At 39.2% G+C, this 115,343-nt stretch carries 114 protein-coding genes, 1 tRNA gene and 1 pseudogene (1 of these 116 running past the window's edge); 69 read left to right on the top strand and 47 right to left on the bottom strand.

Annotation, left to right across the window (positions count from 1 at the left end; translation table 11 throughout):
* A protein-coding gene (locus IQ31_RS18750; RefSeq protein ID WP_145329194.1) for a site-specific integrase crosses the window boundary here: on the top strand, window positions 1-597 show its 3' portion. It extends 783 nt beyond the left edge of the window; 597 of the gene's 1,380 nt are visible here — the last part of the coding sequence; its start codon lies beyond the left edge, outside the window; the stop codon is at window positions 595-597.
* Between the two features lie 511 nt (window positions 598-1,108).
* On the opposite strand, the gene IQ31_RS18745 is transcribed toward IQ31_RS18750, so the two are convergent.
* The 4 genes from IQ31_RS18745 to IQ31_RS18730 form a co-directional block, all read right to left on the bottom strand.
* Window positions 1,109-1,963: an L-dopachrome tautomerase-related protein gene (locus IQ31_RS18745; RefSeq protein WP_145329192.1), complete on the bottom strand. Its 855-nt coding sequence runs from the start codon at window positions 1,961-1,963 to the stop codon at window positions 1,109-1,111.
* A 200-nt stretch (window positions 1,964-2,163) separates the two neighbouring features.
* Complete coding sequence (locus IQ31_RS18740) at window positions 2,164-2,682, bottom strand: SRPBCC family protein (RefSeq protein WP_145329190.1); 519 nt, start codon at window positions 2,680-2,682, stop codon at window positions 2,164-2,166.
* Window positions 2,683-2,735: 53 nt separating this feature from the next.
* Window positions 2,736-3,752: a YncE family protein gene (locus IQ31_RS18735; RefSeq protein ID WP_145329188.1), complete on the bottom strand. Its 1,017-nt coding sequence runs from the start codon at window positions 3,750-3,752 to the stop codon at window positions 2,736-2,738.
* A 26-nt stretch (window positions 3,753-3,778) separates the two neighbouring features.
* Window positions 3,779-4,399, bottom strand: coding sequence for an NAD(P)H-dependent oxidoreductase (locus IQ31_RS18730; RefSeq protein WP_145329186.1), 621 nt, complete (start codon window positions 4,397-4,399; stop codon window positions 3,779-3,781).
* Between the two features lie 93 nt (window positions 4,400-4,492).
* On the opposite strand from IQ31_RS18730, the gene IQ31_RS18725 reads away from it, so the two are divergent.
* Window positions 4,493-5,425, top strand: coding sequence for a LysR family transcriptional regulator (locus IQ31_RS18725; protein ID WP_145329184.1), 933 nt, complete (start codon window positions 4,493-4,495; stop codon window positions 5,423-5,425).
* 299 nt (window positions 5,426-5,724) lie between these two features.
* On the opposite strand, the gene IQ31_RS18720 is transcribed toward IQ31_RS18725, so the two are convergent.
* The 3 genes from IQ31_RS18720 to IQ31_RS18710 all read right to left on the bottom strand — a co-directional run bounded on the left by IQ31_RS18720 (window position 5,725) and on the right by IQ31_RS18710 (window position 11,730).
* Window positions 5,725-8,073, bottom strand: coding sequence for an NB-ARC domain-containing protein (locus tag IQ31_RS18720; protein WP_145329182.1), 2,349 nt, complete (start codon window positions 8,071-8,073; stop codon window positions 5,725-5,727).
* A gap of 353 nt (window positions 8,074-8,426) precedes the next feature.
* On the bottom strand, window positions 8,427-9,506 hold the full coding sequence (locus tag IQ31_RS18715; protein WP_145329180.1) for a hypothetical protein: 1,080 nt from the start codon (window positions 9,504-9,506) through the stop codon (window positions 8,427-8,429).
* Window positions 9,507-9,933: 427 nt separating this feature from the next.
* A complete protein-coding gene (locus tag IQ31_RS18710) occupies window positions 9,934-11,730 on the bottom strand; it encodes a helix-turn-helix transcriptional regulator (RefSeq protein WP_145329178.1) in 1,797 nt (598 codons plus the stop codon).
* 240 nt (window positions 11,731-11,970) lie between these two features.
* Between IQ31_RS18710 and IQ31_RS18705 the strand changes: the two genes are divergently transcribed.
* The 11 genes from IQ31_RS18705 to IQ31_RS18660 all read left to right on the top strand — a co-directional run bounded on the left by IQ31_RS18705 (window position 11,971) and on the right by IQ31_RS18660 (window position 17,711).
* Window positions 11,971-12,312 (top strand): hypothetical protein, encoded by a 342-nt coding sequence (locus IQ31_RS18705; protein ID WP_145329176.1) that lies wholly within the window; start codon window positions 11,971-11,973, stop codon window positions 12,310-12,312.
* A gap of 12 nt (window positions 12,313-12,324) precedes the next feature.
* Entirely contained in the window at window positions 12,325-13,059 is a 735-nt protein-coding gene (locus IQ31_RS18700; protein WP_145329174.1) for a DKNYY domain-containing protein, read from the top strand.
* A gap of 119 nt (window positions 13,060-13,178) precedes the next feature.
* Entirely contained in the window at window positions 13,179-13,715 is a 537-nt protein-coding gene (locus IQ31_RS18695; RefSeq protein ID WP_208734313.1) for a hypothetical protein, read from the top strand.
* 17 nt (window positions 13,716-13,732) lie between these two features.
* Complete coding sequence (locus IQ31_RS27370; RefSeq protein ID WP_158638916.1) at window positions 13,733-13,873, top strand: hypothetical protein; 141 nt, start codon at window positions 13,733-13,735, stop codon at window positions 13,871-13,873.
* Window positions 13,874-14,021: 148 nt separating this feature from the next.
* Window positions 14,022-14,435, top strand: a complete 414-nt coding sequence (locus tag IQ31_RS18690; RefSeq protein WP_158638915.1) for a DUF3592 domain-containing protein — start codon at window positions 14,022-14,024, stop codon at window positions 14,433-14,435.
* Between the two features lie 11 nt (window positions 14,436-14,446).
* Window positions 14,447-14,983, top strand: a complete 537-nt coding sequence (locus tag IQ31_RS18685) for a hypothetical protein (RefSeq protein ID WP_145329168.1) — start codon at window positions 14,447-14,449, stop codon at window positions 14,981-14,983.
* A gap of 60 nt (window positions 14,984-15,043) precedes the next feature.
* Complete coding sequence (locus IQ31_RS18680) at window positions 15,044-15,715, top strand: hypothetical protein (RefSeq protein ID WP_145329166.1); 672 nt, start codon at window positions 15,044-15,046, stop codon at window positions 15,713-15,715.
* A gap of 38 nt (window positions 15,716-15,753) precedes the next feature.
* Window positions 15,754-16,101, top strand: coding sequence for a hypothetical protein (locus IQ31_RS18675; protein WP_145329164.1), 348 nt, complete (start codon window positions 15,754-15,756; stop codon window positions 16,099-16,101).
* A 144-nt stretch (window positions 16,102-16,245) separates the two neighbouring features.
* Complete coding sequence (locus IQ31_RS18670) at window positions 16,246-16,740, top strand: hypothetical protein (protein WP_145329162.1); 495 nt, start codon at window positions 16,246-16,248, stop codon at window positions 16,738-16,740.
* 131 nt (window positions 16,741-16,871) lie between these two features.
* Window positions 16,872-17,174 carry an MGMT family protein gene (locus IQ31_RS18665; protein WP_145329160.1) on the top strand — a complete coding sequence of 101 codons (303 nt, stop codon included), beginning with the start codon at window positions 16,872-16,874 and terminating at the stop codon, window positions 17,172-17,174.
* A gap of 9 nt (window positions 17,175-17,183) precedes the next feature.
* On the top strand, window positions 17,184-17,711 hold the full coding sequence (locus tag IQ31_RS18660; RefSeq protein ID WP_145329158.1) for a DUF1697 domain-containing protein: 528 nt from the start codon (window positions 17,184-17,186) through the stop codon (window positions 17,709-17,711).
* Between the two features lie 101 nt (window positions 17,712-17,812).
* Here IQ31_RS18660 and mgrA read toward each other — a convergent pair whose 3' ends face one another.
* Complete coding sequence (gene mgrA / locus IQ31_RS18655; protein WP_145329156.1) at window positions 17,813-18,844, bottom strand: L-glyceraldehyde 3-phosphate reductase; 1,032 nt, start codon at window positions 18,842-18,844, stop codon at window positions 17,813-17,815.
* Between the two features lie 219 nt (window positions 18,845-19,063).
* On the opposite strand from mgrA, the gene IQ31_RS18650 reads away from it, so the two are divergent.
* Window positions 19,064-19,705 carry a peptidylprolyl isomerase gene (locus tag IQ31_RS18650; RefSeq protein ID WP_145329154.1) on the top strand — a complete coding sequence of 214 codons (642 nt, stop codon included), beginning with the start codon at window positions 19,064-19,066 and terminating at the stop codon, window positions 19,703-19,705.
* A 51-nt stretch (window positions 19,706-19,756) separates the two neighbouring features.
* Here the strand turns inward: IQ31_RS18650 and IQ31_RS18645 are convergent, their stop codons facing one another.
* The 4 genes from IQ31_RS18645 to IQ31_RS18630 all read right to left on the bottom strand — a co-directional run bounded on the left by IQ31_RS18645 (window position 19,757) and on the right by IQ31_RS18630 (window position 23,780).
* Window positions 19,757-20,392: an HdeD family acid-resistance protein gene (locus tag IQ31_RS18645; RefSeq protein ID WP_145329152.1), complete on the bottom strand. Its 636-nt coding sequence runs from the start codon at window positions 20,390-20,392 to the stop codon at window positions 19,757-19,759.
* Window positions 20,393-20,491: 99 nt separating this feature from the next.
* Entirely contained in the window at window positions 20,492-21,832 is a 1,341-nt protein-coding gene (locus IQ31_RS18640) for a TolC family protein (RefSeq protein ID WP_145329150.1), read from the bottom strand.
* Window positions 21,833-21,916: 84 nt separating this feature from the next.
* The gene (locus tag IQ31_RS18635) at window positions 21,917-22,765 is read right to left on the bottom strand and encodes a helix-turn-helix domain-containing protein (RefSeq protein ID WP_145329148.1); all 849 of its coding nucleotides are present in this window, start codon (window positions 22,763-22,765) and stop codon (window positions 21,917-21,919) included.
* A 175-nt stretch (window positions 22,766-22,940) separates the two neighbouring features.
* Window positions 22,941-23,780, bottom strand: a complete 840-nt coding sequence (locus IQ31_RS18630; RefSeq protein WP_145329147.1) for an aldo/keto reductase — start codon at window positions 23,778-23,780, stop codon at window positions 22,941-22,943.
* A 273-nt stretch (window positions 23,781-24,053) separates the two neighbouring features.
* Here IQ31_RS18630 and IQ31_RS18625 point away from each other — a divergent pair, with 273 nt between their 5' ends.
* The gene (locus IQ31_RS18625) at window positions 24,054-26,273 is read left to right on the top strand and encodes an NADP-dependent isocitrate dehydrogenase (protein ID WP_120336013.1); all 2,220 of its coding nucleotides are present in this window, start codon (window positions 24,054-24,056) and stop codon (window positions 26,271-26,273) included.
* Between the two features lie 81 nt (window positions 26,274-26,354).
* On the opposite strand, the gene IQ31_RS18620 is transcribed toward IQ31_RS18625, so the two are convergent.
* Window positions 26,355-27,308, bottom strand: a complete 954-nt coding sequence (locus IQ31_RS18620) for a glycoside hydrolase family 43 protein (RefSeq protein ID WP_145329145.1) — start codon at window positions 27,306-27,308, stop codon at window positions 26,355-26,357.
* Window positions 27,309-27,561: 253 nt separating this feature from the next.
* A complete protein-coding gene (locus tag IQ31_RS18615; protein ID WP_145329142.1) occupies window positions 27,562-28,455 on the bottom strand; it encodes a DUF4377 domain-containing protein in 894 nt (297 codons plus the stop codon).
* 39 nt (window positions 28,456-28,494) lie between these two features.
* Between IQ31_RS18615 and IQ31_RS18610 the strand changes: the two genes are divergently transcribed.
* The 4 genes from IQ31_RS18610 to IQ31_RS18595 all read left to right on the top strand — a co-directional run bounded on the left by IQ31_RS18610 (window position 28,495) and on the right by IQ31_RS18595 (window position 33,573).
* Window positions 28,495-29,376 (top strand): hypothetical protein, encoded by an 882-nt coding sequence (locus IQ31_RS18610; RefSeq protein WP_145329141.1) that lies wholly within the window; start codon window positions 28,495-28,497, stop codon window positions 29,374-29,376.
* Between the two features lie 4 nt (window positions 29,377-29,380).
* A complete protein-coding gene (locus IQ31_RS18605) occupies window positions 29,381-30,307 on the top strand; it encodes an alpha/beta hydrolase (protein ID WP_312352700.1) in 927 nt (308 codons plus the stop codon).
* Between the two features lie 137 nt (window positions 30,308-30,444).
* Complete coding sequence (locus IQ31_RS18600) at window positions 30,445-32,769, top strand: TonB-dependent receptor (protein WP_145329139.1); 2,325 nt, start codon at window positions 30,445-30,447, stop codon at window positions 32,767-32,769.
* Window positions 32,770-32,775: 6 nt separating this feature from the next.
* Entirely contained in the window at window positions 32,776-33,573 is a 798-nt protein-coding gene (locus IQ31_RS18595; protein ID WP_145329137.1) for a DUF4249 family protein, read from the top strand.
* Here IQ31_RS18595 and IQ31_RS18590 read toward each other — a convergent pair.
* Window positions 33,570-34,121 carry a polysaccharide deacetylase family protein gene (locus IQ31_RS18590; protein WP_376747311.1) on the bottom strand — a complete coding sequence of 184 codons (552 nt, stop codon included), beginning with the start codon at window positions 34,119-34,121 and terminating at the stop codon, window positions 33,570-33,572. The genes IQ31_RS18595 and IQ31_RS18590 overlap by 4 nt on opposite strands.
* Before the next feature lie 114 nt (window positions 34,122-34,235).
* Here IQ31_RS18590 and IQ31_RS18585 point away from each other — a divergent pair, with 114 nt between their 5' ends.
* The 5 genes from IQ31_RS18585 to ispE all read left to right on the top strand — a co-directional run bounded on the left by IQ31_RS18585 (window position 34,236) and on the right by ispE (window position 39,372).
* Window positions 34,236-35,615 (top strand): TolC family protein, encoded by a 1,380-nt coding sequence (locus tag IQ31_RS18585; protein WP_158638913.1) that lies wholly within the window; start codon window positions 34,236-34,238, stop codon window positions 35,613-35,615.
* 22 nt (window positions 35,616-35,637) lie between these two features.
* Window positions 35,638-36,942 (top strand): efflux RND transporter periplasmic adaptor subunit, encoded by a 1,305-nt coding sequence (locus tag IQ31_RS18580; protein WP_120336006.1) that lies wholly within the window; start codon window positions 35,638-35,640, stop codon window positions 36,940-36,942.
* A 107-nt stretch (window positions 36,943-37,049) separates the two neighbouring features.
* Window positions 37,050-38,012, top strand: a complete 963-nt coding sequence (locus IQ31_RS18575) for a ComEA family DNA-binding protein (protein WP_145329135.1) — start codon at window positions 37,050-37,052, stop codon at window positions 38,010-38,012.
* Window positions 37,999-38,526 carry an adenine phosphoribosyltransferase gene (locus tag IQ31_RS18570; protein ID WP_145329134.1) on the top strand — a complete coding sequence of 176 codons (528 nt, stop codon included), beginning with the start codon at window positions 37,999-38,001 and terminating at the stop codon, window positions 38,524-38,526. Before IQ31_RS18575 ends, IQ31_RS18570 begins: the two co-directional genes overlap by 14 nt.
* Before the next feature lie 30 nt (window positions 38,527-38,556).
* Entirely contained in the window at window positions 38,557-39,372 is an 816-nt protein-coding gene (gene ispE / locus IQ31_RS18565; protein ID WP_145329133.1) for a 4-(cytidine 5'-diphospho)-2-C-methyl-D-erythritol kinase, read from the top strand.
* Between the two features lie 76 nt (window positions 39,373-39,448).
* Here ispE and IQ31_RS18560 read toward each other — a convergent pair whose 3' ends face one another.
* A complete protein-coding gene (locus IQ31_RS18560) occupies window positions 39,449-40,294 on the bottom strand; it encodes an ATP cone domain-containing protein (protein ID WP_145329132.1) in 846 nt (281 codons plus the stop codon).
* 135 nt (window positions 40,295-40,429) lie between these two features.
* On the opposite strand from IQ31_RS18560, the gene IQ31_RS18555 reads away from it, so the two are divergent.
* Window positions 40,430-40,726 carry a YgaP family membrane protein gene (locus IQ31_RS18555; protein ID WP_046676248.1) on the top strand — a complete coding sequence of 99 codons (297 nt, stop codon included), beginning with the start codon at window positions 40,430-40,432 and terminating at the stop codon, window positions 40,724-40,726.
* A 323-nt stretch (window positions 40,727-41,049) separates the two neighbouring features.
* Here the strand turns inward: IQ31_RS18555 and ychF are convergent, their stop codons facing one another.
* On the bottom strand, window positions 41,050-42,150 hold the full coding sequence (gene ychF, locus IQ31_RS18550) for a redox-regulated ATPase YchF (RefSeq protein WP_075992480.1): 1,101 nt from the start codon (window positions 42,148-42,150) through the stop codon (window positions 41,050-41,052).
* 68 nt (window positions 42,151-42,218) lie between these two features.
* Here ychF and IQ31_RS18545 point away from each other — a divergent pair, with 68 nt between their 5' ends.
* The 7 genes from IQ31_RS18545 (at window position 42,219) to trxB (ending at window position 49,167) form a co-directional block, all read left to right on the top strand.
* Entirely contained in the window at window positions 42,219-42,554 is a 336-nt protein-coding gene (locus IQ31_RS18545) for a Rieske (2Fe-2S) protein (RefSeq protein WP_145329131.1), read from the top strand.
* Between the two features lie 89 nt (window positions 42,555-42,643).
* The gene (locus IQ31_RS18540) at window positions 42,644-43,648 is read left to right on the top strand and encodes an NAD(P)H-dependent glycerol-3-phosphate dehydrogenase (protein ID WP_145329130.1); all 1,005 of its coding nucleotides are present in this window, start codon (window positions 42,644-42,646) and stop codon (window positions 43,646-43,648) included.
* A gap of 19 nt (window positions 43,649-43,667) precedes the next feature.
* Entirely contained in the window at window positions 43,668-44,564 is an 897-nt protein-coding gene (gene hemF, locus IQ31_RS18535; protein ID WP_145329128.1) for an oxygen-dependent coproporphyrinogen oxidase, read from the top strand.
* A gap of 21 nt (window positions 44,565-44,585) precedes the next feature.
* A complete protein-coding gene (locus IQ31_RS18530; RefSeq protein ID WP_088161435.1) occupies window positions 44,586-45,845 on the top strand; it encodes a M16 family metallopeptidase in 1,260 nt (419 codons plus the stop codon).
* Window positions 45,835-47,157 carry a M16 family metallopeptidase gene (locus IQ31_RS18525; protein ID WP_088161436.1) on the top strand — a complete coding sequence of 441 codons (1,323 nt, stop codon included), beginning with the start codon at window positions 45,835-45,837 and terminating at the stop codon, window positions 47,155-47,157. The genes IQ31_RS18530 and IQ31_RS18525 overlap by 11 nt, the downstream gene beginning before the upstream one ends.
* Window positions 47,158-47,228: 71 nt before the next feature.
* Window positions 47,229-48,182 (top strand): 3'-5' exonuclease, encoded by a 954-nt coding sequence (locus IQ31_RS18520; RefSeq protein ID WP_088161437.1) that lies wholly within the window; start codon window positions 47,229-47,231, stop codon window positions 48,180-48,182.
* A 28-nt stretch (window positions 48,183-48,210) separates the two neighbouring features.
* Window positions 48,211-49,167 (top strand): thioredoxin-disulfide reductase, encoded by a 957-nt coding sequence (trxB, locus tag IQ31_RS18515; protein ID WP_075992486.1) that lies wholly within the window; start codon window positions 48,211-48,213, stop codon window positions 49,165-49,167.
* A gap of 45 nt (window positions 49,168-49,212) precedes the next feature.
* Here trxB and rnhA read toward each other — a convergent pair whose 3' ends face one another.
* A complete protein-coding gene (gene rnhA, locus IQ31_RS18510) occupies window positions 49,213-49,707 on the bottom strand; it encodes a ribonuclease HI (RefSeq protein ID WP_075992491.1) in 495 nt (164 codons plus the stop codon).
* A 428-nt stretch (window positions 49,708-50,135) separates the two neighbouring features.
* Between rnhA and IQ31_RS18505 the strand changes: the two genes are divergently transcribed.
* From IQ31_RS18505 to IQ31_RS18490, 4 genes are all read left to right on the top strand, one after another.
* On the top strand, window positions 50,136-51,974 hold the full coding sequence (locus tag IQ31_RS18505) for an alpha-L-fucosidase (RefSeq protein ID WP_088161438.1): 1,839 nt from the start codon (window positions 50,136-50,138) through the stop codon (window positions 51,972-51,974).
* A gap of 160 nt (window positions 51,975-52,134) precedes the next feature.
* The gene (locus IQ31_RS18500) at window positions 52,135-52,590 is read left to right on the top strand and encodes a hypothetical protein (RefSeq protein WP_088161439.1); all 456 of its coding nucleotides are present in this window, start codon (window positions 52,135-52,137) and stop codon (window positions 52,588-52,590) included.
* A 77-nt stretch (window positions 52,591-52,667) separates the two neighbouring features.
* Complete coding sequence (locus tag IQ31_RS18495; protein WP_088161440.1) at window positions 52,668-53,357, top strand: SIR2 family NAD-dependent protein deacylase; 690 nt, start codon at window positions 52,668-52,670, stop codon at window positions 53,355-53,357.
* A 32-nt stretch (window positions 53,358-53,389) separates the two neighbouring features.
* Window positions 53,390-54,487, top strand: a complete 1,098-nt coding sequence (locus IQ31_RS18490) for a DUF2891 domain-containing protein (RefSeq protein ID WP_145329126.1) — start codon at window positions 53,390-53,392, stop codon at window positions 54,485-54,487.
* Here IQ31_RS18490 and IQ31_RS18485 read toward each other — a convergent pair.
* Window positions 54,476-54,754 carry a winged helix-turn-helix transcriptional regulator gene (locus tag IQ31_RS18485; protein ID WP_280176859.1) on the bottom strand — a complete coding sequence of 93 codons (279 nt, stop codon included), beginning with the start codon at window positions 54,752-54,754 and terminating at the stop codon, window positions 54,476-54,478. The genes IQ31_RS18490 and IQ31_RS18485 overlap by 12 nt on opposite strands.
* Before the next feature lie 848 nt (window positions 54,755-55,602).
* Here IQ31_RS18485 and IQ31_RS18480 point away from each other — a divergent pair.
* The 4 genes from IQ31_RS18480 to IQ31_RS18470 all read left to right on the top strand — a co-directional run bounded on the left by IQ31_RS18480 (window position 55,603) and on the right by IQ31_RS18470 (window position 59,107).
* Window positions 55,603-56,313, top strand: a complete 711-nt coding sequence (locus IQ31_RS18480; RefSeq protein WP_145329122.1) for a hypothetical protein — start codon at window positions 55,603-55,605, stop codon at window positions 56,311-56,313.
* Between the two features lie 13 nt (window positions 56,314-56,326).
* Window positions 56,327-56,452, top strand: coding sequence for a hypothetical protein (locus IQ31_RS28090; protein ID WP_280176858.1), 126 nt, complete (start codon window positions 56,327-56,329; stop codon window positions 56,450-56,452).
* Between the two features lie 57 nt (window positions 56,453-56,509).
* Entirely contained in the window at window positions 56,510-58,579 is a 2,070-nt protein-coding gene (locus tag IQ31_RS18475; RefSeq protein ID WP_208734311.1) for a TonB-dependent receptor, read from the top strand.
* An 81-nt stretch (window positions 58,580-58,660) separates the two neighbouring features.
* The gene (locus IQ31_RS18470) at window positions 58,661-59,107 is read left to right on the top strand and encodes a VOC family protein (protein ID WP_088161445.1); all 447 of its coding nucleotides are present in this window, start codon (window positions 58,661-58,663) and stop codon (window positions 59,105-59,107) included.
* A gap of 621 nt (window positions 59,108-59,728) precedes the next feature.
* Here IQ31_RS18470 and IQ31_RS18465 read toward each other — a convergent pair.
* Window positions 59,729-60,529, bottom strand: a complete 801-nt coding sequence (locus IQ31_RS18465) for a CPBP family intramembrane glutamic endopeptidase (protein ID WP_145329120.1) — start codon at window positions 60,527-60,529, stop codon at window positions 59,729-59,731.
* Between the two features lie 194 nt (window positions 60,530-60,723).
* Here IQ31_RS18465 and IQ31_RS18460 point away from each other — a divergent pair, with 194 nt between their 5' ends.
* From IQ31_RS18460 to IQ31_RS27960, 8 genes and pseudogenes are all read left to right on the top strand, one after another.
* The gene (locus IQ31_RS18460; RefSeq protein ID WP_145329118.1) at window positions 60,724-62,076 is read left to right on the top strand and encodes a Gfo/Idh/MocA family protein; all 1,353 of its coding nucleotides are present in this window, start codon (window positions 60,724-60,726) and stop codon (window positions 62,074-62,076) included.
* Between the two features lie 131 nt (window positions 62,077-62,207).
* Window positions 62,208-63,134 (top strand): NAD-dependent epimerase/dehydratase family protein, encoded by a 927-nt coding sequence (locus IQ31_RS18455; protein ID WP_145329116.1) that lies wholly within the window; start codon window positions 62,208-62,210, stop codon window positions 63,132-63,134.
* A 331-nt stretch (window positions 63,135-63,465) separates the two neighbouring features.
* Window positions 63,466-64,299, top strand: coding sequence for a phosphatase PAP2 family protein (locus tag IQ31_RS18450; RefSeq protein ID WP_088161449.1), 834 nt, complete (start codon window positions 63,466-63,468; stop codon window positions 64,297-64,299).
* Window positions 64,286-65,806, top strand: coding sequence for a phosphoethanolamine--lipid A transferase EptA (eptA, locus tag IQ31_RS18445; RefSeq protein WP_145329114.1), 1,521 nt, complete (start codon window positions 64,286-64,288; stop codon window positions 65,804-65,806). The genes IQ31_RS18450 and eptA overlap by 14 nt, the downstream gene beginning before the upstream one ends.
* Window positions 65,807-65,845: 39 nt before the next feature.
* Entirely contained in the window at window positions 65,846-66,700 is an 855-nt protein-coding gene (locus tag IQ31_RS18440; RefSeq protein WP_145329112.1) for a helix-turn-helix domain-containing protein, read from the top strand.
* 96 nt (window positions 66,701-66,796) lie between these two features.
* Window positions 66,797-67,447 (top strand): HD domain-containing protein, encoded by a 651-nt coding sequence (locus IQ31_RS18435; protein ID WP_145329110.1) that lies wholly within the window; start codon window positions 66,797-66,799, stop codon window positions 67,445-67,447.
* Between the two features lie 268 nt (window positions 67,448-67,715).
* A complete protein-coding gene (locus IQ31_RS18430) occupies window positions 67,716-68,573 on the top strand; it encodes a penicillin-binding transpeptidase domain-containing protein (protein WP_145329108.1) in 858 nt (285 codons plus the stop codon).
* A 51-nt stretch (window positions 68,574-68,624) separates the two neighbouring features.
* Window positions 68,625-69,065: pseudogene (locus IQ31_RS27960) on the top strand (class I SAM-dependent methyltransferase); the annotation flags it as partial.
* A 241-nt stretch (window positions 69,066-69,306) separates the two neighbouring features.
* Here the strand turns inward: IQ31_RS27960 and IQ31_RS27955 are convergent.
* Window positions 69,307-69,648, bottom strand: a complete 342-nt coding sequence (locus tag IQ31_RS27955) for a winged helix-turn-helix transcriptional regulator (RefSeq protein WP_075992508.1) — start codon at window positions 69,646-69,648, stop codon at window positions 69,307-69,309.
* Window positions 69,649-69,741: 93 nt separating this feature from the next.
* Between IQ31_RS27955 and IQ31_RS18415 the strand changes: the two genes are divergently transcribed.
* Together IQ31_RS18415 and IQ31_RS18410 are read left to right on the top strand one after the other, a co-directional pair.
* Complete coding sequence (locus IQ31_RS18415) at window positions 69,742-70,377, top strand: peroxiredoxin-like family protein (protein ID WP_145329106.1); 636 nt, start codon at window positions 69,742-69,744, stop codon at window positions 70,375-70,377.
* Entirely contained in the window at window positions 70,374-71,177 is an 804-nt protein-coding gene (locus IQ31_RS18410; protein ID WP_145329104.1) for a DNA alkylation repair protein, read from the top strand. The genes IQ31_RS18415 and IQ31_RS18410 overlap by 4 nt, the downstream gene beginning before the upstream one ends.
* Before the next feature lie 215 nt (window positions 71,178-71,392).
* On the opposite strand, the gene IQ31_RS18405 is transcribed toward IQ31_RS18410, so the two are convergent.
* A complete protein-coding gene (locus IQ31_RS18405; RefSeq protein WP_145329102.1) occupies window positions 71,393-71,887 on the bottom strand; it encodes an efflux RND transporter periplasmic adaptor subunit in 495 nt (164 codons plus the stop codon).
* Between the two features lie 220 nt (window positions 71,888-72,107).
* Between IQ31_RS18405 and IQ31_RS18400 the strand changes: the two genes are divergently transcribed.
* The 5 genes from IQ31_RS18400 to IQ31_RS18380 all read left to right on the top strand — a co-directional run bounded on the left by IQ31_RS18400 (window position 72,108) and on the right by IQ31_RS18380 (window position 79,861).
* Window positions 72,108-74,873 (top strand): TonB-dependent receptor, encoded by a 2,766-nt coding sequence (locus tag IQ31_RS18400; RefSeq protein ID WP_145329101.1) that lies wholly within the window; start codon window positions 72,108-72,110, stop codon window positions 74,871-74,873.
* A gap of 17 nt (window positions 74,874-74,890) precedes the next feature.
* Window positions 74,891-76,207: a DUF4876 domain-containing protein gene (locus IQ31_RS18395; RefSeq protein WP_145329099.1), complete on the top strand. Its 1,317-nt coding sequence runs from the start codon at window positions 74,891-74,893 to the stop codon at window positions 76,205-76,207.
* A 65-nt stretch (window positions 76,208-76,272) separates the two neighbouring features.
* Entirely contained in the window at window positions 76,273-77,826 is a 1,554-nt protein-coding gene (locus tag IQ31_RS18390) for a DUF6850 family outer membrane beta-barrel protein (protein WP_145329097.1), read from the top strand.
* Between the two features lie 54 nt (window positions 77,827-77,880).
* Entirely contained in the window at window positions 77,881-79,011 is a 1,131-nt protein-coding gene (locus IQ31_RS18385) for a cytochrome-c peroxidase (RefSeq protein WP_145329095.1), read from the top strand.
* A 376-nt stretch (window positions 79,012-79,387) separates the two neighbouring features.
* Window positions 79,388-79,861: a hypothetical protein gene (locus IQ31_RS18380; RefSeq protein ID WP_088161461.1), complete on the top strand. Its 474-nt coding sequence runs from the start codon at window positions 79,388-79,390 to the stop codon at window positions 79,859-79,861.
* Window positions 79,862-79,873: 12 nt separating this feature from the next.
* On the opposite strand, the gene IQ31_RS18375 is transcribed toward IQ31_RS18380, so the two are convergent.
* On the bottom strand, window positions 79,874-80,407 hold the full coding sequence (locus tag IQ31_RS18375; protein ID WP_088161462.1) for an O-acetyl-ADP-ribose deacetylase: 534 nt from the start codon (window positions 80,405-80,407) through the stop codon (window positions 79,874-79,876).
* Window positions 80,408-80,690: 283 nt separating this feature from the next.
* Between IQ31_RS18375 and IQ31_RS18370 the strand changes: the two genes are divergently transcribed.
* Window positions 80,691-81,083, top strand: coding sequence for a DoxX family protein (locus IQ31_RS18370; protein WP_244294529.1), 393 nt, complete (start codon window positions 80,691-80,693; stop codon window positions 81,081-81,083).
* Between the two features lie 76 nt (window positions 81,084-81,159).
* Here IQ31_RS18370 and IQ31_RS18365 read toward each other — a convergent pair whose 3' ends face one another.
* Entirely contained in the window at window positions 81,160-82,344 is a 1,185-nt protein-coding gene (locus IQ31_RS18365) for a metallophosphoesterase (protein WP_158638912.1), read from the bottom strand.
* A gap of 349 nt (window positions 82,345-82,693) precedes the next feature.
* Between IQ31_RS18365 and IQ31_RS18360 the strand changes: the two genes are divergently transcribed.
* Both IQ31_RS18360 and IQ31_RS28255 read left to right on the top strand, forming a co-directional pair.
* Entirely contained in the window at window positions 82,694-82,975 is a 282-nt protein-coding gene (locus IQ31_RS18360; protein ID WP_244294528.1) for a winged helix-turn-helix transcriptional regulator, read from the top strand.
* Window positions 82,935-83,048 carry a winged helix-turn-helix transcriptional regulator gene (locus tag IQ31_RS28255; protein ID WP_425304065.1) on the top strand — a complete coding sequence of 38 codons (114 nt, stop codon included), beginning with the start codon at window positions 82,935-82,937 and terminating at the stop codon, window positions 83,046-83,048. Before IQ31_RS18360 ends, IQ31_RS28255 begins: the two co-directional genes overlap by 41 nt.
* A 77-nt stretch (window positions 83,049-83,125) precedes the next feature.
* Here IQ31_RS28255 and IQ31_RS18355 read toward each other — a convergent pair whose 3' ends face one another.
* From IQ31_RS18355 to IQ31_RS18345, 3 genes are all read right to left on the bottom strand, one after another.
* On the bottom strand, window positions 83,126-84,316 hold the full coding sequence (locus tag IQ31_RS18355) for a hypothetical protein (RefSeq protein ID WP_145329089.1): 1,191 nt from the start codon (window positions 84,314-84,316) through the stop codon (window positions 83,126-83,128).
* Between the two features lie 94 nt (window positions 84,317-84,410).
* Entirely contained in the window at window positions 84,411-85,592 is a 1,182-nt protein-coding gene (locus tag IQ31_RS18350) for a glycosyltransferase (RefSeq protein ID WP_145329087.1), read from the bottom strand.
* A gap of 298 nt (window positions 85,593-85,890) precedes the next feature.
* Complete coding sequence (locus IQ31_RS18345) at window positions 85,891-86,367, bottom strand: hypothetical protein (RefSeq protein ID WP_145329085.1); 477 nt, start codon at window positions 86,365-86,367, stop codon at window positions 85,891-85,893.
* A gap of 230 nt (window positions 86,368-86,597) precedes the next feature.
* Between IQ31_RS18345 and xth the strand changes: the two genes are divergently transcribed.
* Together xth and IQ31_RS18335 are read left to right on the top strand one after the other, a co-directional pair.
* Complete coding sequence (gene xth / locus IQ31_RS18340) at window positions 86,598-87,383, top strand: exodeoxyribonuclease III (protein ID WP_145329083.1); 786 nt, start codon at window positions 86,598-86,600, stop codon at window positions 87,381-87,383.
* Complete coding sequence (locus IQ31_RS18335; protein WP_088161470.1) at window positions 87,376-87,843, top strand: NUDIX hydrolase; 468 nt, start codon at window positions 87,376-87,378, stop codon at window positions 87,841-87,843. Before xth ends, IQ31_RS18335 begins: the two co-directional genes overlap by 8 nt.
* 33 nt (window positions 87,844-87,876) lie before the next feature.
* Here IQ31_RS18335 and IQ31_RS18330 read toward each other — a convergent pair whose 3' ends face one another.
* Both IQ31_RS18330 and IQ31_RS18325 read right to left on the bottom strand, forming a co-directional pair.
* The gene (locus IQ31_RS18330) at window positions 87,877-88,287 is read right to left on the bottom strand and encodes a DUF6157 family protein (RefSeq protein WP_145329081.1); all 411 of its coding nucleotides are present in this window, start codon (window positions 88,285-88,287) and stop codon (window positions 87,877-87,879) included.
* Window positions 88,288-88,411: 124 nt separating this feature from the next.
* On the bottom strand, window positions 88,412-88,882 hold the full coding sequence (locus IQ31_RS18325) for a hypothetical protein (protein ID WP_088161472.1): 471 nt from the start codon (window positions 88,880-88,882) through the stop codon (window positions 88,412-88,414).
* A 621-nt stretch (window positions 88,883-89,503) separates the two neighbouring features.
* Here IQ31_RS18325 and IQ31_RS18320 point away from each other — a divergent pair.
* Window positions 89,504-91,678, top strand: coding sequence for an ATP-binding protein (locus tag IQ31_RS18320; RefSeq protein WP_088161473.1), 2,175 nt, complete (start codon window positions 89,504-89,506; stop codon window positions 91,676-91,678).
* Between the two features lie 16 nt (window positions 91,679-91,694).
* On the opposite strand, the gene dapB is transcribed toward IQ31_RS18320, so the two are convergent.
* On the bottom strand, window positions 91,695-92,498 hold the full coding sequence (gene dapB, locus IQ31_RS18315) for a 4-hydroxy-tetrahydrodipicolinate reductase (RefSeq protein WP_145329080.1): 804 nt from the start codon (window positions 92,496-92,498) through the stop codon (window positions 91,695-91,697).
* Between the two features lie 152 nt (window positions 92,499-92,650).
* Between dapB and IQ31_RS18310 the strand changes: the two genes are divergently transcribed.
* The gene (locus IQ31_RS18310; protein WP_145329078.1) at window positions 92,651-93,736 is read left to right on the top strand and encodes a baeRF3 domain-containing protein; all 1,086 of its coding nucleotides are present in this window, start codon (window positions 92,651-92,653) and stop codon (window positions 93,734-93,736) included.
* A gap of 503 nt (window positions 93,737-94,239) precedes the next feature.
* Here IQ31_RS18310 and IQ31_RS18305 read toward each other — a convergent pair.
* From IQ31_RS18305 to IQ31_RS18295, 3 genes are all read right to left on the bottom strand, one after another.
* Window positions 94,240-94,476, bottom strand: coding sequence for a hypothetical protein (locus IQ31_RS18305; RefSeq protein ID WP_075992529.1), 237 nt, complete (start codon window positions 94,474-94,476; stop codon window positions 94,240-94,242).
* Between the two features lie 282 nt (window positions 94,477-94,758).
* On the bottom strand, window positions 94,759-96,243 hold the full coding sequence (locus tag IQ31_RS18300) for a hypothetical protein (RefSeq protein ID WP_145329076.1): 1,485 nt from the start codon (window positions 96,241-96,243) through the stop codon (window positions 94,759-94,761).
* A 38-nt stretch (window positions 96,244-96,281) separates the two neighbouring features.
* On the bottom strand, window positions 96,282-96,470 hold the full coding sequence (locus tag IQ31_RS18295; RefSeq protein ID WP_075992531.1) for a hypothetical protein: 189 nt from the start codon (window positions 96,468-96,470) through the stop codon (window positions 96,282-96,284).
* Window positions 96,471-96,776: 306 nt separating this feature from the next.
* Between IQ31_RS18295 and IQ31_RS18290 the strand changes: the two genes are divergently transcribed.
* Together IQ31_RS18290 and IQ31_RS18285 are read left to right on the top strand one after the other, a co-directional pair.
* Window positions 96,777-97,403, top strand: a complete 627-nt coding sequence (locus IQ31_RS18290) for a response regulator transcription factor (protein WP_158638910.1) — start codon at window positions 96,777-96,779, stop codon at window positions 97,401-97,403.
* Between the two features lie 813 nt (window positions 97,404-98,216).
* Window positions 98,217-98,624 carry a putative quinol monooxygenase gene (locus tag IQ31_RS18285; RefSeq protein ID WP_145329074.1) on the top strand — a complete coding sequence of 136 codons (408 nt, stop codon included), beginning with the start codon at window positions 98,217-98,219 and terminating at the stop codon, window positions 98,622-98,624.
* Window positions 98,625-98,732: 108 nt separating this feature from the next.
* Here IQ31_RS18285 and IQ31_RS18280 read toward each other — a convergent pair whose 3' ends face one another.
* The 4 genes from IQ31_RS18280 to IQ31_RS18265 form a co-directional block, all read right to left on the bottom strand.
* On the bottom strand, window positions 98,733-100,253 hold the full coding sequence (locus tag IQ31_RS18280; protein WP_145329072.1) for a glycoside hydrolase: 1,521 nt from the start codon (window positions 100,251-100,253) through the stop codon (window positions 98,733-98,735).
* Between the two features lie 289 nt (window positions 100,254-100,542).
* Window positions 100,543-101,499, bottom strand: coding sequence for a serine hydrolase domain-containing protein (locus tag IQ31_RS18275; RefSeq protein WP_145329070.1), 957 nt, complete (start codon window positions 101,497-101,499; stop codon window positions 100,543-100,545).
* On the bottom strand, window positions 101,500-101,691 hold the full coding sequence (locus tag IQ31_RS18270; protein ID WP_145329068.1) for a hypothetical protein: 192 nt from the start codon (window positions 101,689-101,691) through the stop codon (window positions 101,500-101,502).
* Between the two features lie 252 nt (window positions 101,692-101,943).
* Window positions 101,944-103,296 (bottom strand): DUF3472 domain-containing protein, encoded by a 1,353-nt coding sequence (locus tag IQ31_RS18265; RefSeq protein WP_088161480.1) that lies wholly within the window; start codon window positions 103,294-103,296, stop codon window positions 101,944-101,946.
* Between the two features lie 412 nt (window positions 103,297-103,708).
* On the opposite strand from IQ31_RS18265, the gene IQ31_RS18260 reads away from it, so the two are divergent.
* Window positions 103,709-104,473 (top strand): hypothetical protein, encoded by a 765-nt coding sequence (locus IQ31_RS18260; protein WP_088161481.1) that lies wholly within the window; start codon window positions 103,709-103,711, stop codon window positions 104,471-104,473.
* A 131-nt stretch (window positions 104,474-104,604) separates the two neighbouring features.
* Window positions 104,605-105,333 carry a CPBP family intramembrane glutamic endopeptidase gene (locus tag IQ31_RS18255; RefSeq protein ID WP_208734305.1) on the top strand — a complete coding sequence of 243 codons (729 nt, stop codon included), beginning with the start codon at window positions 104,605-104,607 and terminating at the stop codon, window positions 105,331-105,333.
* Between the two features lie 121 nt (window positions 105,334-105,454).
* On the opposite strand, the gene IQ31_RS18250 is transcribed toward IQ31_RS18255, so the two are convergent.
* The 9 genes from IQ31_RS18250 to IQ31_RS18210 form a co-directional block, all read right to left on the bottom strand.
* Window positions 105,455-105,871: a Cif family virulence factor gene (locus tag IQ31_RS18250; RefSeq protein WP_145329066.1), complete on the bottom strand. Its 417-nt coding sequence runs from the start codon at window positions 105,869-105,871 to the stop codon at window positions 105,455-105,457.
* A gap of 76 nt (window positions 105,872-105,947) precedes the next feature.
* A complete protein-coding gene (locus IQ31_RS18245; protein WP_145329063.1) occupies window positions 105,948-106,520 on the bottom strand; it encodes a Crp/Fnr family transcriptional regulator in 573 nt (190 codons plus the stop codon).
* Between the two features lie 2 nt (window positions 106,521-106,522).
* Window positions 106,523-108,064, bottom strand: coding sequence for a M20/M25/M40 family metallo-hydrolase (locus IQ31_RS18240; RefSeq protein WP_145329061.1), 1,542 nt, complete (start codon window positions 108,062-108,064; stop codon window positions 106,523-106,525).
* Between the two features lie 118 nt (window positions 108,065-108,182).
* Window positions 108,183-109,283, bottom strand: coding sequence for a DNA alkylation repair protein (locus IQ31_RS18235; RefSeq protein ID WP_088161484.1), 1,101 nt, complete (start codon window positions 109,281-109,283; stop codon window positions 108,183-108,185).
* A gap of 84 nt (window positions 109,284-109,367) precedes the next feature.
* A complete protein-coding gene (locus tag IQ31_RS18230; RefSeq protein WP_088161485.1) occupies window positions 109,368-109,778 on the bottom strand; it encodes a VOC family protein in 411 nt (136 codons plus the stop codon).
* Between the two features lie 96 nt (window positions 109,779-109,874).
* Window positions 109,875-110,558: an ATP-dependent Clp protease proteolytic subunit gene (locus IQ31_RS18225; protein WP_088161486.1), complete on the bottom strand. Its 684-nt coding sequence runs from the start codon at window positions 110,556-110,558 to the stop codon at window positions 109,875-109,877.
* 12 nt (window positions 110,559-110,570) lie between these two features.
* Entirely contained in the window at window positions 110,571-110,843 is a 273-nt protein-coding gene (locus IQ31_RS18220; RefSeq protein ID WP_145329060.1) for a hypothetical protein, read from the bottom strand.
* Entirely contained in the window at window positions 110,824-111,357 is a 534-nt protein-coding gene (locus IQ31_RS18215) for an RNA polymerase sigma factor (protein ID WP_145329058.1), read from the bottom strand. Before IQ31_RS18215 ends, IQ31_RS18220 begins: the two co-directional genes overlap by 20 nt.
* A 153-nt stretch (window positions 111,358-111,510) precedes the next feature.
* Window positions 111,511-112,467, bottom strand: coding sequence for a bifunctional helix-turn-helix transcriptional regulator/GNAT family N-acetyltransferase (locus tag IQ31_RS18210; RefSeq protein WP_145329056.1), 957 nt, complete (start codon window positions 112,465-112,467; stop codon window positions 111,511-111,513).
* 174 nt (window positions 112,468-112,641) lie between these two features.
* On the opposite strand from IQ31_RS18210, the gene IQ31_RS18205 reads away from it, so the two are divergent.
* Both IQ31_RS18205 and IQ31_RS28250 read left to right on the top strand, forming a co-directional pair.
* Window positions 112,642-113,421, top strand: a complete 780-nt coding sequence (locus IQ31_RS18205) for a class I SAM-dependent methyltransferase (RefSeq protein ID WP_145329054.1) — start codon at window positions 112,642-112,644, stop codon at window positions 113,419-113,421.
* 509 nt (window positions 113,422-113,930) lie between these two features.
* Entirely contained in the window at window positions 113,931-114,122 is a 192-nt protein-coding gene (locus IQ31_RS28250) for a transposase (protein ID WP_145329196.1), read from the top strand.
* 96 nt (window positions 114,123-114,218) lie between these two features.
* Here the strand turns inward: IQ31_RS28250 and IQ31_RS18195 are convergent.
* Window positions 114,219-114,292, bottom strand: a tRNA-His gene (locus IQ31_RS18195).
* A gap of 202 nt (window positions 114,293-114,494) precedes the next feature.
* On the opposite strand from IQ31_RS18195, the gene IQ31_RS18190 reads away from it, so the two are divergent.
* The gene (locus IQ31_RS18190) at window positions 114,495-115,055 is read left to right on the top strand and encodes a DUF4230 domain-containing protein (RefSeq protein WP_120335931.1); all 561 of its coding nucleotides are present in this window, start codon (window positions 114,495-114,497) and stop codon (window positions 115,053-115,055) included.
* The last annotated feature ends 288 nt before the right edge of the window (window positions 115,056-115,343 follow it).

Below are 115,343 nucleotides of genomic sequence, written 5' to 3'. Positions count from 1 at the left end.
ATTGATGCTTTTCAATTAAAATGGAATGACATCAAAGAAGGTGATGATGGCAGTATGTGGATTATGTCCAGTAGACAAAAATCAAAATCTGGGACTGATATCCCATTATTGCCAAAAGCTCTTGAGATAATTGCTAAATACAGTAATGATTCTGAATGTATTAAAAGAGGAGCGGTTCTACCAGGCCGTTCTAATCAGAAAATGAATGAATATCTAAAAGAGATTGCTGAGCTGTGTGGTGTTTCTGAAACTTTAAACACCCATAAGGCTCGCCGTACTTTTGCTAGCACAATTACTTTGAATAATGGGGTATCAATTCATGTAGTTAAAGAAATGCTTGGACATTATTCTGTAAAACAGACAGAAGAGTATGCCATAACTGAACAGGAATCGATTGGTAGAGAGATGAAAAATTTGGAATTAGTATTAAGCAATAAAAAAGATAAATCATCGAACAATATTGAAACATTTCTTCTAGATCTTCGTAAAGAAATTGAATCATTGAAATCGTTAGAACAGAATAAAAGTAACGATACATTAATTAATAGATCAAACGCTTTAGAGTTAATACTTAAAATGGCTAGTACTTTTCTTTAAATAGAGGCAAAAAATTTTAAAGAGGAAATTAATATTCCCCTTTTATATGATCGATTTGTTAAGGTGATACATATCAATCTGACTATCTTTCTCATAAGAATAACTCGATCAATAATTAAAATACTTAGACGATGTATGATAAAATATATTCTCAGATTAATTACCTTTTGTGGGATTATTTTCCTTTGTAGCAAACCAGCAAAGAACTGATCCAAGACACACCATTATGGAGCCTTGCCAAAATGATAATCCTAAAGTTGTCGCTAGCATAAAGGAATATAATACAGAAGACAATACCGGAGTGAAATAGGATGCACCAGCCAAAAGAGTAGGATTCCCTTTTAGAATTCCGATATTCCAGGCTGCGTAACCAAAACCCATAGCCGCTGATGCTAAAAATAAAAAAAGTAAAAAATGTTATTTAATAAAAAAAGACTGTACACTAATACAGTCTTTTTTACCTTCAAGTCCTAATAATAGCTATTTTTAGATGTTTTGTCTCGCTGATTTATTATTCTGGCAATTTTATCTTAAAAACAGGATAGGAGAGATCCTCAGCACCTGATCCTACCCTATGAATATTTGAATTCGTAAAATATAAGTAGGATCCATAAATACTGAAGGTATCAGCCCATTCTACGGACTCATTCTTGACCAAAGTCTTTAGCTCTCCCTTAGGACTGATAAACACAATGGCATGTTTTTCCAGATCAGCCATGTATAAATTACCCCTTTTATCCAGTATCATACCGTCAGGAGAGGGAGTTAAGGCCTCTTTTTTGACTGAACTTTCAATCTCCTGCTCAGAGCCTTCACGTAATGTCTTCGCGCTGACACTATAAAGTGTTTTCCCAGTTAGCGCATGATAGAATAGTTTGTCCCGTGTTTCATCAAAGACAATCCCATCGGAATGGACAGGCTTGCTGCCCCATTTTTTTCCATCTATCATCAAATGATCAGTTTCAGCAGATGTTGAATAATGCTGATCCAGAACACGCCTGCTTTTTCTATTTTTTTTATCAAATATAATTAGCCCAGGTTCATTGGAATCAGTCATATAAATAAATCCATTCTTATCGTCGATTCGTAGGTCATTTGTGTAAGAGTTAGCTTTGAAGGAGCCATCGGATAGCTTAAGCACATCGATTAGGCTGTTTGTCTTGAGATCAAAAACGAAAATACGGGGATTGTCCACAACACCTTTCCATAACGGATTCCTGGTATCAAGGACATAGAGCTTATTGTTTTTTGCAACTACGGACTGTACGGCAACGAAAAGGGAATCACTGATTGCACTGCCCGGCTTCCAGCTGTTCCATTTGGTATCTGGATAAGGTACAGACACTTTGTTTTCGCTAATTTCCATTACCGAGTATTTCACCGATTCCCGCCAGCGAGGAAAATTGACAAAAATCCGTCCGTCTTCATTTACGCTGATTCCTGTTACCTGCTGTCCTTTGTAGTCTGTGACCTTCTCTCAGTGCTGGGCATTTACACTCAGTCCTATCATGAACATGATAGGGAGCATTAGTCTAGTTATCATTGTGATCCTGTTTTGAGTTAAAGTTATATTTCAAGTTTAGTCTGCGCAGCCTTTATTAAACCTTCCAGCCAGTCCTGATGTCCATTGATCATTGGATTGGGTTTTTGCGCAGCCAGTTCTCTGGCAGGTTTTCCGATCTGTGATTCCTGGGTCAGGATGCGAACTCTGTCGCCGTCAAGATCTTCGATCAGCCATGCATGGATAACGTCCAGTCTTGTTTCCTCATCGCCTTCGGCCCATCCATGCCATGAAATTCTGGCCGGTCTGCCATCTGCAGGTGGGACAAATTCAGTTATTTCAGCTTCTATCGGAAAGCCGAATGTTTTAAAGCGGAAACGCGAATCTGCGGTGAACTCGGGTCCGCCATTATTTTCAAATTCAATATCGGATGAATTCGCATAGTATTTCGGCCAGGCAAAAGGATTGTTTAAATAACGCCAGACTTCTTCTGTGGTCAAACCTTTTACAATTACTTCATTTGAACAATAATTATCTGTTAGACCCGGTAAATATCCCTCAGGCCAGTTTATTGAATTTTGCATATTTTATAATTTTAATTGTTAATAGCCTCCTTTAAAGCTTGATTTTAAATTTATTAAGGGGTAATAACAGAAGTTATACCATCAGGTCGCTCCATAGGTAAACGCTTGATTTCCTTTTGTGTCAACAGGTCAATCACCGCAACATAATTGTTTGGGGTACAGGAAATAAAGATCCTATTGTTACTGTCCATATAGATTCCGGCGCCCTGTCCAACCTGCATTCTTTTTTCTAATTTTAAAGTCTTTCTGTTGTAGAAGAGCAGGTCACCAGTTTTTACACTTACGATACACACTGTTTTACCATCCTGGGTGATCTTTAGACGGTGGAGTCCCTTAACCTGTGTATTGATTTTATGTTTAACCTGTTTTTTTTCGAGGTCAACTATCACAATGGTTCCATCCGGTCTTGCTGTCCATAGTTCTTTTTCATCCGGGGAAACATCGAAGCCCTCAGCTCCAAGACCAACATCCACCAAGGTCTGCCGCCAGTCATTTCTAGGCTTTGCATTAGCAGGAAGTATACCTGTTGGCGGCATATATGGCGGAATTTCCTTATTCTCATAGATACTAAGTGTGCCGCTTTCAACATTTGTGGTGTAAAAGGTCTTTCCGTTTTTTGTCAGGTATATCAGGTGGGTAAAATCCTGTCCCGTTCCCAAAGCTTTAACAGCTCTGTTCTGTTTGAGGTCATAGACGACTACATTTTTGGATCCCTGGGCAGTATACCAAAGTGAATCATTCCTGAAAGCCAGTCCATGCGGTATGCTAAAGGGGCTTGTATTGATCGTTCGCTCAGGTTCAAGTGTTTGAAGATTGATCACGTTGATTTCATGTCCGCCCGCATTCATAAGTGGAACTGAGATATATGCTCTGGTACCATCGCTATTGGTTACAATTTCGTGCGGATCATCGCCCACAGGAATTTTTTTGATAACCTCCAGGGTGGTATAGTCCATGACCACAAGTTTCTTTTCTCCCTTTGACAGAGACAGTATATACTGGTGCTGCGCAAAGATTGCTGTATTGGAAAAACAAAAAGCCACCAGCAGTAAATTTTTTATATTGATCATATTTTTTCTTTGGTCATATTTTCTATTTATAAAATCACGCCATCATTTTTGAAAAGAGACTTCAAATGCAGCAGGTATTCCTGTTTAAATGTTTCGACCAATTCCGCTGAGCCATTCTTTTCCACATCGTGGAAGTGTATGCTGGGTAGCTGCTGAAGTCCACAGAATGCGTTCATCCTGTGAAAAGGAAACAGAACACCATCATCGACGCTTCTGCCTTGAAAGAATTCCTCGGGAATGGTAAATGCATCCTCCGGGGCATTCCATGTGGTCGTCACCATATACCGTTTGTCACCAAGCAGCCCGCCGGTTCCATAATTACGGGTGGGATTGTCGGCTTTTCTTCCATCACTATAATACATTCCTTTTCGATGTCCCGCAGTAAAAACCTTATCAATATATTCTTTTAAAGTAAATGGGATATACATCCACCAGATGGGAAAATGATAGATAATAGTGTCTGCCCAAAGAAACTTTTCTATTTCTTCTTCGATGTCATAGTCTCCTTCTCCGGTTTCGGTGATTCTAAGCTCAAAGCCATTTTTGGCAGTAAAGAACGATCTGTCCCAAGAAGTGATCGTTTCATTTAGCTTACCACCGGAATGGGCAAATTTCATTCCTGCGTTTATTACCAGTATCTTTTGCATTACAATATGTTAAAAATCTATATGCAAAATTATGGACAGTTTTTATTAAATAAAAATAATAGTATTTTTACATAACTATAAAAATATTTATACATGAATGCTAATTTGGAATGGTTCAGGACTTTTAAGGCTATTTATGAATCGGGAACGCTGAGCGGTGCAGCAAAGCAGTTGTTTGTATCACAGCCCGGAGTTGGGATACATCTCAATTCTCTGGAAACTTATACGGGTTATCCTTTATTTGAAAGAAAAGCCCGAAAGATGGTCCCCACGGAAAGAGGGCATTTATTATATCAGCAGATGCAGCATTCTTTAAATGTTCTTGAAGAAATCCAAGGGCGGTTCAGACGTAAAGCCGGATCTGACCGACCTACGGTAAGTGTCGGGATGTGTGTTGAAACTTTTCAGCAGGCGCTTGAACAGCATATTCCTTATATTGACTTTAACCTGATCATGCAGTTCGGGGAGAACGAGAAGCTGACTGAACTGCTTGAAAATGGCGGGGCAGATCTTATCCTGACCACAAAACCAAAGGAGGATAATATTTTAGAGTTTGAAGCCTTTACCACCGAAACCCTGATGGTTGTCTGCGGAAAAAATACCGATCTTTCAGGCTGGGAAACGATCGATCCGAATGACAGTGAATCGTTGAAAAACTGGTTCCAGCAGCAGATATGGTATAACACAGCATCCGACATGAAACTTCTGAATCAGTTCTGGCAGGAAAATTTTGGGATCATGCCGGAATTTGTACCTAATTATATTGTTCCTAATAAATTTTCGATCATCCGTTGTCTGTCCGTAGGGCAGGGTCTAGCTGTACTGCCTGATTTTATCTGCAGGGAGGCCTTTGCCAAAAGCGAGGTCAAGGTTTTGTGGCGAGGGTACAATGATGTCCAAAATACCATGTATTTTGGACAGAGGAAGAACAGTCTCTATAGCGATCAGATTAGATTTTTGAAAGAAAAATTGAATGCTGAATATGCGGATATGCAGGAGCCTATTTTATCTTCTTATACAGTCTAATTGATAAAATAATTTTAGAATCTGGTGGTAAACTATAACAATATACCTTGATAAAATGTTAATTAAATGAGCAATCTTATACAAACAGATTCTGACTATGTGTTCTTTGTCCTACTTAACAATATTTATTGTAAAACGTCCTTTGCCTAAATAGAAATATTCATTGAGGCAAAGGACATTTATATTGGCTACTCTTCAAGGTATGAAGTGTAGTTTTACTTATAGTAGCTAGTTGTCGATCTGTAAATTATTATAGGCAATATTATTTTTGTCTTAAAAAACACTTTTGGATATGTCCATTAATTCTGGTTCTGCTGTTTTAATAATTCTAGTTTATTGATATAAACTTTAGAGACTTCTGGAACAGTACTGATTTTGTATAAATTGATCAAAAATTCATACATTTTTACGGAGTATGTATTCCTTATTTCTTGTTCTTCCATAATTTCAACACATTGGAGCTGATGGGATAGGGCTTCTTCCAGATTGTTTTTAAAGATTGAATTCTCAGCTAGTTTATTGTAGTAGTTCGATAGCAAGAAATGGTTTCTTTTTTCTGCCGGAATTGAATTATGGTATTTTATTGCCTCTTTGATAAATGCATCAGATTCATCAAAGTTTTTAGTTTTACGATGTATCTGTGATAATATGGTATAGCCCACTCCGATTTGTGCATCGTTGTAGAAATAATTTTGTTTTCGGAGTGTTGCTACTTTATGAAGGCATTTTACGACATTTATCGGATCATCTTTTAATAGATATGCTTGAGCAAGGTTATGTAGGGAAGTGATATACATTAAGAGATCTCCATCTTTAAAATTCCCTATATTCTGCAGGTATAGCTGATTAGCTTTTCTTTGATACTTAATTATTGTGTCCAAAGAATTTTCAACATTCAGAGTAGAGGCGAGATTATTGTACATCGTAGCCAGACAACGAGCATCCTTTCCTAAGTATTTTTCCGTTCTATTTATCAAATCTTCCCAAAGTTTATCAATATTTTCACGACTAAAGAAAAAGGATGAAAGATGTAAATATTCATTTTCCAATAGAAGGAGTGGCTGATAAATATTTGTGCGAAATTCTTCTTTAATGTTCCTCAGAATTGATTCAGCATATTTTAAGTATTTAAAAGATTCCTTGGGATTGTTATAGCCTTCCGCTAACCTATGGGAGAGCCAGGTTATATAGTAGATAAACCCTACAAATGGACTATTTTCATTTCTTAGTCGGTATAAAATTGTTTCCTGTAAAATTTTGTGGATCCGAATACTTTTTTTATTGTTTTCATATTGCAGTAATCCTTTTTTCTCAAGCGCATTGATCGAATTTAGGTAGCTAAGTTTATTCCCGTCATAGAATTCACGACCACATATTAATATTAAATCTTCGATAACGATATCAGAAGGCGGAAGCAGGGCCAGATATTGTAAAAAGTACTTTTCTTTATTCTCTAAATTTTCAATGGAAAAGCTTTGTAGGATAAAGTCAAAGATTGCAACGACTCTATTTTCTTCATCATTAAGGTCAATATCTATTTTAAGCAGATTGCTATTGAGATTTTGTGTCTTTAATGCATCATATATGAATTCTAGTGTTAGATCATAAGAATTCTCGATTGTTTTGGAAACGAGTTCAATAGTGAGAGTATTATATTCAATAAATTCCAAAAATTCCCTAAATAAGGTTTCATCAAACTCTTTTGAACAGTGTAATTTAAAAAGATTATACGCACTCTCATAATTTAGATTTGGAAGTAAATAAGGATTTAGGTTTTTTAAATTAGAACGTGTAAGGACGATTTTTTTCCAGTTTCGTAAGCTCAGGATTCTGTTGATTTCAGAAAATTTCTGATCATGGTTCTTTTGGATATCCAGGATAATAAGATTATTTTCTCCGGTTTTATCGAGTTCATTTAAGATCATATTAAATTGCTCAATGACCGTGGTTTCTTTAGACAAGTTAATGTGCAGGTTTTTCTGCAGGGGAGTATTCAGAACAATTGATTCACTCACGGAATTCTCCACATTTAACCATATTACATTATTGTAGTGATCCCGATATTGAGCAAGAAATTTTTTGGCAAATGTTGTTTTTCCCACGCCACCAAAATTGTGAATGGAAATAAACTTTTTATCGGCGATTAGGTCAAACACTTCTTTAATTTCATTTTGCCATCCGAAGACATTATCCACATTGATTAAGTATGGAACCAAGGAAAGATCAGTACTTTCTAAGATGCGTGGTTTTAAATTTTTTAAGGCTGCTTCATGATTTTCTTGCACTAATTCTACGTTTTTAATACGATCCTTTATTTCTTCTAATTCAATACCAATTAATCGTATAAATTTGGGATCTATTCTTTCTTGAATTTCGGCATCTGTTAAATCTAAAAGCTTCTGAAGATCAGTTTTATCCACTGATCGTAACGATGCGTCAGTTTCTTGGGAACACCGATTTATTTCAGATAAAAGAACTCTAAAAATAATTTCAACGGATCTATTGCCAAATACTTTATCGGTTAATAGAACAAGTATCTCTTGTCGCAATGCGTATATAGCCTCTTCGGTCGTTAATTCGCCAAATTCCCAATGAACACATCTGCAAAATCCAACTAAAAGGGCATCGTCCGATATCAATTCGCACATTGCCTTATAACTTTCGTTAATTTCCTTTTTTTTGGTTAAGGTGATATTTATACGGTTTAACTTTGCCTGTCGAATTTTGTTGGATTCACTTTTTAATATTTCCCTGTTAATCACAGGCGCTCCAATATCCACTTATTAAACTAAGACAAGACAACTTATTGCAATACAAACCGAAATTAGAAAATTTGCCATTATTCACAATCTCAGAAAAAACGTTTTTTGTAATATGGATACTTCTTGCCTGCATAGTATTTAATTTCATCTGCGATTACACAACAGGTCGCATTTCGATCTTTGACTAGCATTAAAAATAATGTAGCCTCTTATTCCCTCATTTGGAAACCTTTGTCCAATTATCTTTCAACAACAAAGAGACTAGTGGGTGTATAATGGGAATCTGGTCCAGTACTGAAATACTCCTTTCCGTTTTTCCATATCCATAGTGTTCTACTTGTTCCATTTTTTCTCCATCCTGCTGCAAATACATTTCCTTTTAGTACTTTCATGTCTGAAAGTTCAGCATCTATCGAAGGATCGGAGTTGATGTTCCAGTTTAGTGATACCGTATTCTTCCATACTGTTGGCTGGTTATCCAGGGTTCCGCCTATTAGGAGATTGCTTCCTTCTGTTGTTATTGCCTGACCATAATTTACTGGCGCTGGTTTTGATGGTAGTATGGACTGTTTCCCGTTTTTCCAGTACTGGACAGTCTGTCCAATGCCTCCAAAACCAGAACCGACAACATATATGTCACTTCCGAGAACGGTGATCTGGTTAGGGACGATATTTTCAGTATTCTTATTTTCCAACACAGTTGGCGTTCCATTTTTCCAGTATTTACCCTGAGTTCCTATTTCGTCATTTATTTCATACCCGGTCAGGTAGATGTCATTGCCATGGACATATATATCATATAGTCTGGCCGTGTTGGTCCCGTCCGTCACATTAATGACCTTTCCATTTTTCCAAACGCAAGCTATCCAATTTTCTCCGGCTTTTTGATGTCTACCAGCGACATAGATATCATTTCCGGAAACGAATACTGCCCTAGCTTCCGACCTTATCGAAGCGGCGGGCATTTCCAAATTTTGGATTATACCATTTTTCCATAGCACAGCAGTCTTGGGGTGATATTGCCAGGTTAAATCGGAATTGATAAACCCTACCACGTACACATTCGCATCCGAAACAAAAATATCGTTAGCAGTAGCAGATACGTTACCGCTGTATGCAAGCATAATCTCTTTTTCCCCATTAAGATAGAATGGTCTGTTTACCCCATTCACCTTTTTTATTCCTGTCACATAGACATCGGCCTCGATCGGCTCAGGTTGACTATCCTCGATCGGATCATCATCCTTCCCGCATGCCATCAATAAAATAAAACTAAAGCTGGCCAATATAAGTTTCAGGAAAAATCTCAATTCTCTCATAGTTAATTACTTCATATTACTCAAAAAAATGATCGGCTGTCGTTCCAGCCTGAGGGTAAAGGTAGATAAACTTTATGCTGTTCTCCTATCTACAAATTATCTACAAATTCACCATATTGCTTGAGAATGATATAATCAAGATAACCTTTAAACACGCTCTCAAAAGCATCGCGTTTAAAAGTAAAAGAAGATGAATAGAATCTTTATTGAACTAAAGGTTTAACTCATATCCGAATCAATTCTAGAATAGGATTAGTAGCTGTTCGTTGGAAGTTTATGAGAAGCCAGCTTAGTCCTTAATTATTTTGCAATTAGATGTTTAAATGGATTTTTAAGTTGTTCTTAATACGGTTTTTTCAAACTGTTAGCCGAATGTTTATTTGAATAGAATTGACTAGCGAAAAAATCCGGTTCAAAAAATAATCTGCTATTCTCTCAAAAATTCTTCCAGATCGGTATCCTTATCCAGACCGAACTTCTGTTTCAAGCGGTACTTAAACATTCGGACGCTCTGGGCCTCCACATGCATCGCTTGCGCAATCTGGTTGGTGCTCATCTGAAGGTGAATGTAAGCGCAGTATTTTAAATCAAGTGGGGTAAGTTTCTTGACGGCTCTGGCTGAAAGCTGACTGAAAAAATCGGGATGTAGCAGTTGGATCTGATTGATAACATCCTGAAAATCGGCACTGATCAGCATTTCTTCTTTTAGGAGTTTTTTTATAGGAGCAGCATCGCCATCATTCAACTGCGTTTTGATCTGCTGCAACATATCATTTTTATGTTCGATCATCAAGGAGCTTGCCAGCGCTTCTTTTTCAAGCTGCTTGCGCTTGAGTTCCAGTAGTTCCTGCTCGGCGCGTAGACGTGCCTGTTCTTCCTTTTCCAGCTGGAGCTGTATTGCAGCCCGTTTTTCGCCATCTTGCTTTTCCAACTGAAGTTTCCGCTCACGTTCGATGGAATAGCGCAGCCTAAAGTGATAGGAGCGGAACATAAAACCCAGACCGAGCAGCATCGCCAGAGCAAGCCCACCGTAAAGATAATTTTGTTTTTTACGAAATTCGGCTTTCTGGCTGAGCAAAAGTAATTGTTGGTTTTTCTTTTCGGTCTCATACTGCACCGCCAACTTCTGTACATTAAATAACTGCTGTTGATCAAAGGTCTTTTTCAGCAGCTGCTCCGCTGTCTGCTGATAGTTGAGTGCCGTTTTCAGGTCATTCTTTTTGGTAGCAATCTCGGCAAGGTGCTTAAATACGGTATATTCAGATTTGTAAAAGGTATTTCCGTCCTGTTTAATCTGACTGATTGACTGCAGTAAATACTGCTCTGCAAGTGGCAGATTATTTTCTAGTAAAGCAAAATCACTCTTGATCCCATAGACATTGACCCAATAATCTGCTGCGGCGTTATTCTTTTTTAGCTCAGTTTCTGCCAGAGCCAAATAGTGGAATGCCTGTTTTTTTCTTTCGTGCAGCGATGCCTTTGAAAACTCAAAGTAAAAATTGGCCAGATTGATGCAGGTGATCACAAAACTATTCGGACTGATGTCGCTGCGAGCTTGCTGATAGCGGCCGAATGATTTTTGGAGGTAGTGGAAGCTACTGTCGAGTAGGGATCTCTGCGGCTGCTTTTCATAGCGGGCCTGAAACATGCTCGAGAGCCCATTATAGACATTTACAAGCGAATTGTTATTTTTGGCTTTTCGCGCATAATGTTCACATTGGCGAATGTAAAAGTTCATTTTTTCATCTTCGTTCCAGCGGCTGTATACACCATATAGCAGGTAATTCAGGGCATATTGATTTTGTGGGTCTTTTTCGCTTTTTTCCAGTAACCGTAATCCTTTGAGGGCACTTGTTACGACCTCATCGGGTAAACCCAGTTGCCGGTTCAGTGCGGCCTCGGCACGGTAAGCCATGGCTTTGGCTTCGTTTGTGCTGGCTTGCTGGGCGAATTTCTCGCTATTGTCCAGACTACTCTTACTCAGTAACAGGCTGTCGAGTGTACCGTAGATCAGGCTTTGCTGTGCGTAGAAATAGACCATTTCATCAGCCGTATTTTTCTTGTTTTCGATTGCTTTTTCGAGGAGTGCCAAGGCTTCCTTTGCCCGATTGTTGATCCGGAGGTTTTCCAATTTCCCTAAAGTCTGCTGCACAGCTGGGGTTAGCTGCGCTTTTGCGCAGCAAGCTATCGACAGGATCAAGATCAGTAGAGGGAAGTTTTTCAAATACATATTATTTATATACAACAAACGTGCAGTGTACCAAATTTAATATTTAAATCTGTAATGATTTTTATTCGGGCTCTAATCTTATTTTTTTAAACATGCTGTTTTTCAGTGTTTTGGCGAATTTGTAGATGTTTTGTATATACTGTTTTTTTTGTTAGTAGATGTTTTGTCGGCACCTTAGGAAAGGTTTTTGAATCAGATTCTGACATATTTGCTTAAACAAAAAAATATAACATCATGAGTCCCAGAGTACAATCTATTCTTAGTTATATCGGTATCTTATGGCTAGTCGCTTATTTCGGCGGAAAATCGCAGCGAAATGATTTCAGTAGCTATCACCTCAAGCAGGGCTTGGGGCTTCTCCTTTTTTCTTTTCTGTTTGGCGTGATCGTCAACATCGTTGGCTTCTTTTTCGCGTCGCTTGCAGGGATATTAGCTTATGCAGGCATATTGTTTTTTATCGTGATGGTCATCGGTATAATCAATGCGGCCAATGATGTGAAAAAGCCTTTACCCTTGGTCGGTGAATTATTTGACAAGCAATTTCCATTTCTAGATAGGGAAAGCAATACGGACTAAAACAAATTAATCATGAGTAGGAAGGATTTAGGGAATGGTTTTGTGGTAATCGATGACAGCTTTATCTTGCATTTCGACAGCGAAGTGTACCGAAAGTTTTATGCTGACATTGATTTTCAAAGCTTTGAAATCATCCAAAGTAACGGTTCTACTTTCCATTACTTTAAGGATAACAATCATGTTTACCTGGAAAGTTATAGAAATAGATTCTGTATTCTGCCTGATGCTGATCCTGTGGATTTTCAGATCCTTGATTTTGAAAAAGGCATGGCAACCTCGGGAGGCCACGATTATGTTTTTGAGCAGAAGCTTGCCTATCGCCTTGCTGATTTCAGGGAGCTCCCAGGGATCTATCAGCTAGTAGGCGATTCGGTCTACTGTGCGTATTTTAAACATGTTGAGGATGCCGATGCAACGTCTTTTGAAGTGCTCCACGGAGAGCGTATCGGAAATGTGGCGAAAGATAGTAAGCATGTCTATTTTCGCGATGAAATCGTACCTGATGCGGATGCGGAAAGTTTTAGTATTCTAGCGGAATGCGTGGGCGGAAGCTATTACCGGGAATGTGATCATACCTTTTACGCGACGGACAGACGCTGGGCATTTTATATAGACAGCATCGCAAAATCCATTAAAACCATCAAAACAAAAAATGTACAGCAATTCGGTTTTGAAGTGCGAGACGAACTGGGCTATGCGTTTGATGGAGAATACCGCTATCTGTATGGAAAAAGAGCTCGGCAGTAAATGGTCGTTATCAGTAGCTCTTTACTGAAAGATGTTGAAGGAAGTGTTAAAAAAAGGAGCGGAAATGGTGAATTGGTCAATGCAAACAAATCAATTAAAATATGTCTGTAAAGAAAATAATGGGAATAATCATCACGATAGGAATTGTAGCCATGTTGGGCTTCGGATTTTTTCTGTACGCGACCATCAAAACGAAGTCTACAGGTGTGAGCCAATATCCACCGTTTAAGCAGTGGGTGGGAAAAACAGTGACACTGGATAAGGAGACAATTCTGATCAGTGAAAGGGTGAAGCTATATGCACAAAACGGTTATCCATATCTTTTATTTGATAGCTTGCATCCCGACTGGCCTTATATTGAAGAACGCATCCGGCTGGGCGACTATACACTGGTGGAAAAGTTTCCGGCCGGCATCAGCTTTCATATTGAAAAAGCCGTCCAGTTTACAGGGGGTGTCTCGGGCAGTTCGACCCCCTTTGTTTTTGGGAAGGTCCGCTATGGGGGCAAAAGCTACGGAACGGCCTATCAGTGGGGGACTATGGATATTGCAAAATTTATGGATAAGGTGGACGCGAGCTGGCACTTTCATCAGGCTCCCTGGCAGCCAAAGGCAGATACAGTATTTTATGCGCTGCCAGAGGCACGGTGGTGGTAACTTAAAATTAAAATGTGATGAAGTACAGGGCAATAAAAGATATACGGATTTATGAAAGCGACATTCAAAATGGTAACGGAAATGGTCTTCCGAAACAATTGGGTACGCTTTTTCTGCCGAGCAATTTATTTTCTAATAGATACTGTCCGGGTGATTAACGGAAAAATCATCATGAAGCCTAAAAGAACATTTATTGCATCTATGAATAGTCATAACTGTCTGATTCCTATTGAATTAAAACTACATGGTCACGAAAAAATGTAACTAATCTCTCTATTTTTTTAACTTCAACCCCAAAACATGAAAATGGCAACAACAATACATATGATACTGCTCTTTATTGGATTGGCACTCCTTATGTTAGGCATAGTCTCTTTTAGCCGCGCAAGGAGACTTATGAGCAATGGTTCGCTCGTACTGGCGACAGTCGTCGAAAATATTCCTTCTCGGGGCAGTGAGGGTGGTATCATGTATACGCCCCTGATGGAATATAGCATAGATGGCAGCGTCAGAAGTTTTTCACCTTCAGCAATGGCTAATCCACCGGCTTATGCTGTAGGCGAAAAAATAAATCTGATCTATGATCCGAACAATAATAACGATATACGCATCCGCTCCTATTGGGGAGTGTATTTGGCCAGCAATATCTTATTGGCCATAGCTTTGCCGATGGTCTTGATCAGCATCGGTTATTTTCTATTCAAAGCAGGAATTATTTAACGTGCAATCTTATGGAACTAGATACACTTTATATTCAGATTCAAATCGAAAGGAAAAATTTAGCAGGGTTCTTTTCGGCAAAACCAAGCCCCGAAGACTTGGACGAAAATTGGCGAGAGTGGTGGGGCAGTCGCGAAATGTATAGTAAAACAGCATTGGAAGCTATCCCTACCTATTCGAAACAGTACAACCGTGAGGTTGTTGATGAACTGCTCTGTGACCGCTTTTGCGCAGCAGCGGAACATTATGACGAGGACAAACAATGCTGGACTTTCATAGCACTCAATTTTAGTGAAAACTATCATGAAATCCTGCCTATGCTGGCTTTTATAAAGCAACTGGCCAAATTTTCCGAAGTCGGACTGGCTCTTATTTATAATTGGATGTGGGGTGGTGAATCCGTGATGGCTTTTGTCCAAATTCAGCATGGACAGGCATTACTTCAGCCGGTTAGGGAATGTGCGCAGATCGCCCCCGAGATCCTAAAGGATATAGATAGCTATTTACAAGTCGTAGCCGATAATCGCTATAATAAACAAAGTGATTAACGTCCTTCCTGGAAATTGTGTCAACAAATAACAACATAAAATACCCATAATCTTTTAGATATGTTTTTTCTACTCCAACAATATGAAGCAACGCGTTTTGCAGCCGGCCATTTGCAAAATCCTCAGACAGCAGAACAGGCTATGGTTTTGGTGTTTTTACGAACTAAAATGCACATGGCCGTTTGTACAGTAAATTCTAAAAAAGCGACTGGCGAATTTAAGGATCTGAGTACAGGAAAGGTGATCTCAAGGCGACTATGGACAGCTGAAATGAAGGCTTTCTACCAGACAAAGAGCAAAGAAGTACCAAGGCCACCCTTTGTGTTCAAGATGACCATTCTGGGCTGGATAGCCACGCTGCTCATTGTCGCCGTATTTGGAATGATCATTTACGACGGAATGAAGCCGCCGTTGCCAAAGTCGGCGGAAACAATCGCCATGGAACAAAAGCCTGCTGTGGGTGATGTATATTTTGGCCATTTCGAAGCGCGTCCGGGACCTGGCGACCGCTTGGGATTCGGTTGGTTCAAGGTCCTCAAAGTGGACGGCGATACCTATTATATTGCTAAATCCACGATCATGAGCAAAACCAGCAAGCCCAAAGAACAATTGGACAACAGTACTTTTGAGGCGGAAGGAACTCCAGTTAAGATAACAGAGCAGGCTGGATATCTAATCAATCTAAGATCTGCAGATCGGGGCCTGGAAATTTATTTTACGGATAAGAACTAATGTTAGAAATAATTTCACTCCTATCTAGATAGCTGAATATGAGTTCAGTAATATTCAATTTTAGTTTAAGAGATAGGTCAAGGGCAATATACTGGAAAAATAGACAAGAAGTTATTTTAGCAACTGGCTCTGGGATTCATGCAACTTGGTTAACAGGTTCTATCTTTGTAGCTGGTAATGATGTCTATGTAGCGGGAGTGAGTATTGACCCAAATACAAATGAACCCATGGCTGTCTACTGGAAGAATGGACAAATGGTTATATTGGCAAAAGGGGAAACTTTTACTCAAGCATTGGCAATTGCAGTTGCTGGAAATGATGTATATGTCGCGGCTTTGTTTATTGGAGAGGGGACGAAAAGATCGTATTTCGAGGGATTGGTTTGATACCGAAGGAATATGGAGATTGGGGTCACGAAATCTTAATAACTTTTGTAAATTAGGAAAATAGTAAAAAGCGTTGTCTGTTGACAACAGACAACGCTTTTTTTTGTTTGATTATTTACTTATCAGCGTCTAAAGGAACAAGATATGGGCGGAAAATTGATCCTAAAGTTCTCACTTTTGGTTGGACAGCTATTCTTATGGGAAAGCTGTACCCATAACTCACATCGGGTGACGGTAGAAAATACTAAAAATGAGATTACAGCAGTGTCATTTTCTACGGTTGGCGGATTTACAGCAACACCTTCAAAAGGTTATACGATTAAGATAACAAGAGATAGTGTTTATTGTCTGTTTTCTGCAATTGATACAGCCCAGAGTACCCTAAAATCATATGGCAATACGGAAGACAAATGGAACTTCCTATTGGATAAAATTGATTTGGAAAAATTTATTGCCGCTAAAGAGGAGGAGTCGCGTCAGCCATACGACGGAATAGATATAAAAATAAGCATTGCAACAAAAAAGGGGCAATATGTAAAACTGAATGCTTACGATAGCCCTAGCTGGAATCGCGTATATAGACAATTGGAGGAATCGTTCCCCCCAAAATCATATGGAAACAAAAAATTAGACAAGTGAATCAATTAAAGACTGTATCGCTTACAAGAGCTTTTCGTAACTTAGGTTGCTCTTCTCTTTTTGCTATGAGAATAGCAAAGGAATGGCACTCTTTGATGTAAATATATCGAGCTATTAAAATGTGAACCGAAATGGATGAGCAATTCAAACAACAAGTATATGAGGTTGCAAAGCTGATTCCCAAAGGTCGAGTAACGACTTATGGAGCCATAGCAAAAGCTTTGGGTTTTCCTAACCACTCAAGGCACGTCGGGAAAGCGATGGGCGGATGCCCGAAAGATGTTCCTGCTCATCGTGTTATATCAAGTAGCGGTATACTTGCTGTGCCTGGGTTTCAAGAACGGCTTGAAGCTGAAGGACTTGTTGTGAATAATTTACGGATCAAGGATTTTAGAAAGTTGTTTTGGAATCCGATGGAGGAATTAATCGATTAATTTAATAACATGAAATACTGTGCTTTTCTACGTGGCGTCAATGTGAAGGGAACCAATATGAAGATGGTAGATGTCTGTCAAGTTTTTAAGGACGCCGGTCTAACTGATGTCACTTCGGTACTGGCTTCTGGAAATATTGTTTTTTCGTCGGACAAAGCGGCCGACCCGCTCAAGCGGCTATTGGAGGAGTCCATGTCGGCATATTTTTCTTATGAAGCTTTTTTATTCATCCGGTCGCAGGAAGAGGTGGAATTGCTGCAGGCAAACATTCCGTTCGAAACGCATACGGACTTCCATGTATATGCTTTTGTAGGGACAAAAGGTGTCGAAACAATACTGATGGATGAATTCAGCAATTCGACGCAGGTGCTAGGGGAGAAGGCTGAAATTGTCAATACAGTCTTTTATTGGCGTGTGCCTAAGGGAAATACTTTGGACTCCAGCTTTGGAAAGGTGCTAGGGAAAAAGAATCTTAAAGATAAGATGACAAGCCGGAATATCAACACCTTTGAAAAGATAGTGAAAAAAATGGGTTAATCAACGGAAAGAGCCCGGATAGTGCCGGGCTCTTTTTTGTTTTATGGAATTCAACCGGGCGCAAAGCGGTTCTCCGGATGAAAACTTCTGTGCCATTAATCTTAATCGATCTCAGCCGATTTAGCCCAGATATTAATATGCCCATCTTTTGCATAAAGATCAATTTCGTGAATTTCCTCCGGACTAAACGACAGATTTTTCAGTGCACCAACGCAATCAACAACCTGTTGTGGTCTTGATGCACCAATGAGCGCCGATGTAACCTGCTTCTTACGTAATACCCAGGCAATCGCCATCTGTGCGAGCGACTGTCCTCTACGCTGTGCAATTGCATGTAAAGCCTGGATATTCTTTTGATTTTCTTCGTTCAGAAATTTTGTCTGAAGTGATTTGGACTGCGAAGCGCGACTATTCTCCGGGATATGTTGTAAATATTTATCGGTGAGCATGCCCTGTGCCAGGGGAGAGAATACGATAGAACCAATGCCTATCTCATCCAAGGTGTCAAGCAAGCCATCGGTTTCCACCCATCTGTTTAACATGGAATAGCTGGGCTGATGAATAATAAAAGGTGTACCCAATGATTTCAGGATCGCATAGGCCTCTTTTGTGCGTTGCGAGTTATAGGATGAAATACCGACATAAAGTGCTTTTCCGCTGCGGACTAGCTGATCCAGTGCCAACATGGTCTCCTCTAAGGGGGTATTGGGGTCGAAACGATGTGAATAGAAAATATCGACGTAATCGATACCCAGGCGCTTGAGTGATTGCTCGCAGCTTGATATCAGATATTTACGGCTTCCCCATTCTCCATAAGGCCCATTCCACATGTGATATCCTGCTTTTGATGAAATAATCATTTCGTCGCGTGAACCGTAAAATTGTTCTTTTAATATTTGTCCGAAGGCCTTTTCGGCGCTCCCAGCAGGAGGGCCGTAATTGTTTGCGAGGTCAAAATGGGTAATTCCCAAGTCAAACGCGGTTGTGCAAATATCAACTTTGGTTTGATGGGGCGTGTCGTCACCGAAATTATGCCACATTCCCAATGAGATGGCAGGCAATAGAAGACCGGATTGACCACAACGATTATAGATCATATCTTGATATCGGTCTGGATTTGCTGTATACTGCATAGTCTTGAATAGTTTTAATCCAAACTAAGATAAATTTATGCTTATTTGCAAGTTTTAACTAGATACTTTATATGTAATTTTTTAGTGAAGGGCAACTTTCGAAAGGATCTTATGCAGATGTCCTTCAAGCGCATTTGGAAAACTGCAGGGGAATGTCTTTTATAAATCGAAATTTAATGTATTTTTATATGAAATCTAAGAAACTGATTAATTCGTACTATGAGGAAAATTCTGACCATCCTATGCTTTCTTTTTATTGTATTGGGGAATTGTTATGCACAATCAAAACATCTGCTTTTCAAGACTGATTTTGGCGATTTTAAAGTTGTACTTTATGACTATACGCCCAATCATCGCGATTTGATGTTGCGATCCATTCGGGATACTGTGTATCAGGGAGCATTGTTTAATCGCATTATTGAAAATTTTGTTGTGCAGGGCGGAGAGCATGATATTGATATTGAAAAACGTGAGGCAGCAGATCCCCTTCATAAAAAACCACGATTGGCAGCAGAGTTCGATGACCGGGCTTTTCATAAAATGGGTGCTCTGGGGGCAGGACGGGATGGAAATCCCGCGAAGGCATCTTTTTTGAATCAGATCTATTTCGTGGTTGGAAAGAAAATCACGGCAGCTGAGCTTGATAGTCTGGAATTAAAGAAAGGCATAAAATATACTGCAGCACAACGTAAGGAGTACTTAGCTCGCGGAGGACAGCCAAGACTCGATCATGATTTTACCGTTTTTGGTGAAATTTATGAAGGCTTTGATGTGATCATGAAAATAAGTCGTGTAAAAACAGATAAGCAAGATTATCCACTTCATAAAGTGCCTTTTAAGATTGTTGAAATAAGTAAATAATCTTGACCACCGAATTAATATTGATAAAAAAAGGGCTTAATTGCCCTTTTTCTATTTACGATGTTGATCAAATTCTTCTTTAAGCTTCTGATAACGTTCTTTCCACTCGTCTGGTAGCTTTTTCGGGATATCTTTGAGACTTTTCAGCTGAAATGCAAATACACAGGCTGCGAAACCAACCGTACTAATAGCCATTCCTGTCCAGATCACCAGTGAGAAACCGGCAAATAATGGATTCCAAAGCAAGATAAAGCTGAAAATAATACCTAAAATGGCAAATAACAAATTCCATCCCCAAGATTTATTACCGTAATTTTTGAGATCAAAGGAAAAGGACAGCAGTTGGAAGGATTTAAAAAGTGCATAAAAACCCACGATAAATGCCAAGGTGCTTGCTGATAACAGCGGATTGGCAATCAGCAATATGCCGAATAGGGTATAGAGGATGCCCCCGGTGAGGTACCAGCCCCAACCATCCACTTCATCTTTATTCTGCACGGCAAATATGATTTCCAAAATACCAGAAATAATAAATGACCATGAAAATAGAATCGCTAATGTGAGAAATGCAGCAACAGGTGTGGAAATGGTATAGAAACCCAAAAGAATTAATAGAATACCGATAATCAATGGGATATACCAATGCTTGATGGATGTCCGGATCGTTTTAAAAAATGAATTTGCCATAATAATGAGTTAAAATATTGCAGATAAAAAAGCCCCATTAATTTCTTAACGAGGCCTTACATATATAAAACTGATTAAATTAGGCAAAAGGAAAATATACTAGATCTTTCCAGTCTCTTTTAAAAGTTTGTAATATGCATACACGATATTGATTTCAGCATTTGTGTATTTCAATTCCGCTTCAAGTTTTGAGTTTGATGCATCCATGATATCGACGATCAACGCCAATTGGTTCAAATACTTTTTCTCAATAATACGATAGTTCTCATCTGCAAGCGCTTTATTGTACTCCAAAGTCTTGCGTTGTGAGTAGGCCTCATTGTATTTAATGTATGCAGTATTAACAGCTACGCTGGTTTTTTGTTTCAGGGCGCTTGCGTATTTCTCGTTTTTTTCAATTTGTAGATCATTTAGCTTAAGCTTTTTTCCAGTGGTGTAGACTGAGGAAATCGTATAGCTTAGCGAGATACCCGTATTCCAGGTATTCATGTATTTGTCGATCACCGGCATCACATTGGTGATGGGTTTCACAAGACTGTTTCCCGCGAATACGCTAAGGGCAGGGGATCGTTCCGATTTTGTAATCGCCTTTTCTGTCTGCAGAAGCTCGGTCTCTTTGGCCGCAAGTTGAAGGCCCGGGCTGAACACATAAGCATCTTGTTTCAAGCTCGCGAGGTCTGCCAGCTGAAACCTGCTATCTAATAATTTATCATCCGGCTCAATTACTGTGCCCTCCTGTAGTCCTAACGCGACGATAAGCTCGTCATTCAGGATTTTCCGATTGTTTTGAATGACCTCTTTCGCTAGTTCCAATTCAGATATTTGCAATTGGTTTCGGATGACATCATTTTTGGTGATCATGCCCTGTTTATATAATTTTTCCGTCAGGTCTAACCTTTTGTGGGCAAGCTCAATATTTTGATTATAGACAGCTTCTTGATTTTTAAGTTTGAATAGATCAAGGTAGTACCCTAAAACCAAAATTTTAATGTTCTGTTCTTCATTCTTATGATCTAATTCAGCCAGTTCTTCGCCAAGAGAGGATGCTTTGATACTATTTTTTACCACACCTCCTTTCCAGATAAGTTCTTTCGCCTCCAAAGCATAATTATTGCCGAAATGGGGTAGAGGTACCTTTTCCGACCCCGAGAGGTCTTTGTCGATCAAGGTAGCATTGCCGAGGTAAAAGGCCGATGCCGAAGCGCTGATTTCGGGAAGCCTTCTTAATTTTGCAACTTCTGTTTTTTGTTTGGCGATACTTACGGCGGATGCCGAAACAATAAGATTCGGGTGATGATGGATGGCAAGTTCAAACAGCGTTTCAATTGTTATTTTTCGGCTGTTTATGCTGTCTTGACCGTATGTTTGATTGCAAAAGAATGTAAAGAAGCATAACGTCAAGTAAAAACCTATTTTTCGGGCTCTTGACTTTGTATTCATGGTATTTAACTTTGTCTATATATGTGCTACAAAGTTAGTATGCCCTGGGGTGAAAAGAAATGTTTGATTACTGCTTTATGATGTTCAATTGGTAACAAGATTTGCCTGTTGTTCACGAAATAGCTTAGGTGTTATGCCGACATGTTTTTTGAAAAACTTGCTAAAAGCATATTGATCTGAAAAATTAAACTCTTGTGAGATCTGGTTGATTGTTTTGGTAGAAATGGTGAGCTGCGCTCTAGCTTCTGTGACTAGCCAGTTACTGATAATTTCCGAGGGCGATTCTTGTGTAATCTCCTTGACGCTGATCGACAGGTATTTGATGGAAATGTGGAGGCGGTCGGCGTAGAATGCGAGATCGCGCTGCGCTTTGTAGTGATCAGCTATAAGCTGTAAAAAATGTACGGTAATTTCTTCCTTTCTCTTGTTGCGTGCCTTTCCGGAGCTTTCACCAGCAGTATAGATCACATCGGCCAAAAGGTAGATAATAGCCATAAAAATATTGATGTTGGCTTTTTGGAGAAAATCCTTCTTCGGGTCGATCGGTTTTTTACGATTGCTATGCAAAGTGCATAACAATGTCCAGATAGCTTCAAAATCGTTGGGGGCGGGAGTAAAAGGTGTGGAATGATTGGCATTGATTAACCGATACGCATCATATCGACTGATCGACAAGCGTATTCGGTTAGAAAAATTCCGGTCATAATGAAGGATTTTAAATATAGCATCGGTACTAATTGTTGTAAAGCTGTAGTACTTATTGTATCCGATAAAGAGGATACTGCCAGCTTGGAGATCGGTAAGCGTACCATTGCTATTGACCTGGATAGAGCCTCTATACAGCAGTATACAAGTCGTCCATAAGGGGTGATAGTAGTAGTCTTCTCCCTTCGCAGGAAGTTCCGATTGATCTATAAGTTCTATTTCATTCATTTTTATAATAAAAAAGTAAGGAATAGTGTAGGCAACTTTACCGCTATAATAGCAAAAAATTGTTATATCCTGTTTAGGAAAAAGGGACAATCAGTTTCTTTGGTACTGGAAGCTCAACAATATAAGATTGGAGGAGCAGCCCAAGAGCGACTCCATCAATCCTATATTATCACCTTTAAAAAGCGACTTTTTTAGGGTCCGATCCGGAAAACCCCATTTCAGGTAAATCGAGTATAGTTTTGATATCGCTTGCTGTCAGCTCAAAATCGTCGATCACTAAATTTCTTTTAATATTATCGGGATTGGTTGATTTTGGCAGCGGCAAGATACCCTGAGATAAAGCAAATTTGATACAGAGTTGTCCAACACTAGTATTCTTTTCCTTAGCCAAAGCAACGAGTGTTTCATCCTGTAATATTCTGCCCGAACCCAGGGGTGACCAAGCCTGAACAAGGATGTCATTGGATTGGGAGAGCGCCACGGTATCTTTCTGAAGATACCCCGGATGAAATTCAATTTGGTTCACGGCAGGTACGATTGTCGCTGACTCCAATAATTTGGCGAGGTAGTCTTTTGGGAAATTACTCACACCGATCGCTTTTATTTTTCCCTGTTGAAACAGATGCTCAAAAGCTCGCCAGGTGTCCGCATTGATGTCTGCCCAGTTTGCAAATTGTGTTTCATTGGCTGGCCAGTGAATCAGGTAAAGATCGAGATAGTCCAATTGTAGATCGCTGAGTGATTTTTCAAATGCAGCAATTGTCTTATCGTATCCACGTTCGGTATTCCAGAGTTTTGTTGTAATAAACAGTGAATTACGATCTATACCACTGTCTTTTATAGCCTTTCCAACACTCTTTTCGTTTCCATATATAGCTGCAGTGTCAATATGTGTGTATCCAGCGGCAAGAGCTTCTTTAACTGCCTGATAAGCTTCTTCGCCCTCGGGAATTTGCCAAGTTCCAAATCCAATTGCCGGAATTTCAACTCCATTGTTCAATTTGAATGTTTTCATTGTCAGTTGCGTTTTTTAATTTGAGCTAAAATAGGATTTCGCCTGTAGTATCCGGTCACTGAAATGTCAAGAGGGATACTTTTGGGCGGAGCTGAAGCGACTTATTCTGTATTGCCAAAATATATTTATTTTCACAATTTTATTGTCAAAAGGGGGGCAATTCCTCGTTAATTATGGCATTAATTCTTATCTTTAGGCGAATTTTTGAGAAATTCAGATTTTTCAATGATTTCATATAGCATTAAAAATTAAACATATTTCTAATAGATTACTATGTCAAACAAATCAAAAATTGTTTGGACAAAAACAGATGAAGCTCCTTTATTAGCGACTTATTCGTTTTTGCCTATCGTTCAAGCGATTACAGCTACAGCTGGTATCGATGTTGAATTGAGAGATATCTCTTTAGCAGGTCGTATTCTTGCTAGCTTTCCAGAATTTTTAAAAGAAGATCAAAAAATTGCTGATGCATTGGCTGAGTTGGGACAGTTGGCAACAACTCCTGAAGCAAACATCATTAAATTACCGAATATCTCCGCGTCAATTCCGCAGTTAAAAGGTGCTATCGCTGAATTACAGCAAGCAGGATACGCTGTTCCGAACTATCCTGATGAAGCGACCACAGATGAAGAAAAATCAGCCAAAGCTAAGTATGCAAAGGTATTGGGTTCTGCTGTAAATCCTGTATTGCGTGAAGGAAACTCAGATCGCCGTGCACCTAAAGCGGTTAAGAATTATGCAAAAGCAAATCCACATAAAATGGGTGCTTGGGCGAAAGATTCCAAAACAAAGGTGTCATCCATGACTTCAGGTGATTTCTACGGTTCAGAACAGTCGGTAACCGTTGAAAATGAAGGCCAATTCAAAATTGAGTTTGTTGATGAGCAAGGTGCAGTGACAGAATTAAAAGGACTTTCTGCATTGAAAGCGGGTGAAGTTATTGATTCTTCAACGTTGAGCTTAACTGCATTGAAAGCTTTTGTAGCTGATGCTATCGCTGAAGCGAAAGCCGCAGGAGTATTGTTGTCTGCACATTTAAAGGCAACAATGATGAAAGTTTCTGATCCGATTATATTTGGTGCTGTTGTTGAAACTTATTTTGCAGATGTTTTTGCGCAATATGGCGATTTGTTCAAAGAGTTGGGTATCAATAAAAATAACGGTTTAGGCGAGGTTTATGCTAAAATCGCAGGTCATGCAAAAGAGGCTGAAGTGAAAGCTGCTATCGACGCTGCTATCGCAAATGGTCCTGCTTTAGCGATGGTAAATTCGGATAAAGGTATTACAAATTTCCACGTACCTTCTGATGTAATTATTGACGCTTCTATGCCAGCAATGATCCGTATCGGTGGTAAGATGTGGAATAAAGACGGTCAAGAAGAAGATACGATTGCGATGGTTCCTGATCGTTGTTATGCTGGTGTTTACGAAGCGACAATTGAAGACTGTAAGGAGCATGGTGCTTTAGATCCAAAAACAATGGGTTCTGTGCCAAACGTAGGTTTGATGGCGCAAAAAGCTGAGGAATACGGATCCCATGATAAAACTTTTCAAGCTGCAGGAAACGGAGTTATTCGTGTGGTTGATGCGGAAGGAAATGTTTTCATGGAGCAAAAAGTAGAGACAGGAGATATCTTCCGTATGTGTCAAACGAAAGATGCTCCGATTCAAGACTGGGTGAAATTGGCTGTAAATCGTGCCCGTCTATCTGAGACACCAGCTGTATTCTGGTTGGATGAAAACCGCGCACATGATAGAGAAATCATCAAAAAAGTAGAAAAATACTTGCCAAACTTTGATACAACTGGTCTGGATATTCGTATTTTATCTCCGATTGATGCGACGAAATTCTCTTTGGAACGTATTCGTAAAGGCGAAGATACTATTTCCGTGACTGGTAACGTATTACGTGATTATTTGACGGATTTATTCCCGATCTTAGAAGTGGGTACATCAGCTAAGATGTTGTCGATCGTTCCATTGATGAATGGTGGTGGTTTATTTGAAACAGGTGCTGGTGGTTCGGCTCCGAAACACGTAGAACAATTCCTTCAAGAAGGTTACTTGCGTTGGGATTCATTAGGTGAATTCTTGGCACTTGGTGCTTCTTTGGAACACTTGTCTCAAACACAAAATAATCCAAAAGCGCTGGTATTGGCGGAGACATTGGATGAAGCAACGGAGAAATTCTTGGCTAATGACAAATCTCCGGCACGTAGAGTTGGTCAGATCGATAACCGTGGGTCGCATTTCTACTTGACATTATACTGGGCTCAGGCTTTGGCAGCGCAAACAAAAGATGCTGAATTAGCTGAGAAATTTGCGACCGTTGCAAATGTGTTAACAGAAAATGAAGCGAAAATCAATGAAGAATTGATCGCGGCTCAGGGGCATGCACAAAACATCGGTGGTTATTATTTCCCGAATGATGAATTGGCAGCTAAGGCAATGCGTCCATCTGAAACATTGAATAATGCAATTTCCAGCATTTAAGCGGTAATTGCTTTCATAACAAAGAAGCCCAGTTCGATTGATCTGGGCTTTTTTGTTGTTTGCAAAAAAGAAGTAATTCTGCTATTTTAATGGATGTTTAACACCTGTAAAGGTCATCTTAACAGGTATGATATGTCCATTTTTGTCAAATTTCATTTCTTCGATGCAGGTTACCCGCTCATTGGCTCCATCTTTGCCAAGCGGTCTACGGTGATAGACAATAAAATATTTGTCCTTGTTGGGTATTTTGATGACTGAATGATGCCCGGCGCCAACAGCGACTTCAGGATCCCGTTCCAATATTGTCCCGATGCGCTCGAAAGGGCCAAAGGGCGAGTCGGCGATGGCATAAGCGACTTTGTAGTCGGGGCCTGTCCAGCCACCTTCCGACCACATGAAATAATATTTTCCATTTTTTATAAACATAAATGGTCCTTCGACGTAATCCTTAGGGGTGATTTCCTTGTAAAAGGTCCCGTCATCAAAAGGGAGCAAGCCTGTGAAATCTGGTTTTAGTTTGACCATATTGCAGTGCTTCCAACCGCCGTAATACATGTAGAAAGTGCCGTCTTTATCTTTGAAAACAAACTGATCTATCGGCTGAGCGCCATTGATAATATCGTTGATTAAGGGTTTGCCCAATAGGTCGGTATAAGGGCCTTCTGGCTTGTCGGCCACAGCGACCCCAATGCCTCCGATCTCGCCCTGATGCACATCATTGGCTCCGAAAAACAGATAATATTTGCCCTTATTTTCCAATACCGCAGGTGCCCACATGGCTTTTTTTGCCCATTTAACGTTGCTGTTCTCCAAGATACGGCTATGTTTTGTCCAGGTGGCCAAATCGGAAGATGAAAACGCGTCAAAGAATATCTGCTCTTCATAAGGCGCCGAATAGGTCGGGAATATCCAGTATTTATTGCCGTAGATAATGCCTTCAGGATCAGCGTAGTTTCCCGTGATAACAGGATTCTTCTGGGCAAAAAGTGTCGCGGTTAAAAGTAAGGTTGTTGATGTTAAAAATGTTTTAATCATTATGTCGGTTTAAACTTGTAAGGTACGGGATAGATTTGATTGGGATATGCCTAAATGGATCATTTATATGCCCATTTGTCTCATTGTTTTTTGAAATGTTAAAATTTTGTTAAAATCTTATTATGCTTTCGATTGTTTCCGATTTATTTCACATATTTGTTTATGTCATTTCCAAATGACATAAATACTTTTCATAAAATAGGTTAATAATATGGCTAAGATACCCAAAGTCTCCCAGACTTTGGGTGTTTTTTTATTCTCGCTCTAACCCAAAAATCATCACTAGTTTTCTGTCGTTATATAAATTTAAGGTTTGTTCGGCTATGTCAAACTGAATTTGTTTTTGTTCAAAAATTTGAAAAAAGTCATTTTCGATATTTACGCCATTGCAGGCGCGCATGGTGCTTGCTAGGTGCAGAAAGCTGATTTTATCGTCTTTAATGGCAAAATTTCCCCAAAAATTGTTGCATCCCGTTGTGCCGGCAATCGTACCATTTTTGGCATCGAACCCGATACTTGCTTTGCTAGAGCTAACATCCTTTCCATTTAACTGAAGCAGATTCCACTTAAAACGGGCAAGAAATGCAGCCACACTGGGCAGTTCGTTTGCACGTTCTCTCGATAGGACTTCAATTAAACTATAACTGACGGAGTCTGTATCTTTTTGTTTCGTTTGTTTTACGCGAATGCGGTAACGGTAGCCCTCCTGGTAATCGAATCCTTGAATTGTTGACGTGAGGTACTCCCATTTATTCCTTTTGTCAGATTTTACCTGCAGACATTTCAGTTTGCCAAGGCTCTGGGCATTCACGTAGTTTTCTCCAACTTCCCATGTGGCCACCGCTGTATTTTCCGATAGTGATTTTGTAATCGTTTTGGCTAAGGTATATGTCGAATGTGAACCGTTTTGACGTTTGAGGATCCTGATGTCATATTCAAATTTTGGGTCATAATCAAATTGCAAGATTTCGGCATAGAATTTCTCCCAATTTTTGCTGTTGTAGTATTTGACAAGATACGGCGGTGTTTGCTGAAGACCAGATTTTACTTTTACGCGAAATGAAGAGCTCTGGGCAAGTAAGCTTTGACAGGGGAGTAAGAGTGTTAAAAAAAGGAGTAATGAACTGTATGTGGAAGGCTTCTTCATAATTAGAATGTAAATATCAATAAAAACGTATCTTTAAACATGAATATTGCACGGGTGAATCTGTGCCTGCTACTTGTATTTTTTCTGTTAAGTCTGCAGGTTTACAGCCAAAATAGGAAGGATTATTTTAAAACGCAAATTGCCCTTGGGGAATTGACGGATCCACAACTGAAAGAGGTGTCGGGTATCACACCGGCTTATCGGGAGGGCAATTTTTGGGTGCATAATGATAGTGGTGATGGTGCAACTATCTATTTAATCGATCGTCAGGCCAAACTACTGAAGAAATTTTCACTCGAAGGGGTATCTGTCGTCGACTGTGAGGATATCGATCGGGTGAAAATTGGGGATACCTATTTTCTCGTCCTTGCGGATATCGGAAACAATACCGGGAAAAGAACCTGGACATGCCTGTATGTATTTCCTGAGCCTCAGGCTGATGATCCTGGGCTTATTCCGAAAAAGTCAATTCGGGCGATCTTTCTTAAATTTCCGGGCCAGAAACGTTTAGATGCCGAATCGATTATGATTGATCCAATAGACAAAATGTTGTATGTAATATCTAAACGTGAATTTCGATCGACTGTTTATTCCGCGGCGGTATTTACAAATTCAAAACAGCAGTATTTTACCTTAAATGGCGTAGCGGAGCTGCCATTTACTTTTGCTACTGCTGCTGCTATAGATCCGACGGGTACACAGTTGCTTGTAAAGAATATTACCCATATTTTCTATTGGCAGAGGAACTTGAGTGAATCCTGGAGACAGGTACTCCAACAAATGCCGGCTATTCTGCCTTATCAGGTGGAGCCACAAGGGGAAGCGATAGCTTTCGATAGCAAGGGAAATGGATTTTATACAATTAGCGAGCGTCCATTTGGTTTAAAATCCTATCTTTATTTTTTTGAAAGAAATCAATAAATTTATGATAAACACTAGACCTATTTTCAGTTATTCGGAACATAATTTTCCTCAAACCGAACCTATCAAAAACTGCCTATTTTGTCCGAGAGGTATTAGACTGATGTTAATTGCCTTCGTTTTATTTTTATGTACCCCCACGAACACCTTTGCTGCTAAAGTGGACACCCTGTCCATTCAGAGCCCATCCATGGGTAAAGCAATTAAGACTGTCGTAATTCTTCCTCAAAATTACTCGAACAAAATCAGTTATCCGGTCCTTTACCTGTTGCATGGTTATTCCGGTAATTATAGCAATTGGGTTAAAAATTCAAGTGTGAGCGCATTGGCGGATCAGTATGGTTATATGGTCGTTTGTCCCGATGGTGGTTTTGGAAGCTGGTATTGGGATGTCGCGAATGATAAAAACTACCAATATGAAACCTTTGTGTCCAAAGAGCTGATTGATTATATGGATCAGCATTATTCGACGATCAAAGATCGGAGCGGAAGGGCAATTACAGGATTAAGTATGGGTGGGCATGGTGCGCTGTCGCTAGCCATAAAACATCAGGATAGCTATGGCGCTGCAGGAAGTACAGCTGGTGGGGTAGATTTTAGACCTTTTCCCTTAAACTGGGAAATTAAAGATCGCATTGGGAATTACGCTGATGTACCGCAAGAATGGGATAATCGGGTTGTTATTAATATGGTGCCCAAATTAATCAATAATAAACTTCGCCTAATCATCGATTGCGGTAAGGAAGATTTTTTCTATACTGTGAATGTTGCACTGCACGATAAATTGATGTACCATAATATAAATCATACCTTTGTTACAAGTGAAGGTGGACACAATTGGGAGTACTGGTCTCGGTCAATTGTTTATCAAATGGCTTTTTTTAAGGGATATTTTGATCAAGCGAAGAAAAATGAAAAGAAAAATGGATAAATATTTGGCATAAATGAATAAAATGCTATTTTTGTTAAACAGAGACCTTAACTAACAAATTATAAACTTATTATTAAGCCTTACAAATTGTAAGGCTTTTTTATTATTTTCAGCAAAATTTTTGACTTCACTTGATTATGTTTAAACCTATAAAGGTTGTATTTTGTTTTTCTTCCATTTTGTTCTGCGCGCAGCAAGCGTATAGTCAACAGTCTAAATCTATTTCTGGGTTTGTTAGGGACAGTATCAGCGGTGAGAATATCATTGGCGCCGTCATACGAAACGATACAGAGAAAAAATCCACCGCTTCAAATAAATATGGCTTTTTTAGTTTGTCTGTCCGTGATGCCGGCAAAGGAATGGAAGTATCATCTGTAGGCTATCAAACGAAAGCATTTTCTGTCCATCTTGGCAAGGACTCCACTTATATTATTCAGTTGGTACCTGAGGAAAATCAGCTCGCTGAGGTTACCGTAACTGGAAATAGGCGCAAATCAATAAAGGATCTAACCCCTGGGTTGACACAATTTAGCCCTAAGGAAATCGAAAAAGTTCCTGTACTATTTGGAGAAAAGGATATTCTCAAGACCATTCAGCTATTTCCTGGAGTAACCAGTGGGGGGGAAGGAAGCAGCAATTTTTATGTGCGTGGCGGCGGTGGTGACCAAAATCTGATTTTGCTGGATGAGGCTCCTGTCTATAACAGTTCCCATTTGTTCGGTTTTTTCTCGACCTTTAATTCCGATGCGATCAAAGACGTGAATTTCTACAAGGGAGGTGTTCCAGCCCAATATGGAGGCAAAATATCATCGGTCATGGAAATTACCACCTTGGATGGAAACAACCAGCATTTCAATGTAGAAGGTGGCTTGGGTCTTATTGCTTCGCGTCTTAAATTGGAAGGACCAATTCAAAAAGGCAAGAGCTCATTTATGATCTCTGGTAGACGTACCTATGCCGATCTTTTCTTAAAGCTTTCAAGTGATGAGAATATTAAGAAGAGTGCGCTCTTTTTTTATGACCTCAATGCAAAATTAAATTATCGCATCAATGATAAGAATACACTTTACTTGTCTGGATATTTCGGCAAGGACGCGATGGCTTATCATGATCTGTTTGATTTCAATTGGGGAAATGCGACTGGAACCATGCGTTGGAACCATGTGTGGAGCAATAGGTTGTTTAGCAATACTACGCTTATTTTTAGCAAATTCAATTATCAGGTTAAGATTGAGGATGATAACAACTTTAAAATTCGTTCAGACATCTTTAATTATAATTTTAAACAAGATTTTCAATACAATCTTTCGGACCGTCACAATCTAAAATTTGGATTGCAGGCAGCCTTGCAGGAAATCCGACCGGCAAGTATCGAAGCGGGAGAAGATTCGAAGGTGAATTCATTGCAAATTCAACATCGCAAGGGTGCTGATGTTGCTGCTTATCTAACCGATGACTGGTCTATTACCGATCGTTTAAAATTAAATTACGGACTGAGGGCATCTGCTTACGCAACATTGGGGCCGGGTACATTTTATACCTTCGCTCCTGCAGGTGAGGCCGTAGATTCTACCTATGTGGGAAATGGCAAGTTGGGTAAAAAGTACTTCTATCTGGAGCCTCGCATTTCCTTAAACTACGCTATCAATGATTTAACGACGGTAAAGGCTTCTTTCAATACAAATGTTCAGTACCTGCATCAATTGAGCAATACAACCAGTAGTCTTCCTACAGATCAATATGTGCTGAGCAATAATACGATTAAGCCCCAGCTATCTAATCAGTATTCGCTGGGTTACTTTCGGAATTTTGCATCCAACAGATATGAATTCTCTGTTGAAGGTTATTACCGAGATTTAAAGAACCAGATTGACTATAGGAATGGTGCCGATCTACAGGCAAATGAATTGCTGGAAGGAGAATTGCTGTTTGGAAAAGGTAGAGCCTACGGCATTGAATGGTTTCTGAAAAAGAGACTGGGGCGATTTAGCGGCTGGCTGAGTTATACGTTGTCCAAAAGTGAGCGGCAATTCGAACAAATTAATGATGGTCAATGGTTTAACGCACGTCAGGACAAAACGCATAATATAGCTATCGTAGCGCAGTATCAGTTAAATCCGAAGTGGAATTTAAGCGCAAATTTCGTCTACTATACAGGAGACGCTGTAACGATGCCCGCGGGGAAATATTTTGTTGACGATCGTACAATCTTTTATTACGATAAAAGAAATGGGCAGCGGATGCCTGCTTATCACCGCCTGGATTTGGCAGCAACTTATGATATTAAGCGAACAAAGAATAGCTACTCGAGCTTGTCGTTTGGTCTATATAATGCCTATAATCGAAAAAATGCTTATTTGATCGACTTTAGAGAAAAAGAAGGACAATCCAATGTCACCGAGATTTATCGGATAGCATTATTTGGGACGATCCCATCGATTACTTGGAATTTTAAATTTTAGCAAAGAATGAAGAAGATATTAGGAGTTATAGCTGTTGCATTATTTACTTTAGCGAGCTGTGAGGATAAAATAGATTTGGAACTGCCCGAAAATACAGGTCAATTGGTTATTACCGCAGATTTGATGGTTTCGGATCAACAACATGAGGTTAGTATACAGAAGGTTGTAAGCATTAAAGACTCTCTATTTTCTCCGATAACTGATGCGGAAGTGACCGTTAAGAATATGCAAAATAATCGCACTTATACGTTTCAAGCGGGGGCTGATGGGCTATATACCAATAAGACATTACGGTTACAGGAGAAGGTCACTTACCAGTTGCAGGTAAAGACCGCTGATGGAAGGGAGATCCAAGGGGTATCAAAGGTTCCCAGCTATGTGGACGTGGATTCCATAGGGCTTTCAGAGCGAATTATTTTTACTGACACGATTTACTATCCGACCCTCGTATTTATCGATCCACCAGAAAAAGGCAACTATTATAAGTATAAAATGTCGGTCAATGGAGGTAAATTACGTTTTATTGATGTCTTTGACGATAAGTATAACAATGGCTTAGAAGTGCAGCATGATATTGTCGACCGCGATAGAGATTTGAAAGTTGGTGATCGTGTGCGTATCCTACGTCAATGTATCGATGTAGGCGCCTACAATTACTGGAATAGTTTTCAAATGATTAATCCTGGTTCGGCTTCGCCAGCTAATCCGATTTCAAATTTAAGCAACAATGCACTGGGGTATTTCAGTGTCAGTGTAGGTAAATATTACGAATCTGAGGTGACGTTTACTAGAAGTAAACCTTAATCTATTCTCGAAAGCTGATAGTGATTTTTTAATAGAAACTCTATTGTTTTAGGTAGAACATATTCGACACGAGGAATGGCTTTGATATTATCATGAAAAATAATAACAGAGCCATTTTTAATGTTGGGCAGAACGTTTTCCAGGCATTTCTGGGGACTTAAATTCGGATCAAAATCACCCGACATAATATCCCACATGATCACTCGGTATTTTTTATAGAGTTGACGGAGTTGGGATTTTGTTGCTCGGGCATAAGGCGGACGAAAAAGATCAGTCTGGGTCAGTTCCTGGCATTTCGCAACATTTGCCAAATACTGCTCATCATTTGTTTCCCAGCCTTTGAGGTGGTTGTAGGTATGGTTGCCTACCTGATGCCCTTCATCTAAAATTCGTTGAAACAAATGTGGATTTTTTTTAATATTTTCACCAACACAAAAAAATGTTGCCTTTGCCTGATATTTTTTTAGGATATCGAGTATAAAAGGTGTAATTTCAGGAATTGGACCATCGTCAAAAGTAAGATAGACTTTTTTTTCATGACGTGGCATATTCCATATTGATTTGGGATATAGCCATCTAAGGAAAAATGGAGATTTGACAAAATACATAACCGATAAATGAAGTTCAAATCTAAAAAAAAATGTATGGTTCTACATATGGACATGAAAAGATTTTATTATTCTACAGTAGTATTTACTGGATTATTTCTAGGAACTAATGATTTGGTTCAAGCCCAACAGGTTGTAGGAGTGGCAGAAGCCATTCGTACGACATTGGAACGGAACGTACAGATAAAACAAGCGGCGCTGAACAAAGATCTTGCTGAGCAGGACTTGTTTCAGGCAAAAAGTAATTTATTGCCAAACCTGAGTGCTAGCGTGGATCAAAGTTTTCGTTATGGCTTTGGTTTCGATTTAACTTCCGGACGAATCGTTAATAACACCTGGACAAAAGGAACCAGTGGCTCGGTGGGATCAAGTGTCAATTTATTTCAGGGCTTTCAACAGATCAATCAGATCAAAGCGAATAAATTGCAACTGGAGTCTACGGCGACTCAGGTGGATAAGATCAAGAATGACCTTGTGCTCAATGTGTTGGTCAATTATTTGGAAGCGATTACCAACCATGAGATGATGGTTGCGAGTGAAGACCAGATCGCTTTGTCGAAACAGCAATTTTCATTGGACTCTATTCAGTTTGCGGTTGGCAATAAAACAATTGCCGATCTTGCCAAATCAAAAAATCAGGTTGCTACAAATGAATTGAACAAAGTTAATTTGAAAAATTCATACGAGATGTCTTTGTTGACCTTGAAGCAGCTGATGGAAATGCCTCCTGAAACGCCTATTTCCTTGGAACGTCCAAGCTTGGAATCTATATTGGTTCATGCAGTGGATAAAAATGCGGTGGATGTTTACCAGAAAGCGCTCACATTGCAGCCGGATATTCACAAATCTGCATTGGATAAAGAGGTCGCATTGAAACAAATCGATATTGCGAAGGGGGGCTATTATCCGACACTCAATTTGAACGTGAGTTATGGAACGAATTACTCGTCTGCGACGACAAGGCAAACAGATCCATTGGATCCTGCTACCCTTTTTAGAGTGCCTTTTGGCCAACAGATATCGGATAATAAGTCTTTTTTTACCGGTTTATCTCTTGCTATTCCAATTTTTTCAAGAAATCAGAATAAAGTAAATGTGGCAAAGGCAAAGATCGGTTTTAAACAGGCTGAAGCCTCCGAGCAATTAGCAAAAAATAACTTAAGCAAGGCCGTTAATCAGGCTGTACTGGATGTGAATGCGGCCAAACAACGCTATCGCTCGGCTACCGTAGCATTTGAAAGTGCTGAAACAGCATTTAAGGCGACAAAAGAACGTTACGATATTGGTATGGCGAATTCATTGGAGTTGTTTACTGCTCAAACGGAACGAAATAAGGCCGAATTTGACCTTATTCAAGCAAAATATAATGTAATATTCAGATCAAAGATCATCGATTATTACCTCGGAAATCCAATTCAATTCGATAACAATTAACCTATTTGAACTAACAAAAGAAATGGCAAAGAAAAAACGTAGCATTGGAAAAATTATATTGATTATAGTAGTGCTCTTGGTAGTCCTTGGTTTTATAGGTTTTAAAGCAGGCTGGTTTGGCAAAGGAGAGATTACTAAAGTCGCGGTGGATGTAGTAAAAGAGACTGATGTTGATGAATTAGTTTCTGCAAGTGGGAAGATTCAGCCTGAGGTGGAGGTTAAACTGAGTTCAGAGGTATCTGGAGAGGTTGTTGAGCTCAACATTAAAGAAGGTGATTTTGTAAAAAAAGGACAAGTACTCTGTCGGATCAAACCAGATATTTTGCAATCTGGTTATGATCGCTCTGTTGCAGCAATGAATTCACAGCGGGCCAATTTAGCCGCTGCACAACAGCAATTAAAACAACAGGAAGAAAATTTCAAAAATGTAGCTGCTACCTATAAACGGAATCAGGAACTTTTTGAAAAACGTGTTATTTCTGCTTCAGAAATGGATAAGAGCTCGGCCGAATATTATGCAGCACAGGCTTCTATCCAGGCGCAAAGAGAGACAGTGCGTTCTACAAAATATGGTATTGACCAATCACAAGCCTCAGTAAAAGAAGCGCAAGATAATTTAAATCGGACGACAATTTACGCGCCATCAGATGGCATCATTTCTCTCTTGTCTATCGAAAAGGGAGAGCGTGTGGTTGGAACGGCGCAGATGGCAGGTACAGAAATTATGCGTATCGCCAATATGAGTTCGATGGAGGTTAATGTCGATGTAAATGAAAATGATATTAACAATGTAAGAGTAGGGAATCAAGCTGAGATTGAAGTCGATGCTTTTAAAGACAGAAAGTTTAAAGGTGTTGTGACCGAAATCGCTAGCTCGTCTAAAAACATTGCAACGACTACTACGGCGACATCATCGACAGATCAGGTGACAAATTTTAATGTAAAAGTTCGCATTAGTGCAGAATCGTATCAAGACTTGATGAAAGAGAATGTGGCATCGCCATTTAAACCGGGACTGTCTGCAACAGTTCAGATATTTACAAAACACGATAAAGGACTGGTTGTACCGATTCAATCGGTGACCGTGCGTTCTGATGATAAAGACTCTACAAATACAAATAAGAAAGTTGATGAATATGTATTTGTCCTAAAAGATAAAATAGTTAAGCAGGTTTTGGTGAAGACAGGTATTCAGGATGATAAAAATATCATTGTTACCTCAGGATTGAAAAAAGGAGACGAGGTCGTTTCTAGACCATTTGATGCGATTTCCAAAACCTTAAAAGACGGTAGTCAAGTTGAAAAAGTTGATAAGTCAAAGTTATAAATCTCTTTGTAGATAATAATTAATAAAAAGGGAATTGTTTTTTGATAATTCCCTTTTTATTTTCCTTATAATTTATTAAATTTAAACAACCCAATTGTTAGCAGCTTATGAAAAGGCTATTGGCTTATTTTAAATTTAGTAAAACAGAACAAAATGGATTTTTCATTATTTTGGTGATTATCGTTTTGTTTGTGACGATTTATACGCTGATTAAACGTAATACGAGGGATCCTATTCCTAATCAGGCCAAACTTTTTGAACAGTCCTTTCATGATTCCATCGAGATTTCCAGTCCAACCGACAAACAGGAGTTTAACAGCCCCTATGTGAATAAAAACGAAGGTAGGGAATCCATATCGCCGACTCCAGATTTAAATGATGAAAAGCTATTTTATTTTGATCCAAATAATTTACCTCACGCTGACTGGCATAAGTTGGGACTTTCTGATAAACAGATCGCGGTGCTGAAAAACTATGAAAAAAAGGGGGGGCGATTTAAGGTAAAAACCGACCTGAAGAAAATCTACTCCATTAATGATCGACTTTACAAGAGATTAGAACCTTACATCCAAATAAAAACAATTCCCGATTCGGAACGAACAAAACAACAGGACAGAGCGTCTTTGTTGTATGATAAATTTGAAAGAAATAAAGCAGAGCTGATCGATATTAATACCTGCGATACCACCGCATTAATCAGTCTTAAAGGGATAGGCTCGATTCTATCCAAACGCATTTTGAAATATAAAGATGTTCTGGGTGGTTTCTATCGTATAGAACAGTTAAAGGAGGTTTATGGAGTTACGGCTGAAACGTATGATCTAATTAAAGACTATATTGTTGTAGCTAATTTAGATGGAATCAAAAAAATCAATATTAATAAAGTTGATGCAGCTTCATTGGCTAAACATCCGTATCTTAGCCCTAAAGATGCGAAACTAATCGTCAATTATCGGGATCAACATGGAAGTTATGTCAATATAGAAGATTTGACAAAAATAGGAACACTTTCAGATCTTGCGATTGCGAAGATTGCGCCTTATTTAATATTTGAGAATGATTCAAGATAAATTGAAACTGGAAATCCGGGATATCGTGGATTTTCCTAAACCTGGTATTGTCTTTAAAGATATTACCCCTTTGTTGAAAGATGCGGCATTGTGTAGCGAAATGGTTGATGCGATTATTGATCAGTTGCAGGGAATAGAGATAGATGCTATTGCTGGAATTGAGAGCCGGGGTTTTCTATTTGGATTTTTACTTGCCAATAGGCTGGGCTTGCCTTTTATTCCAATTCGAAAACAAGGTAAATTACCTTTTAAGACCGTCTCTGAATCTTATGCTCTGGAATACAGCCAGGCAACGATTGAAATCCATGAAGATGCTTTTGAAAAAGGAAGCCGCATATTGGTACACGACGACCTTTTAGCAACAGGGGGTACTGTCGTTGCTGCCAGTAAACTTATTGAAAGACTTGGTGGTGAGATCGTCGCTTATAGTTTTATCATCTCTTTGGACTTCCTAAAGGCGAAAGGAAGATTATCCAGGTTCAGTGATAATATCTTTTCATTGGTAAGTTATTAATTTAAAAATATACGATTTAGAGCATTTCACATGATACTTTTTGCAAACGCTAAACTAAACATTGGACTGCAAGTAATTGCCAAGCGTACGGATGGTTATCATGAGCTGAACAGTGTTTTTTATCCACTTCCAATTTACGATATTATCGAATTATTGGATACGACTGGCACGGAGACAACACTAAATATTCAGGGAGAACATATCCCAGGAAATATCCGTGATAACCTTTGTATAAGAGCTTTTGAATTGTTGGAAAAAGATTATGGCATTCCGCCCGTTTCAATTGATTTGATCAAACAAATTCCCATTGGAGCAGGCTTAGGTGGCGGTTCTGCGGACGCGTCTTTTGTTTTGAAGGGGCTTAATACACTCTTTCAATTGAATCTTACAGAAGAGCAACTAGCGGGGTATGCCGCAAAGTTAGGAGCCGATTGCCCTTTTTTTATTGCAAATAATCCTGTTTTTGCAACAGGTATTGGGACTGATTTTAAAGACTTAAATCTAAGTTTGGATGGCTACCATATTGCAGTCATTATGCCCAATATTCATATTTCTACAGCTGAAGCTTATGCTGGTGTACAACCTAAGGTACCCGAAGTTAATTTGGAAGAAGCAATTCGTTTGCCTATCCAAGAATGGAAGTTTCATATTCGAAATGATTTTGAGGACGGTATTTTCGAGAGTTACCCATTGTTGAAAGAAATCAAAGAAACTTTATATCAAAAAGGAGCGATTTATGCTTCTATGTCAGGTTCCGGAGCGGCTATTTATGGCATATTTTGGGAAAAAACAGATTTAAGCGGGCTTGCAAAATATGGCAAGATCTATCATCCAACCAAGCTGTAAGAATATTATCGATTACTAAAAAAGCGTTATGTCTATCTGTTCAAACAGGTATACATAACGCTTTTTTAGTATGTTATTAATACTCTTCTTCCACTTGATAGTTTATGAGTTCTCGAGCCTCATTTAAAACCTTTTCTTTCCGTTCTTTTGTTAAGTTTAGGAGATCCAATTTTTCGGGATTATTAACGATATCTTTCACTAAAATAAGCTGATTTTTGAGCAGTTGTTGTTCTTCAAGGTCTGAAAGAGTTGTTAGACAAGTGACCGGATAAAAAACTGCTTTATCTACTCTTTTTTTAATGCTATTTTCTTTGGGGTAATCCCAAGAGAGCAGGTTGATATTATAATATTTAGCAAAATCAATCGAATCGGAGGTGAAGTAAGCATTGGTAATCAGCCAGCCTTCTTGAAACTGCAGCTGCTTCCCAAAAAACTGATACTTGATATTGCTAATATCGTTGAATCTGGAAAGATAATACATCGGCGTTGTGACCGATATTTTAGCGTCAATATCGTTTCGAAATTTACATTCCGCGGTAATGAGTTTGCCGTCCTTATAGGCGACAACGTCCAATTCATGCGAAACAGCATGCCCCTGCACGGTCTGTCCCGTGGTGCTTTCATAGCCGATGGATCGCAATAGGTGAGCAATGTATTTTTCGAAGTAGAAGCCTTCCGGACCAAGTTCACGCAGAGCTTTTTTAAGGCTATAGCGTGCGGCAAAGGAATTTCGTACTGTTTTTAAAGTATCAAAGGCCAGCTGATAGAGTTCTCTTGTTGAAATGCCATCATATATTTCGTTGAGTACCTTATCGTAGACCTGATTGACCTGGTCAGCATTGGCACCGGAACGAGAAAGCGAATGGCGTAGCGAGTCACCATTAAAGGGTACCAATTCACCAGAATATTTTTTAATTTGCATGTATTTTTAATTTGTTAAATACGAATATAAGAGATGTCGTCGGAGAAACAACATAAAAAACTATTATTCTATTCCTAAACTTTTTTAGGGCACCATTTGTTTATAACATGTACGATAAATAAAATAGAGATAATTATGAGTAACCTACTAAACTTTGCATTTGATAAGATAAAAACAAAGATCGAAGACGATTGTATCGAAGAAAATATTGGCACCTCTGAGCGTGTTCTGTCGGTGATTGCCGGCGGATTCATATTGGGTTTGGGTGTTAAAAAACTGTTTAAATCTCCACTTACTGGATTGTCTGGACTAACCCTTGGTGGAGCTTTGATCTATCGTGGCGTGACCGGCCATTGTGATGTTAAGAAAGTATTAGAAGATAAGGATATCAAAAAAGTAGAGGTGATTGAGCATCGCTATTTTGTTAAATAGCAAGCCTTGTATCCCTAGCTTAATGTAAAAGTGTTTTAGTGGAGGCTTCTATAGGTCTGCTTGACAACAATGCGCTATTTACTTCGCCCTGTGAGCTGAGTTCGACTACGGTGAGAGCACAGTGACTGTACTGTAAAAAGGTGGACTCAACGTGGACTCATGGTGGACTCACTGTGCTTACAAGGCGAATTTAGTAATAGCCCGTCCGCTAGGTGGGGCATAGTTTTGACAATAAAAAAGGAGATGATAAAGCATAAAAAGAGGCGAACACTTCAAAAGTGTCCGCCTCTTTTTATGCTTACCTGTTTGAACAGGCGGGGTGCTTATACGTTAAAACGGAAGTGCATGATATCGCCATCTTGGACAATATATGTTTTCCCTTCCACTGATAATTTTCCGGCTTCTTTTACTGCATTTTCGGAGCCAAGCGTGACGAAATCGTCATACTTAATTACTTCAGCGCGGATAAATCCTTTTTCGAAATCTGTGTGAATTACACCTGCAGCCTGAGGTGCTGTAAATCCATTCTCAATCGTCCAAGCGCGGACTTCTTGTACACCAGCGGTAAAATAAGTTGCTAGATTTAAAAGTGAATATGCCGCGCGGATCAGTTTATGAACGCCAGATTCTTCAAGCCCAAGGTCATCTAAGAACATTTTGCGTTCTTCGTAGCTTTCCAGTTGTGCAATTTCGGATTCGATCTGAGCAGAAATAATCAATACTTCGGCTTTTTCGTCCTTTACGGCTTCCTTAACACGTTCTACATAAGCGTTTCCTGTGTTGACGGAGCCTTCATCTACATTACACACATAAAGTACAGGTTTAGCGGTCAATAATGCTAAATCCTGAATAAACTCAAAATCTTCAGCTTCAATCGCTGCAGTCCGTGCAGATTTGCCAGCCTCAAGATGATCTTTAACGATTGACAGGATGTCAAATGTTCTTTTTGCGTCTTTGTCACCGCCTGTTTTAGCCATTTTTTCAACCTTTTGGATACGTTTTACAACGGTATCCAAATCCTTAAGCTGTAATTCGGTGTCAATGATTTCTTTATCTCTGATCGGGTCTACCGAACCATCAACGTGGATCACGTTTCCGTCGTCAAAACATCTTAAAACGTGAATAATAGCATTGGTTGTACGAATATTTCCTAAGAATTGGTTGCCTAAGCCTTCACCTTTTGAAGCTCCTTTTACAAGACCTGCGATGTCGACGATCTCGATTGTATTTGGAACAACGCGTTGTGGGTTGACTAATTCAGCTAATTTATTGAGACGGGCATCCGGTACGGTAATTACCCCAACATTTGGTTCAATTGTACAAAATGGAAAGTTAGCCGCTTGCGCTTTCGCGTTCGACAAACAGTTAAATAATGTTGATTTACCGACGTTTGGTAAACCTACGATACCGCATTGTAAAGCCATATATAGTGCAAATTTTTGAAATTGCACAAAGATAGAAAATTCACTGTAATTTTTAGCTATCTTGTCGAATGGTTCATTGGTACAAAATTGAACATGCCGAATTTCTGAAAAATCAGGGCATCAGCGAACATAAATTCGGTGGGAAAATTATTTGCATAACCTGGTTTGAAGATCAACTCTATGCGTTCTCCCGAAAATGCCCACATGCTGGAGCACCACTGAAAAATGGCTGGTGTGAACGTGGAAAAGTAATCTGTCCTTTTCACCGCCATGAATTTGATTTAATTTCAGGAAGAGGTAATCCAGAGCAGCATGATTTTATTACTATTTACCCCATAAAATTCGAAGATAAAGACTATTATGTTGGTTTGGAAATAGGCTTTTGGCAACGTTTATTTGCTTAAGAAAGTAACGAAAGTATCATATCTCACCGCATGAATCGTATATCTAATGAGTAAATAAGTATATTTGCTATCGAAAACAAATTAAAGACATGCAGGGGAAAAAGATTGGTATAATTGGTAGCGGAAGTTGGGCTACCGCTATGATCAAGATGCTATGTGAAAATGACCAAGAAAAGCATATTTTTTGGTGGGTAAGAAAGGAAGAAGATGCAGAATATATTGAAAAATTCAAACACAATCCGACTTACCTGAGCAGTGTTTCGGTTGATCTTAGTATTACGACGATTGATACCGATGCAAAAAATGTAATTACGAATTCGGACATTGTCATTTTAAATACGCCTGCGGCTTATTTGAAGGATGCTCTGGCAAATGTTACGAAGGAAGATTTTAGAAATAAAATTGTCGTTTCGGCCATTAAGGGGATTATTCCCAAAGATAATTTGATTATCGGTGAGTTTTTGGAGCAACGATATGAGGTAGATATTGAACAGATCTGTGTGGTTGGTGGCCCATGTCATGCGGAGGAAGTTGCTTTAGGCAAATTGTCTTATTTAACTTTCGGCTGTAAAAACCTAGATAGTGCAGCATTGGTTGCTTCCTTTTTATCGTCAAGGGTCATTAAGACGATTCTTTCGGAAGATGTCCTAGGGATAGAATTTGGTGCAGTATTGAAAAATATATATGCTTTGGCGGGAGGTATCTGCCATGGCTTAGGTTATGGTGATAATTTTCAAGCGGTGTTGGTATCCAATGCAATTCGCGAAATGCGTCGTTTTGTAGGTAAAGTGGACGGTGATACTTCCAGGGATGTGAATACTTCGGCTTACTTAGGGGATCTTTTGGTGACAGCCTATTCCCAATTCAGCCGAAATAGAACCTTTGGAAATATGATTGGAAAGGGGTACAGTGTACAATCTGCTCAATTGGAAATGAATATGGTGGCTGAAGGGTATTACGCTTCGGCATGTATTCAGGAATATGCAAAAAAATATGCAGTGGAATTACCTATATGCGATGCCGTGCACCAAATTTTGTATGAACACCTTCCTGCATCTAAAATTATTCAAGCATTAAGCGAAAAATTAACATAATAAAGTAGCAATAGAGTAGATGATAACAAAAGAAGCGATTGCTTTAGCTTATAAAGAAATTCAGGACGAAATATGTCAGGCGTTGGAGAAATTAGATGGATCGGCGCGCTTTGAAGAAGAATTGTGGGAACGTGAAGGTGGTGGCGGAGGTCGTACCAGGATCATTCAGAATGGTCAAATTTTGGAAAAGGGAGGTGTTAACTTTTCGTCTGTCTATGGCAAATTACCCGAAGCGATTAAAAAATCATTTGCTGTAGAGGAAGATGATTTCTTTGCGACAGGAGTATCCATCGTCATTCATCCAAATAATCCCTTAGTCCCTATTATACACATGAATATCCGCTATTTTGAGCTAAACGATCAGATTCGTTGGTTTGGTGGTGGAATCGATTTAACGCCGCATTATGTCGACGAAGAGGATGCCAGCTATTTTCATCAGCAGCTGAAAGATGTATGTGATCGACATGATGCAACATTCTATGAAAAATTTAAAAATTGGGCGGATGATTATTTTTATATCAGACACCGTCAGGAAACACGGGGAATAGGAGGTGTATTTTACGATAAGTTGAATACTGAAAAAACGGGGATGAGCATGGAAGATATTTTTGCTTTTTCGTGTGATCTTGGCCGTACGTTTGCACCAACCTACACCGCTTTGGTCGAGAAAAATCGACATAAAGCCTTTACTGATCAACAAAAAAATTGGCAATTAATCCGCCGCGGACGCTACGTCGAATTTAACTTGGTATGGGACTCCGGGACTAAATTTGGACTTGAAACGAATGGTCGAATTGAGTCGATCCTGATGAGTCTACCTGCCCAGGCCAATTGGGTGTACGATTATCGTCCTGAAGAAGGCTCAGAAGAAGCCAAAACCTTAGCTTTACTACGAAAAGGTATAAACTGGATTTAAAAAACATCGAAGAAAAATCAGATGGTTTCTTATCAAAAATTTACGTTAGAAAACGGCCTGCGTGTATTGGTACACGAGGATCATAATACGGCCATGGCTTGTGTCAATATCTTGTATGATGTGGGCGCAAGGGATGAGTCTCCGGAACAGACCGGATTTGCACACTTATTTGAACACCTGATGTTTGGTGGTAGTATCAATATTCCGAACTTCGATACCGAATTGCAAAAAGTAGGTGGTGAAAATAATGCATTCACAAGCAACGACATCACAAATTACTACATTACCTTGCCTTCTTCAAATCTCGAAACAGCATTATGGCTTGAGTCCGACCGGATGTTAAGTCTGGCTTTTTCAGCACAGAGCCTTGAGGTGCAACGAAATGTTGTGAGTGAAGAGTTCAAACAGCGTTATTTGAATCAACCTTATGGCGATGCATGGTTAAAATTGCGGCCATTAGCTTATCAGGTACATCCTTATCGCTGGGCGACTATCGGAAAAGAGTTAAGCCATATTGAAGAGGCTACCATGGAAGATGTAAAAGCTTTCTTCAAATTACATTATAATCCACAGAGTGCAATTATGGTTGTTTCGGGAGATGTACATTTTGAAGAAGTAAAGGCTTTGACCCAAAAGTGGTTTGGCGATATTGAGGCTGGCGAAAAATACAATCGTCAATTGCCTAAAGAGCCGGCGCAAGAGGAGATAAGGCGTGAGACTACTTGGGCAGAAGTGCCTTTAGATGCACTTTACATGGCATTTCATGGCCCCGCAAGATTGGAAGAAGGGTATTTCGCAATGGATCTTTTATCGGATATTTTATCAAGAGGATCTTCCTCACGTTTGTATCGTCGATTGGTAAAAGAGGGGCAGTTATTTAGTGAAATAAACGCCTATGTAATGGGAAGTATCGACAATAACCTCTTTGTCATTGAAGGAAAACCATCGGAAGGTATCTCGTTAGAAGAAGCTGAACGTGCAGTCTGGGCCGAATTGGAGGTCATAAAATCCGAGTTGGTACCTGCAGCTGAATTGGAAAAAGTAAAGAATAAGATCGAATCGACAAATGTGTTCGCGGAACTATCTATTTTGGATAAAGCCATGAACTTGGCTTTCCATGAGTTATTGGGTGATGCAGATGGCATTAACACGGAGGTCTCAAAATATTTGTCGGTGAGTGCTGAGGAAGTTCAACAGCAAGCTCAGGCTATTTTTAGACCGGAGAATGCTTCTATATTAATGTATAAATCAAAAGAAGAGGAGGCTGTACATGTTGGATAGAACCAAAGCACCTGAGTTCCGTGAAATTGGAAATATAAGTTTGAAAGAGCCAATCAAGAAGCAGTTTGCAAACGGATTGCCTGTCTATGTTTTCCAGTCGCCCGAGCAAGAGCTTGTGCGAATAGAATGGATCTTTGAGAATACCTATCTTGACGGGCAGATTGAAAACCCGTTGTTAAATAGTGCTTTAAGCGCCTTACTTAAAGAGGGAACAAATACCATGTCCAGTGCAGAGATCGCAGATAAAGTAGATTTCTATGGTGCATTTCTCGTTCCTGAATACTCTTTTGACGTAACTTCTTTGTCGCTTTATACATTGAATAGACATAGTCAAGTGCTCTTGCCGCTTGTAAAAGATATTCTGACGGAAGCATCGATTCCACAACAGGAATTGGATACTTATTTACGTAATAACAAGCAAAAGTTTCAAGTTTCTATTCAGAAAAATGATTATCTGGCGCGACGTAAATTCTATAACTTGATCTTTGGTAAGAATAATCGTTACGGACGTACACCAAAACTGGAAGATTATGATGCGATTACACGTGCGCAGTTGATCGAATTGTACCAACAGGAAATTGTTCCTAGTAACTGCACCTTAATTGTTTCAGGTAATGTTTCGGATGAGCTATTGCAAGAACTGGAACAAATTTTTGGCGTAGATTGGAAGGGAGCTGCTATTGACTCTTCTTTGAATGGGCCTGTTTTGGCGCAAGGATCTAATGATCTGGTTTACGAGGAAAAAGAAAATGCATTGCAGTCAGCCATTCGTTTAGGTTGCCAGACGATTGGAAGGACACATCCTGATTATCCTGCACTACAGTTTGTCAATACTTTGTTGGGTGGTTTTTTTGGTTCCCGTCTGATGCGAAATATTCGTGAAGAAAAAGGGTATACCTATAGTATTGGTTCGGCTGTCGCAACCTTGAAGCATACTGGTTTTATGACCATTGTAACTGAAGTCGGGGTAGACGTAACGCATGCAACCTTGACAGAAATAGAAAAGGAGATCAATTTGTTGAAAACAACATTGGCCTCCGAGGAAGAGGTGAATCTCGTTAAAACCTATATGGAAGGTTCTATGTTGGGTTCATTGGAAAGTATCTTTTCGCATGCGGACAAGTTTAAAAGTGTTTTGTTAAATGGGATGACATTAGCGTATTATTCCTATTATATGGAACAGATCCGAAACATGTCGCCAGAGAAGGTGCGGGACCTTGCCAATAAATACCTGGACTTTGATGCAATGGTGAAAGTTGTTGTTGGTAAAATCAGTCAAGCTGAATCAGTTCATCAAGCGGTTGTAAATTAAATTTCTTAGACTACAAAAATCGAATACTACTTTGTATTTTTGGTTTTTGATAAAAAAGCGTATTATCCAGCATGGAATTAAAATTAAAAAGACCATTGGTATTTTTCGATTTGGAAACTACAGGTGTTAATGTGGCGACCGATCGTATTGTCGAAGTATCATTTTTGAAAGTGATGCCCAATGGTGAAGAAACAGTCTATACAAAGAAGATCAATCCAGAAATACCTATTCCCGCAGAATCCTCTTTTTTTCATGGTATTTATGATGAAGATGTGAAGGATGCTCCTAATTTTAAAGCAATAGCAGTGGAGCTTGCGGCTTTTATTGAGAATGGAGATCTGGCGGGATATAATTCCAATAAATTCGATGTCCCTATGCTTATGGAAGAGTTTTTGCGGGCGGGCGTTGATTTTTCATTGGAGGGAAGGGCATTTGTAGATGTTCAAAACATTTTCCATCAAATGGAACAACGAACCTTGAAAGCGGCATACAAGTTTTACTGCAATGAAAATCTTGAAAATGCACATACGGCTGAAGCTGATGTTCGCGCAACATATGAAGTATTGAAAGCACAGTTGACGAAATATGAGGGGGCAGCATTTGAAGATAAACATGGTGTAGTCTCTTATCCAGTAGTGAACGATGTCGAAGCTCTTCATGCATTTACCAATCTAAGCAAGCCAGTGGATTTTGCCGGACGTCTTGTATATAATGCGGAAGGATTGGAAACGATCAATTTTGGTAAACATAAAGGAAAACCTATTATCGAAGTATTTGAGCAGGAGCCTAGTTACTATGCTTGGATGCAGAATGGTGATTTTCCATTGTATACCAAGAAGGTCTTAGAAAATATCTGGAATCGGTATAAAAAGGAAAAGAGTGAGCAAAAAGCAAAAGCAGCAGCCACACATTCTGTAGAAGATAAAAAACTTGCGAAAAAGGAATTCAATCAGCAAAAAGAAGAAGCGCCGCAGAACATTTCTTTAGATATGTTGAAAGGATTGCAAGATAAATTTAAAAAATAACGTTAATTAATAGCTTAGAAAAAGGATTATGGAATTCAAACAAGAAGTGGAGCATGTACAGTGTTTGATTATTGGTTCGGGGCCAGCAGGTTATACTGCAGCAATTTATGCTGCACGTGCGGATATGAAACCAGTGGTTTATACCGGTATTGTTCCAGGAGGACAATTGACACAAACTACTGAGGTGGACAATTTTCCTGGTTATCCAAAAGGTATTACCGGACCGGTGATGATGGAAGATTTGCGTGAGCAAGCTGAACGCTTCGGAACTTCAGTGCGTTTTGGATATGTGACTAAAGTAGATTTTACTGGTGAGGTACACCGTGTTGAGATCGATGGAACAGTACAAGTAACCGCAGATACTGTGATTATTGCAACAGGAGCTACAGCAAAATGGTTAGGCTTGGAATCTGAACAAAAATACAACGGTTTTGGTGTTTCAGCATGTGCTGTATGTGATGGGTTTTTCTTTAAAAACCAAGAAGTTGCTATTGTTGGCGCTGGGGATACAGCGGCAGAGGAAGCTACATACCTCGCAAAATTATGCTCAAAGGTACATATGTTGGTTCGTCGGGATGAGTTCCGTGCTTCAAAAGCAATGGTGCACCGTGTGATGAATACGCCAAATATTGAAGTTCATTACAATTCTGAGGCAAAAGAGGTTTTAGGAGATGGTCAAGTGGTGACCGGAATACGTGTTATTAACAATAAAGACCAGTCTGAAAAAGATCTAGAAGTAACAGGTTTCTTCGTTGCTATTGGGCATAAGCCTAATACCGAGCTTTTCACAGGTGTACTGGATATGGATGAAACAGGCTATTTAATCACAAAACCAGATAGTACTGCTACAAACATACCGGGTGTTTTTGCTTGTGGTGATGTTCAGGATAATATCTTCCGTCAGGCAATCACTGCTGCAGGTACAGGTTGTATGGCAGCCTTGGAAGCTGAAAGATACTTGGCAGCTAAAGAAAGCGGCGAATAATCGCATTGGAATAATAAAAACGGGGCATTGTACAATGCCCCGTTTTTATTTGCCTTCTTCAATCTCAAAAACACTATCGATTTTCCAATTTGCCTTATCTTTGGAGGCCGCTACAGCTAAGCGATCACAACGCTCATTTAACGGATGCCCAGCGTGACCTTTTACCCACACAAGGCGTACGTTATGAAGCTTATAGGCACTCATTAAACGCAACCAAAGATCTTTATTCTTCTTTCCCGCAAAACCTTTTTGTATCCAACCATATACCCATTTCTTATCGATGGCATCAATGACATATTTGGAATCAGAATATACGGTAACTTGTTGTTGCAGGTTTTTCAGCGCCTCGAGACCAACGATCACAGCCATCAATTCCATCCTGTTGTTAGTTGTTTTGCGGTAACCGCCCGAAAACTCTTTTTCGATAAGTTTGCCTTTAAAGGCCTCATTATCGCCTGTATAAATGGTTCTTAAGATTGTTCCATAGCCCCCAGGGCCCGGATTTCCACTTGAAGCCCCATCTGTATATAATTCGATCATACCTGCCAAATATACATGAAGTTTTTGTAAGCACACACAAATGGATAAAAATGATCGAGACTAGTTCATATTTTGATGCTCGAAATGGAAGATTTTTGTACCGTTACACCCTCGATAAATTCAACGATAGGGCATAGCGCTATAAGCATCAAATTTAATAGGTACTCACAACCGATTTAATAGGTATTAAAAAGGGACTTTACACGGTTTTATTCGAATGAAGTCCGAATGAGGTCCCTATAAAGTCCCTATTGGATCCGTCTAAGTTATAAGAATATTCCCTGCATGTGTTAAGTTTGAGCTCGAGAAAAATATAATGTTAGATTTCAACCGCTCTCCAACGTAATTTATCCCTTACACAATTGGAATTTGCTGATTTATGTGTATTTTGCCGGCTTAAACTCGTTATGTAATCGATAAAATAGCTTATGAAGTTTCGAAAGATTTCTCTTTTTGTTCTTTTGGCGTCTGCGTGCTTAAACGTTTCAGCTCAGAACAATGTATCAACGCAAAAAATGGATTGGTTTGAAGATGCCAAATTGGGTATTTTTATTCACTGGGGTATTTACTCTGTAGATGGAATCTCAGAATCTTGGTCATTCTTCAATAATTATATTAACCACGACAATTATATCAAACAGCTTAATGGGTTTACAGCCAAGGATTATAAACCCAAGGAATGGGCCAAATTGATTAAAGAAGCTGGTGCGAAATACACGGTGATTACGACCAAACACCATGACGGAATCTCGATGTGGAATACGAAGGCTGATAAAGCGATCACTACATTACAAGACGCGGCTGCAAAACAGGATGTAATTACACCGTTTGTGAAAGCAATACAAGAAGAGGGCTTGCACACTGGACTGTATTATTCGTTACCCGATTGGAGCCACCCATATTATGATGTTTTTACGCGCAATAGAAAGCGTTATGAATTGAAAGGCGAGCCTGCGCGCTGGGATAATTATGTGAAATATTACCAAAAGCAATTGACCGAGCTATCCGAACAATATAAGCCGGAATTACTTTGGTTTGATGGGGATTGGGAGCATAGTGCCGAGGAGTGGAAAGCCAAAGAGACCTTAAATCTTTTGCGGAAATATAATCCGAATATTATTATAAACTCGCGATTGAATCATCATGGAGATTATGATACACCTGAGCAAGGGATTCCGGTCACGCGCCCTGATGCTAAATTTTGGGAACTCTGTTACACGATGAATGATTCTTGGGGCTATCAACCCTTTGATAAAAAGTACAAATCACCCAATATGATCATCCGAACGTTGGTCGATTGTATTTCTATGGGTGGAAACTTATTATTGGATATTGGTCCAAAAGCAGACGGTACGATCCCTGAGGAGCAATTAAATATTTTAAAACAGCTGGGGCGATGGACGAATAAGCATGCGGCTGCGATCTATGGTACAAGAGCCGGTATTCCTTTTGCGAACTACGGTGGGAAATCTGCTTTATCAAAAGACGGAAAAACACTTTATCTGTATGTGTATGAAAAGAAACCCGAATTGCAACTCAAAGGTTTAGTCAATCATTCGGCCATTAAAAGCATTTCAGTTGTCGGTGATGCATCCGCGAAAGTAAGTGTTAAATCTGAAAATGAAACCGTTCGAGTAGACTTGACGAAAGTAAACTTTGATCAGGATGTTACCGTTATTGCACTGAACTTTGCGGAAGCGCTTCGTTGGACTGCGCCTCAGGAGACTGAAGTTACGTTGAAATCTGTGCTGGATAATAAGTTGACAGATCGTGCTTTAGGTCAGATCGCGTCAACACTGCATGCAGGAAAAAATATTTTTGATAATTCCGGGTTAACTGTGGATGGCTTAGATACGAAATTGCCGAGTAGTAATGCGACTAATCCGACGGTATTAAAGTGGATTAAGGATCATGCCGAAGCACTTTATGAGACCGGAAAAGGCTTGCCGGAAGGACATTATGAAGGATTAAGTGCACTTTCCAAAGATCGCCAGACCTTGTATCTATTTGTTGAGGGAAAACCTACTGGCCCAATTGCATTAAAAGGTGTTAAAAATGGAGTCGCTAGGATCCGGGTGGTCGGTGACGGTTCCATGATAAACCATGAGGTTTTCAATAAGCTCTATTGGAGTAGCATCCCGGGTATTATTTACATTCAGGCACCAGTGGAGCGCTTGGATAAAAATATGACCGTTATCGCTGTGTTGTTGGATGGGCCAATACAACTATATCGCGAGAAAGTGGGTGCTATCGAAAATAACCTTTAAGAGGTTGGATTGCGCTTAGCATTGAAAAGAAGCCTAGGATAACAAAATATCCTGGGCTTTTTTATGGGTGATGTAAACCATTCTGATCAATTTCGGGGGTATTCGATGCATTTTCTCCTGAATTGTGGCAAGGAAGCATTTTTTATTATAACTTAGGCCTATGAATCTAATCAAAACTGTTTTGATCCCAATTATTGTTTTTCTTTGTATTTGCTGTTCTTCCGGTGACGGAAGTAAATCCGAGCGGTTGCGGGCAGATTCGTTAGTGAATGAAGTTGTTGACGGAAAGTTAAAGATAACAACACTCGCTGAGTCGAATGAATTTATGTATTTCAACGATAAATACTTTCATGAACCGGCAGATTTAAAAGTCATTCCAAAATTTGATAAAGTGCAGATTCAAGTTGTTACTTACCGAATTTATCAGCATGTCAGACTGAAAAATAATCGTTATGAGTTCAATGTGCAGAAAGCCAGTGAACTGCATATTCCAAATAGCGCTTTTGTGTATTACCAACGTTCTTTTGATGATATGAACCGAAAGGCTGCCTTGAGTAAAGATTCTATCCGACTTGAGCTGCCGGATAACTATGCATCCTTGTTGATAAATGAATGATCCAGATCTACAGACATGATGAAAGTCATATAAAAAGTCAATCTTAACTATAGTATGGAGTAACAAACAGACTTAAGATGAAAAAGAAAAATATTGTTGTATTGACGGGGGCCGGTATTTCGGCTGAAAGTGGTATACCTACATTTAGGGATGCCAATGGATTGTGGGAAGGACATGACGTCATGGAAGTTGCTTCAATTGAAGGTTGGCACAAAAACCCAGCCTTAGTCCAGGAGTTTTATAATCTGAGACGGAAAGCAGCTTTGGTGGCACAGGCAAATGCAGCTCATTATGCGCTGGCAAGATTAGAATCAGCGTACCGCGTGAGTATTGTAACGCAGAATGTAGATCTGCTGCATGAACAGGCGGGATCATCTCATATTGTTCATTTGCATGGCCGCTTGGATCAGGCTAAGTCGTCTATCGATGATCGCTTGGTGTATCCCATTGTCGGTGATGAGATTAAGATGGGCGATCTTTGCGAGAAAGGTAGTCAGCTGAGGCCAAATATAGTCTGGTTTGGAGAAGCTGTGCCAGCCATTGAGGAGGCCATAAGCTTGGTTTCGAATGCCGATATTTTGATTATTATTGGAACCTCCCTACAGGTCTATCCTGCTGCAGGACTTAAAGAATTTGCGCCTAGTCACTGTCAAACGTTTTTAATTGACAAAAAAATACCTAGTGACAGGGCTTTACGTAATATACAGTGTTTTGAGGAGTCGGCGACAATAGCTGTTCCTAAATTGGTAGAACAATTACTTTATTAAGTATTGTATAGTAATATATAAAATAGAGGTTTATGAAAAAAATATTAGGGATTATTTGCCTATCCGTTGCTTTTGCTGCATGTCAAAATAATTCGGAAATCAAAGTAAATACGAGTTCAAATGACCAGCCTTTGACCTTGGATAGCATCCAAGCCAAGCATTTGCTCAGTTTGCCATTGCATTGCATCGAAGTGGAATATCCCAATAAGTTGGGGCAGGTACTCGGTAGTGATAGTGATCTAAAAGCACCGCGCACATTGCATCCAATTTTTTACGGTTGTTTTGACTGGCATTCATCTGTACACGGGTATTGGTCAATTGTACATATTTTGAAGGAATTTCCAAATTTGGACAGTTCGGGTGAAATTCGGCGCCAATTGAACCGAAATATTACGGCGGAAAATGTGGCCGTTGAATTAGATTTCTTTCAAGATAAGAACAATAAGAACTTTGAGCGCACGTATGGTTGGGCTTGGTTGTTGCAGCTGCAGAAGGAATTATTAACTTGGGACGACACAGATGCAAAACGCTGGGCTTCGAATCTTGAGCCCTTGGTAAAACACGTTGTAAAATCTTATCAAGAATATCTGCCCAAATTAGTCTATCCGATTAGGACAGGATATCACGATAATTCGGCATTTGGCCTTTCTCTGTCTCTGGACTATGCAAGAAGTACGGGAAATGTGACGTTTGAAAAATCATTAATGACGAATGCTTCTCGTTTATATAGTCAGGATAAGAACTGCAACATTTCTTTTGAGCCAAGTGGAAGCGACTTTCTTTCTCCTTGTCTTGAAGAAGCCCTCTGTATGAGTTTGGTGCTGCAACAGGAGGATTACCGTAAATGGTTAAAGGATTTTATGCCAGATCTGTTTAATCCCGATTTCAATTTAGAACCAGGTATCGTGAAAGATCGAACGGACGGACATTTGGTCCATCTGGATGGACTTAATTTTAGTCGCGCAAACTGTTTAAACGGTATCGCAAAAGCGCTGCCTGAGTTAAGTTACTTGCATAATTTGGCGAATAAACATTTAAAATACTCTTTGCCCAATATTACCACCAAGGATGATTATATGGGGTCACATTGGTTAGGCACATTTGCACTCTATGCATTATCAAAGCATTGATTCGGGGAGATTATCTTCTCCCCATTTATCCATTAGTGTTAATATTTCCTCGAGCGAACGGCCGAGCGCAGTTAATTCATATTCTACCTTTGGCGGGACTTGCTGATATACTATTCGAGTGATCAGATTGTCCTGCTCAAGTTCCTTTAATTTAGCAATCAGCATACGCTCTGATATGCCTACGAGCTTTTTCCGCAACTCACTATAGCGGAGTTTACCTTCATTTAGCAGATAGGAAAGAAAGTTGATTTTCCATCTGCCGCCTATGGTGGCTAAGGTAAATGCAATACCACAACGATCTTTCCAGTATAGCTCATTGATATGATTGGTTGAATTCTTGTTTATTTATGGCCGATAGCCACAAAATGAATGAATAATAGGTTAGAATATAAAAAACGTGATTTGTGCTAATTTAAGTCTGTTGATTTATACATATAAATCTTGTTTTTTATCTTATATCGCCTATTTATTGATTTAAATAAAGTTTTTGTCTTGTTTATTTAGCTGCCTGTTTTTTTTGCTAGGTTATAAAAAGGCTATAAAATTCAAGATTTGTGCTACTCTACAAGGTCAAACTTATAATAAATTTGATCCATCAATCCCATAAGGATGTGACATGCTATGTATAGGTATATAAGACATCTTTTAATGTTATTGCCCATTGTTTTTTTCTGTATGTTTATTACAGGTAAAATAAACAAGGATGTCTTTTCACATGCTGCCTATAAAAACGCGTCAAAACCGTCAATAGCTTCATCACAATCCCATTTCGATTTTTATCTCGGATCGATCGAAGAATGCTCATTCGAATTGAGTTATGATCAACATTTAGCATATGCCGTTCGGCTCTGTGCCTTGGGACTGATTCTGCCTATTTTCTTGCTATTTACGGATAAGAAGTCGTGGCATAGTTTTTATGAACTCCAAAATAAATATTTGTCTAACAGTCTGCCAGACAAGTGTATCCTATACCATTCCTTTAAAATTTTCGGTTAATCCCCTTTTTCTTTTGGTGAATATCATGGGTTGAGTCAATACACGACTATATAACCTATGTAACAAATCATTGCTTGAAGGAAGCAGTTTATCATCTGCTTTGCTATTAAATCATTTATATGAACACAACACTTTATGCATTAGCTATTACAGCTATTACGATCAGTTTTTTTCATACTGCATCGGGGCCAGACCATTATCTGCCCTTTATTGTATTGTCCAAATCGAAAAAATGGTCGTTGGGAAAAACTATATTATGGACAATTATATGTGGACTCGGACATGTTTTCAGTTCGGTCATACTGGGGATTATTGGCGTTTATCTTGGATGGCAACTCAATAAAATCAGCTGGTTACAGGACGTGCGTGGCAATGTTTCAAGTTGGGCACTATTTATTTTTGGACTTGGATATTTGATTTACGGGATCTGGAAAATGTCAAAGAAGCATTCCCATAAGCATTTTGATGTGATGGGTGATGAAGTTTATGTGCATGAACATACCCATGGGAAAAGTGCATCAGGGCATCATCACCATCATCAAAAGACAAAGGTAACGCCTTTGGTATTATTTGCAATTTTCGTCATGGGACCATCGGAACCATTGATACCTCTTTTATTTTTTTCAGGTGCACACCGCTCAATGACGGAGGTGATTACGCTGATTAGCACTTTTACCATTACGACAGTGGTAACCATGGTCGGAATGGTCTTGTTGGGAATTTATGGCTATAATTTGCTCGATACCGAAAAACTGGATCGATATGTACACGCCATTAGTGGTGCAGTCCTGTCAATTTGCGGTGCGGGGATGTTATTTCTGGGATGGTAATTTTTTTAAAATTATGAACAAACGTCAAAATATGAACAAACGTCAAATTACCTTTTTTATAGGCTTACTGGCTGCGACCCACAGTTATGCACAGCAACATGTGATTCAGGGAACTGTGAAAGATAAGGATAGTAAATAGCAATTAGAAGAAGTCAATATACGCTACCAACGTGGAATAAAGCATAGTCATACCGCATTGAATGGTGCTTTTTCCGTACAGCCGGGAACATTTCCGGACACCTTACTGTTGAGCCGGATAGGCTATCTCGATCAGATGTACATCCTAAAAGAAGCAAAGTCTCCCATTGAAATCGAGATGCAAAAAAACGAAGTGCAGTTGAGTCAAATTCAGGTGGATGCATTCAATAGCAGTAAAACATTGAGCAAAGTTGATTTAAGTAAGATTCCTGTTAATTCGGCGCAAGATCTATTACGGAAAGTTCCTGGGCTCTTTATAGCACAGCATGCCGGCGGTGGAAAGGCTGAGCAGATATTTTTGCGTGGATTTGATAATGACCATGGTACAGATATTGCCATTACTGCAGATGGTATCCCAGTTAATATGGTCTCTCATGCGCACGGTCAGGGATACGCAGATCTTCATTTTATTATTCCAGAAACGGTTAAAGATATTGATTTTGGCAAGGGGGCCTATTATGCAGACAAAGGTGATCTGAATACATCGGGTTATGTTAATTTTACAACCTTGGATCATTTGGATCATAATCTTTTTAAGGTTGAAGGGGGTTCTTTTGACTCCTGGCGTACGGTAGCCATGCTTAATCTGGTGAATAACCATGAGCAGAATAAGTATGCCTATGCTGCAGGTGAGTTCAATTATTCGAACGGTCCTTTTGACATCAAGCAAAATTTTAGTCGTGTCAATCTATTTGCGAAGTATAATCAGTGGATCGATGAGAAACATTATATCAATCTCCAGGGGTCCATATTCAGCTCGGGTTGGAATGCATCGGGTCAGATTCCGGAGCGGGCCGTTCGGCAGGGACTGATTAGCCGTTGGGGGTCGATCGATTCTACTGAAGGCGGAAATACATCCCGCATGAATTTAGCGATGCAATACCGTGCGCTGATCAGTGATCAGGAAAGCTGGGAAAGCAATGTTTACTTGTCGCGCTATAAATTTCAGTTGTTTTCCGATTTCACTTTTTTTCTGAAAGATCCCATTCATGGCGATGAGATAGAACAGGTTGATGATCGATACCTGTACGGGATTGAAAACAAATACAATCGCCAATTTCAGTTTGATCATAGTCAGCTTTCTTGGACATCGGGTTTTGGACTCCGAGTGGACGATATCAAAGATCTTCAACTGAACCATGTTTATCAGCGCGACGAATTATTGGATCGGCTTTCGCATATTTCGGGCGTAGAAATGAATCTGCATGCCTATAGCAATCTGGATTGGCGTATTGGTAAATGGACTATTAATCCTGCAATACGTGTCGATCATTTGATTTTCAACTTGCATGATAAGCTGAAAAGTGACCCCGCCGGACAAGAGGCTTCCGCGACAAGGATTAGTCCAAAGCTTAATTTTGGATATACGTTCAGTCATCGCGCACAATTATATTTGAAAACGGGTATGGGATTTCATTCCAATGATATCCGCGTGGTGATGGAACAACATGGAAAAGATATTATGCCCATTTCCTATGGTGCAGATCTTGGCTTGATCTGGAAGCCAACTGATAACCTCTTTATTCAGCCTGCTTTATGGGGGTTGTACCTTCAGCAAGAATTTGTGTATGTTGGGGATGAAGCTGTCGTAGAGCCTTCAGGGAAAACGAAACGTCTGGGGGCAGATTTGAGTTTACGCTATCAAGCTACCCCTTGGTTATATTTTGACGGCGACATAAATTATGCTTACGCGCGGGCGATTGACGAACCTAAAGTTGAAAACTATATCCCGCTGGTGCCTTCTTTAACAAGTACAGGAGGGGTATCTGTGAAGTTACCGCTTGGCATTTCGGCTAATTTGCGCTATCGTTATATGAATATAAAACCAGCGATAGAAGATAATTCGGTACGTGCTAAAGGTTATTTTGTCAATGACCTCCTGCTAAACTATGGCCTGGGAAAATGGAATTTTTTGGTGCAGATCCAAAACTTATTTGACACCAAGTGGAATGAAGCGCAGTTTGAGACCGAAACTCGATTAAGAAATGAACAGCAGTCCGTTTCTGAATTGCATTTCACTCCTGGAACACCTTTTATGGTAAAAGCGGGTCTGAGTTATAAATTCTAAAGACTGGGCGCGATGGTAGCTTTAAAATTTTCCTTTGTATCTTTAATAGGGATTATAACTCCTTGTAAATAATGATGTATTATGGAAAAGAGTAAGTTACTTCGAATGGATAATATGGGTATCGTGGTGGAGTCGTTGGACAACGCGATTTCGTTTTTTTCAGAACTTGGTTTATATCTGGAAGGGAGAGCACAGATTGAAGGTGAATGGGCAGGTAGAGTGACTGGTCTTGGTGCGCAGCATGTCGAGATCGCCATGATGGTGACACCAGATGGACATAGCCGATTGGAACTTTCAAGATTTATTGATCCTGCGATAATTGCAGATCACAGAAATGCTCCGGTCAATGCCTTGGGCTATTTGCGGGCAATGTTTACCGTTGAAGATCTAGATGATGTACTGCGGAGGCTAATTGGCAATCACGGCGCTGTCCTCGTAGGGGAGGTGGTACAATACGAAAATGCTTATCGCCTTTGTTATCTAAGAGGAGTAGAGGGATTATTGATTGGTTTAGCCCAACCTCTATAAGGTAAATGATTGAATCGAACCTTTGTGCGAAAAAAAGAAAATTTAAGAAATTTCTATGTTGTACAAAATAAATAGAAAACTAAGACGTTATTGATACAAATACTTTTCATAAAATAGGTTAATATATGGCTAAGACCCTAGAGTTCCCCGCTCTAGGGCTTTTTTGTAATTATACCTGTGGGAATAACGACGTTTAGCACAATCTGTTCGGATTGTGTTCTTGCCTGATTAATAAAGTGAAATTTATCTGCTTGATGAAAGCCATGGGGAAGGCCTAAGAATCTATTTTTTTAGACTCTATTTTCAATGATGAACTCGTCATTACGTTCATGACTGGTTTTACAATTTTGCCCAAACTGGATGTAATTTAGGCAATTTTTGAACATGTGGTCATTAGTACAATCAGACATAGGACGAGCAATATAATAACAGATGTGGTGTAAGGCGTTCTTCTCATAATACTTTTTTTTACTTAGTAGTTTACAAAAGCCGTGCCTTTATTTTTAGAACTTGCAGTGAGTCTGATTGTTGTAGCTTCGTGTCTACAGGGTAGCTGATATAATAAAGGGAATTATATGTTGGCAAAAGCTTTTACCGATGGCTTGTGCATCGATTTTGGGATTAATCGATCGGGCTACTATTGTTCCCCTGAAACGATGTTTTTTTTGACAGCTTATAGACGATCAGAATACCTAAAAGCATTACGATCGTATAGGCAATAAACGCGATGTTTTCAGACTGATGTTCACTGCCCTTTGCAACACTTTCTACCCATAACCCTGTGCTATTTTTAAACCCCAAAGCCCAATGGGTTAGGTTCCAGCCGAAGTGCAGTCCAATAGATAGTGCAATATTGCGGGTTCTTAGTACAGCAAGACCAAAAAGTACAGCTCCAAGTCCTGAACCCAGTACTGCCGCCTTTAGTGTAAAACCGGTAAATAAATGTTCTAAAATAAAAACAAGTACCATAATCGAAAAGGCTACAACAGTGCCGAGTTTATCTTTCAGGCGCCATAAGAAATAGGTTCTAAAAACCAACTCTTCCCGACAGGCGACGAAAAAGTAAAGAAGAATATGTATTGCCAATAATTTAGTGTCAATAAATGCCTGTTTCTTAAAAGATACTTCGGCAAAATTTGTTAGTATTATAACCATAAGGCCGACCATAACAATACCTAAGCATAAGCCAGCGCTAAAATTGAGCACACTCTTTTTGTTAAATCCTAACCCAATTTGAGAAAAACTAATTTTATCCCAAGCTTTAAACAGGTAAATTAAACCCAAGCTGAGGAATGTCGCGAGGCTGAGTGAAAGTAAATCGGAGAACATTGTTTGTTTGGTTATGCCTGCAGCGAAAGCAAACACCACGAGGGAGGCAAAGTAAAATAATATTACTTTCAAAAATACCATTTCTCTTTTCATGTCTTAATTGTTTAGCTCGATATGAATTTACGCTATTTTGGCTTAAATGAAAAAAATGCTGTGCTACTTGTTGATCTTAAAGTGCAGGTCTTGTTCCTGTAGGTAGGTTCTTTTGCCTGTAACGTATTTTGCGGCTTAAAACAGGTTGATTTATCGTTTGTTTTTTCTTATATTAGGCAATAAACCAATGAATTATGGCTATGGTCAATCTAAATAGGAGAAAATTTATTCAAGGAGCGGGGGCAGTTTTAACTTTATCAGCCTTAGAAGTTAAGGGGCTTTCATTTCGTGATGCGATTAAAAATTTTCGGGTCGGATTGATTGGTGCAGGTTGGTATGGGAAAAGTGATTTATTCCGTTTAATTCAGGTTCGGGATGTCGATGTCATTGCTATATGCGATGTCGACGACAATCAGCTGCAGGAAGCTGGGCGGCTGATTAGTGAGCGTCAAATTTCAAAAAAAGTTCCAAAACTGTATAAAGATTATAGGCAAATGCTCGCCAGTCATAAATTCGATCTAATTCTCATTGGAACACCAGATCACTGGCACGCCAGACAGGCTATTGATGCGATGCGTTCGGGTGCTCATCTCTATTTGCAGAAACCGATCAGTGTTGATGTGCTTGAGGGGGATGCTATATGGCGTGCGGCAAGAAAATATAACCGGAAAGTTCAAGTGGGAACACAACGGAGAAGTACAGCCCATCTCATTGATGCCAAGAAGCGAGTGATCGATAGTGGCTTACTTGGAAAGATTTCGCATGTGGAAATGTGCTGCTATTATCATATGCGAAAGAACGGCAATCCACCGATCGAGCCGGTTCCAGATTTCCTGGATTACGAACTTTGGACGGGTCCAGCACCTTTGCGGGCTTATGATGGTTTGCCTCATGGTGGCTGGTGGCGAACTTTTATGGCCTATGGGAATGGAATAACCGGGGATATGGGAATGCATATGTTTGATACTGTGCGTTGGCTTCTGCAGCTTAAATGGCCCAAAAGCGTGCATGCGAAAGGTGGCATTTATGTGCAAAAAGGAGGGAAATCGACGATCGCGGATACGCAGACAGCCTTATTTGAATACGAAGATCTTAATTGTGTCTGGCAGCATAGGACATGGGGGGCAGCAGCAGACCCTGAATACCCTTGGGCATTTGTGATATATGGTGACAAGGGTACCTTAAAGGGAAGTGTGATGAAATATGAATTTATTCCAATCGGAGAAGGCACGCCCATTCGACAGGATGTTATCTTAGAAAAGGAGAAGTTCCCCAAAGATTTGACGGAGCACCGAATCGAGTTGCATACAGCGCCTGCAACCAGACAACATATGCTTGACCTTTTATCGGCAATTGAAAATAATCATCTGCCTGTAGCTGATATTGAAGAGGGCTATATATCTACCGCAAGCTGCATTCTGGCAAACTTGTCGATGCAGTTGAATCGCCCCTTGATTTATGATCCAATACAAAAAATATGTGTCGATGATCCTGAAGCAACTCAATTACTGCAAAGACCGTATCGCAGTCCATGGCAACATCCTTAATAAGATAGGTCATGGGCGCTGAGAAAAGTTGAGGTCGGGAGTTATTCGGTATTGAACCGCAACGGTGCGGTTAATTGAACAAATATCAATATATTGGTATCAGATGGTCACAACATAGAAAAAGGAATATTATGCAGACGATATTGGGTGCCAATGGACAAATTGGAGAAGAACTGGCGCGCGAGCTAAAGCGAAATTTTACTTCTGCTATCCGCATTGTCAGTCGAAAAGCAAAAAAAGTAAATGATACTGACGAAGTTTTTTCTGCGGATCTATCGATCCGTGAACAGGCAATCGAGGCGGTGAAGGGGAGTGATATTGCCTATTTCACTTTAGGGCTTCCTATAAGTTCGGATCTATGGGAGGAACAGTTTCCAGCTATTCTTCGTCATGTGATTGATGCCTGTAAGATCAATGGTACTAAGCTTGTCTTTTTTGATAATACATATATGTATCCTCAAGAGGATCGTGTTTTGACGGAGGAAAGTACCTTTGCTCCTGTCGGAAGAAAGGGGAAAGTGAGGCGGAACATGGCAGAAATGGTACTTGCTGAGATAGCATCGGGCCAGCTTGAAGCCGTTATTTGTCGAGCACCTGAATTTTATGGTCCTGGCAAAACACAAAGCATTACCAATACCCTAATTTTTGATAACATCAAAGCGGATAAAAAACTGAAAGTGCCTTTATGTGTTGATAAAAAACGAAGTCTGATTTGGACTCCCGACGCAAGTCGAGCAACTGCACTTATCGGAAATACACCTGATGCCTATGGACAGACCTGGCATTTGCCCGTGGATAAAGCGCATCCCACTTACCGGGAGTTTATCAGAATGGCAGCAGATATTTACGGTAGGGAATTCAAATATACTGTAGTTCCCAAATTTATCTTTAAAATAGGGGCTCTGTTCAATAAGCGGTTAAAGGAGCTTTTGGAACTTCTTCCACGATACGAACACAATAATCTATTTGATGATTCAAAGTTTAGAAATAGATTTCCTGAATTTGAGGTTACTTCTTACGAGCAGGGAATCGATCAGATTAAACAGGACAAGTTTTAACTTATGCATAAATGAGAGCGCAAGCGACTTTGTTCACCTGGCAACAACCGCATCTGGTCATAATATTATGCTTGAGGAGCCAACTTTGGTCATCAGCGCTTTTTCACAGCTGCTGGGAAAACTGTAAGACAAGGAAACCGATCTTCAGCCTTGTGCTCTGAGATGAAGCAAAATACGTTGAATATCGGTTTCCTTTTATGATAAAGCTTTTTTTGAGGGGGAAGTGAATCAGTAATGGGCACGGAATAAGAAAGCCTACGCTGCATTTGTAAATTCTAAATTTCTACAGAATTCGTTCCGTTCTTTACGCGTTTAAAAAGACGCGTGCAAGATGAATACTAATTCGACGATAATCCATAATTATGCTAGGCTTAGAAAATCGTTGTTCTTTCTACCTATAATCCTGTTAGCTCTGCTCATTCTATTTCTATATTTTAATCATGCATTGAATGTATATGGCTATACCGTCATTCAGAAGAGTAGCTTTTTCGCGATAAATGCTTATTTGGGGCAATATCCAAATCTTGAGTCCAATTTTACACAGTTTGGAGACTGTTTAATCAGTCTCTCGCTTTTGAGTGTCTTTCTGCGCTATGGTCCTAAATTATGGGAGGCATTAATATCAGCATCTCTAATTTCTGCTTTCTTTTCGATCCTTTTAAAGGTACTATTTGCTGTGCCACGACCCGCAGCAGTATTTAATCATACTAGTTTTTTGATTACCGGTAAGATACTTCTGGGGAACAATAGCTTGCCTTCTGGCCATTCCATCACGATATTTACAACGTTGACCGTTATCATGTATGCTTTTATGCCGCAACGATTGAGTTATAAAATAATGTGGTTTTTAGGTTTAACATTTATTGGGTTGATGCTTGCTTTATCCCGCGTCGCATTGGGGGCACACTATCCTTTAGACGTGCTCAGTGGCTGTATTATAGGATATCTTTCGGGACTGTTCGGAATTTTTTTTAGCAGGGAATTTAAAATATGGAACTGGATCAACAACAAACGGTATTATCCAATTTTCATATTATTGTTCCTCGTTTTCAGTATTGTATTGATCAATAGAATAATTAATGATAATTTGCTAATATTTTATTTTACATTTATCTGCTTAATTAGTACACTTTATAAAATCATTACCGTTTATGCTAAAAAATAGCTTAAAATTAGTTCATTTTGTACTTTTCATGAGTGTGTTGAATTTTATATTCTTCCATTTTCCATTTTATACTTTTGTTTTTAATAATGTTGATTACAGGAGTTTTGGGGGTATTGTTCTGATCGGTAGCTTAATGGTTCTGATGCTGGTGATGAATGCTTTTGTACTTTATCTGTTTTTTTCGGCGTCACGTCGTTTCGGGAAATCCATACTTGTTTTGTTCTTTCTGATCAATTCAGTCGCCGTTTATTTTGTTAACACATATAGCGTTATTTTGGATGAAACAATGATCGGTAATATCTTGAATACCCGATATTCCGAGTCCAGCGGTTTCTTTTCCCTGAAACTGATCGTCTATCTCGTGTTTCTCGGTATTATTCCCAGTATCTTCATCATTAAAGCCAAAATAGTAAAGGATAAACCAAAGAAGTTTTTTATCACTTCCTCACTTTCGTTATTATTTATCGTTATTTTAATATTTGCCAATGCGACTAATTGGTTGTGGATCGATAAGAATTCGAAGACTTTGGGTGCACTTGCCATGCCTTGGTCTTATACCGTCAATATTTCGCGCTTTTGTATTCATGAACACCAAAAAAATAAGAAAGAGATTTTATTGCCGGATGCGACGATAACGGACCACAAAAAGACAGTAGTTGTACTTGTTATAGGTGAATCTGCTCGAAGAGATAATTTTTCGTTGTATGGCTATCAGAAGAATACAAACCCTCTGCTTTCCAAAACACCCAATCTTTATCATTTTGACGCAACTTCTTGCTCTACCTATACGACAGCTGGAGTAAAATGTATTTTGGAACATAAAAATACGGATGATTTGTACGAAATCCTGCCAAATTACCTCTATAGAAATGATGTCGATGTGATCTGGCGAACAAGTAATTGGGGAGAGCCACCTGTACATATTAAAGAATATGAAACGAATGATCAACTTGCTACAAACTGTAAAGGTGAAGGATGTGCTTACGATGAGGTACTTTTAACAGGTCTAAAGGAGCGGATATCATCCAGTAAAAAAGACAAGATTTTTGTTGTGCTCCACACAAGTACAAGCCATGGACCAACATATAGCAAGAAATATCCCGCTCAATTCGAGCAGTTTAAGCCGGTCTGCAATAGTGTTGAGTTAGGAAACTGTTCTAAAGAAGAATTGATAAATGCTTATGATAACACCGTTGTTTATACAGATTATATTTTGCATAATCTGATTGAGGATCTAAAGCAATTGAAGGAATATAACAGTGCCATGTTGTTCGTCTCGGATCATGGAGAATCACTGGGTGAAAATAATCTGTATATGCACGGATTGCCGATGAGCATTGCACCAAAAGAGCAATACGAGATTCCTTTTATCGTCTGGGTGTCTGATCATTCAAAACAGTTGAAACCAAATAAAACCTTGACCCAAAATCATGTATTTCATAGTGTGCTGAAATTTTTGGATATAAAGAGCCCTATCTATGACGAGAATATGGATATTTTCAAATAGCGAGCAATAGCGATTGTCAAGGTTTATTGATTTTACAGTATGAAATCAGCTAAGAAGATTATAATTGAACCTGTAATAGATGATTCTTTTTCTATAAAACGGATAGATTACCACCTTAACGATCATGAAACATTTAATAGACTGATCTATCATCGTATTTTTTTTGTCGAAACCGGTGCCGGCTATCTTTCTATTGATAATAATGTATTTGAGCTACATGACAATAGCATTTTTCTCTTATCCAAGGGACAGATCTATGCTTTTTCAGATCAGACTTCGGTAATGGGTTTTTCCATTTCCTTTGGGGATTGTTTTTGGCAAAAGACACCTCCGAGCGCAAGTAACTGTAAAGCTGTATTGTTCAATAACACCAGTGCAAATCCATATCTGAAGCCTAGTACTACCGAAGTAGTAGAGCTGTTATTTCTATTCAATGCACTGTTGTCAGAATATTGTGGTCCCCAGTATATCAATCAGATGGATGCTCTTGCGGCGTTTTTGAAAATTATTATGATTAAACTTGCGAACGTTAAACTGACCGCGGAAGCAACTTTCGATAGTCAGGATTACATCTTGTATCGCAAATTTATGGAAATGCTCAGTGCACAGTTTGATCAATATCATGCCGTGTCGGAGTATGCCAAAATGCTTCATATTTCAGCACGAAGATTAAGCGAACTTTGTAAACGATGTAGCGGGATTAAGGCGAAGGAGATCATTAATGGACAGCTCATAGCAGAAGCGAAACGGTTGCTGCAGTTTAGTGCGATAACAGTGAAAGAAATCGCCTATGCACTTCATTTTAATTCGGCAGAACAATTTAGTCATTTTTTTAAAAAGAATACAAAACTCTCTCCCCTGAACTACCGTAATCAATTTGTTGATGCAGAGTGAAAATTGCACACGGTAAATTTTGACATTTCAAACGTACTTATTGCTATTCCTATGGGGCTGTTGCCGTCATAACTTTGTCCTAAATATCTTAAAGTTATGGTAGTAAATCATCTAAAAAAAGTGGCCGGCATTGTTATTCCGGACAGTAAAATCGCAACGCAAGCGACAGCATTACTATTGGAACATGGTACTGAATTTATCTATAACCATTCGTTGCGTGTCTTCCTATTTTCATCTTTAAATGCAAAACGTAAAAATTTGGTCTACGACAGTGAATTGTTGTATGTAGCTTCCGTATTTCATGATTTGGGCTTAGTATCGCATTACAGTAGTGCAGATCTTCGTTTTGAAGTGGATGGCGCTAACGCCGCCCGAGACTTTCTAAAAAGCCATGGTGTAGAGTCGGCGAAATTACAGCTTGTATGGGATACCATAGCACTCCATACAAGCATAGGAATTGCTGAACACAAAGAAAATGAAGTTGCCCTGATGTACTCGGGCGTTGGGCTTGATGTGATGGGTGAGGGCTATGCGCATTTAAGTGCCAAAAATAGAGAAGAGATTGTTCAAGCCTTTCCAAGGGATAATTTTAAAAAGAAAATTATCCCGACTTTTTTTGAAGGTTTTGAGCATAAGACAGAAACCACATTTGGCAATATAAAGGCAGATGTGTGCGCTTTTATGATCCCTAATTTTGAGCGAAAGAACTTTTGCGATTGTATTCTTCATTCGCCTTGGTCTGAATAGTAAGTCTAATCCCGAGGTTTGAATAACAGGTTCGGATCACATAGCTTTCGGGACTATCTTGCTTTAGCGATAGTCCCGCGCTATTTTCTCCTATTCAATACTATCCCAATAATCGACGACTGACTTCTAACCGAGCTAAAGCACATCTTGTATGTATATCGTGTATTGGATATTTGAAATTCGTTAAATTTATGTCTTAACTTTATAAAGGCTCTAGTATAGTTTTCAAGTTTCAATTTGTACAATGGCTTATTAATGGTATCAACGTATGGTTTTAAATAGTATTTATCAGATGATCTTCAAATCGATTTTGTTTATAACAATGACGGTGATTTCGTTTGACTTGTTGGCCCAAGCTCGAAATCCTGATAAGAAGATCGTCAGATCTGACTTTCAAAAATATTTTGATGAGTGTCATGTTAATGGCACTGTTGCACTTTATGACAATAATAAAGGTGCTTGGATTTTGTCCGATACATCGGACACACAAGTTGCAACATTACCTGCGTCAACTTTTAAGATTATAAATATGTTGATTGCCTTGGAAACTAAGACGATCAAAGATGAAAATAGCATCGTTCCATGGCCCGGGTCAACAGATACCTTAAAATATGGCTACCGACCGGATATTTATAAAAATATCAGTGTAAAAGAAGCATTCGCAGTGTCTGCAGGTTGGGCATTTATCGAGTTAGCAAAGAAAATTGATCGTTCTGTCTATCGGAAGTATCTCAAAGCTTGTAACTACGGGAATATGGACCTTTCCGAATCAGGTCCCGACTTCTGGAATTTTGGTCCAATGGGCATCTCACCAATTAATCAGGTTGAATTTTTGAAAAAGCTTTATGATGGAAATTTGCCTTTTTCAAAAAGAAATATGGATATTGTTAAAGGAGTCATGATTTCGGAACAAAACGCGGACTATACGGTTCGGTCTAAAACGGGCTGGACAATGGCCAATCAGATCAACACCGGATGGTGGATAGGCTATGTTGAACAAAAGGAAAATGTTTATTTCTTTGCAACGCGACTTATTCAGGACCGGAAGTTCAACAGCCCTGATTTCTCGAGCTGCCGGAAGGCGATTACATGGAAAGTTTTTAAGGATCTAAAGATTTTGCCCTAACACCAAGGCTGTTCGTTATCAGTCAATAAATTTTATCAGGACAATAGACAGATGGAAAATTTTAATCGAAAAAAGCATTGGGAAGAGATATACGAAAATAAGCCGCTGGAATCAGTTAGCTGGTACCAGCCTACCCCAGAAGTATCACTACATTTTATAAATCAATCTAGTCTCCCAAAAAAGGCTAAAATTATTGATATAGGTGGTGGTGACAGTTTCCTGGTTGATTTCTTATTAAAAGCAGGATTTGAAGATATTACTGTATTGGATATTTCCAGCACTGCCATTGAAAGAGCGAAGAAGCGATTAGGGAATCAAGCGACTAAAGTCAAATGGATTGTTTCAGATATCTTAGACTTCGTTCCCGATACACCATATGATTTTTGGCATGACCGGGCCACATTTCATTTTTTGACTGCTCGCCAAGAGATTGAACGCTACATCGAAATCGCAGATCAAGCAATTGCAGTGGGAGGTATTTTGGTTGTTGGAACCTTTTCTGAACAGAGGCCAACGAAATGCAGTGGCATTACAATTAAACAATATTCAGCACAATCGATAAGCGATTTGTTCCAGACATATTTTAGGAAAATTGAATGTATAGATATTGACCATATAACACCCTTCGACACCAAACAGTGTTTTGCAGTTTTCGCAAAGAGCTGTTATAGCAGGGTCGAATACTTCTCTCGCAATAGAGCATCGCTATGTCGATCGAATCTGCCCGTTTGTGCTAACTTTTATTGGAATTTTCCAATAAAAGTTCTCCCCAAGCATTCAATTTCCAGAGTACTTCCACTAAACTTTTCCCTAAGGGGGTCAATGAATACTCCACTCTTGGAGGAAGCTCATGGAAAGATTGTTTGATTAGAATGCCATCATTGACCATTTCACCCAATTGTTGGTTTAGCACTCGTCTATCAACTTTTGCGATACCACGAAGCATTTCACTTGGGCGTTTTTCCCCTTCATTGATACGCCATACAATAGGAATTTTCCATTTCCCACTAATCGCATTGACGGCAAATTCCAATGGACATATTTTTTGTTTTATTGCTTTCTCTGTTATACGCATAAAATTGACTTTTTTGTCCCATAGGGATAATAAAATGCGGTATTGTGATTGTGCATTTACTTTTAAAACTTTGCAGAAATAACATACAGCATCATGAAAAATTTAGAATACGAAATTGCTAAATTAAATGCGAATTTAGCAACTCTTCCTCTCGAAATAAAGGAAATATTTGGCAGATCGATTCAGGATCTACAGTCTGGGGATCTAACCGAAAAGAGCCTGCAGATAGGGGACAAGTTCCCTGATTTTAGTTTGGTGAATTCGAAGCGTGAAGAAATTGAGCTGGGAAAACTTCTGAAGAAAGGAAAGGTCATTGTGGCCTTTTTCCGCGGTAGCTGGTGTCCCTACTGTAATCTCGAGTTAAGAGCTTTACAACAGAATTTGACTCATTTTAATGCTTTTGAAGCCACTCTTCTTGCAATTTCGCCACAAGTGCCTAAATTTAGCGAAGCACTTCTGACGGACAACAATTTGGATTTCGAATTGTTGTTTGACGAAGATAATACGTTGGCAATCAGTGTTGGCATCTCATTTGAACTTCAGGATTATGCCATTTCAAGCTATGATCGCTTGGGAATCAATTTGTCCGCCTACAATGGTAATGACAGCAACAGACTGCCGGTCCCTGCTGTTTTTGTGATCGATCCTGATTATACAATATCTTATCGATTTATGGATGTCAACTATATGAATAGACTTAATATCGAAGAGTTAATAGCACAGCTATGAGTAAAATACAACGTAAAGGAGCAAGACGGATAGCGGATATTTCGATAGATTGCCTGGCCAGTCTGAACCGCGGAGAAATTGAAACTGCAAATCTTATGGAGTGGCTCGCTGTTGACCAACGGTTTTTACTCGAGTATATCCTTCAGCAAAATGGACGCATTCATTACTTGAAACCAATCTTAGCGCTGCTTGATCAGTTACAGAAACCGACGGTAAATTCCATCAATGAAACGATCGGGCGGGCGCTGCTCGATTTGATCACACAATATCGTGATAATACCTTCCTGACAATACTATCCAATCATACTGCAGATCTCGTGCGTTGCTGGGCAACCTACACGGTCGGAGATGATAAGCATCTTGAAATTGAGAAATTACTGTTGTCAATGCGTCCTTTTGCTGCAGATCGGCATTTTGGGGTGCGAGAAATCAGCTGGATGGCGATACGTAATAGGATAGCTTTGGACTTGGAAAAGAGTATTGCCGGTCTGAGTCTATGGACGGTGGAGAAGGATGAAAATTTGAGACGTTTTGCTTCGGAGGCAACCCGACCGAGAGGCGTATGGTGTAAGCATATCGATCGCTTGAAGCAGGAGCCAAGTCTAGCCTTGTCTATTTTAGAACCGCTAAAATCTGACCCTTCAAAATATGTTCAGGATAGTGTTGGAAATTGGCTGAATGACGCAAGTAAAAGCCAACCCGGTTTTGTTAGGGCACTTTGTAATCGCTGGGAACAAGAAAGTGATACCAAGGAAACGCGATACATCATTCGAAAAGCACTTCGAACTATCCTGAAATAAATATGTCCGGTAGTTACCGAACAAAAAATGATGATCGCCCGCTTGAGCGACATTTGACCTCAGTTTACGGCAATAAATCTGAGTTTGCGTACTTTAACTAAAGCAGTTTAGATGGATGATCGGCTTATCCGAAATTAAAAGCCGCCATTTATTGTTCTTAAAAGAACGATAAATGGCGGCTATCACTTGAAATGATTTATTCGATACGTATGATTTTACTCTTCCTTATTCTGTGCTTTCATTAGTAACGCGAAAGCATTTTTTAGTGCTATTTGTGTGTTCGGTTGAATGTTATCGGCCTGAATCTGCTGTTTTCCGTTCTCTTGGATACCTAATTTTACCGCATTCATTTGAAATGAACCAGCGCTATGTTGCACAAATACAAAATATTTATTTTGCCAACGTACGATTGCCTCTTCTGGTACAACCATTGCCTTGGTATTATTGATATGAAGATCGGCATTCTTGAACATTCCAGGGGTTAAAATAGCATCGGATTTTTGAAAACGGCATAGCACTTCGGCCATTCTATTTTCATCAAAAGTGCGGTTGACAAGAAAGACTGTGGCCGGAATTTTTCGAGCGACTTCCGTATTGGCATACGCAGAAACGGTATTTCCTATCTTGACTTTAGCTAGATCTTTTTCGAACAGCTGTAGGGAAAGATACATGTCTGATGGATTAACAATCTCAAATAGGATATCTGTCATCACAACCCCATTTCAGCCACCCAATGATTAAGCTATGCGAACCATAGGGTGCCGTTTTACAGCTTTGTGCGTTTTTGTGGCTTTGTTGTAATCGTTTGTGCGTTATATTATTTAGAATAATTAAAAATAATTCTAAATAATAGGTTTAATACCTTACATTTGCAACTGTTTAGAATTGTTTTAAATAAATACGCTTTTTTATGCGTTTTTATTCTTACTTATGAAAAAGCTCTATTGGACTAGTTTCATCTTGATTTGCACAGCTGCAAATGCACATGGACAGTCAATATACATCCAGGGAAAGATCACTGATAGTAATAAGAATGTACTATTGGGAAGCACCGTGATTTTGGATCAACTGGGACTCTCCAGTATGACAGATGGTGCTGGTGAATATCGTCTAACCATCCCCAAAGAGCAGCTTGGCAAATTTGTTACCTTGTCGGTTTCCTATATCGGTAAGAAAAAGGTTGAAAGAACAGTCTTGTTGGATTCGATAAAGAAGATTGAAAATTTTTTGTTGCAGGATATGAGTCTTGCACTTGATGAAGTTGCAGTACAGGCGAAGCGGGGAGAGCTGAGCAACTCTTCACTTGTGTTTGACCGGGAAATGATTGAACGGTATCCTGCACTCAGTTTAAATGATCTTTTGAACCGATTGCCAAACCGGAAGAATACTGCTCCTTCTGTACAGGAGATGCAAAATCTAACGCTGAGAGGTGCTTTTAGTGAGACTACAGGGCGCTCGCGAGAGGTTAATGAATTGAATAACTCCTTTGGTGTCGCTATTATAATGGATGACATGGTTTTGGGCAATAATGGAAATATGCAAGGACGGAATGCAGGAATATTTGGCATGTCTTCCTCAACGAATGCAATTAGACCATCAGATTATGGTTTAACAGGCCGCCCCACAACAGGAAAATTCTATTCCGGAGAAAATGTGTTCAGCGGTCTGGATTTGCGTCAGATTCCGATAGAAAATATCGAACATTTGGAAGTTATTTCAGGCGTAGCACCAGCACGTTATGGCGATTTGTCAAACGGTGCCGTTATCATCGAAAGACAGGCAGGCAAGACCCCGGCTTTTTTTAGGCTTCAAGTTCGGAGTAATGCAACTTCATATAGTCTGTCCAAGGGAATGTCACTGGGAAAAAAGCTTGGGACAATTAACCTGGATTTAGGTTATGTGCAATCTTACGCAGATAATAGAGACAAGCTGAAACAATACGACCGCGTGAATGGAACTTTGATCTGGACAAACTATTATGGCACCGATAAGCGTCTGAAACAGACTTTTTCAGGGTCTTACAATAAAGTTATTGATCAGGTCCGAAAGGATCCGGATGACCCACTCTCGAATGCCATTTCTTTTGGTGGCTGGGGCTGGAATGCTTCTAGTCGGACCAATTACAATTTGGATCATAAATTCCTCAAAAGTATCAGTTTCAATGCAGGACTAAGTTCAACACTGCAGAAAACCTATCGTGAGTATTACTATAATGGTGCAGTCGTGCTCTATACCGATTCTGTGCAAACTGGAATTGTAGAAGGACAATACGCCCCTGGTCAGTATACTGCTCTGGATCATGTGGACAATAGGCCATTGAATTTAAATGCCCGATTGGAAGGAAATGCTGTTGCCATTACAGGCGATATTATCCACAAGATAAACTTCGGAAGTAACTATAGTTATGACATCAACCGTGGAAAGGGGCGAATTGCAGATCCTTCTATTCCAAAAAAGGATCTTGGAGCAAGATCGGATAGGTATTATGATTTTTCATTAACAAACGCTTTGCAAAACCTGGGTTTGTATGCCGAGGATGCAATGCGGACCAAAGTATGGGGAAGGGATCTTAGCATGCGGGCGGGAGTTCGCTGGGATCTTATGAATGGTCACTCATCCATTTCTCCAAGAACCAACATCAATTATTCACTTTCTAAATCAACTCAGATTGGACTGGCATATGGCCTATCCTTCAAATCTCCTGGATTAGCACAACTATATCCCGGGCCGACCTTTGATGAAATTATATTGCTGAATTCCTATAATGGTAAAGTCAACGAAAGTATGGCATTGATTTACTTGCGGCGTTATGAAAAAGATAATAGCAATCTCAAGAGTAGTGTAGGGCAAACCCTCGAATCATCACTTTCATGGCATAAGAATGGGCATCAGCTGCGTACCAATCTTTTTTATAAAAAAAATACGCGCGGAATCAACACGGTTACGGCTGATCAATTAATGGACTTGCCTACATATACGGCCACTGCGGTGCCCGGGGGCAAACCAACAGTTGAACAGACTGGGACGAGAAAGTATTTAATGTCTAATTTGTACTTTGCCAATAGTAATAAATCGTCCAATTTTGGTGCAGAAGTCATGTATTCTACACCCAGAATTCAACAGATTATGACGACTTTCTCCGCTACAGCCGCATTTACTTTGGCTAATTCTAGTTCTAATGCGCTGAGCCGTTTGAATTTTAATACCGAAAAAACAGCTTTAGATGACGTTGTCCTTGGATTTTTTCCATCGAAATCCACGAAGAACTATTTAAGTAGAGCGCAATTACGAAGTTCGACTCATTTTCCGGCGTTGCGTTTGATTATTGAACTGAGTGCAGACTGTGAATTATTAAACTACAATAAATCTAACTACCGAGATATTATTCCTGTAGGATATTATACACGCGATTATACGTATCATGCCATTGAGCAGTTTGATATGAGCAACCCGAAGCATCTCGAACTCTATACAGGAAGGAAAGAGGAAGCTGACCGGGCAAATATTGAAAACAACTACGTCTACTGGAACTTCGGTCTTAATATGGCTAAGGAAATAGGCAAGAATATTTACCTGTCATTTAATGTCTATAACTTTTTGGATTACCAACCGCGATTTTATAGGGAAGGGGCTACCTCAGTGCAAGCTCCGAATTCTTCTCCTAATTATGGCGCCCAACTGACTTATAAATTTTAACATAAAAACTAAACAAGATGAAAACTCATTACTTAATTCCTTTTCTCTTTTTACCTTTTATTTCCTGTAAAAAAGATAATACACCTGGTATACAACCACTGGATATTAAGCTGAACTTAACATACGCTTCTGAAAATTTTAACACCAAGTTGGACTTAAGCAAGGCTATTGTTAAGATTACCAACCTAGCAACAAAAACCAGTGGTACATATTCCGTGTCACAAGGTGTGGTCAATTTGACCTCCATTATGCCAGGTGAGTATGATATTGATGCTTCTATTACAATACCTAAGGAGCAATACAATAGTTTAACAGGCGAATCAAGCAAAGAGGACGTTACATTTAATGCTTCCCTGAAAAAAATCAGTTTAACCAGTTCTACGACTTTGGACTTGGAATTGATTGCAGGTCTATTGGGCGATTTTGTCATCAAGCAGATTTACTATGCGGGTTCTGATAATAAAGAAGGGGCTTTGTTCAGAGATCAGTTTTTTGAAGTTTACAATAATACAGACCGTGTTTTATATGCCGATAGCCTCTACTTTGGCCGGTTATGGGGAAGACAGTCTCCGACCAGTCAATCCGATTATTACCAGCCAAATGGCCAATTGGATTGGAGTAAATCTTTAGGAATGGTAAGCGTTGAATCCGCGAATACAGATTATGTTTACTTAAGAGATTTATTTATGATTCCTGGCAACGGAAAGACCTATCCAGTGGAACCTGGTAAAAGTATTGTGATTGCCCAAAATGCGCTAAACCATAAAGCGCCGTTTGTCGGCAATAATGGCAAGGAAGTAGCCATCAAGAATCCGGATCTTACCGTAGATCTTAGTAAAGCCAATTTTGAGGTTTATTATGGAGATATCCCTGGGAAAACTCCTTTTGCAACAGATATTGACAATGCTGCTGTACCCAATGTTGAGATATTAGATTATACAGGCAATGACTGGATATTAGATAATCTAGGGCGCGACGGTTATGTTATTTTTAAACACGCAAATCGTTCGGATGTGGAGAATCTGAAGAGCTATACTGAGCCATCCATCAGCGTTCCGACCTCTACCGCAAAAAAATATAGACAGTTACCTGTCCGTTGGATTATGGATGCCGTTGAGATGCAGCCAAACACCGAGGATGCTCGAATTCCTAAAAAATTGACAGCATCACAGGATGCCGGTTATACTTTCGCACCACTAGGCGGCTATTCGTCACAATCCGTTATTCGCAAGACCGAAAGAACTACTAATGGAGTTCGTAAATTAAGGGACACAAATAATTCTACAGCGGACTTTATGGTGATAAAAGCTAATCCATTTGGATTTGGTGATTAATGACAAACGGTTATTCCAATACCAGCTTTCCGAACGAAAGCTGGTATTTTATAAAAAATACCTGAATGAAAAGTGTGAGATACATCATGTTGTTTTGGGGTGCTTTCTTAGCCTATCACCCTGTCATAGGGCAAAGTAAGTCCAATTCTTTAGATTCAACAGCAGCTTTGAACTATTGGTATCAACCATCATTTGTGATAATGCATGATATGGCAATACGAAATAGGGTATGGATTCCTGAGGAGATCAAAAATAGATCTTCCCTATTAGGTATTCAGCACAGCAAGGGACAAGGCGGCTTTAAGGCGGCTCAGGGAACTGATGGTCTCAGTCAATCCCAATTTTATACGGAAGGGAAGACCGATTGGCGCAAGACTAGCTTTTGGGGGAGATTTTCATATGATCACTCCGTAGAAGACAGCACAGCTTTGCGGCACCAATCTCGATGGAATGCGGATGCGCCATTGTATTTTGGTTCGTTGCGAAAAAATAAATACAATCGGGAGACCTATAAGCTCGATGCGGGAATCCAAAGAGCTTTCTTCGATGCTAAGCTCCCGATTTCCCTTGGTATAGATTATCGATTGGGCTCACATTATTCAAACAATGACCCCAGAGGCGATATCAAGGATATGAACCTTCAGTTTGAATTGAGTGCTGGTCACAATCTTCCGATACTTTCTTATCATATTGCTGGTATTTGGGGGTATGGTTCTGAACGTGCCAACGTCGGTTATAAAAATGAAAAGTATACAACAAATAAAGAGGATCCATTGTATGTCAATTGGATGATGAACGGTTTTGGAAGTGCGAAGGACCGACTAAAAGAAATTAATTACTATGATATTATCCATCGTAAAGGAGTTGGTGCCCATATCTTACTGAAACCCAATGATAGGGATAAGATTTATCTCAATGGCCGCTACCTTAATGAAGAACAATCATTCAGACGAAATGATAATTCTAAACAAACCTATTTGTCCTTAAATGATTATAAAAAGGATATCGGATCAATCGATTTTTTATGGAGCCGGCAGATGAAACATAAGCAATTGATTAGGGTAGCACTGCAGGGGAAAATTGAAAATGGCCAGGATTTTAATTATACTTATCTAGCGAATAACTACACCTATCGCCGCCATGAAATTTCGTTAAAAACTCAACTAGGGGTACACCAGTATTTGTTTGAAGGCCATGCTGGTATGTATAAGACCGAAAAAAAAGATGGTGTTAGCAGTAACCAAATGGATTTTGATCAAATTAGATTGGGACTCGGATTAAATCGTACATTTCAGGTTAATGAAAAGTCTGAAATAATAGGAACGATTGGATATTTTAAACAGTGGTCGCCAACCCATAATTTGTCTGTATCTGAGTTGAATACGGGTGATTTTGGGAAGCAAATACTCTATCAAGATTATCTTTACGATACCGCCTCGAGTGATAATTTTAATATGTCATGGGTATGGGGCACGCGCCATGCGAAGAATAATTGGAGTATACAGCTCCAGATGAATTATCAGTATAGGGGTAATTTGGTGCCGGTAGACTACACGTTGTCAAGTGTGCCAGGTAAAGATTGGTTTTTGGGTAAATTAGGGGTTTCCTATATTTTTTAAAAAAATAGATTGATTAGTAATCCTACTTCTTTATAAGAATAGTTAAGAGAGAAAATGAAAAAGCAGTTTTGTGTATTGGCCACTATTGTTGGTTTTGTAGGCTTGCTTTCTATGAAAGATCGACAGCAAGCCTTTGATGATGAGATACAGCTATATTATCGACGACCAGTGGACGAATGGCCAAAACCAACAATCGATGTAGGGGCTTATTGGAGTGAATTCAAGTCTCTACCCAAGATCGATACCAGCTATTTTTCTTTAATGGAAAAGCCTGATGTGAAGTTGGGAAAATATCTTTTTTTTGACCCTATTCTATCGGGGAGCAATCAAATATCCTGTAGCAGCTGTCATAACCCGCAAACTTCCTGGGCTGACAAGCTTACGGTACCAGTTGGCAATGATCATCTGGAGGGCACCCGCAATACTCCATCTTTGCTCAATGTTTATGCACGAAAGGAACTGTTTTGGGACGGCCGCGCTGGTTCGCTGGAGGAGCAAGCATTGGGTCCTATCGAAGCACACCACGAAATGGATATGGAATTGACAAAACTGATTCCCAAGTTAAAGGCCATTTCTGCATACAACAAATTGTTTGTGGATGCATTCGGGGATGCGGATTATTCAATGCCAGAGGTGCTTGAAGCCTTGAGTGCTTTTCAACGGACACTAACAAGTAGAAGGAGTCGTTTTGACGAGTTTTTAGATGGTAATTATAAAGTATTGTCTGATCAGGAAGTTCGCGGTCTTCATTTATTTCGTACGAAGGCGCGTTGCATGAATTGTCATAATGGTCAATTTTTTACCGATGATCTGTACCACAATATTGGGCTTACCTATTACAAACGGAAATATCAGGACCTGGGGCGATACGAGATTACAAAGGATCCTGCCGATGTGGGACGTTTTCGGACACCATCCCTGCGCGACGTGATGAATACCGATCCGTGGATGCACAACGGACTGTTTTGGAATATGACCGGGCTATTGAATATGTACAATAGTGGTATGCAGATGAATTCCGCTACTGCCGAACAGAAAGCGAAAGATCCACTGTATCCTGTAACCGATCCATTGATGCAACCCCTAAATCTGACGAAAGATGAAATAAAAGATATTGAGTCCTTTTTGCACGCCATCACAGCGACTTCTTATCGTATGCGCCGTCCCGAAAGTTTACCAAGATAAATGACCGTCGAACAATATTCAAGCTGTGTTTGGGTATTGTTCAATATGACGTAATTGGGGGGAGACAGCTTCTTGCAAAAAAAAGGTTACCCAAATATTGGATAACCAATGTTTTAAACAGATACTGGTAGGGTGTTTATTTTTTTTAAATATCGTGAATTCTAACGACTTATAAAGAAATTTTAAAAAGATAGCCATATCTGTTTGTCTACCTCTTTTTTGTTCCGACTAATTTGTATCTTAATAAACTGTATAGCCATCCGCAACCTCATGTTTTAAGGCCTTAAATAGGGTTATTAGTTTGTTGGTTGTATTAGCTTCAAATCGCTGTCAAAAGAATATTGCTGCAGTTTTAAAAATAAGGAGAAAATACGAAATGAAAAAAATTATCATCGTTGCTGTCTACTGTGTTGTTTTGTTTATGTCGTGTAACAATAGGGATGAAGATAGGGGAAATGATGAGGTTGCTGAAGTATCTCAAAATGGAATAGTCTCGGTCGTAAAATCATACTTTCTCTATCATGAAATAAGAAATGTAGACTATGCTATCTATATCAATGACGTATTGGCAGGACAATCTCATGAAAATGATGGTATTCCGGGGCCCTATAAACTGAACCAGTATATAACTTCATCAGGAAAGCAAATTGTGAAAATGATCATATCTGCCAACAGTCGAGAAAGAGAGATCACTCCGGAAATATTGGGAGAAATCAGTAAGAATGCGGGTATATATTTGCTCTTAAATAAAGATTTTGAGAATATTAAGGAACTCAAAAAACTGCAATTTCCACACATCGAAAAGTCTGTTCCTTCCTATGAATGTATATGGGAATTTGAAACGGAGTAGGATAATTTTTCCCTAGTCTTGCATCACTAGCTGATCGACCAGCCGGAAGTTTTCATCGTCAAAACAGACTATTTTGACTTGCGTAAGTGTTGTATCCGCCATCAGAAACTGCGTAATGACGCGGATGGATATTTGAGCCGCTAGTTCTTTCGGGAATCTGTAAATCCCTGTACTGATATTGGGAAAGGCTATCGAACGGCAACCATTTTCTACAGCTAATCTGAGTGCATTATAATAGCAGCTTTCTAATTTTTCAATTTCGTGATTTTTCCCTCCATTCCACACAGGGCCAACTGTATGAATTACATATTTAGCGGCTAGCTTGCCTGCAGTTGTAATGACGGCTTCGCCGACCTTGCAGCCTCCTTGTTTAGCCACAATGTTACGGCACCCTTCCAGAATTTCCGGCCCACCGGCGCGATGAATAGCGCCATCTACACCTCCACCTCCAAGTAACGACGTGTTGGCAGCATTTACAATAACATCGACTGTAATTTTTGTTATATCGCCCTTTACTACGGTTATTTTATCGGTATTATGTGACATAAGATTAATCTTAATTCAAAGATATGAAAAATAAAATAGCAGGTCTAACCAGTGTATTAGGGGGATAGCTATTGAAGTTAATGTCTCAGATAAAAAGTGAAATAAAATATTGTGTAGTCAAATATCTACACTTATATTTGTAGTCAAATAACTACATAATAAGGAGCGGTCGGTAAAAGACCCCGCATATTTTAGGAAATAAGAATAAGACCAAGTGTTGAAGATAAGAGAGGTGACTATTAATGTGAAGTAATTAACAATATAATAAGTAAATCATAGCATTATGAAAAGGAATAGGATAATTTATTGGATAGCGACCGTATGGTTGGCTGTAGGATTATTGTCAACTGCTATCATACAGATTTTTAAAATTCAAACGGAAGGAGCAGGCGGGATACAAAATATGACTCATTTGGGATATCCGAGTTATATACTTCCTTTACTTGGAATTTGGAAGCTTTTAGCCGTGGCTGCCTTGCTTTGGCCCAAAAGACCTCTTTGGAAAGAATGGGCATATGCGGGTATTTTCTTTACCGCTACTGGTGCTTTGTATTCACATATTGCATTGGGAGATTCTTTCGCTTTAATGGCTCCGGCACTATTATATATTATTCTAATTGCTACTTCTTGGTATTTCAGACCAGCCGATAGGAAATTCGATTGGAAATCGTGTTGAAATCTGTGGTGAATTTAATGAGTTACCCGAAAATATGCACTGGATTACCGACTCATCAGGAACAGTATTTAATGCTTTAACCTTTACTCTTCAGATGAAATATAGTGATTTCTGGTAGTATCCCAACTCGGCTTGGATAATCCAGATAACCGAATCCAACATTTACGTACAGTGCCTGATGCTTTTCACGGTACAGGCCGGCCCATTCACGGTAAGCATATTTCACTGGACTCCACTGATAATTCGGGTTGTTATAACCGAATTGTCCCCCATGTGTGTGTCCACTGAAAGTGACGTCGATTGTGGGATATTTGGATATGATCTCCGCGCGCCAATGGGAGGGATCGTGTGAAAGCATAAAGTTGATGGGCGAAGATTTATCTACTTTAGACATGGCCAGATCGATATTCCCATAATTTTTGGGATTATTTGCTCCCCAATTTTCGACGCCTATAATGGTAATCTTTTCGTTATTCAGTATCAGTTCTTTCGATTCATTGAGAAGTAGTTGCCAGCCTAGTTGTTGATGAATGGATTTGAGATTTGAAAGATTTTGTTCCTTGGTCAAGTTCATTTGATCAAAGAAATGATATCTGTTAAAATGATACTCTCCATAATCGTGGTTTCCAAGTATAGAGAATGTGCCTAATGGAGCCTTCACTTTATCAAATATGGATAAATAGTCCTCCATTTCGGCAGCAAAATCATTGACTAGATCCCCTGTAAAAAAGATGATGTCAGGCTTCTGTGCTAACAAGAGGTCGATCCCTTTTTTTACAGCAGTTGAATTAAATAGACTACCTGCATGTATATCGGAAATTTGCGCTATAGTAATTCCTTCAAATGATTTCGGTAAATTAGGTAAGATTAAATCGAGGTGGTTAACCTGGTACTTATATAAATTGAAGGCAAATCCACGTGTAAGTGCAACGATGGGAACACTGGCTAGCAGAAGGCCGCTTTTGACTATAAAATCTGATCTTTTTATAGGCGGTAAATTTCCAGCCTGGTTCGGCGAAGATTTAGTTTTTTTAAAACCTTTTTTGATTATTTTGAAAGTATATACAATGGTATCAATACCGATAAAGAAAAGACAGATTATCTTACCCAATAGCAACGAAAGCGGAAAAAATACGAAACAGGCAGATTCAAAACTAGTCCATTTAAAAAATAAATTAAGAAATATGCACAGATAGGAAAGTATACTGACAGACCACCAGACTATGTTTAGTAGCTTTGGATTGGATTTCCAAATTGACAATGTCCGAATTCTTAAGAAGATTAAAAGATCTAAAAAAATGAATAGCATTAAAATTTTTAGATAAGCATAGAACTGTTGGAGCATATTCGAAGTCTAACTAATTTGGATCAGGCATATTTGGAATGAATAATTGGATTACAAAACCTAAAATAGGTGTTTTTTTTCGTAATCATAATTTCAGTGTTAAATTATTTTCATAGATAAAGACTATTACGCTTTGGAGCCTATAACCTCCTATTGCTTTGTGGCATATTATTGACGAATGTGATGTCACAGATGTAGGGTAGAAGTTTTAAATTTGTCCCCTATTTGCAACGGATTGTACGCTATTAAAGAAATTTTAAATAACATGGGAAAACGAAAAGAAAATTCGACAAATAGGATTAATGAACAATATATTATTGAATGTGATTTAGCATATGCTGTATGCAAGATCGGCGGCCGATGGAAGCTGCTGATACTTGCTAAATTGCAGCATGGAAAGTTGCGGTTTGGTGAAATTAAACAATTGATTACAGGGATTACAGATCGCATGCTCACCTTGCAGCTCAAAGAATTGGAAAAGCAAGGACTGGTTAAAAGGATTGCTTATGCAGAAGTGCCCCCCCCGAGTGGAATATCAATTGACTGAGATTGCGGCAGAACTTATCCCTATTTGGTGTCAGTTGGAAAAATGGGGCGCCAAGCATAAAATGATAACATAACGGCAACGTTGTTTTCTGTAATTTTTTATCAATACCTAAATCAAAAAAGATGATTATGGGCGCAATGGAAATTCACACTATGATTGTTTCTTAAAGATTTTTATTTCAGAAAATCGACCTTGTTTTAGATCCCAGGTATATTCGAAGGCAATGGAATAGCCTAAAGATCTAATTTTCCACACTTGGTCTTTTTCATGGCCAACTATATAGTGTAAGAACCCTGACATTGCATTTTTTCCAATTTCTTCAATATCTTGATTAAAGGGGATAATGCTATTTGAAAATGAAAATAGCCGCTGTGCAGCTTCATCGGGTTGTAGCATATTGTTTTTTAAAGTTTGTGTCAATTGTATATTTTCATCGGAAGATAAATGTAATTCCTGCCAGCTCGCATCCAAACCGTTTCCTTTTTCTATATCCTTGAGTATTTCATTTTGAACCTTTATAAAACGGGGCTGATTTTTTAGGTAAAACGCCGATAATCGCTTATCAATAGTATCTTGCCATTCTTGAGGACTGACTTGCTGTATATCTGTTGATGAATAGCTGTTCCAGCGTATTTCATCCATTTCTTGATAAAGTTTCTCTAATTCATTGGTTGGCTTCTGAATTACGAACGGGAACTGAAGTCGTAAATATTCCGCTTTATTGGGCAGCGTATATTCCGAATGATCGATAACCATAGTTTGTAGATCCAGGTTAAACCTAAGCATATAAAGCCTATTTACTAGCCAAATTTGCCAAATATCCTCTTTTAACTGTTTAGCGAATGCTTGATTTCCAAAGGTATAAGCTATTGTGGCTTCGTTTGTTCCTGTATTCGATTGCTGATAAATCACAGGTTGAATAATTCCACTGATAAGTCGGCCTATTTCAATAGGCCGATAACATTGCAGCAAGGTTACTGTCGTGAATTGTGGGGTTCCCAACATTTTCGATAGCTCCGCAGGAGGCTCGCTATCAAAAATAAATGCATTAAGTACTGATGGCGGAGCCTGTATTTTTTTTAAATATTTTTTGCGCAATCGTGTTAAGTCAGCATGCTCTTTGTGAGCATACGCAACGATTGGTTTAAATAATGCATTTTGTTGTTCTTTCGTTAAGGTTGAATCTGTTATTTTGCCTCCTAATTCAGTGATAAATTTCAAAAATTCCTTTTGCGTCCTTTCCTTTTGATTCCTCAGTTCGCGATCAAAAATCTGGCCCGTACAAGTGAGCGCCATCAATAATAAAAGAACTGTTGACAGCGCTATTTTCGAATATATCATGTGCTGATGGATTTTATCTTAATGTTAGCGTACAAAGATCGTCTTTTTACTTAACATGCATATCATATAAAATGTTTATGCTTTTTCTATCATTTTACGCTTCCCTTTTTAGATCCATTGCAATATATTGTTCATAATCAATTAAAGATCTTACTGGAGTTGCTAACCCTTGTAGAAGCTCCAGATACGTTTTTGCCACATTTGCCCAAACTGTTTGTTCACCATAACTACGCGCTTTGAAACGATGCCAGGCTAGTAATCGATGTGATTGGTACAGCATTTTAATATTAGCACGCATTGCGGCGATATCGTTGAATGGACTCAGGATACCACGTTCGTCTTTCAATAAATCTTTTGCATGCCAGTATGGTGTCGAAATAACAGCTGCACCTGCACCCACAGCAAAGGATAAGGTACCACTGCTGATTTGCTGTTCGTGTGGATAAGGAGACAGATAAATATCACAGGCTGTTAAATACTCCTTAAGCTCCTCGTCCGTTAAGAATTTATCGATAAAAACAACCCTGTCCTGTAAACCAAGCTGATCGACTAAATTTTGGAGTTCAAAACGGTAAGATTCCCCTTCATGGGCCAGAACATTTGGATGTGTTTTTCCGATGATCAGGTATTTGAATCCTGGGAGCTCAACTTCCGACAAGGATTGAATGGCATATTCCAATCCTTTACTTCTTCCGATGAGACCAAAAGTCATCATTACAAAATTGTGTTGAAGGTTTAATCTGTATTTGGCAAGCCCCTGATTGTAATCAAAATGTGGTACGCCATGTGGTATCACTTTAATCTTATCTGTAAGGGTGGAGTCGAATTGCTCCTCTAATAATTCGATACCTTTGGGCGATAAACTAACAACTGCCTGAGATTTCTTCAACAATAGCTCGGTGATTTCCTTCTGCTGCAATGATGGGGTTTGAAGAATGGTATGAAACACGGTTAGCAGGGGTATCTTTAGATTATTGGCAATTTGTGTTATGAAAATGCCATCGGCTCCTCCAAATATTCCAAATTCATGTTGAATAATGCAATAATCATATTCCTCATTAATAATACGAGTTGCCTGATGATAACTATCGAGTCGATCCCTGTATATGACAAATCGAGTCGATGGGTCAAAATCTTCCGAACCGAGTTTAGATACAGCGACAATATCGATTTGAACATTCGGATCGAGCTCCATTCCCTGTTTGAGATCTTTGGTAAATGTTGCTAGCCCACATTCTTGTGGGGGACAAGTGCTTATGATTGCTATTTTTTTCATATGACTTAATCCTCCTTTACATCATTTTGTACGTCTTCAACTGGAAGATCTAGAATCGCCATTAACAATAAATAGTAGCCCTTCTCTAGACCCATTTTTTCCGCTTTTTTATCGATATTTTCCATATTCAGTACCTTGTTTGAGTTTAAATTCTTTTACTATTGTTGGATCAAAAGTTATACCCAAAGTAGGTTGAAAAGCTTTAACCGTAGTTTTTGAAAGGAAATAACGTAGCTTAAGTGAGATAGTTCCAAAAAAAACAGGTCGATTACGTATTTATAGCGCTAAAGAACCTGATTTATTTTTCGACCTTCTCTTTTTTGCTTCGAGGGACAGGTGGTTTTACGTCAACTGCAGTGGCGGAACTTTTACTTTGAACATCCTTTAGCTTAAGAGACTTACTTTCGATATCGTTGTGGTCTGTATCCGCTTGTTTGGTAACTGGCTTTTTTGTTGTATCAGCATTTCTATTTGCTGTACTTTTGGCGGGTACTGTGATTTTTTCTGCAGTATCATTTAGCGTAGGATCAACGGCCGGCTGATCAAGATCTTTCTTGGGGGAAGCCTTAGTCTTACTATCGGTCTTTTTAAGTTCTCGATGGTTTAATTTCTTAATTTTCTTCTTTTTGATACCCTTGCTTAATAATTTAGCTGCTTTTTCTATGCGAGAGTTGAGTTTTTTGTCACTTAAATAATCTTTTAGGTACGGTAGTGAATCTTTTAGGTTAATGACAATGTCATTTCGAAAGACTTTTTTAGGGGATGTTTCTGCCATGATCGAATGCTTTATATATATGGTTATATAAATATAATATTAATTTAATGTTATTTAACCTGTTTATGAAAGATTTTAACGTGAATAGCGCCATTGACCTGCAAGACAGGAGGAATAAAGGATTCCTTCCAGACTGGACTTGTTAAATTATACTATTAAATTTTTCTGAGAAGTTCTCAAACAATTAAAAAGCTTCTTTGGTTGTCTATTTTAGTTAGAAGGACAATTTCATGAAAATAGCCACCTATAATATTAATGGCATCAACGCACGTCTTCCTGTGTTGTTACGTTGGTTAGCAGAAGAATCGCCTGATGTCGTATGTCTGCAGGAGTTGAAATCTCCGCAGGAACGTTTTCCATTGCAAGAAATTAATGACATCGGATATCATGCGGTTTGGCATGGTCAGAAAAGTTGGAACGGAGTTGCGGTACTTTCCAAATATGAGATCGAAGAAGTAGCTAGAGCACTTCCAGGCGATCCCGAAGATGTACAAAGTCGTTATTTGGAGGTTATGGTCCAGCAAGTCGTGATTTGCGGTCTTTATCTGCCCAATGGCAACCCATTTCCGGGGCCCAAATTTGACTATAAGTTGAAGTGGATTGAGCGTTTAGCAAAACGGGCCAAAACGCTGCTTAGTATGGATGTTCCAGCGATACTCATTGGGGATTTTAACATTATTCCAACAGAAATGGATACGTATAAACCTGAAAAATATGTCAACGATGCATTGTTTAGGAAGGAGGTGAAGGAGGCTTTCAGTCAGCTTCTTGAAGAGGGCTGGCAGGATTCTATTCGTCAGCTTTTCCCAGATCAGCAGGTTTATACGTTCTGGGATTACTTTCGCCAGGCTTACAGTCGAAATGCTGGTTTACGTATCGACCATATCTTATTGAGCCCTTCAATTCAGGATCGTTTAATTGAAGGCGGAATTGATCGCGATGTTCGCGGATGGGAGAAGAGTAGCGATCATGCGCCTACATGGATTCGATTACGAAATATCAGCATGAATGGCTAAGAAGATAAATACCAGTGCGGGATTGTTATTGTATAAATTTCAGGCCTTAGAAATTTATTTTTTCTTAGTACATCCTGGGGGACCCTATTTTACTAAAAAAGATGAAGGCTCGTGGACAATCCCTAAAGGGGAAATCGATTTGAACGAAGATGAACTTGATGCGGCCAAAAGAGAGTTTATTGAAGAGACAGGCTATCTTCCCCGTGGAAATTTTATTGCGCTAAATGCTATTCAACAAAAAGGAGGCAAAATAGTTAAGTGCTGGGCAATTGAAGGAGATATAGATCCTGCTAGACTTGTAAGCAATACCTTTGAAATGGAATGGCCGCCGAAATCAGGGAAAATGCAAACTTATCCTGAAATAGACCGTGGCGATTGGTTTACATTTACGGAAGCCAGGAAGAAAATAAACGAACGACAGATTTCTTTTCTGGAGCAAGTTATTGCTCATGGGAAATGAATGCTTATTTCACACAAGTTTATTCTGCAAACGCTACCTAGCAGATTTCATTGCTTTAACTTTTGTTGTATTTTCATCCGCTACAAATTTCCGATAAATAGCTGTTTCCATTCCGCATAAGGCGACCTTGCCTTCACTATTACTATGAATCCCATACCCATATGTCTTTGTAAGAGGGGAGGCGCGCAGGCATGCTTGTCCTTTAGAGAAAAAAACTGTTCTTGCTTCGGGATATTCGTCTGGCGTTAGGTTCCTTCTTTCCGCATAGACTTGGAAAATAATATCGTCAGATGTATACTGATAAGGCGCTGCGGCGATCAATTCATATTGTCTTTCAGCTATGGTTTTATGGCGTTTTGATGGTGGAATAGTACCCTTAACTACTTTGGTATCTCTTGCAGCTTCAATTAAAGTATTGAAGTAATTTGTCGAATGGTTTTTCATAATTTTTATTTTTCTTTAATCAAAAGGCATGTAATGATAGAAACAAAAATAATAGAATATCTTGCGATCTGATAGTGGATCGCAAGATATCTTATGAATTACCGATTATTGTTGCTGTTCTATATTACAGCGCTGCTTTTATAGCGGCTAGGCAATCGGACTGATATTTCATGATATTATCTTTATCCGAAGCAGAGATTTTTCCTTCAACAAGATTTTTTTCAATCTCATTTTTTATATCCAATATCGATTTTTCTTTATCCAATGCTTTTTCTGCAGTTTCTGCATTGATACGGTCTACCCAGGTTTTGCCTAGCTTTGTATAAAGCTCTTTAGCTTTAGCATTGGAGAGTACTGGGGCAGTCACTGAAGCAATTGCTGCATTGGCCGCGGCTTTATCTGAATAAACGACTGCTTCCGCATCTTTTGTTGCAGCATCTTCTGAGGTTTTCATGGCCTCTTCATTAGCGTCAGCTGCTTTTTCCTCCGCATTTTCCATGTGCTCGGTTGCTTTTTCTTGTGGTGTTTGATTGTTACATGAAACTAGAATTGCTGCAGTCGCTAATGAAGCGAATAATGTTTTGTTTGAAATCATAATATTATTTATTTAGTGACAATGTTTAAATGACAAGATTTACTGATGAATAGTTTTACTAACTAAAGATTAACATCCTATCTTTGCGTAAATATTACGGAAAATGTGGTTTATACGTGTTTTGTTGTAATTAGTTCATTATGAGTTTTGTGGCGTTTTGCTTCAGGACTTCTTAATCTATTAGCCAATAATATAAAACCGTATAAAAATTTCGCCGATCGCTTAAATTCTTTCGAATTCTTTATATGACGTTATTTATACTTTAATTGAGTAATATCCAAGATAATCCAAACAAAGTCGTAAAAAGTATTGTTAATTAAATACAGACTGCTTGTCCGGTCATGAAGAAAGTTTTAAAAGCTAGGCACCTTTCCAACCTAGCTTTTTTATTTTTCACCGAATAGCCAATTAATAGGCTTCAATACCAGCCATCCAGATTACTCAGATTCTGAATAATTATTGGACAATCGTTTGATCCGCTTTTAGTAGTTATTTTTTTCTATATTAGCCTTAGATATGACATGTTTGAAGAGGGGTGCTAGATTTTATTATGCGTGGCAAATTATCTCTTTCGAGAATTTCCTGTTATTAGTAAATTAAAAGATTAAAAACTAGCAAAATATGCGTCAACTGGAGTGCCACGAAGAAGAAATCCAACTATGCGGTAAAATCCAATATTTCGGTTTCCTTTGTATTTTTGATGAGAGTGGGTGTATTGCCGCAAGTGAAAACCTATCTGCATTGCTCGATATTCCTATGAGGGGAATCTTAGGGAGATCGATCGAGCAGCTATTGCCTTTGATATCGTCCGAACCGGAGTTGAATCTCAAAGAAATAGAAAAACAGATCACAGGGGAGATATTTACACGTTTTGTAGAACGTATCCGTATCAAAAATGTAGATTATTATCTAAGCATTTACCGGTATGATGAGAAAACATATCTTGAAATTGAGATTTGTAGTGAGAATCAATTAAAAGCGACTCGTTTATTCTATTATGCGAAATACCTTGAAGAGCGTCATGGTAATGCTTGGCAATCATTGACTGTACTGATCCGCCAGATTATTGGTTTTGATCGTGTCATGGTATACCGTTTTGAAGAGGACAATAGCGGACAGGTAATTGCAGAGTCCATTGCAGACGGGATGACCTCATTGATGGGGTACCGTTATCCAGAATTTGATATTCCGGCACAAGCACGCGCGCTATATGTTAAATTCCCTGCACGCCATGTAGCAGATATTGAGGCACCAACTATTGCTATACAAGGCCTGGAGGCAAGTGAAGTAGACCTGACTCGTTGTAGCCTCAGAGCGTTGTCTCCCGTGCATTTACAGTATCTTAAGAATGCGGGTGCACGTGCCAGTGCCAGTTTTTCTATCGTTATCGAGGGAAGACTCTGGGGACTTGTGGCCTGCCAGAATAGTCTACCTTTGAATGTGGACCTTGCCCAACGTCACTTATGCGCCTTCTTAACGCAGTACGCTATAAATTATTACCTTTCAGAATATCAAAGGGAAAGTCTTGTCGCCCAGACTATTATGGGGGTTATGGAACGTGACCTGAAGTCTGAATTATTGGTGAACAATGATATCGGAATGGTGCTTGAACGCTTCGCTCCGCAAATTTTGGAAATAGTTGAGGCAGACGGATTGGTAATCAAACATGACCGTGGTTCCAAAACTTGGGGTGAAGTACCGACAGAATTAGAGCAACGACAGATTGATCTGTATATAGAAAAACAGGGCGAGAGTGACTTATTTTTCACATCAAATTTTGTTCCTGATAGGGCCCACTCAGCACAATCGCTCATATTTCCTGGTATTTTACGGATAAATATTCTTCCCAGCAATAAATGGTACATCTATTTATTCCGGAAAGAGCACGTATATGAAGATGTGTGGGCAGGGAGACCGGAAAAAATATATCATTACGATCCCGAAAGGGAAATAGAGTTTCCGTCACCCAGGACATCATTTGAAGCCTGGCGTGAAACGATGAAAGGCAAGTCTATTAAATGGAAAAAAACGGAGCTTTCCTTCATTGAAAAAGTTGCACAAATAACCCAACAGGCTATTGCGCAACGGGGCGGGGAGATTGCTCAGCTCAATAAGGAGCTCGTAAGATCAAACAATGCCTTAGATACGTTTGGCTATACATTGACTCATGATCTTAAAAACCCTCTTTCTTCCATAAAGCTTGCTGCACAGATGATGTTGATGAAAGATGATCTTCCGAAAGAGATGTTGCGAAAAATGGCAACGAATATCATCGATGCGACTGGACTGATAACAGAAATGATGGATAAGGTTTATCAACTCACACAGTCTAATTATGTAGCATTCAAAACAGAACTGATCGATCCTCGAAACAAAATTCTTAATATTCTCGAAAGTTGCAAGCAGCAGTTTGACAGTACAAGTTTGGAATTTGTCTTAGGGGAGACCTGGCCCATTCTCGGGGAAAGAACACTGTTATATCAGCTGTTTTTAAATCTGATCGGCAACGCGGTAAAATATAGCAGTAAAAAAGATCAACCAAGGGTGGAAGTTTATAGTGAAAAACACGGCCATTCAGTTTACTATTATATTAAAGACAATGGCATTGGAATGGATATTCAGGATGACAGTAATATATTTGACATTTTTAAACGGCTGTCAAATTCGCAGGGCTTTGAAGGATCGGGGATTGGACTTTCCATCGTCAAACGTATAGCGGATCGTCTTGATGCCAAGGTTACTGTAGAAAGCAATCTCAGCGTGGGTACAACGTTCTGTGTTAAATTTAGAGGTTGATAGATAATGATGTAATTTACAAATCCATTATGGTATCTAAACCACGTTTTAATCCTTTAAAGGTACCCATTTTGGTAAGGGCAATCTTAATGCCATTCAGATAGGGTGCTACACCAGTTCCAGCTTCATGTTTGATGATTAATTTTTCATCTTCCATACCAAAGATTGTTTCTACACCTAATACATAACCCGGCAGTCTTATCGCATGCACTTGAATACCATTGATATCACCACCACGAGTCTCTTTGTTTCCGAGGGTATCCTTTATGGGTACTTCAACCTTCGGCGTTTTAATTTTGGAAAGACTATAGGCTAATTCTGCGACTGTGCCGCTTGGTGAGTCCACCTTTCTTTGGGATGCATAATCTATAATTTCAAATTGATCAATATATTGAGCAGCAGTCTCCGCAAATTTTTTCAACAAAACAGTGGTGATCGAAAAATTACCGGCGGCGAGTACGGATACCGCGCTTTCTTTCGCATGCTCTTCAATTTCCTCATAATCCTGATTTGAGAGCCCTGAAGTCCCAATAAGGACATGCCTACTTTTATCTATCGCATTCAGGATGTTCTTCTTGGCAATAAGTGGACTGGTAAAGTCAATTAAAATATCAAAATCAATATCCCCCATTGCATTTTCTATTGTATCAAATAGGGGAATCGGAGACGTTTTTATCTTTAGAATCTCAGCGAGATTTTCTCCTGCATAAGAGCGTGAAAGCCCGCCAACCAATTTATAGTTTGTATCGTCGATTATATTTTTACTCAATTCTTTACCGACCCAGCCTGTTGCTCCTGCAATAAACACCTTTTTCATCATTGTTTTTTTAACTATTAATAACTGTAAATAAGCTGTTTTTGTTTCGATAATCACCTAAATGAGGTAATACTTACTTTTATTTTACACAAACAAGAAGGATCTTTAATTTGTTGTTATGAGTAAAGTGTGTTCAATTTTTTAACTATTTGTCCATGATTATGACCGAAAAACAACTTCTACAAATGCTTATCCGAGTTCAGGATGAGTTATGCATTACCATTTCCATCAATACCCATCGCACACATCCTGATAACTTAAGCGACCGAATAAAGATTAAAAATTTTATCGGAGAAGCGATTGATAGACTAACGGATAAGTATGATAAGAGGGTCGTTGCTGGCCTTATCAAACAATTGGAACAGATAGCGCATGAACTCGATATTAATTATAATCTCGAAAGTCTGCATATCTTCGTTTCAGATACGGTCGCAGAAGTTTTCAAGTCATCATGGGAGACCAACCAAGAAGGTGTCCATATTAGCAATACATTTGCTGTACGCCCTTTGGTTAAGGAGATTGGCCGTCAGACCAGTTATCTTGTGATGTTGCTTTCGCAAAGCGGTGTTCATCTTTTTCGTGCTTTGAACGGTCGTATTGTTGAGGATATCAGTAGTGAAGAGTTTCCAATTGCCGAAAATCAATTTTACAATACATTTCCCGATAAAAGTAGCGATGCTAAACATCTTGATGACCTCTTAAGGGAATATCTTAATCGGGTAGACAAAGCGCTTCTGCGTTATATTGGGGACACAAAGAGTGTAACACTCGTGTTTTGCACGGAGAATAATTATAGTAAGCTCTTACAGGTTGCGGATAGACCTTCTATCTATTATGGATACTTACCAATAGATTACAATAACATTGAAACACATCAGTTAGAGAGCCGTGCCTGGAATTTTATGAAACAGGAACTGGTACGAAAAAATGAAGACTACTTCAAAGAGCTGGAAGAAGCTGTGGGCAAAGGTTTAGTGATCACTGATCTGCAAGAAATTTATCGTGCATGTCAAGATGGCCGTGGGGATATCCTGGTCGTTCAAGAGAGCTTCCATCAAGCCGTAAAGATTCTTTCAGATCAGGATATAGCTATCGTAGACAATCCTATCGGATTGGATACGGTCGACGATATTAGCAGCCTATTGGCCCTATTGATCGATGAAAGGGGCGGACAAACCATATACGTTCCCCAGATACCGAATGAGGAATTGCAACCTATTGCCCTTAAGATTAGGTACTAGCCTAGATTAAGTGTACAATGGTAATTAAGATGGTTATTATTCATTGCTGGGTTAATTGTCAATCGAACTACGTCGCTCGTTCATTTTCATCGTACTGAATCGCGATTTCGACGAAAAAGAAGACAAGACAATCATTCCCGCTCGGAGACTAATAAACTAGTATTTATATTTGAAGAGTAAATCGGTAATGAAACTTACAATACATGGTAGCAGAGACGATCGAATGAGGCGCTCGAAGAACATGTGAACCTTGATTAATTTTTATGGAAAATTAATTTTAAATGCATCGTTTAGATAAGTGGTCCGATAGTACATTCTTTATCCCGAAAAAAAATATACCTATTTTATAAAGTAATCGATCAATTTGATTGTGCAAAAGCCTCTCGATTTTCCAAAAATCAGAGGCTTTGTTTTTAGTCTCAGGTCAACGGTAATCTTTAAAATAATAAGGCCAATTCTGTGGAAAAGGCCTTGTTATTTAAATTGTTCAATCTAGGTGAGTTTTAATCATTTCCATGATCCTCTGTCGCAAATGAAAATTTAACTGATTTTTGCGGATAAGCCTCCATACTCTTACGGCTTGTATTTTTGATAATGGTTTTGATACTAACGCGATCGCCCAATTTATAGTAAGTTTCTACGGTCTGATAATCCAGTAGGTAGGGACCACAAAAGTAGTTCCCATTATCATCTTTTTCGATGATTCCCTGATAAAGCCCTGTTCTTGTCTCTTTTGGCATGTTAATTTAATTTGAAGAACAAAGGTAGCAAGAGTATTTGGAGAAAATGATATTAAAGATGAAATTAGGGACATTTTATTAAAATCTGAAAAGACAGCTCCCTTAGGCCGTTCTATATATAGCGGATTGAATGCTAAGATGATTTGATTGTTGAGACGACCAGAAGTTAGGATGGAATAATTTGATAAGGTTCCGATGATATAAAGAAAACGATGGAGCAAGAGGAGGTCAATTGATCCCGTCTTGTTCCATCGTTTTCTTTATATGATTAAAAACGATCGTTTATTTGCTTTTTACACAACGTATACCGACTTGATTATTTTGATGTATGTCTACGATTGAAACACCAGTCGCTGTTAATATTAATGCTGGCTTAGCGTTACCTTGAACTGTTGAACTTGCCCAATAAACACCTAAAGCACCTGTAGGAATGTTGTTATTTCCCGAAGAAGAACGAACAAAATCGTTGTCTGGTAGGAACATATAATTGTCTTTATTTGTGGTTGGTACAGTAGATGTCCCGAGGAACCAACCTGTTTGACCATTATAACTACCTCTAGCGATACCCATATTGATCAATGACTGATATTCCGTTTGTGTAGCTGTTCGCCACCCAGTGCCTAAAGCGCCTTCACAGTATGTTGCAGATCCATTTCCTCCATAAACACTTCCCTTTATATATTGAGCGGATGCAATTGTGATGGGTGCGGTGCCCATCAAGTTAGCCGAACTCCAATAGTAATTTGAGTTTGGTACGTCGATTGCCCCCTTGGGCACCAAGCGAAGCTTTAAACTATATTTTACACCTTTTTGTAAGCTTAAATTCGATAAATCTATTGTTCCTGAGCGGACGCCATTTTGTGTGGAGTTTAGGGATACTGTTCCAAAATTTACTTTACCAACCGTCGTTCCTTCTGTAATAATCAGCGCTGCATTGCTCGTCCATGCGAGACCTGTACCACTAAAAGTGACATTACGTGCCGTCGATGAACCACCTTGGGTGAAAAGCCCGTCAGCCAATTTAACCGAAGCCGTTCCATAATTAGGGGAGATTGTACTACTAGTCATGGCGGTGATATTGCCAACTACATTGGCGGAAGTACTTTCTAGCGTAGCCTGTACCTGTGTAAATAGGTGACTTAAGATAAGATCTACGGCCAGTGTTTGGTTAGCGATTACAGTAACCGGTAACTTTTTCCATAAGATGTCGGTATCTGCGCCAGTTACGTTAAATGTAATGTTCGCCAACGCTTGATTAAAATTGATCGAAGGAAAAGTTTGACCATTTGCAACGGCGATAGCAACGAACGTGTAAGACCCTGCAGGAAGCGATAGATTCCAATTTGTACCGCTAGTCGAATAAGTTAATACCCCTGTATCTTTAACATAATTTCCCGTTGCATTGTAAACTGCAATAGCATATTTTGCTCCGCTACCTAGTGAGACGGGGGCTGTTGCCATTTTAAGCCCTGTTGATGCACGCAATACGTTGGATGAAGTAGCGGGCTCCGGTGTCAAAGTGGCCAGTACCGAAAGTTCACTATTAAGTGGAACAATGACCTCCTGGGTGTTCGAGAGTGTGTTATTTAAACTTTTGTTGTTCGATAATTTTAATTGGGGCTCCGTATCTTCATCAGCAAAGGAGGTTCCACTCATTTTTACGCTCACATTCCCTTCTGTCTCGACAGCCGTGTTGCTTTCATTTTTGCTACATGACGTGGAAAATATAATGAGGAGGATGAGCAATTGAATAAATTGATTTTTCATTTTTCTTTTTTTTGGTTAATTGATCGTCAATGGGGAGACTACCACCATCCGTCACTTTTGCTTTGAGTCTGTGATTCCTCGTTGTCCCAGGTCTGCTTTACATCTCCGGAAGTGTGCGCATTTGAACCTGCCGCAATACCATTTTCTAATAAAACGACAGTCATTTGAATCTGAGGTACCTGGTAGGGCAGTTTGCCAGTTGCAGATTTAAAAAGTTTCTTGTTCATAACAATGTATTTTATAAGTTGAAATATTTTATAGTTCTTTCGCTAGCCTAATGGCTTATTTCGTGGGCTAGTGAATTAGTCTAAGATGATATGGCATGCTTAAATTCTGTTGTAAAAGACGCGCTTTATTGCCTTACTTGGTAACTTCTAAGCGGTATATAGCATGTTTATGCTATATTTCAAGTTGGATATAACAGGAATATGCGAGGTTTGTAGCTGAATACCTACACACTTGTAAAACAGATTATTATGATTGTTTTAAATAATTATATTTGTCTTACTAGGTTAATTAAACCAGCCATATTTATGAAGACCACTAGCCATGCTGTTATCTTAGATGACCAGAAAATAGTTGCTTTTTCCTTCGCACTCTTGTTGAAGCGTGAATGTGGAATTGAATTGGTCCAATCTTTTAGCCAAGGATCTGAATTCCTTCAGTTTTTACGTGCTTTTGGAAAGCAGGAACTGTTTATTTTTTTGGATTACTATCTTCCAAATGAAAATGGACTTTCGTTGTTGACCGAGATCAGGCGTATAAATGGAGACGCAAAGGTTATTTTTTTGACGGGAGCAACAGCTCCTGCCGTGATATCGAGTATTCTTCAATACCGTCCAGAAGCTGTGTTAAGTAAATCTTGTGAATTAAGTGAAGTATTTGCCTGCTTTGAGGCCATAAAGAAAAAAGAACTATATATATGTAGTGAATTTGAGCGTATTTTATCTACATATGATAAAAAAATTAAAACATTTACACCGAGAGAGATCGAAGTATTACAATACTTTTCGGAGGGCTATAGCGTCGCTGAAACCGCTTCAAGAACCTTTTTGAGTCCACATACAGTTGTTACACATCGTAGGAAAATGATGGCAAAAGCTGAGTGTCAAACCATAGGACAAATGCTTAAATATGCCCGTGAGCATAATCTAATTTAAAACTATAGTGATGGGGAAACAGCATAATGCATCCTTAGCGATTGCTATTGATAAAAGCGCACTAATATCGTGCGCTTGTTGGAATGGATGATACGAAGAGGGGAGGATTTTGCAATTAAAACCGGTAACCTATGGATAATGCGGTGCGGATACCGGCAAATGGTCTGCTAGTGCTGAGTGTTACACCATCAGCATTTAATTCTTTTTTGATCTTCATGAGATTACTGTCAAATTCCTCTAGTTGTCTCTTTACTTCGCGTTGCTCGTCCGTATTTAATGGGTTTTCCCCTCGAACTTACCATTGTTGAAGCCATAACTGGGACCGACAATGCGCCAGTCTAAATAGATATTTTGTCCAAGCTTCCATTGGTTAGCAACAGCCACACCTCCGTTAAAAGCATTTAAGACGCCCGATATGGGTACTTCGCTGTGATAATTTGATTCGTCGACGGTAATCTTTGTGGGTACACTGTAATTGACGTATTTGAAAAAGGGTGTGACATAGAGACCAAAGATTTAATTCGATAAGATTTGATTTTTCTTGCGCTTTTAATCCAGCGATCGTACATATCCCAAGTTTAAGCACCGCAAGGTAGCGCAATTTCATTGCAGTTTTTCTAAAATTCAGGTAGCAAAGACATTGGATTATATGATTTAAGAGAAATCTAAGACATCGATATTTTGACCTAAATCCGTAAAACTGGTAGATATTTCAGTAATATATATATTGGTGTTATCATCCCGTATAACGAAATTTGTGAAGGGCTTTGATTGGAAAAAATGATCAGGCCCAAAACTTTTAAACTTAATCACATGAAATCATTATTGTCTTTGCCCTTAACGCTAATCATACTTTTCTTATGCGGGGATATTGTTCGTGGACAAGATAAGGAGTCTATGGTACGTATTGCTGAAATTGAGGTTTATGTTGAATACCTCGAAGAATACAAGACCATTTTAAAAGAAGAGGCTGCTGCATCTGTCGCGCTCGAAGAAGGTGTTGTTGCGATTTTTCCAATGTTCAAAAAAGATAATCCGACACAGATACGTATCTTGGAAATCTATCGGGACAAGCAAGCTTACCTTGCCCATTTGAAAACAGCACACTTTTTAAAGTATAAGTCTACTACGCTCCATATGGTGAAATTATTGAAGCTCATTGATATGGACGTATTAGATCCAAATACAGCAAAACTTATGTTTACAAAAATGAAAGAATAGGTGCGGAGCTAAATGGGGATTTGACGATCAGTAACATGTAGGATTTAGCGCATATCGGGTTTTAAATTATGTACTGAGGGAGCGCACTCCCTCAGTACAATTAATAAATTAAAGTTTGTTGCCTTCTAAAGTGCTTATACTTTTAGCAGGTATTGTTAAAGAATAGACCCCTGAGCTATTCGGATTTACGGTGCCAACGTTCTCCCAATGGCCCGAACTGCTTGCGGTTGTTTGGTAATTATTCAATGCGCCGCTTGCAAAACCTGTAAGGTTGATATCCAATGGAACTGCTGCGGTTCCCGTGTTGGTGACAACTAAGACAAACTTACCTGTTTGTGGATCTTTGTAAGCCGAAATCAATAAGCCATTTCCATTTTGAACCCCTACATTGATTCGCATATAACCTGCTTTGATGAATCTGGAATAATGTCCCATCACATCGTACGTTTTTGGAAATTCCAATGAACCATCACTCTTTGTACAAATAAGCGCCTCATTATTTTGAAATGCCAGCATACCTAGCCAAAACACATAAGCATTGGCGTTACAATCCGCAAGAAGCTTGTGCATATTAACCGCCAGTTTCAAGCCTCCTTCAATACCATTGTCATAATTGCCGCCATCATCGGAAGCTTCTGTCACCCACATTGGTTTACCTCCAATACTAAAATTCCACATGGAAGGACTCTGGTTAAACCCACGTTGACCAGTGATGATGCCACTTATCTCTACATAGCCATGCCCGGCGAGGATGTCGACTTTGCTTCTGTCCATGCCCGAAAGGAAATTATCGGCAGTTCCCCAGGCCGCATTCTCAGAAGATATGATCTTGGTGGATTGAAGACCCGCACTGTTTAATTCGGGACGGAGGTTGTTGGTAATAAACTGCCCCAGATGTGAAGAGTCCCAATAAGAAGCATCCCAGTCTGAAAAGACATTTTCAGGCTCATTTGAAGGAGAAATAGCATTGATTGTAATCCCCTCGTTCTGAAACGATTTTACAAATCCCGTCAGATAGCGAGCAAAAGCTGTTGAAGAAGTATTAAAATTAAGTCCATTAAACCATTTCGCGGAAATACTGCTCGTATTGGTCTTCATGTATAATGGCGGAGTCCAAGTACTTGCCATAACGAAGGGAACTTCATAGCGTTCTTTCGCTTTCTTGATGATCCAGACCTGCCCAAGTTGTTCTTTTTCGTCTGCTGTCAAATTCTGATATGTTGCGCTATTGGGATCCACGTCAATCGAAACTCCTGCCGGTTTAATGGTGACGACCTTGGTCTGTTGGTTAAAAGGGTAGGTATGAAGTACCTTACCACGAAGGATATTCAATTTCAACCCACTGCCTCCCCATAAATAATCCAGGATACTATCTCTTTTTGCGGATTCAAAGAATGGAACAATCCGACCTCCGAATGCTCCAAATCCATCAATCTTTTGATAGGTTTGATCCCAATTCAATGTTGCAATTGTAGCTCCTGCTTGCGCGGATACTGCAGCTTTTTTGTTAAGTTGTGCCTCTTGACTCTCAAGAGTCAATGAATTTTTTTGGCAACTAAAAATAGAAAATGTGGAAACTACGGCCAAAACAGTATAAAGTCTGCTCCAGCGACTGGTTAATTTTAACATAACTTAGTTTTTAAGATTTGTGAATGAATCATTAATTTAATTGTGCCTGGTTTTCTAGGCGGTTCTCATCGTCGTTGTTTTGTTTGCCTCCTTTCTTTGGTTAAAAAAATAAACATTCACCGATTTCCACATTGGTTAGTTTCCGAAAATTAATAATATTTTGGGAGAATTTATTATTACTTCTATTATTTTAATTTTATTTTTTATTCATTTAAAAATTAATACATATTTTTTTAATGATGACTTAATTTTACCCCTTCTTTTCAGCCGAAGATGAAGATCAAGCTTGTCATTGATTATGCATTAAAAACTGATGTCTGATGGTATTTTCAAGTTTACCCACCATGTGTTGATCAACTGTATCGTTGACAATAATGATGATGCCATAATCGTCTGTAGGATACAGCACACATAAGGTATTGTAGCCTATTTTAGTATTCCCATCGTGATAGAAATAGCGGGCACCACGTTCATCACGATTGATCATCCAACCTAGCCCCATACCAAATCCATCGTCTTTTCCATAAGTCAGTTGATGTGTTAGAAGAAGGGCTTTATCGTTTAATTTGAGATTGGCTTCGATGTAGGTCAACATATCATTGATCGTTGAATTCATTGTAGGACCAAAGTAAAATCCCCTCAAATTGGCAAATGGAACAGGCTGTCCTTTATTATCATGGCCCTGCACAATGTCGTTTTTTTGCAACTCATTCAAGTAGGGGACTGTATGGTACATACCAAGATGTCCCTTCAGATATGCGCTGATAAGATGTTCATAGGAATTCTTATAGCTATTTTCCAACAGCGCAATAAGTACCATTACAGCCATGCTATTGTAACTGAATTTTGTACCTGGAATACTGTCCAACTTGACTTTCCTCAGGTCGTCAAATAGGTTGTCACGACTATAATTTCCAAGGTAGTCTACCTGTTCTGGAATAGCGAGCCCCTTTAAACTATCGACAACTTTTTTAGAAAGTAATCTGAAAGTCTTTGGAAGTGCTGAAGTATGATTTGCAAGATGCTTAACAAGGATTCCATGGCCGTTGTATTGCAAATTGGGAAAGTTTCCGGGCAAGTATTTACGGATATCATCATCGAGGTTGATTTTCTTCTCAATGACCGCTTGTGCAAGTAAAGCGGCTACAAACGTTTTCGCTACCGATCCAATGTTGTAATAGTTATTGGCGTTTGGTAACTTTTCTTTACTGTAGTAGTAGGTTGTTTTGGACCCTTTATTGTAGATTCAAATAGACACGCTAAACGTGTTGTTGTTGGAAAGATAATCGACAACACAACGGTTTACAATCGTATCAAGTTGAGTTTTTAGTTTATGGTCCTTTTTGATGGGTTCAAGATACTGTCCTTTTGATGGAAGGCTATTGATGAGCAACAAGGTGCTCAAAAGGATTGATAAGGGGTTGGATAGTAAATTCATAAACAGGTTTATCATTCTTGAAGTTTGAATTTATTGTCGTTAGTTGGAAAGGCCTTCAGGTTACCTACAAACCCGAGGCGGGGGGATCAGCTATTTATAATGGATCAGCAATTATAATAAAGTATTACTGAAAGCTACGAATTGTTAATTTAAATACGACAAAGTTGAGTTTAAAAGGGACGACACTTCTTAATGAGGTATTGTCCCTTTTATTGGATGTAAATTCAGAATAATTTATTGTAAATATGCTTGTTATGGTAGCGTTGTTAAATTTATTGAAGGCGCTGTGCCAGAACCTGGTTGTGTGAACTTCGTTCCGGGATTTACGACGGTATTGAAAAAACCGCCATTTTTCAGGAAGAAGCTATTTCCGGCTATTCCGCCAATTGCGTCTATACGCTGGTTGTTTGAATAGGTCGCATCGACTGTAAAGGTACTTTCCACAACTTTCAGCCAAGTTCCAGTAGCTGTACGAACCCATTGATTACTATATTCTGCAGAACGGCCAAGGAAGCCATTGTCGGCATTGAAATTTTCGAGGAAGCTATGAAAGCCCGTTAAATAGGTATTTGTTTTGGGACGTTTCCAGCTTGCAATGAGTATCCAATTATTGGTCGAAGGATCATTAAACCATGCCGTAAAATCAGTACTTCCATTGTTATCAGGTTCTCCCTTTAATAAAAATTTATAGGTAGTGGCGGCAGTCCAGTTATACTTGAGGTAGCTTTGTCCACCAGAACCTTCACCACCAAACTCACCTGTTGTCGTATTTGTCCCTTTTCTATTTAATGTGATGCGATCCTCTGCTGGTATTTGGGACGGGTTATCGGTGCTATATGGACTCCAAACAGAAAATAGTATTCTGCGCTCTGTCGCTGAATTGACCTGCATACCGAAATATCCTTGGCCGAACCCATTTGCCATAAAGTAAGAACCTATTTTATCTTCTCCGGCAGGCACTTTCACCTCGCTATAATAATAGGATACTTGCTGATTTGTTGGAATGGTATAACTCAAATGGCAGGATGGGCCCCGTCGCGACCAATAGTAAGTATTATCAACATTATTGTCACTATAAATCACAGTGCCATTTGTTGCCGAACTATCTAAAATCAAGTGTGATACATCTGCAAAATAACCACCTGACTTGGTCACACCTTGAAGATCCATTTTTATGTATCCCGCTGTATTTAGCGAATAGGTACCAACCGTGTAATCCTGTAATGTTCCACCCTTAAGTTTGATTTGTTTGCTTACACCGTTGATTGTTAACTTCACCGTACTACTATCGCCTGAAGGTAGCACTTTAGCCCTTATTTTAACACGTAAAGCGCCCGCTTGGGGGACCTTAGCATAGGTACTGATCACGCTATTGGCATTGGTCCAGTTTGCCAATCCATTGCTATTGATGACTTCTACTGCACCGGAAGGTGCCGAAGTAACAAAAGCATTGCCACCTAAGGGAACTTCGTATCCGCTTACACCAGGGGATGCGGCCCGTAGCGATAATTTCTCTTCTAAATTTGTTTGTACCTCGCTTTTTTGGCAAGAAAGAAAGCTTGCCAATACTGTACAGAGCAGTAGCGTAATTTTGGAATATCTCATAATTTAAATTTAATTGTTCACCCTAATTTTATAAATACAATTAAATTAAACGAAAACTATACAATGCAATCGTTTGTGTGAATTGCTTTTGTAACAAAAGAGATACTTTAAGTAATGGTCATTATCCATTTAATGAATTGTCGTTAGGTAAACATTGCAATGCGCAATAGTTTAAATCGTCCCCAATGGTTGGTTTCAAAGAAATGGGCCGTAAAAGGAATTCGTGAAAACGGATAATTAGGTCGTTGAGTTGAAGTAAAGTAGCATAAGCCAAACTATGCTTGATTTATAAATTATATTTTTATAAATTCATTATGGAAGATTAACCATTTATTTTTCGCTTAAGCGAGAGCAATCATTATTGTTATGAACTTGCCGTAATAACATATTGAAATTTATAAAAATTAAGCCAATGTCCGAAAATAATTTTGCTGAACTTTATAAAACTTGGCCCACAGATCAGTTGCTGTCTGTGGTAGATAATCCCGATCACTATGAGCCTTCGGCCCTTGAAGCTGCCGAGATTGAATTAAAAAGTCGACAGTTGACCACCGAGGAGTTGACAGCAGCAAGATATGTGCTTAACCAGCGAGAAGCGGAAAAAGAGACTAATATTGATACGATAAAAGCCAAAGACCAATGGACTATTACCGGTAGATTTGATACGCCCAGGGTACAAGTGGTCAAAAGAAGTATCGTGCGGATCTCATTTTTTACAGGTATCCTCATTGTGTTTAAAGGCTATAATCTTTTTCCTGCACTGTTATATCCGATCAAATATTTCAAAGAGCTACCGGATAACTACACATTATTGTCCTTTTTCAATGTAATGGTTTTAATAGTAGGTTTCCTTTTGTTTTGGTTGTTGAAAAGAACTGGATGGATACTGCTCACACTCTTTTTTGCAAGTTCCTCATCCATGGTTGTTTCTACCTTGATGTACATGCTCTTTCAAAGCAGAAGGGAGGCCAAAATTTTAGTGGAGTTCAATCCAATTCTACAGCCATATCCTTTGGAGATGTATATCTTACCAATTTTGCTCTATGGTTTTTTGACCTGGATTTTGTGCACAAAAAAAATACGTGAATGCTATTTCATTAGTAAAACAGCGATGTTTTGGACACTTGCAGTTGGTATATTGTTGATTCCATGCCTTTCTTTTTGGCTAATGCTTTAATGCCGATTAATTTTTACTTTTGAAGGCAAACCTGCTTTTATCGTTTTTTTGTAAGTTCGCGACTTCCAATTTTGTAGTCGTTATTTAACAAAGAACAGTTGCTGTAGGGACAATAGACTAATAAATAGTGTATGAAGATTATTGAAAGCATAAAAAAGACGAACTGGTTGCGTATCGCATTATTTTACGGATTGTTGATGTTGGGAACTTTTGCTATACGAAAGCTTCCTAATATTTTCCAGATGGCTATGAAAGATGTTTTTAGTTTTCCATTACCCTGGAATATGAATCACGGATTGATTATTCTGATTATCTCGGCATTTTTTTATGCTTTGTCAAAAGTCGTTTCCACCGTTACACTTTTTGGCCCTAATAAAACAAAGTCACTGTTGTTTCCATTCCTTTTATTCGCAGGATATGGTATTTATGGATTTAATAATAATTACGGTGTCGATGAGCACGTTTGGGCACTGTTGTTCTGCCTGTTTACATTGCTGTATGATATCATGGAGGAATTTACTTGGCGGGGCTATTTGAATGATAGTCTAGGTGAAATAAAATGGCCCATTAAAAGTGTGATAACGGGAATATTTTGGGCGATTTGGCATCTTTTAATTTTTGATAATTTTAGCCAATTTGGTGGTTTTGCCGGATTTGTGCTTTTGTGTATTGTCTTTTCATTTGTATTGACTTTCTCCACCGTAAGAACCAATTCAATTATAGCTCCAGCTACTTTACACGCACTTTTGGGGAAGACAAATTTAGTCACCCTGTTATTATTTATACTGTTTATTATTTTATTACTCTTTTGGAATAAGAAATTCAAGGGATCAACCAGCGATGCCGAACTCAAATCGTAGGAAATCGCTGGAGGACCATTGCTGCACTCAGCCGATCAATTTTGAGTATCTGACCATAAGGAACAGCGGGCACAAACCATAGCGATCTATAAACAAACTGCTGCTCCCTAGGTCATTTAGACTATTCGGCCAGTGTATCGGCATGTCGATGCATAAGCTTCCAGGTACCTTGCTCTTTTCTGAAGATTTCGGTGATTCTGAGATTGAAAATCACCACGGTATCTTGTCCTTTTATGTTGACGGACGAACGTTGTATACCCGTCCAATAGGCTAGCGTATCACTTGCATCTTGATGGATCACTTCAAATTTGTTTTGTGCACCCGGAAGGAAATTGGAAGCTCCTTTTTGGTTAAAATCATTGACCTGTAATACCCCAGAAATATATATTCCATTGGGCGGAAAAATTGTGGCAGGCTCATTTGAGACAGAAATATCTTTTAGGGAATCAAAATGACCCTCCACAAAATCTGTTGAGGCTTTTAAACGGATAGCCATAAATTTTTCGAAATCCAAGAGTGCATTATTGGATGTTTTCATATCTTTTATCTTTGTTTAATTGATACAAAGTTCCCAAAATGAAATTATTCTAGCCTGTGACAATCGTCACATAATGTCAGGTGTTTAATCTTCTCCGACGAATCCGGCTTAAGGTTTCTCGAGCTACTCCCAAAAAAGAAGCCAATTGAGAAAGTGGTACACGTTGTGAAATTTCTGGATATTTTTTTTCTAGATAACACAGACTTTCGGCAGCCGAATAGAGTTTAAATAGATTGGCAAACTCTTCCTGGCGTGAAGCAAACTGCCTGATACAAAACCGTCCCAACCGTTCTATTTCTATAACCTGTGCAGCAAGTTCAAATAGTGTCGACTTATCAAAAATAATGGTCCTTAAGTCCTCACAGGCAACGATGTTAAATTCGGATTTTTGCCCGCTGCCAAAACTTTGAATATTGGTAGCGATATCGTTTTCAAAGAAAAATCCTGTGTTTTTGACAGTTCCATCAATAACATAATAACTTCTACAATAGCCTTTGTCGATAAAAAAGAGCGAATTGCAAACTTTACCCTGTTCCAGCAGTAAATCATTTTTTTTGAAGTTACGCAATGTCAATGCTGGCTGCAGCAAGTGCCAGCTATCCGTCGAAAAGTCAACCAATGCGTGAATGTAATTGCGAAGATTGTCCATGGTTAAATGGTTTCATCGTCGTAGTGACGCATAATGTAATAAAAATAGTCTATCATCTTCAGGTAGTTTTCAATGCTGATGTATTCATTGGTACTATGCATACTCTGCTGTTCAGCGTGATTAATTTTAATGGGCATAAAGCGATAAATATGATCACTGAGATTTTGGTATTTGATAGCGTCGGTTCCGCCAACAGTCAGGTAAGGCGTAACAATAAGATCAGGGTATAGCCTGCGGATAGAAGCTTCCATCATCGTATAGGCTTTAACGTCTGTTGGTGAAACTTTGGATGCTTCTCGGGCATTGTCGACCTGTTCGATTTCAACATCAAACCCGCGTGTAGCCTGCTCGACATGATCCCGAACTTCCCGCAGGGTGTTTTCAGGCAGTAGCCTAAAATTGACAACAAATTCAACTTCAGGTGAAAGTACATTGGGGGCATCGCTGCCCTTCATCATCGTCAGTGCTGTAGTTGTTCGCACGAGGGCATTAGTCGAGTGGTTTTTCGTTAGTTGAGCCAGAAGTAAAGGTTCCATAAGCCAGCGATTAGCGATCGCAAAACGGGAGACAAAAGGCATGCTACCACCAACCTGTTGAAAGAAGTTTTGGATCATAGGGCTGATCTGTGCTTTCATCTGGTGATTTTCTAAGCGCTGCATAATAACTGCCGCTTTACCAATTGCACTCGTTGTTGGCGGCATCGAAGAGTGCCCACCAAGACCTTTGACCTTAATTTTCAGGGATAAAAATCCCTTCTCCGCGCAACCGATCAATGCTACATCGGAGCTGATTCCCTTGACCGAGCCCTTTTCCAGAATGAGTCCACCCTCGTCATAAACGGCTTCGAATTTAAGACCTTTTTCTTTGAAGTAGTCTGCTATTTTAGCTGCGCCGCGTACGCCACCAACTTCTTCATCAAAACCAAAAGCGAGGTAGATATTCCGCTTGGGCTGTACCTGTTCTCGAACCAACTGTTCCGTAGCTTCAAGTAAGGAGAAGAGCATGCCTTTCATATCTAAGCTTCCGCGGCCATAAATGCGGCCGTTGGCTACTGCCCCCGAAAAAGGTGCATAGTCCCATTCTTCGGCTATTTCACTAACCGGCGGTATTGCCTGGTCTCTAGGCTGAAATAGCGTTGAATCGTTATTTTTTATAGCAGCTGAACCGGGAGGAACAACATCCATATGCGAAAGAAAGAGTAGCGGAAGCAAGCTATTGTCGCTTCCCTTAAGTCGAATGACCAGCGCGTGGCCATTGACCGTATAGGTTTCCAGGGAGCGATAGATCAGTGGAAAATTGTGCCTGATGTAACTATTAAGTTCTTCAAAAGGAACATGGTTAAATAATGTCGAGTCGCCAAAAGAGATTGTGGCTATTTTGATGCCGCCGGCAAATCGGGCAACAATGCTATCATTGATCACTGGCTGCACAGGCGCTGCAGTATATTTTTTGACACGCGTAAACGGGTAAGTCAGCGTTCTAATTAAAAGCCCAATGATAAATAGGATAAGTAAGACAAAAAGGATTAAGAGAATTTTCTTCATAACAGACCTCATATTAACATAAGAACTTACCTTACATACGCTGGGAAAAACCTGTCCAGCGTATATCCTGTTGTTTCTAGTAGAACACGAAAGCCCTTCGTTTGTTTCTTATTTCCCGTTAAATGTGCAATAGCTCAAATTCCTGTTGGACTGTTTCTTGCCCATTGACAATAATTGAAATTTTATGTTTCCCTGCATAGAATTTCCGGGTAGTAATCAATTTGAAAGATTGCTTTCGCTCGATACGGTTTATTTCAGTTCCCTGATAGATTCGTTCACTAATTTTAAATACCTTTCGAGATAGCTGACCATTTGACTTTTGATAATATAACCCATACTCCAAACGTAGTGATCGGGGGGCGCTACTTCCATTCTCAATTTCAAAGGAAAAAATAAGGTGTTCACCTATTTTAACTGCCGGTGTATGGATACTGAGATTCCTAAGATGAAAATCGCTACTATCCAGTCCATAAAAGCTTAGAATTGCTGGATGTCCTTGTTTGAGTAAGGTACGGCAGCCATGTTTGATGATGGCATCTGTATTTTTACTGATTCCATTCCACTGCTGGGCAATGGTCAGAACGAGATGGGGATGATCTTTGGCAATATCGTTGAGATTGTTGGCCACACTTCTTCTTACGCTCTCGGATGGGTCATTATGGAGGTTTTGGAGGATAGGCAGGATAGGGGAAGGGTCGTTTTTCAACGCTGGAATTGCCATCGCCCAGGGGAGTCGGGGCCTAGATCCTTCACTTGCAAGGCGTCGAACTTGAGGATGTGGGCTTTTGGACCATCTTTCCATTTCCGCGATCATACGAGATCCATAGTTGATAATAAATGGACGGACGGCAAATTCGCAGGTTATGAATCTCGTGACGATTTCAAATGACTGCACAGCTGTTTCAAAATCTCCGATACCGTAAGTTTCGATATAGTCCGGAAAAATAACATATTCAAGGCCTCCCCGATGCTTCGTTTCTAAGAGATGTTCCACCACTTGTGTTAGTAAGGCCGCTGCTTCGGGAAAGGATGCCGGCATAAATTCATGTAAGGCCACTGTGCTGTGTTTTGTACGCTGTTTCCATTCCATTTCATGAAAACTGCCTGAAAAAACGCGTTTGATAAACTGTTCTCTGTTAAAACTGTTGTCAACGCGGTGGAACTGATCGGCAATAAACTGATAAAATTCCGGTGTATATATATCTTTAATTAGGGCCATGAGTTGAAGAAATAGCTGTTAAATATCGATTAAGGAAGACAAGATACTAATTTTTGGACTTTAGTATCTTGTCATGTGAGCGGATTAGTTCGTGGCTTCTACGCCAAATTTTTTGATCGCCTCAGGGCTCAGCGGAGTGAAAAAGTTAAGCATGTTACCATCGGGATCACAAAAAAGCAATGAGCGATTACCCCAAGGCATTGTTGTCGGTTCCTGAATGATTTTTGAAGCACTATTTTTGATCCGAATATATTCATGATCTACATTTCCCACTAAAAATTCAATAATAATAGGGGCCATGTTACCAAAGATAATGGGGCTGTCGCTAAACATTTGCATCGTGCGAGTACTTCCTATAGCTAGGGTAATCGAACTGGTGGAAAGCTCGGCAAAATCTGGTGTAAACCATTGTGCGGTGAGCCCCAGGATTTCTTCATAGAATCTGACGGACTGCTGAATGTCATTTGCAATCAGTCGAATGGATGTTAGTTTCATGCTGATATAAATTTATTGATGACAAAGTTAAAAGGGCCATTGACAATAGTCTGTCAATAGCCCGATTGAAACTGTCCATAAATTTACTTATCCTTGCTAGATTAGTACGTCGTCAATAATTCCAAATTCTTTTGCTTCTGCAGCAACCATCCAGTGATCCCGGTCGCTGACATCATGTACGCGTTGATAGCTCTGTCCACTGTGTTTGGCAATAATATCATACAGCTCTTTCTTGATTTTCAGCACTTGATTGGCTGTAATTTCGATGTCCGAAGCCTGGCCTTGAACACCGCCAAGTGGCTGATGAAGCATCACCCGTGCGTGTTCCAGCGCGCTACGTTTGCCGGCAGCACCGCCGCAGAGTAATATCGCACCAAAGGAGAGTGCCATACCGGTGCAGATCGTTGCAACATCTGGGCTGATCAATTGCATTGTATCATAAATACCTAATCCGGCATACACTTCGCCTCCGGGAGAGTTGATATACAGTTGTATATCTTTTTTTGGGTCAACAGATTGAAGGAATAACAGTTGGGCTTGTACGATATTGGCGATGTTGGATTCTACAGGAGCACCCATAAAGATAATACGGTCAATCATCAATCTAGAAAATACGTCCATTTGTGATACGCGCAATTCGCGTTCTTCGGTGATATATGGCGTCATGGCCAGCGGAATGTGTGACTGCTCGATGCCTGAAATATAATGATCCACCAGATCTTTTTGGACATAACAATGCCCTACCGCAAATTTGCGGAATTCATTTTTGTCAATCATCATGATGTTAGGAATTTAGGATTTGCTAAATAGCTTTATTATTTTTTTTCTAAAAGAGACATGTTCAGGATGTGTAAATAATGCCTGCGTTATGGCTTCAATTTCCATTTTCACTTGTTTGCGCCCGAATTGCCGAATAGCTGCATAAGCTTTTTGTTGCGCAATAACCTTGTGTGCCAACTCTTCGTCCAACACCAATTTCGCTTCAAAAAGCAGTGCATCTTCCGGCTTCGCTATTCCAAAGATATACGCTTCTATCTGTTGGATTTCATTCCATGAAGTCATCATAAACCAGGGATTTTTGTTTAACGGATTCTCTAACTTTCTCAAGGCATTTAAATTTCTGTACAGTGGCGCTCCTTGCTCCCGAATAGCCATATTCATCTGCAATTTCCTGCAGTGACATTTGATCATAATAGAAGCTTTTCAAGAGTTCTAAACATTTACGCCCAGCAGTCTCCAAAAAACGAAACAGCCTTGTGCTAGAAGGAGACTCTTCGGTTATCAAAGCAATATCCACTTGATCTAGGGGAAGGTTTGGACTGGATTGACCATACCGTTTTAACCATAGATTTTTGGCTGTTCCAACCAAATAGCCAATATCGTTGTTTAGTGGTGCTGCTGTTAAAAGAATCTTTTCATAATACACCAGCAAAGCGTCCTGAAATACATCTTTGGCTTCATCCAAATTACCACCCATACGACTGATATACTTAGCCACGATGGGAAATGTACTTTTATACAAGTTCATAAAGAGCACCTGTCGGTCTATTGTTCGATTTGAATTGATCAATTGTTGCATAGCAATATCATTTATAGACATGTACCAATTTAGTGAAAAGTATCACCTTTTATTTGAAAAATTAGTTAAACAAAAATGCTTCCCTTTTTTGGGGAAGCATTCATTCGCTTATCAGAGTTAGCTTATTCCAGTTTATGTTTCTACTGCTCAAGGTTATTTTTTTAAATCCAGTTCCATCTGGATATTACATCGTTGATAAGGACTTGGATAGCCGCTAATCTTTTGGAACCCCAACTTGTAATAGAGATTGATTGCAGGTTTCAAAATGGTGTTGCTCTCGAGAAACAGTTTTGATGCCCCTAAGGTTTTTGCTTCTTCAATAATTGCTCTTCCCAAAAGATAGCCTATACTTTTGCCTTGCACTGTTGGAGATACCGCCATTTTTGCCAATTCATAGTCAAAATCGGGATGATTCATTTTAATAAGTGAGCATACACCTACAGGTTCATCGTTATAAAGAGCAACCATAATTTTACCCCCTTTTGCCAAAATATATTCCTCGGGATTGTCAAGTGCTTTATGGTCAGTTTCTTCCATTTCAAAATAGGTGGAAATCCATTCCTCATTTAAAGACTTAAATGCCAGGCGGCATGTTGGATCATATGGAACAATGTTGACATCCTTACTTTCACGCATTTTCTTTTGTTCCTGAACGCGTTTCAGCAAGGATTTTTGTTCAAGTAGAAATTCCCATTCAGCTAAAGCTTCCCATAGATTGTGCGTGGCTTCCTGGATAATCCCATCTATGGCGCGATCGATATCGATGCATTGAATTTTCATTCTTTCCCAAAGCATTTTTCCTTTATCGGTCAATCCAACCATATTTCGCCGTTTATCCACAGAGCGAAGGTTATCCTCTAAAAGACCCACATTGATCATTTCTTTAACGATTTTAGTGACTGATGGCTGGGAGTGGCCAATCTCTGTTGCTATATCGGTAATTGTTTTTGAATCACCCTCAGACAAGATAAAGAAAACGGGAAACCACTTGGGCGCAAAATCAATCTGATAAAGCTCATGTAATCGGGCGGCCTCTTCTGTGATATTTGAAGCCATATAGCGCAATCTGCTGCCTAATGCTATTTTTCCTGTTTTTTCAAATAGTTCCATTGTATTATAAGTAATTATATAACCAGTTATGTAAATGTAGGAAAATAATTTAAATGTTGTAAAATTTAAATTTTAAAATTCTGCGGAAACAAAAATATATCGTTGTTTTTTTCGTTATATTTCAATAAATTCAAAGCATAAAAAACCAGAACCCCTTAAAATAGACCGAAGGACATGAACGAGTTAGAAACTTATTTCCGAAATAATGATGCGAAGCTAATCAATAAATGGATGCATTATTTCGATGTATACGACAGACATTTTAGTCGTTTCAAAGGCAAAGAGATCGTGGTGTTGGAAGTTGGGGTTTTTCAGGGCGGAAGTCTTCAGATGTGGAAGAACTATTTTGGTGATCGTGCGAAAATTTACGGTATCGACATCAATCCGCACTGTAAGGAACTCGAAGAAGAGAATGTAGAGATATTTATTGGTTCACAGTCGGACCGGAAGTTCCTGCGCCAGGTAAAAGAATCCATTCCGCCGATCGATATATTGATCGATGATGGTGGCCATACGATGATACAACAAATTGTGACATTTGAGGAGCTTTTTGATCATGTGAAAGATAATGGCGTTTACCTTTGTGAAGATTTACATACATCTTATCAGGTATTTTATGGTGGTGGCCATAAAAGGAACGGTACTTTTATTGAATACAGTAAAAATTTTATTGATTACATCAATGCTTACCATTCCGAGCAACGTGGATTGAAGGTCAATGGATTTACGCGTTCGGTAAGTTCCCTGCATTACTATGACAGCATCTTGGTGGTGGAGAAGCATCGAAGGGATGAAGCACCGATACATATGAAGACAGGGGCAGCGACAGTGAAAGATTTCAATGCGGCTCCCACAGGATTCGATGGATTAAAATGGAAGATTAAGAAACCTGCTTTGACCATGATCAACAAGTTTCTCCGTTTCTTCCGTATTGGTGGGTTTATGTGGCGTTAATAGTCTGTGGAGATAGCATCTTTTCATTCATGTGTATTATGTTGTTATCTGAAAAAGACGCTTAAAACGTATTTCTTTCCTAAAAAATTATAAAATAGTTGAATTTGTATACTGAAGGAATGATTATGGTAACATTTCGTAAGCTTCAATAGATTACATTTGTAATGTAACACAAATTACATCTACTAAAAATATACTTACCTCGCTCCGGTTTCCAAGAATCCGTCAAGTTCCACCGGAGTGGGTAAGTTTCTTTACGCTATAATATATGTTCATTTATTCCTTGAGCACTGCAATATTTAATTTGATTTGTAGCTTCTTGTTCAAGCATCCAAACCGATGGTCCGAAAACCAGAAATACCGAGCTGAATTGTTGTTCATGTGGTTTCCCAAGCTAAAGCTCGTTTATGACCTTGGAATTGCCCTTGGTGACATATTCAATAAATGCCAGGACAAAAAGATAGCATTGACCAAACTAGGACTGGCACAATCAGGTTGAAAATGCGGGCATCGCTTCATTTGAGAGCGTAGCAAGATCCATTGCAGCGCATCATCAATATATTCTACACTACTTCGACAATAGAAGCACCAATGCTTCAGCAGAATCTTTCAATGCAAAGCTCAAAGCGTTCAGGAGTCTCTTTCGCGGCGTAAGGGACACCACATTTTTCCTATATAGAGTAATGAAATTGTATGCTTAAAAACTTCCCTTCCCCCCAAACTTTCGGTATGATCCATAGATCTTAACAAGGACTTACAAGAAAACAAAAAAGGCAGATCATTTGATCTGCCTTTTGGGTAAGTAATCGGGCTCGAACCGACGACCCCTAGAACCACAATCTAGTGCTCTAACCAACTGAGCTATACCTACCGTGATTTTGATGTCACAAAAGTAGTATTATAGCTTATATGTTCCAAATGTTTTTTAAACTTTTTGACTAAACAATTGTCTATCAAAAGGTATAATTTTCAAGCATGACCGTTTAGCGCCCCTGGAGAATAATATCTAGGTAATATTTTCAGGTTAAATGCCTAAAAAAGCAGCTTGGTCTTTAATTTGTATACTATAGTTTATGGGAAAATTTTTAAAATTTTTAATTATCGTAGCCATTTTGGCAGTGGGCGCTTGGTTCGTGTATAAAAAATATAACAGCGGACCGGCAGTGGAAAGCAAACATCAGTTATTGGTGGATCGCATTGAAGCAATGGGAAAACTGGAATTGGTCAAATACCGCTACAGCGATGTGGTGGAGCATAAAAACGTGAATACGTTTTTACCGGATGCAAGTGTATTGTTAATCGTCAAAGCAGATGCTGTAGGCTGTGTAAACCTTACAAAACTTAGTCCGGAAGATATTAAGGTGGTAGGGGATTCGGTTTCCATCAAATTGCCGGCTCCAGAAATCTGCTACATTAAGATCGATCATGAAGCATCCAAAGTCTATGATACCAAAATGGCTTTCTTGCGCGAAGCAGAGCTTGTGGATGAAGCTTACAAAGCTGCGGAAAAAGCTGTTGCTGATGATGTTAAGAAATCAGATATTCTGCAGCAAACCAAGGCCAATGCAACCACCGTGTTTAAACCGCTCTTACAGGGATTGGGGTTTTCGAAAATCAATCTGACTTTCGAATAAATTCAAAAAAAGCTAGGCAATGTTAACATTGTCTAGCTCTCTACACATGTGTCCTAAATAAATTTTAGGATTGGATTTCTGTGGTACAGGCATAGCTTTTTTCATCATTTCGATATTGACCCCTATTTTTCAATCTGCGAAGATCTTTAGCTGTCCCTTTTTTCCTTTTATAGGCGGCCTGAAAAAGGGATCATCTATCCATTGCCAGATGTTTATTTTCACGAAGATATTCATTCTGATGAATGCGACCAGATTGGACAGGTTCCAGTCATATTTGGCCTTTTTTTG

It is taken from the genome of Sphingobacterium siyangense (genome assembly GCF_007830445.1).
GTDB classification, from domain to species: Bacteria; Bacteroidota; Bacteroidia; order Sphingobacteriales; family Sphingobacteriaceae; genus Sphingobacterium; species Sphingobacterium siyangense.
This window is presented reverse-complemented; position numbering and strand designations above follow the sequence as displayed.

Bases quoted from the DNA above. Each gene is read 5' to 3' on its own strand.
- IQ31_RS18745 (WP_145329192.1), bottom strand. From the start codon at position 1,963: ATGGAAATTAGCGAAAACAAAGTGTCTGTACCTTATCCAGATACCAAA.
- IQ31_RS18740 (WP_145329190.1), bottom strand. From the start codon at position 2,682: ATGCAAAATTCAATAAACTGGCCTGAGGGATATTTACCGGGTCTAACA.
- IQ31_RS18735 (WP_145329188.1), bottom strand. From the start codon at position 3,752: ATGATCAATATAAAAAATTTACTGCTGGTGGCTTTTTGTTTTTCCAAT.
- IQ31_RS18730 (WP_145329186.1), bottom strand. From the start codon at position 4,399: ATGCAAAAGATACTGGTAATAAACGCAGGAATGAAATTTGCCCATTCC.
- IQ31_RS18725 (WP_145329184.1), top strand. From the start codon at position 4,493: ATGAATGCTAATTTGGAATGGTTCAGGACTTTTAAGGCTATTTATGAA.
- IQ31_RS18720 (WP_145329182.1), bottom strand. From the start codon at position 8,073: ATGTGCGAATTGATATCGGACGATGCCCTTTTAGTTGGATTTTGCAGA.
- IQ31_RS18715 (WP_145329180.1), bottom strand. From the start codon at position 9,506: ATGAGAGAATTGAGATTTTTCCTGAAACTTATATTGGCCAGCTTTAGT.
- IQ31_RS18705 (WP_145329176.1), top strand. From the start codon at position 11,971: ATGAGTCCCAGAGTACAATCTATTCTTAGTTATATCGGTATCTTATGG.
- IQ31_RS18700 (WP_145329174.1), top strand. From the start codon at position 12,325: ATGAGTAGGAAGGATTTAGGGAATGGTTTTGTGGTAATCGATGACAGC.
- IQ31_RS18695 (WP_208734313.1), top strand. From the start codon at position 13,179: ATGGGAATAATCATCACGATAGGAATTGTAGCCATGTTGGGCTTCGGA.
- IQ31_RS27370 (WP_158638916.1), top strand. From the start codon at position 13,733: ATGAAGTACAGGGCAATAAAAGATATACGGATTTATGAAAGCGACATT.
- IQ31_RS18690 (WP_158638915.1), top strand. From the start codon at position 14,022: ATGGCAACAACAATACATATGATACTGCTCTTTATTGGATTGGCACTC.
- IQ31_RS18685 (WP_145329168.1), top strand. From the start codon at position 14,447: ATGGAACTAGATACACTTTATATTCAGATTCAAATCGAAAGGAAAAAT.
- IQ31_RS18680 (WP_145329166.1), top strand. From the start codon at position 15,044: ATGTTTTTTCTACTCCAACAATATGAAGCAACGCGTTTTGCAGCCGGC.
- IQ31_RS18675 (WP_145329164.1), top strand. From the start codon at position 15,754: ATGAGTTCAGTAATATTCAATTTTAGTTTAAGAGATAGGTCAAGGGCA.
- IQ31_RS18670 (WP_145329162.1), top strand. From the start codon at position 16,246: ATGGGCGGAAAATTGATCCTAAAGTTCTCACTTTTGGTTGGACAGCTA.
- IQ31_RS18665 (WP_145329160.1), top strand. From the start codon at position 16,872: ATGGATGAGCAATTCAAACAACAAGTATATGAGGTTGCAAAGCTGATT.
- IQ31_RS18660 (WP_145329158.1), top strand. From the start codon at position 17,184: ATGAAATACTGTGCTTTTCTACGTGGCGTCAATGTGAAGGGAACCAAT.
- mgrA (WP_145329156.1), bottom strand. From the start codon at position 18,844: ATGCAGTATACAGCAAATCCAGACCGATATCAAGATATGATCTATAAT.
- IQ31_RS18650 (WP_145329154.1), top strand. From the start codon at position 19,064: ATGAGGAAAATTCTGACCATCCTATGCTTTCTTTTTATTGTATTGGGG.
- IQ31_RS18645 (WP_145329152.1), bottom strand. From the start codon at position 20,392: ATGGCAAATTCATTTTTTAAAACGATCCGGACATCCATCAAGCATTGG.
- IQ31_RS18640 (WP_145329150.1), bottom strand. From the start codon at position 21,832: ATGAATACAAAGTCAAGAGCCCGAAAAATAGGTTTTTACTTGACGTTA.
- IQ31_RS18635 (WP_145329148.1), bottom strand. From the start codon at position 22,765: ATGAATGAAATAGAACTTATAGATCAATCGGAACTTCCTGCGAAGGGA.
- IQ31_RS18630 (WP_145329147.1), bottom strand. From the start codon at position 23,780: ATGAAAACATTCAAATTGAACAATGGAGTTGAAATTCCGGCAATTGGA.
- IQ31_RS18625 (WP_120336013.1), top strand. From the start codon at position 24,054: ATGTCAAACAAATCAAAAATTGTTTGGACAAAAACAGATGAAGCTCCT.
- IQ31_RS18620 (WP_145329145.1), bottom strand. From the start codon at position 27,308: ATGATTAAAACATTTTTAACATCAACAACCTTACTTTTAACCGCGACA.
- IQ31_RS18615 (WP_145329142.1), bottom strand. From the start codon at position 28,455: ATGAAGAAGCCTTCCACATACAGTTCATTACTCCTTTTTTTAACACTC.
- IQ31_RS18610 (WP_145329141.1), top strand. From the start codon at position 28,495: ATGAATATTGCACGGGTGAATCTGTGCCTGCTACTTGTATTTTTTCTG.
- IQ31_RS18605 (WP_312352700.1), top strand. From the start codon at position 29,381: ATGATAAACACTAGACCTATTTTCAGTTATTCGGAACATAATTTTCCT.
- IQ31_RS18600 (WP_145329139.1), top strand. From the start codon at position 30,445: ATGTTTAAACCTATAAAGGTTGTATTTTGTTTTTCTTCCATTTTGTTC.
- IQ31_RS18595 (WP_145329137.1), top strand. From the start codon at position 32,776: ATGAAGAAGATATTAGGAGTTATAGCTGTTGCATTATTTACTTTAGCG.
- IQ31_RS18590 (WP_376747311.1), bottom strand. From the start codon at position 34,121: ATGCCACGTCATGAAAAAAAAGTCTATCTTACTTTTGACGATGGTCCA.
- IQ31_RS18585 (WP_158638913.1), top strand. From the start codon at position 34,236: ATGAAAAGATTTTATTATTCTACAGTAGTATTTACTGGATTATTTCTA.
- IQ31_RS18580 (WP_120336006.1), top strand. From the start codon at position 35,638: ATGGCAAAGAAAAAACGTAGCATTGGAAAAATTATATTGATTATAGTA.
- IQ31_RS18575 (WP_145329135.1), top strand. From the start codon at position 37,050: ATGAAAAGGCTATTGGCTTATTTTAAATTTAGTAAAACAGAACAAAAT.
- IQ31_RS18570 (WP_145329134.1), top strand. From the start codon at position 37,999: ATGATTCAAGATAAATTGAAACTGGAAATCCGGGATATCGTGGATTTT.
- ispE (WP_145329133.1), top strand. From the start codon at position 38,557: ATGATACTTTTTGCAAACGCTAAACTAAACATTGGACTGCAAGTAATT.
- IQ31_RS18560 (WP_145329132.1), bottom strand. From the start codon at position 40,294: ATGCAAATTAAAAAATATTCTGGTGAATTGGTACCCTTTAATGGTGAC.
- IQ31_RS18555 (WP_046676248.1), top strand. From the start codon at position 40,430: ATGAGTAACCTACTAAACTTTGCATTTGATAAGATAAAAACAAAGATC.
- ychF (WP_075992480.1), bottom strand. From the start codon at position 42,150: ATGGCTTTACAATGCGGTATCGTAGGTTTACCAAACGTCGGTAAATCA.
- IQ31_RS18545 (WP_145329131.1), top strand. From the start codon at position 42,219: ATGGTTCATTGGTACAAAATTGAACATGCCGAATTTCTGAAAAATCAG.
- IQ31_RS18540 (WP_145329130.1), top strand. From the start codon at position 42,644: ATGCAGGGGAAAAAGATTGGTATAATTGGTAGCGGAAGTTGGGCTACC.
- hemF (WP_145329128.1), top strand. From the start codon at position 43,668: ATGATAACAAAAGAAGCGATTGCTTTAGCTTATAAAGAAATTCAGGAC.
- IQ31_RS18530 (WP_088161435.1), top strand. From the start codon at position 44,586: ATGGTTTCTTATCAAAAATTTACGTTAGAAAACGGCCTGCGTGTATTG.
- IQ31_RS18525 (WP_088161436.1), top strand. From the start codon at position 45,835: ATGTTGGATAGAACCAAAGCACCTGAGTTCCGTGAAATTGGAAATATA.
- IQ31_RS18520 (WP_088161437.1), top strand. From the start codon at position 47,229: ATGGAATTAAAATTAAAAAGACCATTGGTATTTTTCGATTTGGAAACT.
- trxB (WP_075992486.1), top strand. From the start codon at position 48,211: ATGGAATTCAAACAAGAAGTGGAGCATGTACAGTGTTTGATTATTGGT.
- rnhA (WP_075992491.1), bottom strand. From the start codon at position 49,707: ATGATCGAATTATATACAGATGGGGCTTCAAGTGGAAATCCGGGCCCT.
- IQ31_RS18505 (WP_088161438.1), top strand. From the start codon at position 50,136: ATGAAGTTTCGAAAGATTTCTCTTTTTGTTCTTTTGGCGTCTGCGTGC.
- IQ31_RS18500 (WP_088161439.1), top strand. From the start codon at position 52,135: ATGAATCTAATCAAAACTGTTTTGATCCCAATTATTGTTTTTCTTTGT.
- IQ31_RS18495 (WP_088161440.1), top strand. From the start codon at position 52,668: ATGAAAAAGAAAAATATTGTTGTATTGACGGGGGCCGGTATTTCGGCT.
- IQ31_RS18490 (WP_145329126.1), top strand. From the start codon at position 53,390: ATGAAAAAAATATTAGGGATTATTTGCCTATCCGTTGCTTTTGCTGCA.
- IQ31_RS18480 (WP_145329122.1), top strand. From the start codon at position 55,603: ATGAACACAACACTTTATGCATTAGCTATTACAGCTATTACGATCAGT.
- IQ31_RS28090 (WP_280176858.1), top strand. From the start codon at position 56,327: ATGAACAAACGTCAAAATATGAACAAACGTCAAATTACCTTTTTTATA.
- IQ31_RS18470 (WP_088161445.1), top strand. From the start codon at position 58,661: ATGGAAAAGAGTAAGTTACTTCGAATGGATAATATGGGTATCGTGGTG.
- IQ31_RS18465 (WP_145329120.1), bottom strand. From the start codon at position 60,529: ATGAAAAGAGAAATGGTATTTTTGAAAGTAATATTATTTTACTTTGCC.
- IQ31_RS18460 (WP_145329118.1), top strand. From the start codon at position 60,724: ATGGCTATGGTCAATCTAAATAGGAGAAAATTTATTCAAGGAGCGGGG.
- IQ31_RS18455 (WP_145329116.1), top strand. From the start codon at position 62,208: ATGCAGACGATATTGGGTGCCAATGGACAAATTGGAGAAGAACTGGCG.
- IQ31_RS18450 (WP_088161449.1), top strand. From the start codon at position 63,466: ATGAATACTAATTCGACGATAATCCATAATTATGCTAGGCTTAGAAAA.
- eptA (WP_145329114.1), top strand. From the start codon at position 64,286: ATGCTAAAAAATAGCTTAAAATTAGTTCATTTTGTACTTTTCATGAGT.
- IQ31_RS18440 (WP_145329112.1), top strand. From the start codon at position 65,846: ATGAAATCAGCTAAGAAGATTATAATTGAACCTGTAATAGATGATTCT.
- IQ31_RS18435 (WP_145329110.1), top strand. From the start codon at position 66,797: ATGGTAGTAAATCATCTAAAAAAAGTGGCCGGCATTGTTATTCCGGAC.
- IQ31_RS18430 (WP_145329108.1), top strand. From the start codon at position 67,716: ATGGTTTTAAATAGTATTTATCAGATGATCTTCAAATCGATTTTGTTT.
- IQ31_RS27955 (WP_075992508.1), bottom strand. From the start codon at position 69,648: ATGCGTATAACAGAGAAAGCAATAAAACAAAAAATATGTCCATTGGAA.
- IQ31_RS18415 (WP_145329106.1), top strand. From the start codon at position 69,742: ATGAAAAATTTAGAATACGAAATTGCTAAATTAAATGCGAATTTAGCA.
- IQ31_RS18410 (WP_145329104.1), top strand. From the start codon at position 70,374: ATGAGTAAAATACAACGTAAAGGAGCAAGACGGATAGCGGATATTTCG.
- IQ31_RS18405 (WP_145329102.1), bottom strand. From the start codon at position 71,887: ATGACAGATATCCTATTTGAGATTGTTAATCCATCAGACATGTATCTT.
- IQ31_RS18400 (WP_145329101.1), top strand. From the start codon at position 72,108: ATGAAAAAGCTCTATTGGACTAGTTTCATCTTGATTTGCACAGCTGCA.
- IQ31_RS18395 (WP_145329099.1), top strand. From the start codon at position 74,891: ATGAAAACTCATTACTTAATTCCTTTTCTCTTTTTACCTTTTATTTCC.
- IQ31_RS18390 (WP_145329097.1), top strand. From the start codon at position 76,273: ATGAAAAGTGTGAGATACATCATGTTGTTTTGGGGTGCTTTCTTAGCC.
- IQ31_RS18385 (WP_145329095.1), top strand. From the start codon at position 77,881: ATGAAAAAGCAGTTTTGTGTATTGGCCACTATTGTTGGTTTTGTAGGC.
- IQ31_RS18380 (WP_088161461.1), top strand. From the start codon at position 79,388: ATGAAAAAAATTATCATCGTTGCTGTCTACTGTGTTGTTTTGTTTATG.
- IQ31_RS18375 (WP_088161462.1), bottom strand. From the start codon at position 80,407: ATGTCACATAATACCGATAAAATAACCGTAGTAAAGGGCGATATAACA.
- IQ31_RS18370 (WP_244294529.1), top strand. From the start codon at position 80,691: ATGAAAAGGAATAGGATAATTTATTGGATAGCGACCGTATGGTTGGCT.
- IQ31_RS18360 (WP_244294528.1), top strand. From the start codon at position 82,694: ATGGGAAAACGAAAAGAAAATTCGACAAATAGGATTAATGAACAATAT.
- IQ31_RS28255 (WP_425304065.1), top strand. From the start codon at position 82,935: ATGCAGAAGTGCCCCCCCCGAGTGGAATATCAATTGACTGAGATTGCG.
- IQ31_RS18355 (WP_145329089.1), bottom strand. From the start codon at position 84,316: ATGATATATTCGAAAATAGCGCTGTCAACAGTTCTTTTATTATTGATG.
- IQ31_RS18350 (WP_145329087.1), bottom strand. From the start codon at position 85,592: ATGAAAAAAATAGCAATCATAAGCACTTGTCCCCCACAAGAATGTGGG.
- IQ31_RS18345 (WP_145329085.1), bottom strand. From the start codon at position 86,367: ATGGCAGAAACATCCCCTAAAAAAGTCTTTCGAAATGACATTGTCATT.
- xth (WP_145329083.1), top strand. From the start codon at position 86,598: ATGAAAATAGCCACCTATAATATTAATGGCATCAACGCACGTCTTCCT.
- IQ31_RS18335 (WP_088161470.1), top strand. From the start codon at position 87,376: ATGGCTAAGAAGATAAATACCAGTGCGGGATTGTTATTGTATAAATTT.
- IQ31_RS18330 (WP_145329081.1), bottom strand. From the start codon at position 88,287: ATGAAAAACCATTCGACAAATTACTTCAATACTTTAATTGAAGCTGCA.
- IQ31_RS18325 (WP_088161472.1), bottom strand. From the start codon at position 88,882: ATGATTTCAAACAAAACATTATTCGCTTCATTAGCGACTGCAGCAATT.
- IQ31_RS18320 (WP_088161473.1), top strand. From the start codon at position 89,504: ATGCGTCAACTGGAGTGCCACGAAGAAGAAATCCAACTATGCGGTAAA.
- dapB (WP_145329080.1), bottom strand. From the start codon at position 92,498: ATGATGAAAAAGGTGTTTATTGCAGGAGCAACAGGCTGGGTCGGTAAA.
- IQ31_RS18310 (WP_145329078.1), top strand. From the start codon at position 92,651: ATGATTATGACCGAAAAACAACTTCTACAAATGCTTATCCGAGTTCAG.
- IQ31_RS18305 (WP_075992529.1), bottom strand. From the start codon at position 94,476: ATGCCAAAAGAGACAAGAACAGGGCTTTATCAGGGAATCATCGAAAAA.
- IQ31_RS18300 (WP_145329076.1), bottom strand. From the start codon at position 96,243: ATGAAAAATCAATTTATTCAATTGCTCATCCTCCTCATTATATTTTCC.
- IQ31_RS18295 (WP_075992531.1), bottom strand. From the start codon at position 96,470: ATGAACAAGAAACTTTTTAAATCTGCAACTGGCAAACTGCCCTACCAG.
- IQ31_RS18290 (WP_158638910.1), top strand. From the start codon at position 96,777: ATGAAGACCACTAGCCATGCTGTTATCTTAGATGACCAGAAAATAGTT.
- IQ31_RS18285 (WP_145329074.1), top strand. From the start codon at position 98,217: ATGAAATCATTATTGTCTTTGCCCTTAACGCTAATCATACTTTTCTTA.
- IQ31_RS18280 (WP_145329072.1), bottom strand. From the start codon at position 100,253: ATGTTAAAATTAACCAGTCGCTGGAGCAGACTTTATACTGTTTTGGCC.
- IQ31_RS18270 (WP_145329068.1), bottom strand. From the start codon at position 101,691: ATGAATTTACTATCCAACCCCTTATCAATCCTTTTGAGCACCTTGTTG.
- IQ31_RS18265 (WP_088161480.1), bottom strand. From the start codon at position 103,296: ATGAGATATTCCAAAATTACGCTACTGCTCTGTACAGTATTGGCAAGC.
- IQ31_RS18260 (WP_088161481.1), top strand. From the start codon at position 103,709: ATGTCCGAAAATAATTTTGCTGAACTTTATAAAACTTGGCCCACAGAT.
- IQ31_RS18255 (WP_208734305.1), top strand. From the start codon at position 104,605: ATGAAGATTATTGAAAGCATAAAAAAGACGAACTGGTTGCGTATCGCA.
- IQ31_RS18250 (WP_145329066.1), bottom strand. From the start codon at position 105,871: ATGAAAACATCCAATAATGCACTCTTGGATTTCGAAAAATTTATGGCT.
- IQ31_RS18245 (WP_145329063.1), bottom strand. From the start codon at position 106,520: ATGGACAATCTTCGCAATTACATTCACGCATTGGTTGACTTTTCGACG.
- IQ31_RS18240 (WP_145329061.1), bottom strand. From the start codon at position 108,064: ATGAAGAAAATTCTCTTAATCCTTTTTGTCTTACTTATCCTATTTATC.
- IQ31_RS18235 (WP_088161484.1), bottom strand. From the start codon at position 109,283: ATGGCCCTAATTAAAGATATATATACACCGGAATTTTATCAGTTTATT.
- IQ31_RS18230 (WP_088161485.1), bottom strand. From the start codon at position 109,778: ATGAAACTAACATCCATTCGACTGATTGCAAATGACATTCAGCAGTCC.
- IQ31_RS18225 (WP_088161486.1), bottom strand. From the start codon at position 110,558: ATGATGATTGACAAAAATGAATTCCGCAAATTTGCGGTAGGGCATTGT.
- IQ31_RS18220 (WP_145329060.1), bottom strand. From the start codon at position 110,843: ATGATGACTTCATGGAATGAAATCCAACAGATAGAAGCGTATATCTTT.
- IQ31_RS18215 (WP_145329058.1), bottom strand. From the start codon at position 111,357: ATGCAACAATTGATCAATTCAAATCGAACAATAGACCGACAGGTGCTC.
- IQ31_RS18210 (WP_145329056.1), bottom strand. From the start codon at position 112,467: ATGGAACTATTTGAAAAAACAGGAAAAATAGCATTAGGCAGCAGATTG.
- IQ31_RS18205 (WP_145329054.1), top strand. From the start codon at position 112,642: ATGAACGAGTTAGAAACTTATTTCCGAAATAATGATGCGAAGCTAATC.
- IQ31_RS18190 (WP_120335931.1), top strand. From the start codon at position 114,495: ATGGGAAAATTTTTAAAATTTTTAATTATCGTAGCCATTTTGGCAGTG.